This window comes from Curtobacterium sp. MCJR17_043, from assembly GCF_003224315.2.
GTDB lineage: Bacteria > Actinomycetota > Actinomycetes > Actinomycetales > Microbacteriaceae > Curtobacterium.
Map to the genome: position 1 here is coordinate 794,760 of NZ_CP126259.1, position 114,225 is coordinate 908,984.

Here is a 114,225-nt window from a genome sequence, read left to right on the forward strand (position 1 = left end):
GCTCGGGCCGGTCCGCCCGAAGGGGTACCGTCTGATCTCCGAGGCTGCCCCGGTGGTGAACCGCATCGCGAAGGCGCTGAAGATCGCCGTCACCCTCCCTGAATGACCCGCTGATCGAACGGAGGATTTACACCGTGGCCTCTCGACTCGTGCCGATCGAGCTGTTCCGTGGGCACTGGAAGGCACTCAGTGATTACCGCAGCGAAACCCCAACCCCGGACCGCGCCACCCGTGCCACTCTGATCATCGGCCCAGTCGCCGCTCTCGTGGCTATGCTGCTGATCCCTGGCGCGCAACTCGCTGCTCCTGGGGCGCTCCTGAGCGGTGTAGCGCTGCTCGCGGGCAGCTTCCTCGCCGCGTGGGGGCAGATCTCCTCGATGCGATTGAAGCTCACCGATCGAATGGACCTCTACGGACAGACTGAGCAGATCGATCGGGACGCCCTCGACGAGTCCGCCGCGCACCTTCTCGTCGCGTCTCTGTTCTCTGCGGCGGCCGCGCTGATGCTCGTCCTCGGCATGAACTTTGCCGCAGATCCAAAGTCCGGCGCGATTCACGGAATCTTCGCTGCCCTAGCAACCGGCTTCGCCTCCTATGTGTTGCTCCTCTTCCTGATCGCCGTGCCCCGGTTGTACACCGCATATGTGAATCTGCATGCGGTCCGCGCTGCGTTGAACGGCACCCACAAGAGCCATCGGTGAGAAAGTCGGCGCCGCTGACCGGCGGAACCTTCTCAACGCCTCAAGACCCACCAGTCATTTTGTAAGTCACCCAGACAAAGCGGCGCACAGCAGGACCGCAGCGATGCTCGAAATCATGACCTGAACGGTGAGGGCGACGCGCACCGTTGGCCGCCGAGCCAGCACCGGTGCGCCGAACTCAACAGTGTCCGCCGACACCACTGACTGTCCGCCTCACCATCGACTCCCAGGACGGCCAAGGACCGGAGCGACATACCGAAGCCTGAAGCTATGTAACGAAGAGGTTACGTAAGCGGTAACGGCTTTACAGGCTTGCTACAGCAGCGCTCCGGCCAGTCTTGCGTAGTGGGGGGGAGCAATCGAACTCCGAGACGGCGGGGTTAAGCATGGAGCGCAAGGCGAGTACCTCCCAGCGCTGGCAGCCACGCGCGGAACCTCAGGGTGTTCGCCAGATCGGAACCCCGGCAGCGCGCAGCGCCTCAGGTAAGCGTTCGAGTATGATGCGCATCGCGGAGACGAGCGCCTCAAAGCCCGCTGCCGTTTCATCCACAACATCCTCGAGCAAGGGCGGTAGGTAGGTAGAGAACGTCGAAGCGCTTAGGGTCAGCGCGCCGACTGTTTGGTCTGCTGCCCATGGATTCGCAGATGGCACACCCCCCCTGGACACTCTGAGGACGCAGGCGGTGGTATCCCGCGTCTCGTCGGGCCAATAGCGCAGTCCACGCCGAGTTCGACGTTAAGCCCTCCAGCGGCACAACGAGGTCTACTAATGCGGACTCGCCGGTTCGAAGTGCGGCCTGCTTAAGGTGCTTCACGGTTTCGACGTTGAGGGAAAGGTTGGCAGTGCGCCCCGCGTCGAACGGCACCGGCAGGCCCGTCCACCGGAGTTTCTTATCGAGCCCCGCAGCGCCGCTGTGGATCCGGACGACTCGAGCGACGACGTTGACTGCAGCGTGTCCCGCACTCACGGCCCATAGTCCTGACGCCTCCGCCATGGCGCGGCCAGCCATGGAACGGCGACTTTCGCTGGCGTCATCAACCCGGGCGTCTCGCCATACCTCTCCATCACGGAGTGCAGCGAAAGCAAGTCCAAGTTGCTCACCCGCGGCTGCAGCGCGTCCCAGGAGGTCCGCGAAGTAGCCGTGTGGCAAACCTCTTGTCACACCATGAATCTCTGCCCACTCGTACTGGGCGCCTAGCATCTGCCAATCATGCGACACCATCGCGCTTGCCCGACTGACGGCGGTGAAAGGCTTGCCTGTGTCACCGGGTGACAAGCTGCTGACGACGGCGGCCACCACGGGGCCTTTCGGATGCTGTTGACTCACACGTAGAGTTTGATGCCCCTGGGTCGACACCACAACGGCTGCTCGCGGAACACTAGATCAGAACCGATCACTGTTGGGCGGCAGTGGCATGCAGGCGAAAGAGCACGCTCTCACGAGCGTGACGCTATCCTCAAGGCGTGCAGTCCGCCGTAACGAACATCTACGACTTCCTTGATGTATGGCTCGACGGAGAGTTGAATCTGACTGGAGCGCTCCGTGCGGCGGAGTGGCCGGAGGAACACCTTCTCGAATTCAGCCGTCAGTGGCCGGATCCGGATGGTGACTGCCTCGAAGCTGAACTGCGCGTTCTTTCGCCGGGCGAATTTCGGCCAATCGTCCCCTTGACCGGCGGCTCGATCGGTAGCCGAGCGCAGACGGTCCTCGAGCTACTTTTGTATGCGCCTGCCGTCGTCGTTCCGTCCGGCGACCTCCATGCTTCCTGGTCGCGTGGGCGACCGATGGATGGAGCGGCTCGGAATGACTTGAGGCGACAGCTTGAATGGCTTGCCGTCCTTCGCCCCTTTATCGAGTCGGGCGCCGTTGAATTCGTTAGAGGGCACGAGGGTGACGAGCTTGCGTCGATGTTCGACGGCGTCGGTGATGAACGGACGAATCATCGACTTAGGCTTATCGACGATATGACGATGAGCGATTGGAGCGAGGCCGGCTGGAACTGGCCGCAGGAGGTATCGGCCGACGAGATGTTTGGGCTCAATCGTGCGGTATCGCTTCATCTCGGTGCCTCTCTGGTCCTTGCGGCGGAACAAAAGGGGCAGTTCACCGCACTCGATGTGGTGAGTGAGATCGCAATGAGGCGGGCAATCGGAGGTCGTCGTGTTGAGGATGGGCGGGTCAGCATCCTTCGGCGCTTGGGGGGATTTCGACCTCCCACGACTGGTTGAGCAACCAGATCTACTTCGCAACCTCCGAAGCGACGATGCATTTGAAAGCTGGCGAGCAGCGCTTCAAGCGGGCCTAGCTGTCGTCGGCGAGATACCGGACACTCCTGAGGGCCGCAAAGAAGCAGGCGGCGTGCTAGCAGATGTGCTGCAATCGAAGCTCTTTGCCGTGAAGAAGGCAACTTCCACCTCCGCCGTCATGTCCGCAGCAGTCCGTGGTTCGAAAAATTTCGCTATCGGGGGGAATCGGGGCGGCGATCGGGACCGCGATCACTCAAGACCCTTCGGGTCTTGTCGGCGCTGCCGCTTCGGGTGCCGCCGATGTTGGCTGGGAGTATGTCGACCGCCTCGCGAAGCGCCGCGCGTCTTACGCCGTACTCGACATGACAATCGCTTTCACTGACTCAGCGCGATGAGGCTGAGGTTATAGGCGCCTGGCCGTCGCGGGACTGCTGCAGGTTCGGTTGACTCCTGAGAGGTAGGGGCATGTCCTCCTGCTGGAACGATGTGCGCACGGTGAAGGCGTATCCGGAAGAGTTCCGTCGTGACGTGATCGCGGTCGCCCGCTAGGGTGAGACATCGGCGCCAAGGACAAGATTGGCCAGCGAGGGTACTCAAACCCGCGATCACGATCGTCCGATCGTCCCAAGCGCGATGGGCCGTCGGTACTCCGAGCCCCGATAGTTCCAAGGGTCTGCTGTTGGTGCTTCACCGAGCTGATGACCGACGAACGAGACTGACGGCAAAGAGCGAACCGTAGTCATGCGTGCGCCAATTGTCCCGACGAACGGGAATCATCCGCCGGTAGCCGCTGGCACTCAGCTCCTGTTCTTGGCGACGTCCCCTCGCGGATCACTCTCGGCAGCCGTGGCCACTCGCGCTGGCGCATGAGTAGCGACAAGCCGTGACCTGATGTCAAGATGCAGACTGACCAAGGGGGGAACATGACGAATCCGACACCCGCGACCAATCCTGCTACGGCATCGCCAGCCGATACAGTTGATACTGTCGCCCAGTTGACCAGCCGCACCCTGAAGTGGCTACTCGCCGGGCATCTCTCGGGGCTCGCCGCTTCCTTCACAGCCTTCGGGGTGGCTGTTCTCCTTCAGCAAAGCGCGGCATCCGTCACAAATGAAGCTATTCATGGTCAAGGTTTGACGGACGCTGAAGCCGAGGCGCTCATCGCCCGCGTCAACGATGGGTCGTCGAGAGCAGCAGACTCCTGGCTCACAGTCAGCTGGATCGCCTGGCTGTGCTTCCTCGTGTTCGCAGTCATCATTTCCGTCGTGCTCTTTCTCACAACCAAGGGCCGGATGCGCGAGCGTCTCGCGACGAACGGGTGGCTCTACACCTTCGTTTGGACAGCAGCATTGGGCGCCGCGAGCGCGCTTGCCCTCGCCGCGCTGTCTAACGCACTGATAGCGCATCTCAGTGCCTTCGCGCCATGGGTGTTTTTCGCCCCCCGCGGTTATCCTTCTCGCCGTCGCAGCGCGCTTGAGTAGCGGATTCAGAAAAGCCCTTTTCCGATTCCTCAAGGAGCGCCTCCCTTCCTCGGCTACCTCTACGTAAGCGTCCACCAACAGCCCTTCAGGAGATCAGCCGTCTCGCACGACGCTCGGCCTATGGCGCAGACAATGCCCAAGCTCCCAGCTGTTGGCTCGTGCGCCCCGCGCTGACCATCGCAGGGGGGCATGGAGACGGACGTCCCGACCGAGCACTGAGTCGCTTCCTCGCGGCGTGCTGCAAGAGACTCGTCCCACCTCCAAGCACTTCGTCACGCCCGATTTCGGCCTATCGTTGCAGGCCGCTTTGATGGTCGGATCGCCGCCTCTCGGCCTGCTCCTCGTGTTTTGCTTCCCGTTTCCGCGCCTTCTCTGCAGCAAGGTGCTGCCTGGTCTGCTGTTCTGCTTCGCGCTCCGCTTGCTCCCGCACCCATATCCGCACGAACTTGCTCGTCTTCTCACTCAACGGGTCCTTCAAGCCCCACGACGCCGCCGACAGCACGGCTTCGACGCGCTCTCCGATCAGGAGCAGAAGCCTTCGGGCAGCGACTGGGCTGAGTTCGACGACAACCGGCACGAAGGCGTCGTCCCTGAAGCCTGACGCAGGGCTGTAGTTGGAGTAACGACCGAATGCGTACGGCGCTTCTTTGAACCCGAGAGCGTGTTCCTCTGGACTGAGGTCGGCCGGTCCGAGGTGTGGGTGCAACGACGCAGCGAGCTTCTCGGCCTCTTCCTTTCGATGGGGACGTCCGTAGCCGTGAGCGTAGAGATCACGTAGCTGCGTGATCGGCGCCATCGCGCCGCCACCGATGCTCACCGGCCTGCTGAGGCAAGTCCGGTAGAAGAGGTCCGCCATTTTGCGAGACCAGGAGTGATTGCCCTTATATACCAGCGGCTCAGCATCGACGAAGAGTGCCCCCCGGAATGGAAGCGAAGACGATTTCTGATAGAGCTACGCCGCGGCTCACGAGCATCAAGCCAGTGTGGGCATGAATCTCGAGCGGATTGGCTCCGAAGGCTTTTTCGGCCTCCCAGTAGACGTCGCCCATGTCGTGGAGTTCCGGGTCCAAGCGTGTTTCGACGTTCCCGACTACCTCTTCGAAGCGTTTGTCTATCTCCGGGCCGACAACCTGCAGGTACTGATGAATCGAGGCGAAGTCTCGGCGCGCGTCGTGAGCGATAGTCCGTAGGCGCGAGGCCCATGGTCCGGCGCTCGGATCGTCCTGCTCTATCACCGCGCACCTCTTCCAACCGCTTGTCCCTCGAGTACTGGTCCGCGGGGCTTCCCAAGAACACTTCGACCGCTGGCCTTCATTTTTCGCATGAGAAGACGGTAGAACAAACCACTGACGTCACGAACCGAGCGCGTCATGGGACCCGCACCAGTAGCCGATGCGCTGACAAACCTGTTCGGCCCACCCGATGGAGACCGGAGCTGCAGGGTCTGGAGCGAGATGCGCGTCTCGGGGGGCCGATCCCCGCACGCGCAGCGACGATTGCGCCATTGACGACGGCGATGCTGTCTCTCTCACTGCGCTTCTGTCTAGGTGTCGACGGGCATTGAACGTCCGCAGCTTTGCCGACGAACGGCGAGAGGTCGTTCGCTCAGCCGATGTCAGTAGTGCTTCAGGATGTACCCCCCAGGCAGAGTCGAAGGGCTCACCGGTGAGTGGCAGCTTGTACGTCCGGAACAGTTGACGCAGCTGACGGCGGATTGCCTTTTTGGAGGCATCCTTCGTCGCCCAGTTTGGATGCACGGCCTGCTTGACGAGGGCATCAACCTCGGCGACGACCTGTGAGACGAGCACGGTCATGCCCTCGGGGCGGTGCTCTTCGAAGATGCGCGTGAGCATGCCGATGTTCGGGTCTGGGAGATCTGCCAGGACCCCGCCATCTGCCTCTACTTCTGTAATCTTGAGGTCCTGTGCGACGCCGAACAGCGTGGTGAGGAACTCGATGGAGTCCTCCGCCGTCGCAATGACCCGCTGACGCAGCTGATCCAGGCGCTCGGCAATCGACGAGTAGCGAAGCGCTCCCTCGCCGCCGCCGTCGAGCTTGCGCTGGATGCGAGCGGTGAGGGAATCGAGGATGTCCCTTGCGGACTTCCCCTCGTACTCGGTCGGGACCGGCGGCAGCTGACCGCTCTCGCTCATCTTGCGGATCGTCTCTGCGTCGGCGATCACGACAGCGATGTTCCGATCGGAGACTCGGACGTTGCGCATGTGCTGGTGGACCAGCTCGCGGGTCTTCGGCCCGAGACGCTCCCACAGCAGATCATCGTCGTCGCTCTCAGCCGGGATCGCGGCATACACCTGCGCGTACCAGCGGTAGTCGTTAGCCCAGTCATCGAGAGCCGCGTCCGGGAAGATCGTCTCCCACAGTCCCTGCGAGAGAGCGAACTCTGCACGGAACTCTGCGCGGTCCTCGGTGTCGGCCGGCACCCGCTCGAGCGCCGCCTGCAGCGAGTCCATGGATCCGTCTCGGGTTATGCCCACGAAGCGGCGGCGAATCTCCTTAAGGGCGCCCTCGAGGGTGCGCAGTAGCTCCTCGGTGTCGATCTGGCGCTGTGCGTGTTCGGGGTTGGAAGGAGCGATCGCGCGAGCGAATCCGTCGCCGAGGCCGACATAGTCGACGATCGTGCCGTAGCTCTTAACGAAGCCTGTGTCCGGGTTCCGCCACGGCCTGTTCGTTCGGGTGATTGTCTGGAAGAGCGTGTGGAGTTTCATCGGCTTGTCGAGGTACAGAACGCCCTCGATCGGGGCGTTGAACCCGGTGCCGAGCTTGGCCGTGACGATGAGGAACTTCAGCGGGTCGTGCGCGTCCCGGAACCGGTCCAGCAGCGCTTCCTCTTCGGCGTCACTGAGCTTGTACTGCTCGTAGTCGCTCTTGCCCGACGCCGAGATGACGACCGCCACCTCGTCTGCGCGTCCGGCGCCGGCCAGCGCGCCACGGAGAGCTGCGTCGTAAAGAGTGCAGAGCTCCTGATCGGCCACGACAATTTGTGCCTTCATCCCGAGCGGGTCGATCGACTTGTAGAAGTGCTCGACGATGTCGGCGCTGACCGCTGCGATCCGTTCCGGGTTGTGGAAAATCGCCCGAGCATTGGCGACTCGCCGGGCGTTGGACTCCTTTTGCGTCTCGGTGAGTTCTTCCTCGGTGGCAAGCGCATCGAATGCCGCGTCGAGCTCATCCTTGGCGATGTCGAACTTTACCGGCCGAGGAATGACCCTCATCGGCACGGTGGTGCCATCGGCGATGGAACGGTCCGAGTCGTATGTTCCGAGAGCCCATTCCGGGTCCCGCTCGTCTCCGAACAGCTGGTATGTGTTCCGGTCCAAGTCTGCGATCGGAGTGCCGGTGAAGCCGTATCGGTGAGCGCTCGGGAGCGCTGCGCGCATCGCCTCACCCAGCGAACCCTCCTGGGTGCGGTGGGCCTCGTCGACGAGCAAGACGATGTTGTCACGCTCGCTGAGCACGCCCGCGCCAGCGAACTTGTGCACGGTGGTGGCGATGATGCCGCGCTGGCCTTGCTTGAGCGCCGTCTGCAGCGAAGCGAGCGTGGCCGCCTTGACCGGCTCGGGGACACCGGCGGAGGCGAACTGCGAGAAGGTCTGGGTGACCAGCTGAGTGCGGTCCGCCACGGCGACGATCGTCGGGTTGTTCATCCGCGGATCGAAGTACAGCCGCGTGGCCACCCACGACATCGTGAGCGTCTTGCCCGAGCCCTGCGTGTGGTAAACCAGGGCGCGGGAGCCTTGCTCGCTGGTGGCTCTGGCGACGATCTTCTCCACTGCCTCGTACTGGAAGTACCGCGGTAGAAGCTTGATCGTTTGGCCGGCGCCGTCTGCGTCCTGCACGTCGAACGCCGCGTAGTGCTCAATGAGGTTGAGTATGACCGTCGGGTTGAGAAGCCCCGCCACGCTCATCTTCACCCGGTCCCACCCCTCGACGGTCGCTGGCACCTCCGACGAGCCCCAACGGTTCCAGTGGTCCAGAGGGGTGCGCACGCCGGCGTACCGAAGGTCCTTTCCGTCGGTGGCGAACGACAGCAGGTTCGGCGTGAAGAACACTGGCTGATGCACCTCGTAGGAGGAATGGATGTCCTTCGCACCGTCCTTCCACGTCACCGTCGTTGACACCGGCGTCTTCGTCTCCCCAACCACGATGGGGATGCCGTTCACGAACAGCACGATGTCGAACCGAGCCCCCTGGTAGGTGACCTCGTCAGAGACGAGGAACGTGTTCTGTTCCGGGCGGGTGAAGCTGATCGCCTCGTACGGCTCGACATGATTTGTGTCGGGCATCAATACGGTTCCGCCGCCGCGCAGCAGACGTGTAAACGTCTGGTTCGCCGCCATGAGGCCCTCGTCAGCTGCGCTGAGCGCCGCGCGACGAAGTTCTCCGAGCACCGCATCCGCGCGCCCCGCGAGCCCCGGGTTCAGCTCCTCGATCGCGGCGCGTAAGTCTGATTCGACGAACACCTGCGACGTGGTTCGCGGGAGGTCCTTGCCGGGGATATAGGTCCACCCGGCGTCCACCAGCAACTTCACGAGCGGATCCTGCACCGTGCTCTTCTCGTTGTACCCGTCGCTCACGCGGCATCCCCCCTTCAGCAGAGTGTCATACGAAGACGGAATTTCGTGCTCCCCGGACAGCAGCACTGTCAGCAGGTTGTGACGCAGCGTGCGGAGCGCCTCGCCAGCGGCACGGGCGGACAGTGCGACGTTCTCGAGTCTGTCGAAGGTTGCGACTTGGGCGGCTCGAATTTCACTATCTTCCGGCCATGGCACGTGCATATTGCGCAGCGTCCCTGCCGCTATGTTGCCGAGACCCGTGGAGCCGGACGCCGCGGCTGTCATTGCAGCCTGGAATGATGGCGCCCGCATCATCCAGTACAGGTGAGCGGAATTGGCGGACTCGACGGGCTCGACGACGAACTGGAAGGCGGATACCGTGGCGCCAATATGTCTCTCCGGTACGCGGTAGATGTTGCCGATCCGATCGTGGTTGCCGTTCGTACGGATCGCGATCAGCGAGTTTTCGGTGAGGCGCGCAACCTTGGCGCTAAGTCCTTGAATGAGCGTGGGCTCTCCGCGGATACTGCCGTCCGGCTTCGTATTCGCGATCGTGAGTACCGGCGTCACGCCCTCTCCGGCGTTGCTGCGCACATCCGCCCTACCCCAGGACGCCCCAGACACGACGGAGGCGAGCGAACCAACGTCGGCCGTCGCTTCGCCCCCCACTGGCATCGAGCATTGCACCAAGGAGCGAAGCGGCTTCAGTAGCCTCCGCCTCAACCGCTTCCTCAGCGTCGCCGAGGGCCGCCATCAGGTCCACGATGCGCCGCTGCTCGTCTAGCGACGGGAGCCTCAAGGGGATTGACTCGAAGGCGTTCTGGCTCAGCGTCTTCCGTCGCAGCACAGATCCAACGCACCTTACCGACATTGCCTCATGGAACTCCGGCGATGTAGTCAAAATCGCCATATATTCGGGAAGCAGTCGGGAGCGGTCGATCGAGTAGGTCGGGAAGGTTTGAGGAGTGACGAACGCTCCGTCAAACTCACTCGACACCACCGCACTCGGTGCCTCGAACGCTGTGATGGTTCGGTAGACCAGGTCATCGCTGTGAAGCTCGAGAAGCTTGCCGAATTTCATCGAGTCGCCGCGAACAGGGGCGCGGTCGACGAGACCCCACCCGCTGCGCTGCACACCGACGATCCGGTACAACACGTCGGCCTGGACGGCGGTGAAGTCTCTCCGCCGGGTAGTCACCTCGCCCAGCGTCACCTCACGCCACCCGTCACGCATCGAAGCCCGCTTCTCTTAGCCGCGCGTCGAGAGCAGCTCGCGCGCTGTTCATACGCTCCTGCGCTTCGCGCAGCGCTGCCAGCGCCGCGTCGACGTTCGCTTCAGCCTTGGTCTCCGTCTGGATATAGCGGCCAATATTCAGGTCATAGTCGTTCGATTGAATTTCGTCGCGCGCGACTAGGCTGACGTTGACGCCGCCTGCACCGTCGGCGTCGGTACCCGTCACGTAGCTCGTTGTGATGGAGTCGACGTCATCGTCGTCGAGGATGTTCTGGTTCCTGCCGGGCTTGAAGCGTGCCCGCGCGTCGATGAATAGAACCTGCCCTTGTCGCTCCACCGTCTTGCTTGCTCGGAAGATCAGTAGGGACACCGGGATCGATGTTGAATAGAACAGGTTGTTTGGCAGCCCAATCACGGCCTCGAGCAGGTCTTTCTCGATCACCCACCGGCGCATGTCGGATTCTCGGCCGCCACGGAAAAGCGCTCCGTGCGGCATGACAACGCCGACCCGGCCGGTGTCGTCTTTCATCGTGGCGAGCATGTGCTGGATCCATGCCCAGTCCCCGCTCTTTGCCGGCGGGACGATGCCGCCGAGAGCCCGCTTGTACTTGTCCTTCCCCCCAGGTGCTCGACGGCCAGTTGTCGAGGGAGAACGGCGGGTTGGCGATGACGATATCGAACTTGCGGAGCTCGCCGGTCTCATCGAGGAGCTTCGGTTCTCGAAAGGTGTCGCCACGCTTGATCTCGAAGTCCTCGAGCCCGTGGAGGTACAGGTTCATGCGGGCGATGCCCGCGGTGGTGAGGTTCTGTTCTTGGCCGTACAGCAGGAGTGAGTCAGGGTTGGCACCTGCGAGCTTCACGGCTTCGACCGTTTCGACAAGCATGCCGGCGGACCCGCATGCGGGGTCGCAGATCGAATCTCCTGGCTGCGGGTTGAGGATCTTCACCAGTAAATGGACGACGTGTCGAGGTGTGAAGAATTCACCAGCCTTTTTCCCGGATGCTTCCGCGAATTCTCGCAGCAGGTACTCGTACGCCGAGCCCAGCATGTCGCCGGACACGTGCGCCGGGTCGAGAGTGAGGCGAGCAAACACGCCCATGAGCGCCCTCAGCGCCGACTCGGGGATGCGCTCTGTGTTCGCCCAGTTCACGTCGCCGAACACGCCGGAGAGCTTGCCGGGATTGGCTTCCTGAGTGCTGACAAGGGCCTTGTTGAGCGCCGCGCCCGGCCTCTTCGTCACCCCATACGTGTCATCCCAGTGAGCCCCGTCAGGGACGAGGAACGTCTGATAGTCCTCTTCTTCGATTTCCTGGGTCCAGCCATCGCCGAGTTCCTCGACCGCCTGGTCGTGCCGGTAGTCGTAGACGTCGCTGATCCACTTGTAGAAGAGCACGGGGAAGACATAGGCCTTGAAGTCGCCTGGGTCGACCGGCCCGCGAAGGGCATTCGCAGCAGCCCAAAGCGCCTGCTCAAGCTCTCGTTGCGTGAGGTGGTCGGGGGTAGCGGGCACCAGCGTCATCGAGCCTCCGGTCGTGGGATTCCCCCGTTCCTGGGGCAGCATCACGCTATCGCGGGATGCGCGCGCTTGCGGCCTTCGTCATGGCCAGACCATATATACGATGCGTCTCCGGTCCGCCAATGCGCGGGTCGCTCGACGGCGACGGGACAAAGCTTTGAATCTCCGCGCCCTGCAGCCCAGCGACGCCGGCGTCGACTTCGGCAGCGGCGCGAGCTGGGTAGCTGGCGCGCTTCCGAGCGCGAAGCCCGTGCCCGAGCCGACGACCGTCAAGAACCGGGAGCACCTCGACCTGGGCGGCGAGGATGCCGCCGCCGAGATTCGCTCGTCACGCTCGGCGCTCTCCGAGTCCCCGGGATGGACGACGACGGCGGATTCCGAGCGAAACGAGGTCTGCGTGCTGCGCGAAGCTGTGTCAGGCGATGGGTCGTGCCGTCCTGCTCGGCGTCGGCAAGCTCAACCTGCTGCGCGTTTCAACGGCTGCAGTCTCAACTACTTCGAGAGAAGTCTCATCTGGGTTGAGAAACGACAAGCGACTCTGATCGAAAAACGGAGCGAGTGACGGGAATCGAACCCGCGCTACCAGCTTGGGAAGCTGGAGTTCTACCATTGAACTACACTCGCGCATCCCGCCGAACGGGACCGCACCAGCCTAGCGGATGATCCGCTGGATGCCAGCCGAGCGCTCCCGCGAGCCGCGGGGCGGACGTGTTCCGCGCCTCCCGGCCGCCCTGTCTCTCCGCTGTGAGACGCCGTCCTCCACGGACACTCCCCGGACGCCGTGTGTACCGTCCAGGGGGGACCAAGCGAGTGTCAGCACGACCGAACCGAGGAGGAACCGGATGGTCAGGCATCCCCCTCATCGACGACGTGGTCGGACCGGCCATCGTGGTGGATTCGAGCGCGCCGGTCGTCTGGCTGACCGAGTCCTTCGACTCGCTGCTGCGTCGTGCGTCCGCCTCCGGTCGCACGGTCGTCCTGCGGACCGGCCCGGAGGCTGCGCTCACCCCCGCCCTCCGGCACGCGCTCGGCACCCACGGTGCCGCATGGGCAGTCCGCGGGTCGGACGGCGAGCTGCGCGACGGTCGCACCGGCGTGCCCGCCGCCGGCATCGAGGACTTCGTCGAGCACGGACCGGAACTGCTCGGCGACCCGTCGCCGGAGCACCGGGAGGCCCGGGGCTCGGTCCGGCAGATCAGCATCGACCTCACGCTCCGCCACCACGACGAGCGGTCGGTGGACGTCGGTTCCGCGATCGAAGCGCTCTGCGCTGCCGTCGACACCTGCCCGACACGGTGGGGGACCTCCGAGCCGCTCACCTCTGCCTGGGACCGCTGGGTCGTCACGCAGTACGCGAAGCACGAGTCGCCGGGCATCAGCACCTCCTACGCCGTCGGCGACGGCATCTCCGCGACGATGACAGCGCATCTGACCGACGGGGTCGTCGTCGAGACGATGTCCGCGGTGCTCACGGTGCCCGAGGGCGGGACGGATCCCGGGCTCGCCGGTCGTCTGCTGGACGCTGTGCACCGGGTCGCGAGCGACGTCGAGCCGGTGTTCGGCGTCGTCATGCAGCGCCGCGGGGACGCCGACCACCTGGTCCGCGCGGTCTCGTACGGCGAGCCGGAGCCGCTCGCGGTGATCGTCGGCCCCGAGGCCACCCGATTCCTCGACCGCCGCGGCGAATGGCCGCCGGTCCGCACCACGACCGAGACCTTCGCCGGCGAGGTCGGCGAGGGGCTCGTCGTCCGCTTCGAGGACGGCTGGGTCGCACTCGAGTCGTTCCTCGACCGCATCGACGAGGACCGCTTCCTGCAGCTCGTCGGCGGGGCCCCGCTCGACCCGGCCCACGACGACGGCGCCCTCGGGGCGCACGCCATGCAGCACGGCGGGCAGGGGTCGCAGGGTGCCGCGTGAGGTGACCCTGCTCTGTCGTGGTCCGGTCGAGGTCCGCGACGTGGCCGAAGCCCTGCTCCTGCACGACGACTCCTGGGGCGTCCGTGCCCTCGACGACGGCCCGATGACGCAGGTCTGCCGCGACGCGACGCACCCGGTCATCACGGTGCTCGGGGTCCGTCGGGTCGACTCCCTGGACGAGGTCACCCGACTCCTGCCGGACGCCCCGGCGATGTCCGTCCCGCTGTGGTGGGTCGACACCGTCACGCCGCTGGGCGCGGACGGCGAGGCCGGGGTCACCGCGGCCCTCGAGGCATCGCTCGACCTCGATGCGGTGTGCATCGTGCACGGGGACTGACGGTCCGGCGCTCCTGGTCAGGGGCAGTCACCGCGGAGCCGCTCGACGGCGTCGCGGAGCGCGGGGACGTCGGTGCGGGCGGTGTTCAGCAGGACGGAGGCGGGGGGCGTCGGACGGTCGGCGCGTCAGCTGCTCTCCGAGTGCCGCCAGCCGCGCCCAGGGGATCGTCGGTTCGGTCGCGGTCATCGCTGGCGGCAACTCCCGGACCGAGGACGCGATGTCGACGAGGCGCATCCGGACGGCGTCCGCGACGACCGCCTCGGGCAACGTCGGGTCGTCGGCGTACTCCTGGATCCGCGCGCACGCTGTGACGACGTCCTCCAGCGACCGCTCGACCGCCCTGGTCACAGCGGGACCGTCCGGTCGAGGACGTCGGAGGGCAGGGCATCGGCGGCGAGGACCTCGACCCGCACCCCGAGCAGCTGCTCCGCTTCGTCCTGCATCCGCATGAGGGCGAAGATCCCGGCGGCAGGGGCCAGCTCCACGACGAGGACGACGTCTGCTGCCCACTCGTCCGGGTGGGCTCGCTCCGTGCCGTCGAGCAGCTGCCGCACGCCGACCGCGCCGTGCTGCTGCAGCACGCCGAACAGCTCGTCCCGGTGCCGTGCGACCAGTCGTCGGAGCGGTGCCGGTTCGGCCACGGGCTGCAGGTCGATCGCCGTCCGGAACCCGGCGGCGAGCAGGAGCCGCTGCAGGGCTGCCAGTGAGGGCTCCCGGCGGCCGTTCTCGTACGTGCTGATGACGCTCTGGGTGACACCGGCGCGGGCGGCGAGTTGGACCTGGGTCAGGTCGGCGCGCTGCCGTGCCTCGCGGATGATCGCGGCGGCGGAGAGCGTCATCGGTGACGCACGAGGATGGCGTGGCAGCATGGCGCCACGATACACAGTATTCCGTATTTCGTACGCCTACAGAGGGACTCGATCAGTTCGAGCGCGACACGTCCGCACGGTGGAAGTTCAACGCCGAACGGGACGGCGTCGGCCCGCGCTGCCCCTGGTACCTCGACTGGTACTCGGCGGACCCGTACGGCTTCTCGGCCGGGCTCGACAGCTGGAAGAAGCAGAGCTGCCCGATCTTCATCCCGGGCCACAGCTTGATGGGCAGGGTCGCGACGTTCGACAACTCCAGGGTCACGTGTCCGGAGAAGCCCGGGTCGATGAAGCCCGCCGTCGAGTGGGTCAGGAGGCCCAGTCGGCCGAGCGAGCTCTTGCCCTCGAGTCGTGCGGCGATGTCGTCCGGCAGCGAGACCACCTCGAACGTCGACCCGAGCACGAACTCACCCGGGTGCAGGACGAACGCCTCGTCCGGGTCGGTCTCGACCAGGCGGGTGAGCTCGGGCTGGTCCTCGGCGGGGTCGATGTGCGGGTACTTGTGGTTGTCGAACAGCCGGAAGTACTTGTCGAGCCGGACGTCGATGCTCGACGGCTGCACGAGCGAGGCGTCGTACGGGTCGAGGCCGATCCGGCCCTGGTCGAGCTGAGCGGCGATGTCGCGGTCGGAGAGCAGCACGCTGGAAGCCTAGTCGTCGGCCCGTGCCCCGTCAGGACTCGAAGGCGTCGAGGACCCAGTCGTCGGTGGGCAGGGTGCGGTCGTGCCAGCGCATCCGGATCGAGCCGTCGTGGACCGCGTGGAAGTCGGGGTGGCCCTCACGGAGCTGGCAGCGGTGCCCGTGCAGCGTCCGCGGGCAGCGGTCCTGGTCCGGTACGGCCCCGCTGCGGCCGACGACTGCCCCGACCAGGCGGACGGCGACGCGGCGCAGGCGAGCACGGCCGGTGCGACGGAGGCTCGCGCGCCGGAGGACGGGACGCGCGGCGGACGGGGGGACGACGTGATGTGCGCACAGGATGCTCCAGCTGTTCGCCATGGATCTGATGGATCGAGCGGCCGGGGTCTGGGGCTACCGAAACGCTAACCGCGCGCACCTCGGAGTGGGTGGAGTCCGCGCGACTAGGCTGAAGGTGTCCGCTTCAGCACCCAGCCCCCCGCGCTGCAGCCACTTCTCGCAGGAGCGCTGATACCCATGACCACCACCACCACACCCACGGGCTCCCTCGCCCGGGGCCGACGATGACTTCCTTCACCGACGCAGCCCGTCGCCTCCAGGGTGGCGACGACGACGCCCTGGCGGGTGCGTTCGTCGACGTCCTCCCGGTGGCCGGCGCCGCGCTCTCCACGCTCGGTCGGCCCTTCGGCAGCGCCGTGATCGCCGCCTCTGATCCGCGAGCCGCGGAGTCGGACGAACAGCAGGTGCTCCTCGGTGAGGGCCCGGGCTGGTCTGCGCTGCGGAGTGGGGCTCCCGTCCTCGCCTACGACCTGAGCGAGACGACCGACGACGAATGGCCGTCCACCCGTGCGGCCCTGCGGGCGACGGGATGGGCCGGGCTGCTCTCGTTCCCGCTCTCCGTCGGCACCTTCGACATCGGCGCCGTGACGCTGTACCGACTCGAGACCCAGCCGCTCGCACCCGCCGAGCTCTCCGAGGCGAAGCTGCTCGCCGGGCTGGCCGCGCTCCGTGTCCTGTACACGACGACGCGTGACCTCGAAGGCGGCATCGCCACCTCTGCCGTCTCCGTCACACATTCGTCCGGGCGTCACGTGCACCAGGCGACCGGCATGGTGGTCGCCCAGCTGGGCCTCACTCCGGAGAACGCGCTGCTGGTCCTCCGTGCACGCGCCTTCGCGGACGGGCAGCCCCTCCGCGCCATAGCCGAAGCCGTCATCGAGCGGCGCATCGACTTCCGAGACCCACGCACAAACGACCCCGCACGGAAAGAAGACCGCTGATGACGCAGAGCAGAGAGCAACGCCTCGTCGACACGTTCGTCACCCTCGCCGACACCCTCGTCGACGACTACGACGTCATCGAACTGCTCCAGATGCTGGTGGGGAAGGCAGCGGACCTGTTCGACGTCACCGCGGCCGGCATCATGCTCGCGACCCGGACCGACGAACTCGAGTTGGTCGCGTCGACCAGCGAGCGGAGCAACCTCGTCGGCGTCATGCAGCTCGACGCCGGCGAAGGTCCCTGCGTCGAGGCCTACCGCACCGGCCGGGTCGTCACCGTGGGCAGCACCGCCGAGTTGCGCCGACGGTGGCCAGCGTTCGCAGCGGCGTCGGAGCGGTTCGGGTACGCGTCGGTGCACGCCATCCCGCTCCGTCTGCGGGACGAGACGCTCGGCTCGATGAACCTCTACCGCGAGCGGCCGGGTGCGCTGGGCGACGAGGACATCGTCGCCGCCCAGGCGCTGACGGACGTCGCGACCATCAGCATCCTGCAGCAGCGCGGACTCGAGCGGGCCACCATCGCGCGCGACCAGCTCCAGCGGGCGCTCGACAGCCGGGTGGTCATCGAGCAGGCCAAGGGGTTCCTCGCGCAGACGCACGAGGTCGACATGGACCAGGCGTTCGTGATGCTCCGGTCCTACGCGCGGTCCCACCAGGTGCCGCTCGCGGAGACCGCGCGGCAGGTCGTCGAGCGGACCGTCTCGATCTGAGGATGACCGGGGCCGACCGTCAGGCGAGCTCGCGCAGGTCGGCCCCGTGCTGGATGACGTCCGCGGCGACGTCGCGCAGACCGCGGCCGGTGCGCACGGCGCCGTCCCGGAGGACCCGGAAGGCCTCGTCGATCTGGACGTCCCGCCGGTACGCCAACGCGCCCTTGGCCTGTTCGAGCAGCACCCGGGCCTCCAGGGCGTCCGCGATCTGCTCGTCGAGCGTCCGTTGCGTCCCCTGCGCGCGGTGGCGTGCCAGAGCCGCGGAGGCCGCGTCGGCGAGCAACTGGATCATCACGACGTCCTGGTCGTCGTGTCCCCGGTCGTGGTCCGCGAAGACGCACAGGCATCCGATGGTCGCGGTCCGCAGCCGGATGGGCTCGGCGAAGGTGCCGATCAGTCCGCGGTCGCTCATGGTCTGGACGAAGGTCGGCCATTCCGCGGCCTTCGTGGAGACGTCCGGGACGTCGATCGTCCCGCCGGTCCGGTAGCAGTCCAGACAGGACCCCTCGTTCGTGCCGAGCTGGGCTTCCTCGGCGTCGATGCCCCGCTCGCTCGTCGAGGCGATCACGTGCAGGACGCCGGACCGGTCGGCCAGGACGATCCCCGCCTCGGCGGACCCGGTCCACCGCACGCATGCGTCCACCGCCCGGGTCATGGCGTCGAGGACGTCGAGCGACGGGTCCAGCACGGCGGCGACCGCGCCGAGCACGTGGTCGAACCGGTCCTGGTCGTCGAACTCTGTCGTCGTCGTCACCCGCCCGAGCGTACGGGGGGTGGCCCGGGACGCCGCGCAGCATCCTGCCCTCGCGCGTCCAGACCCGCGCGCCTACGATGGAGGGTCCGCGGACCGCGGACGGAACCGACCCGAGACAGGTATGGCCGTCACGTCACCCCAGCCCCACCCCGACGCCGCAGGTCGTCCGGACACCGCCTCCCGACCGGGAGGCCCGGCACCGGAGACCGCGCCCGTCACCACCCGCACGTCCACCGTCGCGACCGTCCTCGTGATCGCCCTGCCGCTCGTCGTGGCGTGCGCGCTCCTCGGGATGACGATCACCGGGGCGTTCACCGCGAACCAGCAGCTCGTCTCCGCGGGTGACGTCGTGCAGTTCGGTCTCGTCGCCGCCCGTGGTGTGCACGACGGGGTCGCCGCGCTGACCGTCGGTCTGCTCATCGTCGCCGCGTTCGCGCTGCCCGCGCAGAAGGCCGACCACGGGGCGATGTCCTCCGTGCAGCACCGGGCCGCTCGGTGGGCGGCGGTCTCCGGGTCGGTCTGGTTCCTCGCCGCGGTCGCCGGGATCGTCCTGACCGGGGCGAACACCCTCGGCGTCCCGCTGACGAGCCCCGTCTTCGCCCGCAACTTCCTGCTCTTCGCATTCCAGGTCGAGATCGGGCAGTCGCTCGTCGTCTCCGCCGCGGCCGTGCTCATCGCCACGCTCGTCGCCGCGTTCGCCACCCGGGCCACGACCCTCGCCGTCGCCACGGTCGCCGCGCTGTTCGCCCTGCTGCCGCTCGCGCTCTCCGGCCACGCCGCCGGCTCGCTCGAGCACGCGAACGCCGTCAACTCGCTCGCCGTGCACCTGCTCGGCGTGTGCGTCTGGGCCGGTGGACTCGTCGCCGTCGTGCTCCTGCGTGTCCGGACGAAGGGCGCCACCGGACGGGTCGTCGCGCGGTACTCCACGCTCGCCGGGTGGGCCTTCGCCGCCGTGGCGTTCTCCGGCATCGTCAACGCGCAGCTCCGGCTGACCGGGCCGCTCGACCTCGTCACGACGCCCTACGGCTGGCTCATCACGACGAAGGCCGCGATCCTCGTGCTCCTCGGGATCGCCGGGGTCGTACAGCGCCGCAAGCTCGTGCCCGGGCTGCTCCGCGCCCCGACCGACCGCCGACTGTTCGTCCGCTTCGCCCTGGCCGAGATCGTGTTCATGGCCGTCGCGATCGGCGTCTCGGTCGCCGTCGCCCGCAGCCAGCCGCCGATCCCGCAGACGCCGGAGACCGGGGCCGACACCCGCTCCGGGCTCATCGGGTACCCGTACCCGCCCGAGCAGACGATGCAGACCTACCTGTCGCACTGGCACATCGACTGGATGTGGCTCGCGCTCGCCCTGGTCGGCGCCGGCTGGTACCTGTGGAGCGTCCGCAAGCTCAAGCAGCGCGGTGACTCCTGGCCGGTCGGCCGGACCATCGCCTGGCTCGTCGGCTGCGCCGTGTTCATCTGGACGACCTCCGGGGGGACCGGCCGTCTACGGCATGATCCACTTCTCGTCGCACATGGTGCAGCACATGCTGCTCATGATGTTCGTCCCGCTGCCGCTCGTGCTCGGCGGTCCGGTGCTCCTCGCGCTGCGGACCCTGCCGGTGCGCAACGACGGCTCACGCGGTGCCCGTGAATGGCTCATGCTCTTCGTGCACTCGCGGTGGATGCAGTTCCTCGCGAAGCCCGCGGTCGCCGGGGTGGTCTTCGCCGGGTCCCTCGTCGTGTTCTACTTCACGCCGGCGTTCGAGTACGCGATGCAGTCCCACGAGTGGCACATCGTGATGATCGTGCACTTCGTCCTGAGCGGGTACCTGTTCTTCTGGGTGTTCGTCGGCATCGACCCGGGCCCCCAGCGCCCGCAGTACCCGATCCTCATCATCGCCCTGCTCGCGACCCTGGCCTTCCACGCGTTCTTCGGCGTCGCGGTGATGACGTCGCAGTCGGTGTACGCGATCGACTGGTTCCACGCCCTCGGACAGACGAACGACGCGGCACTGCTCGACGACCAGCACACCGGCGGCGGCATCGCGTGGGGCGCCTCCGAGCTGCCGATGGTGTTCGTCGTGCTCATCGTCGTGCGCAACTGGGTGCGGTCGGACGAGCGCACCGCCAAGCGGAAGGACCGCCAGGCGGAGCGGGACGGCGACGCCGAGCTCGACGCGTACAACGAGCGCCTGTCGGCGATGCAGCGGCGCGACTGAGCATGTCCACCGGCTCGGGGGCCGACAGCGGCGCCGTCCGGGACGCGTACGGACGGCGCGCAGCCGAGTACACCGAGCAGCTCGGGTCCATGGTGTCGATGCACGCTGCCGACGTCCACCTCGTCACGACGTGGGCGGCGGGGCTCGGCGGCCCCGTGCTCGACGCCGGGTGCGGTCCCGGCCACTGGAGTGGCCACCTCGCCGACCGGGGGCTCGACGTCGTCGGACTGGACCAGGTGCCGGCGTTCGTCGAGCACGCGCGGCGGACCCATCCGTCCGCTCGGTTCCACCTGGGCAGCGTCGACGACGTGCCGGCCGAGGACGGGCACTTCGCCGGCGTGCTCGCCTGGTACTCGCTCATCCACCACGGCCCGGCGGGCATCGGTCGGCCGTTGGCGGAGGCGGCGCGGGTCCTCCGCCCGGGCGGCGGGCTGCTCGTCGGCTTCTTCACCGGCGATCGCGCAGCGCCGTTCGACCACGCGGTGACGACCGCGTACCGCTGCCGCCCGACGCACTGGCCGACGCGGTCCGCGCCGCCGGTTTCACGGTGCTCGAGGTCCACACCCGGACAGTGGCGACGCCGGGCCCCCGCCCGCACGGCGCGCTGCTCGCGGTGCGCTGACCGACGCGACCGGACGCCGGACCGGGCCGGTGCGGAGGGGCGCGGATCGGGCCTCCAGGCCGGTGCGGAGGACCGGCGGGCGAGCAGTCAGGGGAGGTCGTGCGGCCCGCGGAACTGTCCCCAGCCGAAGCGGCTCTCGGCGATGAACTCCTGCAGGGCACTCTGCACCAAGCGGGCCATCATCTCGGGCCCGTCGTCGAGCCAGAGCCCCCCCGGACACTCCACGCTCTCCGGCGATCCGCCACCACACGACCGCGTTGTTCGTCTCGACCAGGTCGTCCGGCTGGAGGGCGTGCCCCCCACGGGTCGTCAGCCGGGGTGAGGTGGAAGCGGGTCGAGCGCAGCTCGTCGGCGTGCAGCATCTCGCGGAACACCGGTTCGAGGAGCGCGAGGACCGCCCGCACCTCCATCACCGCACCCTCGGCCACGGGGACACGCTACCGGCGCACGGGCACACCGAGCCGGCCTGGAGGCGCGGGGCGGGCCTCCAGGCCGGCGCCCGGGAACGCCGCGGCGGGGGGCGGGAACGAGGAAGGGCCCCGGCGCTGACGCGACGGGGCCCTTCTGCTGGAGCGGGCAGGCTCAGCCCTTCTTGGCGAGCTCGGAGAGCGTCGCGTCGTTCTTGTAGGCCTCGACGGCGTTGTCCTTGGTGACGAGGACCGGGGTCAGCTCGACGGTGGGGACGATCTTCTTGCCGTTGTCGTTGTTCTTGTCCTTCACGGTCTCCGGCTTCTTGCCGTCGGCCAGGTCGGACACCAGGTCGATCGCGGCCTGGGCCTCGTCGGTGGTGTTCTTGTAGATGGTCGAGTACTGCGTGCCCTGCATGATGAGCGGGATCGACGCGGTCTCGGAGTCCTGACCGGTCACGACGGGGTTGTCCTTGCCGGCGGCCTTGGTCGCGGTGAGGATGGCGCGGGCCAGGGTGTCGTTCGGGGAGAGGACGCCGTCGAGCTCGGTGTCACCCGTGTAGTACTGGGCCAGGAGGTCCGTCATGCGCGACTGGGCCTTCTGCGCGAGCCAGCCCTGGGTGGCGACCTTCTGGAAGGTGGTCTGGCCCGAGGTGACCTTCAGCGTGCCGTCGTCGATCTTCGGCTGCAGGACGTCCATCGCACCGTTGAAGAACACGGTGGCGTTGGCGTCGTCCGGCGAACCGGCGAAGATCTCGACGTTGTACGGCTTGTCGCCCTTCTTCTCCTCGAGGCCCTTGAGGAGCGCCTGCGCCTGGAGCTGGCCGACCTTGAAGTTGTTGAACGCGACGTAGTAGTCGACGTTCTCGGTGTTCAGGATGTTGCGGTCCCAGGCGATGACGGTCGCACCGGCGGCCTTGGCGGCCTTCACCTGCGAGCCGAGCTGCGAACCGTCGGCGGCACCGATGATGACGGCCTTGGCACCCTTGGTGACCATGCCGGAGATCTGCGACTGCTGGTCCGGGACCGGGCTGCCGGCGTTGGCGTACTGGATGTCGGCCTTGAAGCCGGCTTCCTCGATCGACTTCTTGAACGCGGCGCCCGCGAGCACCCAGTTCTGCGAGGTCTTCGCCGGGAGGGCGACGCCGATGAGGTCGCCCTTCTTGATGGTCGAGCTGGAGCCGGAGCCCGAACCCGAGTCGGAGCCCTCCGTGTTGCCACGGGCCGAGCAGCCGCTGAGGGCGAGGCCCGCGATGAGCGCCAGGCTGACGCCGGCGACGATCTTCTTGCGCATGTGATTGCTTTCTCTTCGTTGAGGAGGTGGGGCCGGGGCCCCGCTGTGGTGGATGGGTCGTACCGGGTGTCCCGGCGGCCGGTCACCCGACCGCCGGGATCCCCGAGCTAGGGGAGGGTGACCTTCTCAGGCTGGTCCTCGATCGAGCGCGGCTGCTGCGCACCGATCGTGTTGTCCTCGGTGTCCTTGCGCTGGAACTGCCGCATCATGCCGCCGATCAGCGACGGGCGGCCCTGCGACTTCGAGTACACGTCGAAGGCGACGGCGACGAGCAGGACGAGACCGCGGATGATCTGGACGCGGTTCGACTCGAGACCCATGAGCTGCAGGCCGTTCGACAGCAGCGCCATGACGAGACCACCGATGATCGAGCCGGAGATCGTGCCGACACCACCGGCGACGGCGGCACCACCGACGAACACGGCGGCGATCGCGTCGAGCTCCCAGCCGGTGCCGTCCGCGGGGCCCGAGGCGCCCGAGTAGGCGACGAAGACCATGCCGGCGATCGCGGCGAGGACCGACATGTTCATCATGACGAAGAAGTTGACCTTCTTCGCGGAGACACCGGACAGGACCGCGGCGTTGGCGTTGCCACCGACGGCGTAGACCTGGCGGCCGAAGATCGTGTTCTTCGTGACGAAGCCGTAGACGATGGTCAGGACGCCGAGGATGATCGCGACGATCGGGACCGAGGTGCCGACCGGGCCGGCGGCGAACAGGTAGGTCGCGAAGAGCGTGACGGCGACGAGGATGCCCGTGCGGACGATCGAGACCCACAGCGGCGGGACGTCGGCGTGCATCTTCTTGCGGCGGGCACGGCCACGGGCCTCGATGATGATCAGCGCGGCGATCGTCGCGAGCCCGATGATGAGCGTGCCGTTGCTGAAACCGAAGTCGGGACCGAAGTCACCGAGGAAGCCGGCGCCGATCGGGGTGTACGCGTCCGGGACGGGGACCGAGGTGGACGAGCCGATGATCTGGTTCGCACCACGGAAGATGAGCTGACCGGCGAGCGTCACGATGAAGGCCGGGACCTTCACGAACGCCACCCAGAAGCCCTGCCACGCACCGATCAGCGCGCCGATGGCGAGCCCGAGGACGATCGCCGCCCAGACCGGGAAGTGCCAGACCGCCATGGACTGCGCCACGACGATGCCGACGACCGCCGCGACCGAACCGACCGACAGGTCGATGTGGCCGGCGATGATCACCATGACCATCCCCAGCGCGAGGATGAGGATGTAGGAGTACTGCAGGAACAGGTTGATCACGTTGGTGGGCTCGAGGATGAGCCCCTGGGTCGTGATCGAGAACAGGATGAGCAGCACGACGAGCGCGATGATCATGCCGTACTGGCCGATGCTGTTGCCCTTGCCGAAGAGCAGTTTCAGGTTGTTCATGAGACGGTGGCGCCCTTCCGCGCGGACGTCATGCTGCGCATGAGCGTTTCTGGATCGGCCTGGTCGGCCGGGAGGTCAGCGGTGATCTGCCCCTCGAAGATGGTGTAGATCCGGTCGGAGAGACCGAGGAGTTCGGGGAGCTCGGACGAGATGAGGATGATGCCCTTCCCCTCGGCCGCGAGCTGCTGGATGATCCCGTAGATCTCGAACTTCGCACCCACGTCGATGCCGCGGGTGGGTTCGTCGAGGATGAGGATGTCCGGGTCGGTGAACATCCACTTCGACAGGACGACCTTCTGCTGGTTGCCGCCGGAGAGCTTGCCGACGTTGTCCTCGACCGAGGGCACCTTCGTGCGGAGCATCTTCCGGTACTTCTCGGCGACCGAGTACTCCTCGAGGGAGTCGACGACCCCGCCCTTGGAGATCTTCTTCAGATCGGCGGCGACGGTCGAGCGCTTGACGGTGTCGAGCAGGTTGAGGCCGAGGGCCTTGCGGTCCTCCGACACGTAGCCGAGGCCGTTGTCGATGGCCTGCTGGACGTTCGTGACCTTGATCTCGCGGCCGTCCTTGATGATCTGCCCGTCGAGCCAGGTGCCGTACGAGCGACCGAACAGGCTCATCGCCAGCTCGGTGCGGCCGGCACCCATCAGGCCGGCGAAGCCGACGATCTCGCCCCGGCGGACGTGGAAGTTCGAGCCCTTGCAGACCAGGCGCGACGCGTCGAGCGGGTGCTGCACGGTCCAGTTCCGGACCTCGAAGAACGTCTCGCCGATCTTCGGCGTGCGGTCCGGGAAGCGCGACTCGAGCGACCGACCGACCATGCCTCGGATGATGCGGTCCTCGTTGACGCCGTCCGCCTTGACGTTGAGCGTCTCGATGGTCTTGCCGTCGCGGATGATCGTGATCTCGTCGGCGATCTGCTCGATCTCGTTGAGCTTGTGGCTGATGATGATGCTCGAGATGCCCTTGGCCTTCAACCCGACGATGAGGTCGAGGAGGTGCTGGGAGTCGTTCTCGTTCAGCGCGGCGGTCGGCTCGTCGAGGATGAGGAGCTTGACGTCCTTGTGCAGGGCCTTGGCGATCTCCACCAGCTGCTGCTTGCCGACACCGATGTTCTTGATCTGCGTGTCCGGGTCGTCGGCCAGGCCGACGCGGGCGAGCAGGTCCTGCGCGCGGAGCTGCGCGGCGGTCCAGTCGATGCGACCGAAGCGGCCCGGCTCGTTGCCGAGGAACAGGTTCTCCGTGATGGAGAGCTCCGGGATCAGCGCCAGCTCCTGGTGGATGATGACGATGCCGGCCTGCTCGGACTGCTTGATGTTCGAGAAGCGGACTTCCTCGCCCTCGTAGACGATCTCGCCCTCGTACGTGCCGTACGGGTACACGCCCGACAGCACCTTCATCAGCGTGGACTTGCCAGCGCCGTTCTCGCCGCAGATCGCGTGGATCTCGCCGGCTCGGACGCTCAGCGAGACGTCGGAGAGCGCCTTCACACCAGGGAACTCCTTGGTGATGGAACGCATCTCGAGGATCGTCTCGGGAGCGGTGATCGAACGGGTCTCGAGCCCGCTCTCGATCGGGTCGTGACCCTGTGGGGTTGACGCCACGGTGCATCTCCTTCTGCCGCTGCGATGCGGCAGTCCTTCGGTGGAACAGCTGCGGCATCCGAAGGGCACGAGGGTGCGTGCGGACTTCGTTGTCGCGTCCGGTGTCCCCCCGTGTGACGGGCCATGTGAACGGTCACATCGAGGAACGGAGGTAATCCTACGCACAGGCTCGCCCGGGCTGTCAATTCGGACGGGTCGCGATTCGGTAACGCTGCGGGCACTTCCGCGCGCAGTGGCTCGCACGCCCCTCGGGCTGGGGACAGACCGACCGGTTCAGCGGTGGCGCGGAGCCCCGGTCGATCCACGGACGACGAGTTGCGGGACGATGTCGATCGGGCGCAGCAGGTCGTCCCCGCTCGGCAGCAGGATGTCCACGCTCCGGCGCCCGAGCTCGGCGAAGTCCACCTGCACGGTGGTCAGCGGTGGCCAGAAGTGCTTCGCCTCCGGGATGTCGTCGTACCCGACCACGGACAGGTCGCCGGGGACGTCGAGCCCGTAGGAGCGGGCGGCGTGCATGACGCCGAGCGCCATCGCGTCGTTCGAGCAGAACACCGCCGTGCAGTCCCGGTAGCGGAGCAGTTCCCGCCCGGCGTGGTAGCCGAAGTCCGCCGTCCAGTCGCCGAGGACCGGGGGGCTGCACCGGCTTGTCCCGGTCGGACATCTCGCGCAGGAACCCCTGCATCCGGGCGTCCGCTTCGATCCAGTCCTGCGGGCCGGCGATGTGTCGCACGTACTCGTGACCGAGGTCGAGCAGGTGCGCGGTCGCCAGCCGGGCGCCCTCCATCTGGTCGACCCAGAGGGCTGTCGGGTCCTCGCCGACGCTCGAGCGCATCGTCACGTACGGGGTGCGCACGCCGAGCTCCTCGATGAGGTCGAACACCCGCTGTTGCGGAGCGATGACGACGATGCCCTCGACGTCCTGGTCGAGCAGGTGACCGAGCCCGTCGCGCACCGCCGCATCGGTCGGTTCCGCGATGTTGGCGGTCGTGACGGAGTACCCGCGCAGGACCGCGGCGTCCTCGATGGCCTGCAGGGTCACGGTCGGCCCGTAGTGGGCGCGCTGCGCGGTGAGGACACCGATCGTCCGCGTCCTGCTCGTCACGAGGGCGCGGGCGGCGCGGTTCGGCCGGTACTGCAGCTCCTCCATGGCGGCGCGGACCCGGTCACGGGTCTCGGCACGGATCGCGTCCGAGTTGTTCAGCACCCGCGACACGGTCTGGTGCGAGACGCCCGCGACCCGCGCGACGTCACGGATGCTGGGGGGACCGCGGCTGCTCTGCCCGCGTGGTCGCCATTGCTGCTCTCTCCCGCTCGGGCCCGCAGCACGCCCATGTGCACGTTCACATCCCGAGCCAGATCATTATGCACGGCGCGCGGATGCACACCGACTGAAGGCAGGGGAGACCCCGGACGGGAGGCGCGGCGCACCGCCGTCACGGAGCCGACGGCGCCGCCGTCGGGACCGGTGCGTCAGCTGCCGGGGAAGGGCCTCCCGGCAGCGGACCGGGCGCGTCGCGCCCGCCGACGCGCTACCGACCGGCGAGTGCGTCGAGCGGCAGCTCGGCGAGCTGCCACCCGAGCCACGGGCTGAACGCGAAGGGCGCGGCGGTGACGGCCTGGCGGAGCTTCTCCTCCGACAGCCACACCCACTCGGACACCTCGTCGTCCGCGGGCTGCGGATCGGCGTCGGCCACGGCACGGAACACCGGGCAGACCTCGTTCTCCACGATGCCGGAGGCGTCGACTGCGCGGTAGCGGAAGTCCGGCAGGACCAGCTCGACGCTGTGCACGGAGAGCCCGAGCTCGCGGTCGGCCCGCCGGGCGATCGCGTCCTCGAACGACTCGTCCGGGCCGGGGTGCCCGCAGAACGAGTTCGTCCACACGCCGGGCCACGTCTTCTTGGCGAGGGCGCGACGGGTCACGAGGACGTCCCCGGCCGCGTTCTGCACGTGGCAGCTGAACGCGAGGTGGAGGGGCGTGTGGTCTGTGTGCACCGTGAACTTGTCGGCGGTACCGATCGGGGTACGGTCTTCGTCGAGCAGGACAACGGTTTCCGGGAAAAGGCTCATCTGCCTCGATAGATTAGGCCAATGACCGAGGAAGCGGCCACCGTGGCGCACATCGACCTCGCGCTGGTGGATGCGTGCCTGGAGCACTTCTTCACGGCGTCGAGCGCCCGGGCCGCGGCCTTCGGCCGGCCGTCCGAGGAACTCTGGCGCGTCCTCCGCAAGGCGAGCATGGGCGGGAAGCGCTTCCGGCCGCGCATGGTGCTCACCTCGTACACCGCCCTCGGGGGGTGACGACGAGCACGCGGGCGCACACGTCGCCGCCGCGTACGAGCTGCTGCACACCGCGCTCGTCGTGCACGACGACGTCATCGACCGCGACTGGTCCCGCCGCGGCCGTCCGAACGTGGCCGGGTCCTTCCGCGACACCGCGACGACCGGTGGGCTGCCGCTGCCGACCGCCGAGCACCGTGGGACGAGCGCGGCCGTCATCGCGGGCGACCTCGCGCTCGCCGCCGCCCCGCGCTTCATCGAGGCCAGCGGCGTCACCGGGGAGCGCCGGTCCCGACTGCTCGACCTGTTCGACGACGCCGTCTTCGCCAGTGCCGCCGGCGAGATGGCCGATGTCGACCTCGCGCTCGGGGTCATGCCGACCGTGGCCGAGGTGCTCCAGATGGAACGCGCCAAGACGAGCGTGTACAGCTTCGAGGCGCCGCTGCAGTCCGGCGCCGTGCTCGCCGGGGCGCCCGAGGCAGTGGTGGCCTCGCTCGGCGCCTTCGGCCGCGAGATCGGCATCGCCTACCAGATCGTCGACGACCTGCTCGGGGTCTTCGGCAACGAGGGCGCGACCGGCAAGACCGCGATCGGTGACCTCCGCGAGGGCAAGCGCACCATGCTCATCGCCTACGCGGCGACGACCGACTGCTGGCCGGACCTCGCGCCCTACCTCGGCGACCCGGACCTCACCGAGGAGCGGGCCGCCGGTCTCCGCGCCCTCCTCGTCGAGTGCGGTGCGCGTGACGCGGCCCTCGACCACATCCGCGAGCACACCGCCCTGGCCCGCGCCGAGCTGGCCGCGCTGCCCGACGAACTCGGCGCCCGGCTCGAGGGACTCGTCACCGAACTCGTGGAGCGCGTCCGGTGACGTCGAGCACCACCCCCGACCGCCTGCCGCTCTACGACGCCACCGCCGAGGCCGCCTCGAGCGTGGTCATCAGCCGGTACTCGACGTCGTTCGGCCTCGCCAGCCGACTGCTGACGAAGGACACCCGCGAGCACATCCGGAACGTCTACGCGCTGGTCCGCGTCGCAGATGAGGTCGTGGACGGCCCCGCGACCGAGGCGGGACTCGACCCCGAGCTCGCCCGCACGGTCCTCGACGAGCTCGAGACCGACACCGAGCGTGCGATGGCCCTCGGCTTCTCGGTGAACCCCGTCGTGCACGCCTTCGCCCGGAGCGCCCGGACGACCGGCTTCGGCCCCGAGCTCACGCGCCCGTTCTTCGCGTCGATGCGGATGGACCTCAACCAGACCGAGCACGACCAGGCGTCCTTCGACACCTACGTCTACGGATCGGCCGAGGTCGTCGGCCTGATGTGCCTCCGCGCCTTCGTGTACCGCGCCGGACGACCGACCTTCGACGACGCCGTGCTCGTCGACGGGGCCCGGGCCCTCGGGGCCGCGTTCCAGAAGGTCAACTTCCTCCGCGACCTGCACGCGGACTTCGAGGTGCTCGGCCGCTCGTACTTCCCCGGCGTCGACGTCCGCAGCTTCGACGAGGCCACGAAGGACCGGCTCGTCGCCGACGTCCAGGCCGACCTCGACCGCGCCGCCCGCACCGTGCCGCTCCTGCCGAAGGACGCCCGCCCCGCGGTCGCCCTCGCGCACGCCCTGTTCCAGGAGCTCAACGACCGCATCGCCGCGACCCCGGCAGCGCGGCTCATCACCTCCCGCGTCCGCGTCCCGAACCCCGTCAAGGCCCGCCTCGCCGCGCGGGTCCTCGCCCGGCGGGGCACGCTGTCCGCCCGGAGCGCGCCACCCGCCACCGCACCACACGCCACGACACAGACTGGAGGCTCGTCTTGAGCCCGACCCCTGCCTCCCGTCCGACGACCGGACCGAGCACCGGACGGGCCGTGCCGGTCCGACGGGCCGTCGTCATCGGCGGCGGGATCAGCGGCCTGGCCGCCGCCGCCCTGCTCGCCCGGGACGGTTTCGCCGTGACCGTCCTCGAACAGCGCACCCAGCTCGGCGGTCGTGCCGGCTCCTGGGAGCAGGACGGCTTCCGGTTCGACACCGGCCCGAGCTGGTACCTCATGCCCGAGGTGTTCGACCACTTCTTCCGGCTGCTCGGCACGAGTGCCGACGAGCAGCTCGACCTCCAGGTGCTGGACCCCGGGTACCGCGTCTACACCGAGGGGCACGACGAGCCGATCGACCTGCGGGCCTCGCGCGAGGAGAACATCGCGCTGTTCGAGTCGATCGAGCCGGGTGCCGGCGCGAGGATGGCCAAGTACCTCGACTCCGCCGCCGACACGTACGACATGGCCGTGCGCCGGTTCCTGTACGGGACGTTCCAGGACCTCACGAAGCTCGCCGCCCCCCGACGTCCTGAAGCGGCTGGGGAAGCTCGCCCGCCTGCTCGTCCAGCCGCTGTCCTCGTTCGCGTCCACGGCCGTCAAGGACCACCGGCTGTGGCAGATCCTCGGGTACCCGGCGGTGTTCCTCGGTACGAGCCCGTACTCGGCGCCGAGCATGTACCACCTGATGAGCCACCTCGACCTCGCCGACGGGGTGCTCTACCCGAAGGGCGGCATCAGCGCGCTCATCTCCGCCGTCGAGAGGGTGGCGCGCGCCGAGGGTGCGACGATCACCACCGGCGCTGCCGTGTCCCGCATCGTCGTCGACGGTGACCAGGCCACCGGCGTCGCCTGGCGCGACCAGGACGGCACGGAGCACGTCGAGCACGCCGACCTCGTCGTCAGCGCGGCGGACCTCCGGCACACCGAGATGGAACTGCTCGAGCAGGAGCACCGCACGTACGACGCCTCGCACTGGCAGAAGCGCGACCCCGGTCCCTCGGCCGTCCTCGTCTACCTCGGCGTCGAGGGCGAGGTCCCCGGCCTGCTGCACCACACGCTCGTGTTCACCGAGGACTGGAAGGCCAACTTCGGTGCGATCTTCGGGAAGGACCGGCACGTCCCGGACCCCGCCTCGATCTACGTCTGTGCGCCCTCGCTCACCGACGACTCGGTCGCGCCGGAGGGGCAGACCAACCTGTTCGTCCTCGTGCCGCTGCCCGCCGACGTCTCCATCGGCAAGGGCGGCATCGACGGAGCCGGCGACGCCCAGGTCGAGGCCATCGCCGACCGCGCGATCGACGTCATCGCCGAGCGCTCCGGCGTCCCTGACCTGCGCGACCGGATCCTGGTGCGCCGGACGATCGGCCCGCAGGACTTCGCCGACGACCTCAACGCCTGGAACGGCTCGATGCTCGGCCCGGCCCACACCCTGACGCAGAGTGCGTTCTTCCGCGAGAAGAACGCATCCACGAAGGTCGGCGGGCTCTACTACGTCGGCGCCTCGACGATCCCGGGCATCGGCCTGCCGATGTGCCTCATCAGCGCCGAGGTCCTGCTCAAGCGGATCCACGGGGACACCTCGACCGAACCGTTGCCGACCCCGCTCCCGCGGTCGGCCGACGCACCGCCGCTCCGGACGACGGGCTGATGCCGGGGCTGTACCTGGCCGGCCTGCTCGTCTCGATCGCCGGGGTCGCGGTGCTCGACGCCCGCCACCGGCTGTTCTTCTGGCGTGCGCCGCTCCGGGCCGCCGTGGTCATGCTCATCGGGCTCGCGTTCTTCATGGTCTGGGACGTCGTCGGCGTGCACCTCGGGATCTTCTTCATCGGCACGACGCCGGTGCTGACGGGCGTGCTCCTCGCCCCGGACGTGCCGCTCGAGGAGTTCTTCTTCCTGGTCCTGCTGTGCTGGACGACGATGGACCTGTTCGGAGCCGTGCGCCCGGTCGCCGAGCGCCTCTGTCGGCGACGGGCTGCACAGGGCACCGGCACGGTCCCCGACGTCCGGGGCGGAGGCCCGGTGTGACCGGGTCGGGGACGTACGCCCTGCTCGCGGTCCCGTTCCTCGGGGTGGCGGTGCTGACCGCGATCGCCGCCGGCGTCGTGTCGGCGCGCCGGAGCCGCGGCACGGTCGGGGCCGAGCGCAGCCGGCGGTCCACCGTCCTCGGCGGCGTCGTCACCGGCGTCGTCCTGGTCGTCATGACGTGTGTGTTCAACAACGTCATCGTCGGGCTCGGCGTCGTCGCGTACGACCGGGCGCTCGTCCTCGGCGCCCGCGTCGGGCTCTTCCCCGTGGAGGACCTCGCCTACGCGATCGGGGCGGTCCTGCTGCTGCCGAGCTGCTGGGTCCTGCTCGACCGACCGGTACGGTCGGAACGCCCGTCCCAGCCGTCCCGTTCCCCCCGAGGAGGCCCCATGACCGTGCCCCGCGCCTCCAGACCGTCCACCCTCCGAGCCCTGTTCGTCTCGTCGCGACCGATCAGCTGGGTGAACACCGCCTACCCGTTCGGCGCCGCCTACCTGCTCGGCAGCGGGGTCGGCGTCGAGGGTGGCGGCGGCTTCTCGCTGCTCGCGTTCGTCGTCGGGGTCGTGTACTTCCTCGTGCCGTACAACCTGGCGATGTACGGCATCAACGACGTGTTCGACTACGAGTCCGACCTGCGAAACCCGCGCAAGGGCGGGGTCGAGGGAGCGCTGCTGGACCGGAGTGTGCACCGCGCGACCCTGTGGGCCGTCGCGGTCACGAACGTGCCGTTCCTCGTCGCGCTCGTGCTGCTCGGCGCGGCCAGCGGGAACGGGCCGTGGTCGTGGCTCGTGCTCGCGGTCAGCGTGTTCGCCGTGATCGCGTACTCCGCACCGGGACTGCGCTTCAAGGAGCGCCCGTTCCTCGACTCGATCACCTCGTCCACGCACTTCATGTCCCCGGCGGTCTACGGACTCGCGCTCGCCGGACCCGAGTGGACCGGACAGCTCGTCGCGGTGTGCATCGCGTTCTTCCTGTGGGGGGATCGCCTCGCACGCGTTCGGTGCCGTGCAGGACGTGCTCGCCGACCGCGCCGGGGGGGATCGGCTCCGTGGCGACCGTCATCGGCGCGCGCGCGACCGTCCGCCTCGCGTTCGTGATGTACCTGGTGGCCGGGGTGGCGCTGCTGTTCTCGGCGTTCCCCGGGCCGATCGCGGCGGTCGTCGTCGTGCCGTACGCGCTCAACGTGCTGCGGTGGTGGAACGTCACCGACGCCGAGGCCGAGTCGGCGAACGCGGGGTGGAAGCGGTTCCTCTGGCTCAACTACCTCGCGGGGGCCGTCGTGACCCTGGCCCTGATCGGGTACGCCTTCACGCACTGACCCCGCGGGTCAGGCCGCGCCGGCCACCCGCCGCGCCTGCTCCACAGCCGCGCGGACGCCTCGGGACCACGACGGGCCGTGGCCGGGCAGCACGTGCCGGGCCTCGGTGTCGACGAGCAGGTCGAGCGACGCCACCGCGGTGTCGACGTCCGCCGTCGCCGCCGGGGCGACGATCCGCGGACCGATGCCGCCCGTGTAGGGGTCGAGCGTGACGAGGGCGTCGCCGACGATGACGGCGTCCCGGTCGGCGAAGTGCAGCGCGACGTGTCCGTCCGTGTGACCGGGCGTCTCGATGATCCAGGGGTTCCCCGGGGTCTCGGCGCGGGACTCCATGAGCTCGACCTCGTCGATGCCGTCGACCGTCGCAGCACCCGCCAGCAGCATCCGTCCGAGGGGCCGCAGTCCGCCCGGGTGCGTCAGCACGAAGCCGAACCGGTTCACCGCCGGCCGGTACGAGTACGGGTGCGCAGCGAGGTCCCGGTCGCCCGGGTGGACGTACACGGGGGGTGCCCCAGTCGCGGTGCATCCGGGCGGCCGTGCCGACGTGGTCGAAGTGCCCGTGCGTGAGCAGCAGGGCCTCCACCTGGTCGGGGGGCGTACCCGAGGTCGTGCACGGCGAGCTGCAGGTGCGGCCAGACCGCGGGCAGCCCGGCGTCGACGACGAGCAGTCGGTCCCCGGTCTCGACCAGGTAGGTGTTGGTGTGTGCGAGCTCGAGGCGGTGGATGCCCTCTGCGACGTCCCGGAACAGCATGACGGGGACGGTAGGCCCACGCCGCTGGACGCGTTGCCGGGAGCAGCGCCGGGGATGGGCGGCAGCGCCCGGTGCGCTGCCCGGACCTCCACCGGAGCGCGTCCCGCGAGTGCGCTCGGTCCGGAGCGTGTACTCAGGATGCATGCCCAACGACTCCCTCCCCGAGCTCGAGCTCGCGAACGTGCGCACCCGGGAGCGGATCACCGAGACGGTGGACCGCATCCGGCAGAAGGCGGACGTGCCCGCGCGCACGCGCCTGGCCGTCGCGAAGACCAAGCAGCGCTGGCGCCACGACCCGACGCCCCTCGTCGCGGTCGCGATGACCGCAGCGGCCGGTGTCGCGGCGATCGTCGTGGGCGTCCGGATCGGGAACACCCCCGCCGGTCGCCTCGCCGCGCTCCGCGAGCCCGCCCCCCGTGCCGGTGTTCAAGCCGGTGAAGGTCGGCAAGGACGGCAAGTCGAAGGGCGTCCCCGTCTTCGCACGCAAGGACCCGACGGGCAACCCGGTGTACCAGGAGCGCGAAGCCGCCGAGAAGCGTCGGAAGAAGGACGCGAAGCGGGCGGGGAAGTCGATCAAGCGGATGAAGAAGGCGGCGAAGGGCTGACCATGGCGAAGGAAGCACAGAAGCCGGCGGCGAACGACCCCCCCGCAAGCCGGATTCACCCACTGACCTCAAGAAGCCGACGGTCACGTACACGCTGAAGAAGACCCTCCGCGAGTTCACCGCCGACCAGTGCACCGACCTCGCGGCGGGCCTCACGTACTACTCCGTCCTCGCGCTCTTCCCGGGTCTGCTGGCGGTCGTGTCCATCCTCGGTCTGTTCGGAGACCCGTCGAAGACCATCGACACCCTGCTGCAGATCATCGGCAACGTCGGGTCGAAGGACGTCGCTGACCTCCTCCGCGACCCGGTCGAGGGTCTCGTCCGCTCGCCCGCCGCTCCCGTCACGTTCATCGTCGGTATCCTCGGTGCGCTCTGGTCGGCCTCCGGCTACGTCGGCGCGTTCGGCCGCGCGATGAACCGCATCTACAACGTGCGTGAGGGTCGCCCGATCTGGAAGCTCCGTCCGACCATGCTCGGCGTCACCGTGACCACGGTCGTCCTGCTCGTCATCGGGCTGCTCACCCTCGTGTCCGCCCCGCTCGCCCGCAGCTTCGGGGACGTCATCGGCCTCGGCGACGTGGCGGTGACCGTACTGTCGATCGTGCAGTGGCCGATCCTGCTCGTCATCGCGATCGTCATCGTCGCGGTGCTCTACTACTGGTCGCCGAACGTCAAGCAGCCGAAGTTCACCTGGGTCGGCGGCGGGTCGATCCTCGCGCTGCTGATCTGGATCATCGCGAGCGTCGGCTTCGGGTTCTACGTCGGGAACTTCTCGAACTACAACGCCACGTACGGCTCGCTCGGTGGTGTGATCGTCTTCCTCCTCTGGATCTGGATCACGAACAACGCACTGCTCTTCGGTGCGGAGTTCGACGCCGAGATCGAGCGCGGCCGCGAGCTGCAGGCCGGCATCAAGGCGGAGGAGGACATCCAGCTCCCCGAGCGCGACACCCGCCAGACCGACAAGCAGGACGAGAAGCGCGCCGAGGACATCATGCAGGGCATCCGCATCCGGCAGAGCGCCGGCGAGACCAAGGACGAGTGAGCACGGCGCGCGAGCGCGTCCTGTCCGGGAGGCTCGGTGACGGTTCCGTAGGCTTGCCTGCGTGACCGACACCGAGCCTCCCGTCTCCGTCCCCACCGCCGCGAACGACCGTCCGGTCGCGCTCGTCACCGGAGCGACCCGCGGCATCGGCCGTGCGATCGCGGCCGACCTGGGCCGGACGCACCACGTGCTCGTCGGCGGACGCGACGCCGACGCGGTCGCCGCCGTCGTCGCGGAGCTGCCGAGCGCGGAGCCCTTCGTCGGGGACCTGGGCGCCGGGGACCTGCCGGCCGTGCCGAGCTGGATCGACGTCCTCGTGCACTCCGCCGGCGTCGAGCAGGGCACCCGCATCGCGGACACCCCGCGGGACACCTGGGAGGCCGTCTTCGCCACGAACGTCTTCGCGGTCGCGGAACTGACCCGCGTGGCGATGCCCGGCCTCCGTGCCGCCCGCGGTCTCGTCGTGACGATCAACAGCGGCGCCGGCTTCACGGCCGGTCCGGGCGGTGGGGTCTACGCGGCGTCGAAGTTCGCGCTCCGGGCCTTCACGGACGCCCTGCGCGAGGAGGAACGCGCGAACGGCGTGCGGGTGTCGAGCGTGCACCCGGGCCGCACCGACTCGGACATGCAGCGGGCCCTCACCGAGAAGCTCGGCGAGGAGTACGACACCGACTACTACCTCGCGCCGGAGGACGTCGCCGACGCGGTCCGCACCGTGGTCGACCTGCCGGAGCGTGGCACGGTCGAGATGCTGTCGATCCGGCCGTCGCGGCGACGCTGAGGGCGCTGAGCGCGCTGCCACGCCGGGCCTCGGTCACGGGCGTCCCTCGACGCCGCGTGGCCGAGGCCAGCCCGCCCGGTCCGCCGGTCGAGCCTCAGCCGAGTTCGATCCGCGACGTCAGCCCGAGTCCCCCCGAGGAACTGCTCGTCGTGACTCACCACGACGAGCGCACCGCGGAACGACCGGAGGGCCGCGACGAGCTGGTCGACGCTCGACAGGTCGAGGTCGTTCGTCGGCTCGTCGAGCACGAGCAGGTGCGGCGGCGGATCCGCGAGGACGAGACCGGCCAGTGCGACCCGGAAGCGCTCCCCGCCGGACAACGATCCCGCCGGCCGGTCGACGGTGTCCCCGCGGACGAGCAGCCGCGCGAGCCGGTTCCGCAGCTCCGGCACCGGGACGGCCGGCGCTGCGCGTCGCACGTTCTCGAGGACCGTCGCGTCGTCGTCGAGGGTGTCCTTCTGCTGCGGGAGGTACCCGACCCGGTCGGTGTGGGCGACCGCGCCGGTGTCGGGGAGCGGGTGTTCCCGTGCCGTCGGGAGCCCGACGAGCTGTTCCAACAGGGTCGTCTTGCCGACGCCGTTGTCGCCGACGAGGGCGAGGCGCTCGGGTCCCCGCACGACCGCGTCCCGACCGCGCACGGTGATCGTCGCGATCTGCCGCGACGCGGCCACGCCGGGGTCGGGCAACTCGACGTGCAGTGTCTCGTCCTGTCGGACGCGGCGGCCGGCCTCCCGTACCGTCGCGGACGCCACCGCCTCGGCCGACGCGTGTCCGGACCGGAGCCGCCCGGCGGTCGCCTCGGCCTGCTTCCGCCGCTCGTTCGCCAGGATCTTCGGCATGGACGTGGCGGAAGCAGCCCCTGCCTTCGCACGTCGCGCGATGGAGGTCTCGGCCTCGATCCGCTGCCGCTTCTCGGCACGGTACCGCTGCTCGGCGACCCGGACCTCCCGTTCGACGGCGGCCTGCTGCACGGCGAGGTGCTCCTCGTACGCCGAGAACGTGCCGCCGAACACGGTCAGAGCGCCGTCGCGGAGCTCGACGACCTCGTCGACGTGCTCCAGGAGTTCCCGGTCGTGGCTCACGACGACGAGTGTGCCGCGCCAGTCGTCGATCAGCGCGAGCAGGGCCGCCCGCGCTCGGCGGTCGAGGTTGTTCGTCGGCTCGTCGAGGAACGCGATCGGACGCGCGCGGAGACGGATCCCCGCGACCGCGACGAGCACCGCCTGACCGCCCGACAGCGTCCCGACGGGGCGGCCGAGGTCGGCAGCGCCGAGAGTTGCTCGCGGACCGAGGTCGAGGGCAGCCAAGGCCGCTCCGGCCCGGTCCTCGACGTCCCAGTCGTCGCCGACCACCTCGAAGTCGTCCGGCGTCGCGTTCCCGGCGAGGACGGCACGGAGCGCCGTGACCTGCGCACCGACCCCGAGCAGGTCCGCGACGGTCCGCGGAGGGCCGGGACGGGCCTCCAGACCGGACCGCACGGCGGTGCCTGCTCCGGACGGGAGGTGCGGTGCGGCTCCGGCGAGCCGCTGCGGCAGGTGGTCCACGGCCCCCGTCGTCTCGACGGAACCGGCGGTGGGGACGAGCTGACCGGTGACGAGGCGGACGAGGGTCGACTTGCCGGCCCCGTTCCGGCCGACCAGACCGGTGCGGCCGCGACCGAACGCGGCGGTGATGCGGTCGAGCGCGACGGTGCCGTCGGGCCACGCGAAGGAGACGTCGTGCAGGACGACGGACGGACTGATGGGCATGCGGATGCCTCCGGAGGTCGTGCGGGCGCACGACACCGTCAGCCGCTCGGGCGGCGGTCCCACCGGTGGGCGGGCGAGGTCACGGTGTCAGCGCAGGGACAGCTGCTGCTGCGGCGCAGTGCCGGTGATCTCGCGCAATGTCGCACCGTCTCCGTCGGGGATCCCCGTGGCCGTCACCCGTGCCGTCGGCCGGTCGTCCCGCACCGCGACCCCGGAGCGATGACGGGGTACGACTCACCGTACGACCGTGCAGTCGCCGCGCGCAAGATGTCCGGCATGGCTGACGACGAGAAGCAGACGCGGGACGACTTCCACGACGCGGTGAACATGACCGCGTCCCAGCTCGAGAAGTGGCTGGACACCGACGAGTCGAAGTCCGTCGGGCAGAAGAAGGACGGCGCGACCGAGTCCACCGGGCACGAGTCCGGTCGGCACATCGTGGCGATCCTGCAGAAGAAGCAGGGTGACCTCACCGACGAGGACTACGCACACATGCGCAAGGTCGTCGGGTACGTCGCCCGGCACTCGGAGCAGCGGCCCTCGGGCGACGTCACCGACACCAAGTGGCGCTACTCGCTCATGAACTGGGGCAACGACCCGCTGAAGTAGGCGACGGCTCAAGTAGCGTGGCGGTCATGCCGGACAACCTGCTCCCGACCCCCCTCGACCAACCCCGAGACCCTGCTGCCCGCCGAACCCGAGGTGGACGCGCTCCTCCGGTCGAACGCGCCCGTCTCCTCGGTCGTGGTGTCGCACCCGTCGTCGAGCCTGGCGTGGGCGCTGCTCGCCGACGAGGCGTGGGAGCGCGGCGCCACGCTCGAGTCCTACGCGTACGCCCGGGTCGGCTACCACCGCGGGCTGGACGCGCTCCGGAAGGCCGGGTGGCGCGGTGCCGGGCCAGTGCCGTGGTCGCACGAGCCGAACCGGGGCGTCCTGCGGTCCCTGTTCGCCCTGCGCCGCGCGGCCGAGGCGATCGACGAACCCGGCGAGCCCGAGCGCCTGACGCAGTTCCTCGACGGTGCGGACCCCGCGGCCGCCGAGGCCATCGCGCGCGGCTGAGCCGCGGCGCGCGCCGGCTGTGCCCAACAGGAACCCGTCCGAACCGGGGGGGATCCCCTGGTTCGGACGGGTTCCTGTTGTGCCGGTGCAGCCGCCGCCGTGCAGCTGCCGCCGCGGCCCTACGCCAGCAGCACGCTCCAGCTCCGGGCGCTCGGCCAGAGCTGGTGCTCGGGCAGGACGTCGAGGCCGCACGCCCGGCTCCCGAGGCCGTGCTGCGCGTCGTCGAGGTACAGGTACAGCGCGTCCGGCGTCGGCAACTCGTGCGGGTGCCCGGCACGCCCGACCTGCTGCGCGGTCCACGGCGTCAGGGTGAACCCGGCGCGGTGCCCCGACGCCGGGTCCGGCACGGTCGACACCGTGAACGGACCGACCGTCAGCGTCCGCAGCTCCGGACGGTGCCCGGTCTCCTGCGGCATCGAGTAGCGCGTCGTCATCGCGGACACGGGCGCCTCGAAACGTCCGACGCGCGCGGCGTGCGAGGAGTCCGCGTACGACTCGTCCGGGCCGGTACCGAACCACGAGACCGTCCCGTCCAGCAGCGCGGCGGGCAGGTCGATGCGGACCCCGACCCGCGGCCAGGTCACGTCCCACCCACCGAACGGCACCGCGTCGGTCCGCAGGAGCAGCCCGGCGTCGGTCAGCGTCCAGCGGTGCGTGACCTCGACGCCGGCCCCGCTGTTCGCCGCCGCGACGCGGACGCGCTGCACGAGGCCGTCGTCGGTCCGCTCGACCGCGACGAGCCGGTGCGTCAGGCGGTCGAGCCCACGGGCCTCCCACCGGGACGCAGAGGAGGGCGCATCCGGATCGCCGACCCCGCCGGTGAGCACCGGGTCCGCCGTCTCGTAGCCGCCCTGGGACGCGCCACGGTCGTTGTCCGTCGGCGCACGCCACAGTTCGAGGCGTGGGCCGGCGACCGCGTGCCCCTTGAGGGAGGCGAGGTCGCCACGGGCGGTGAAGGTCGCCTCCCCCGAGACGGTCGCCGTCCCAGCCCGACCTGGGTCCACGGGAGCCGGTCCCGGCGCGCTGCGGAGCGGCGTCGACCACCCGGGCGGGCGCGCTCGCCACGAGCGTCTGGGTGCGTGCCACGACGTGGCCGGTGTCCGCCCACGCCGTCGGTCCGGCGAGCTCCGCCACGACCTCGAACCACAGCTCGTCGCCGGGGGGCGAGCGCCGCCGCGGCGAGCACCTCCGCCGGGACCGGCACCGTGGCGGACCCCCCGCGCGGCGACGACACCGGGGGGCGAGTCTCCCGGACGCCTCGACGACGCCGTTCCGCGACAGCGTCCAGACGAACCGCAGGCCCGCGGTGGACGCGGAGTGGTACCGGTTCTCGATGAGCACGGTGCCGCCGCCCGCGGCCGTCCCACCGCCGAAGGGTGAGACGGAGAGGCGCACCGGCGCGACCACGGCCGCGAACTCGGCGAGGCCGGGCGTCGGGGTGTCGTCCGGCAACACGAGGCCGTCCATCACGAAGTTGCCGTCGTGCACGACCTCGTGGTGGTCGCCGCCGTAGGCGTAGTACGGGGTGCCGTCGGCGGTGTGGGCGAGGAGGCCGTGGTCACGCCACTCCCACACGAAGCCGCCGTGCAGTCGCGGGTACCGGTCGACCAGAGCCTCGTACTCGGCGATCTGGCCGGGGCCGTTGCCCATCGCGTGCACGTACTCGCAGTGCAGGAACGGCTTCGAGCGCTGCCGGGCGGCCTCGGCGGGACCGCACCCGAGCAGGGGCGTGGCCGCACCGCCGCCGATCGACTCGGTCTCCTGCAGCGTCGGGTACATCCGCGAGTAGACGTCGGTGTACTCGCCCGTGTAGTCGCCCTCGTAGTGCACGGGGCGTTCGGTGTCGCGGGCGTGCACCCACTGCGCCATCGCGGCGAGGTTGCGTCCCGTGCCGGACTCGTTGCCGAGCGACCACATCACGATCGACGCGTGGTTCTTGTCCCGCTCGACGGTCCGCGCGATGCGGTCGAGGTAGGCGTCCTCCCACGCGGGGTCGTCCGACGGGTTGCCCTGCCAGCCGAGGGCCTCGAACCCGTGCGTCTCGAGGTCGCACTCCAGGACCACCCAGAACCCGAGCTCGTCGGCGAGGTCGAGCACGCGCGGGTGCGGCGGGTAGTGCGACGTCCGGATCGCGTTGACGTTGCTGCGCTTCATGAGCGCCATGTCCGCGCGGGCGTGCGCCTCGTCGAACACCCGCCCGCGCTCGGGGTGCGTCTCGTGCCGGTTCACGCCGTGGAAGACGACCCGCTCGCCGTTGACGAGGAAGCGGTCGCCGACGATCTGCACGGTGCGGAAGCCGAGCCGGAGCGCGACCGTCTCACCCGCGGCCGACATCGTGGCGTCGTACAGGCGGGGGGACCTCGGCGCTCCACGGCTCGACGCCCTCGACGGTCACCGGTGCGACGTCCTCGGCGGAGGCCCAGGTGACGTCCACGCCGAGCTCGGGCACCCGGAAGCGCACCGGGAAGGTGGCCTCGATGCTCGGCACCGTGATCGTGCCGGTGCCCGTCGCGGGACGGCCGGACGCTGCGGTCCCGGCGCTCGCTCCGTCGCCGGGGACGGCGGACCAGGCGGCGCGCACGAACACGTCGTCGATCGGTGCGACCGGACGGGCGAGCAGGGTGACGTCCCGGAAGATGCCGGGGGAGCCACCACTGGTCCTGGTCCTCCAGGTACGAGGCCGCCGACCACTGGTGCACGCGCACCCGGAGTTCGTTGTCCCCGGGTACGAGCAGCTCGGTGACGTCGAACTCGGTCGCGAGCCGGGACCCGGTCGACCACCCGACCTCCTGCCCGTTCAGCCACACCCGGAAGTGCGACTCGACACCGTCGAAGCGGAGCAGCACCCGCGCGGCACCGTCGAAGGAGCCCGGCACGGTGAAGGTCCGGCGGTGGTCACCGGTCGGGTTCTCGTCCGGCGGGTGCGGGGCGTCGATCGGGAAGGGGTACTGGACGTTCGTGTAGCTCGGCGCCCCGTGGCCGTGCAGGACCCAGTGCGAGGGCACCGGGAGCGTGCCCCAGCCGTCCGGGTCCTCGAAGGCGGGGGGCGTCGGCGACGGGCGACCAGCGGAAGTCCCACTCCCCGGCGAGCGACAGGCACGGAGCGTCCGTGTGCAGCCAGGCGCGCGGCGCCAGTCGTGTCGCCGAGCCCGGCGTCGTCGCGTGCAGGTCGTCGAGTGCGGCGTCGGTCAACGTCGACCAGTCCTTCCGTGGTGCCCCGCGCTCGGGGCGCTCGGGACGGGTGTGGCGATCAGCGGGGCCGGGACGGCGACCGTGCCGTCGTCCCGGCGCGTCGTCGATCGGGTGCAGCGTCAAGCCAACCACAGGACCCGACGTCCACCTGGGATCGGGGTCAGGTGCCGTCGCGGAGCGTGGGACCCCCCACGAGAGGAGCAACGATGAGCGAACGCGGGAACACCACCCACAACCCGGAGCTCGACGACCAGCTGGCGCACGAGGCGCAGAGCATCGTCCAGGGACACGGCAGCAACGCCCACGTCGAGGAGTTCCGCCAGTCCGAGCCGGTACCGGACGACACCGACGACGCCGAGACCGTCCAGGCCTCGGGCTACGACGGCGACCTCGAGGGCGCACTCGTCGACGACTCGACGGACGTCGACACCGCCGACGACCCGGACGGGGTCGCCGCCGAACAGCCGGACGGCAGCGGTGACGGTGCCGACGCGACGGTCTACTCGACGTCCTCGGCGGCCGACCCGGACGCGTCGGCCGACGTCACGTCGTCGAACGCCTCGGCGGCCGACGGTGCGAGCGACACCGACGACCTGCCGACCACGGACGAGGAGGCCTGAGCATGCCCGTCACCGCGAACGAGGCCACCGACGAAGGACGCTCGCTCGGCACCCGGCTCGCCACCGGCGGCACGTGGACCTGGGCGTACGTCGACGCCTCCGGGGACCGCGAGGACCCGCAGCACCTCGCCGCCCTGCAGCGCCGGAAGGCCGAGGACGCCCTCCGCGCCGCGGGTGCCGACGCGGACGTCATCGACACCGTGATGGCCGAGCTCGAGGAGACGCCCGGGGTCCCCGCGCCGGTCAGCCGCTACGTCCTGGTGCACGACGGCAAGCTCGTGCTCAGTGACCTGCTGCCCGGGCACATGCACGGACCCGAGTCCGTCGGCCACGGCGCCGTGCCCGACCTCGTGCCGCTCCTGGCGCACCGCCCGCTCGACGTCCCGTTCCTCGTCGTCGAGGTCGGCCGTGGTGGCGGTGGCTACCGCGCCTACCGGCTCGGGCACGTCGACCACCCCGACCAGCGCGAGGAGCAGGAGGTCGAGGGCCGTACCGACACGCTCCACAAGTTCCAGGGCGGCGGCTGGTCGCACCTGCGCTGGCAGCACCACACCGAGGAACTCTGGCGACAGAACGAGTCCGAGGTGGCCGCCGCCGTGCAGGACGCCGTCGACCGGCTGGCACCACGGCTGATCGTCGTCGCCGGGGACATCCGGGCGCGGCAGCTCCTCGTCGCCGAGCTGTCGAAGACGAAGGCGACCGCACCCCTGCTCTCCGAGGTGCCGATCGACCCGCGGGCGTCCGACGCGTCGGAGGACGGTGTCCGCGAGCACGTCGACATCGCGCTCGCCCGCGTCGTCGCCCAGCGGCGGCACGACGTCGAGGATCTCCTCCGCACACACGAGGGACGCGGTGACGGCGAGGTCGCGGCGGGGCTCGGCCCGGTCGTCGAGGCGCTGCAGCAGGCGCAGCCGTCGGTCGTCGTCCTCGACCCCGTCGGGTTCGCCGACCGCACGGTCCTGGCCCTCGACGCCGCGCCCTGGATCGCGACCGCCCCGGAGCAGGCGCTCGGTGCAGCGGTGCTCGGACCCGTCCCGGCGGCGGTCGGGCTCGTCCGCGCCGCACTGCTCACCGACGCCGAGGTCGTGTACGCCAACGCCGCGGCGCTGCCCGGCGGCGGCCCGACCGCCGCGCTGCTGCGCTGGCGCACCGGACCGGAGGTCCCCGGGGCCTGACCGGCCGACGACGGACGGGAGGCTCGTGGCGGCGCCACCACGAGCCTCCCGTCCGTCCACCATCCCGACACGCGACCGGCGCGGAGGTCAGTCGTGCGAGCGGTCCGCCCGCGGGACGAGCGGCAGGGCCAGCACCGGCAGCGCCGCCACCAGCAGGAACGACCCCGCGAACCCGACCAGTCCGACCAGGGCGCCGATGCCCGGGCCGACGGCGCTCGCCGCGATGAACTGCCCGGTGTTCTGCGCGCCGAGGGCCCGGCCCGACCACCGCGGGCCGGCGGCCTCCGCGACCGACGTGTACGCGAGCCCGTTGTCGGCCACCGTGACGCTCGTCGCCACCACGAGGACGACCGCGGCGGCCGGCAGGTGCGCCACGTCGACGAGCGCGAGGACCGCCATCACCGCCGCCGCCGAGACGGCCACGACGCGCAACGGGCCGACGCGGGAGCCGACGCGGTCGCTCCACACCCCGACCAGGATCCGACCGACCGCCCCGACGAACTGGGACGCGCCGACCAGGAGGCCCGCGGCAGCCGTCGACCACCCGAGCGTCACGAGCCACACCAGGCCGTACGTGGACAGCGTGAACTGCGGCACGACGAGCAGGACCGACACCGCGTGGATGCGCCAGAGGAACCCCGTCGACCGGTAGGGGTTCTCGGCGGCAGGGCCGGCGGCTGCCGCAGGCGGGCGAGGCGGATCGACGATCCCGAGCGCGCCGGCCACCGCGAGGACCGCGCACAGCACCACCGGCAGGACGAGGGCCGCCCGGATGCCGGACGTCTCGGCGAGCGTCGGCACCGTGACGGCCGCCAGCGTCACACCGAGCGGCTGCGACATCTGCCGGATCCCCATCGCGAGACCGCGCCGTTCCTTCGGGAACCAGCCGACGACCACCCGCCCGCTCGCCGCGTTCGTCGACGCGCTCGTCATGCCGGCCAGGAGGAACGCCACCCCGAGCAGCACCGCGTCGTGGTCGGCGATCCACGCCCCGGCGACCGCGAGGGTGGTGAGGACGAGGCCGCCCGCGATGACGATGCGCTCGCCGATGCGGTCGGTGACCGCGCCCCAGGCGATGAGCGTGAGGACCATGCCCGCGGTGGGGGCGGCGGCCAGCAGACCGGCCTGCGTGAGGGACAGCCCCTGGGCGTGCAGGTGCGGGATGAGGAGTGCTGGCGCGGTCACGACGAGCGTGCCGGCGGCCTGCGCGGCGACCCCGAGCCCGAGCATCGTCCACGCTCGGGCGGGGGTGCGGGTCACGTGGCCTCCGTCTCGGCTGGTGTACCGGAACGGTATACCAACGGGGACGACGCCACTACGCTGGGTGCCCGTGACCGAACCGACCGACGCCGCACCCGTGTCGCAGACGGCCCAGCTCTACGACAACCTCCGCGCCGCGATCCTGACGCTCGACATCGCACCGGGGGGAGCGGATCTCGGAGCGCGGCCTCGAAGCGCGCTTCCACGCCTCGCGCACCCCGGTCCGGGCGGCGCTGTCGCGGCTCGAGCGTGAGGGGCTCATCCTGCACGAGGGCCGCTCGTGGACGGTCACGCCGATCGACCTCGGCGAGATCGCCTCGCTCGCCGAACTCCGCGGGGTGCTCGAGCCCGCCGCGGCCCGGCTCGCCGTCGCCCGCGCCCAGCCGGACGCCCTCGACGCCGTCCGAGCGCACCTCGACGCCCTCCGCCCGACGCCGGACCAGCAGGCCGGCATCCGGATGGGCTCGACGTTCCACCTCGACCTCGCGGCCCTCGGCGGCAACCGGTTCATCACCGACGCCGTCGCGGACGCCCTGACCCGGCTCGAGCGAACCCGGTGGATCGAGGTCCGGACGCCGGAGACGCGCGACGCCGCGTGGCAGGAGCACAGCGACATCCTCGACGCGGTGCAGAGCGGCGACGCGGACCGTGCGGCGGAGCTCGTGGCGGCGCACGTGGCCGGCACGAACGACCGCCTGCTCGGGTTCATCGCCCAGGAGGGACGACGCCTCCGTGGTGCCGGCATGGCGATCGTCGGTGCGCCGGAGCGGGCGGGCGTCGACGCGGGAGCCGGCCGGGCCTGACGCGGCCCGCACCGGCGGCCGCGGTCACTCGACGAGCGGGTGCTCCTCCGTCCCGTCGAGCTGCGCGGTCACCCACGTCAGGTGCGGATCGGCGTCGTGGTCGAGGAGGGCCTCCCGCACCTCGGCCTCGTCGCTGGAGAGCCGGTGCGCGTCCCTGCGCCCGGACGGTGTCGACTGTGACATCTGCTCGTCCCTTCTCCGGATGGTCGGGCCAGTGTCGTCCTGCCCGCGTCCGTCCGCAAGACCCTCCGGGCGCGTCCGGAGGAACACGGGCTGCCTAGGATGGTCGGCGTCGTCGGGCGGCTCGCCCACGGCTCCGATCGCGAGGGAGGACCGGCGTGGGCCCGCAGCGCAGCGCACCTCCCACGGTCTACGACGTCGCCTCCGCGGCCGGGGTGTCGATCGCGACGGTCTCCCGGGTCCTCCGCACCCCCCGACGCGGTCCGCGAGGGCACGCGCGACCGGGTGCAGGCGGCGATCCGGACGCTCGGGTACGTGCCGTCGGGGAACGCCCGCGCGCTGGCCGGTCGCCGGACCGGGGTGGTGGGCCTCCTGCTGCCCGGGTTCGACGTCGTCCCGGACGAGCGGCCGGACGTGGTCACCGACGGCGGCGTGCGCGTGGTCGACGACCGGCGGCACGTGATCCAGCCGACGCCGTCGAACCTGTACTTCGACGAGGTGCTCCGCGGCGCCGAGACCGAGGCCTGGCAGCGCGGTCTGGCACTCATGGTCGCGGCCGGTCGAGGGCCGTCCCGCGACGTCGTCGTGAACGACGTCGCCGGCCGGGTGGACGGACTGGCGGTCCTCGCGCAGACGGTCCCGGACGAGTTGCTCGAGCACGTGGCGCGCCGGATCCCGGTCGTCGTGTTGGCGGACGACCGGCGCTCGCGGGGCTTCGACTCGATCAGCGTCGACAACGCGGCCGGCATGCGGACCCTCGGCGCCCACGTCATCGGGCGTCTCGGCATCCGGTCGATCGCGTACGTGGCCGGGCCGGTCGACTCGCCGGACGACCAGGAGCGGACGGCCGGGTTCCGCCGCGCGCTCGAGGACCACGGACTCGACCAGCACGCGGTGCGCACCGTGCACGGGGACTTCGGACGCGCCCGGGCCCGCGAACTCGCCCGGGCCCTGCTCGACGAGCAGGTGCCGCGGGCGATCGTGTGCTCGAACGACCAGTCGGCGCTCGGGGTGCTCGACGCCGTGCTCGCACGCGGTCTCCGGGTGCCTGACGACGTGGTCGTGACGGGCTTCGACGGGATCGACGCCGGACGCTTCTCGTCCCCACGCCTGACGACCGTGCACCAGCCGATGGGTGAACTCGGCCGGGCCGCGGTCCGGGCGATCGTCGACCGGCTGGACTCCCGTGAGGGTCCGCCACGGTCCGTCCGGCTGCCGGTCGAGGTGCTCCTGCGCGAGAGCTGCCCGCCGTCGCTCTGACCGTCGGCCCCGGTCCGGAGCGTGACACCCTGCGCAACAACGTCCACACTTGCACCGCGAGATGTAAGCGCATACATTGGGTGGGTACCCACTCGACACGGAGGTCGACCGAGCAATGACGCTTCCCCCCGCAGCGCACGCGCAGGCCCGCCGCCCAGGGCCCTCGGCCCCGGCTGGGCGGCATCCCGGGCGCATCGCACCGGTCCGGCCAGTCCCGTGCCGGCCGGACCCGTGCCGGCCGCCTCGCCGCAGCCATCGCCGGACTCGCGGTCGTGGCCCTCGTGGCCACCGGCTGCAGCATCCAGGTCCGTTCCCAGCCGGACCCGAGCATCGGCAAGGACACGATGCTCATCAACGCGGACCGCGGCAACCCGCTGTTCGACCGCAACTTCAACCCCTACATCCCGAACGCCCGCACCGCGAGCAAGTGGATGTACGAGCCGCTCATCGAGATCAACCCCCCTCGACGGCACGGGCACCCCGTGGCTCGCGAGCTCCTGGGAGCTGCCCGACGCGCGGACGATCGACATGACGATCCGGAAGGGCGTCGAGTGGTCCGACGGCACGGAGTTCACGCCAGAGGACGTCGTCTTCACGTTCGACCTCCTCAAGGAGTTCCCCGCGATGGACGTGAAGGGCGCGTGGCAGCACATCGACCGCATCGAGCGGGACGGCGACCACCTGGTCTTCCACCTCAAGGGCGAGGACGTCCCGAGCCTCAACATCATCGGCGCGACGTACATCCTGCCCGAGCACCACTACGGCACGGTGAAGGACCCCGTCACCTGGCGTGACCCAGACCCCGTCGGCACCGGCCCGTTCGTGCTCGGCAACTACTCCGACCAGCAGTACTCGATGGACAAGAACCCGACGTACTGGCAGGCCGACGAGATCGCGATCGAGCACCTCGTGCTCCCCGCGACGAACACGCAGCTCGACACCGTCACACGCGGCTACGACTGGGCGTACTCGTTCATCTCGGACGTCGAGGGCACGTGGGGCGCTGCATCGCCGGACAACAAGTGGTGGTTCCCTGCCGGCGGCGTGATCGGCCTCATCCCGAACCTGACGAAGGCGCCGTACAACGACGTCAACGTGCGCAAGGGCATCTCGTACGCGCTCGACCGCGACGGCATCGCCGAGACCGCCTCCGAGGGCAACCTCAGCGCAGCGGGTCAGACCGGCTTGATCCTGCCGAACCAGGAGCAGTACCTCGACCCGTCGATCCCCGACGAGGGGATGATCACGCAGGACACCGACCGCGCCCTGGCCGAGTTCGCGAAGTCCGGCTACGAGCAGCAGGGCGGCAAGCTCGTCAAGGACGGCAAGCAGCTCGAGATCACCCTGATGACCGCGAACGGCTACTCGGACTGGCTCCGTGCCGCACAGCAGGTGCAGCGTGACCTCGGGAAGATCGGCGTGGAGGTGCAGATCCAGGCTCCGCAACCCGCCGGCTACCAGCAGAACATCAACAACGGCACGTTCGACATGGCGATGGGCGGCATGGGGAACGGTGACGTCTTCCAGGCCTACAACTCACTGCTGTCGAGCGACTTCTACCAGCCGGTCGGCAAGTCGACGGTGAACAACTTCGAGCGGTACAAGAACGCGGACACCCAGAAGCTCCTCGACGAGTACCGCGGCACGACCGACCGGGGCGAGCAGCAGCAGATCCTCAACAAGCTGCAGGCCATCGTGTACGACGACCTGCCCGTGATCGGCATGTACTACGGCGGACTCTGGGGCCTGTTCAACACCGGCAAGTTCGTCGGCTGGCCGAGTGCCGAGGACCCGTACATGGCACCGCAGAACTACGACTCCGCACCGCTGTTGATCTTCACGAAGCTCCGGCTCCGTGACAGTGCGGCGGGCAAGAAGATCCTGGAGGAGCAGGCCAAGTGAAGTACGTCCTCCAGAAACTCGTCCTCTTCGTCCTGACCCTCTGGGCTGCGGTCACGCTGAACTTCGTGCTCCCGCGTCTCATGCCGGGCAGCCCGTCCGATGCGGCGCTCGCGAAGCTCAGCCAGAACGGTCCGGTCACCGACGCCACGAAGAAGGCCATCGAGGCCCAGCTCGGCGTCCCCAGCGGCAACCTCTGGGACCAGTACGTCAGCTACCTGCACCAGGTCGTCACGCTCGACTTCGGCACGAGCTACACGTTCTACCCGCAGCCCGTCGGCGACCTGGTCGGCCGTGCCCTGCCGTACACGCTCGTGCTCGTCGGAACGGTGACGATCCTGGCGTTCGTCATCGGCACGCTGATCGGCGTCGCGGCGGCGTGGAAGCGCGGCACCTGGCTCGACTCGCTCCCGACCCTGTCGGGCTCCTTCATGTCGACGTTCCCGTACTTCTGGACGGCGCTCCTGCTGCTGTTCTTCCTCGGCTACGTCCTGCACTGGTTCCCGACCACCGGTGCCTCGTCCGCGACGAGCGTCCCGGGCTGGAACGGCACCTACATCGGCGACGTCCTGCGGCACGCGATCCTGCCGGCGGTGACGATCCTCGTGACGAGCCTGGGCGGCTGGATCATCGGCATGCGCAACGCGATGATCAACACGCTCGGCGACGACTACGTCACCTTCGCCGAGGCGAACGGCCTCCGCGGTCGCACGGTCGCCGTCCGCTACGCCGCCCGGAACGCGATCCTGCCGAACCTGACCGGCTTCGGCCTGGCACTCGGCGGTGTCGTCGGCGGCTCGGTGCTGGTCGAGCAGGTGTTCGGCTACCCGGGCATCGGCTACCTGCTGTTCAACGCCGTGATCGGGCAGGACTACCCGCTGATGCAGGCCCTCTTCCTGATGATCACCGTGTCGGTGCTCATCGCCAACTTCATCGTGGACGTCCTGTACGGCGTCCTGGACCCGAGGACGCGCCGATGACCACCACGAAAGCACCGGACACAACGGTGGCAGTACGGACCCGAGGAGAACAGGAAACCGCCCCCCTCCAAGCTCAGGGCAGCCGCTCGCCAGCTCGGCGTCGTCTGGAGCAACACCAAGGCCCGCGTCGGCATCTGCATCCTCGGCGCCTTCGTCCTCATCGCCCTGTCCGCCCCGCTCCTCGCCCCCCTACGGCGCCAGCCAGAACGGCTTCGAGCGCAACGCCGACGCCACGTGGGCGCACTGGATGGGCACCACCGCCGCCGGCGAGGACGTCCTCTCCCAGTTGATCTACGGCGCCCGGGTCTCCGTGCTCGTCGGCGCGGTCGCGGGCTTCCTCTCCACGCTCGTCGCCGTCGCGATCGGTCTGAGCTGGGGCTACATCCGCGGCTGGGTCGCCGAGGTCATCGGGTTCATCGTGAACCTCTTCCTCGTCATCCCGGGTCTTCCCCTGATGATCGTCATCGCGGCGTACCTGCAGAACGGCGGCATCGCGGTGATCATCGCCGTGATCGTCGTCACCGGCTGGGCGTGGGGCGCGCGCGTCCTCCGCAGCCAGACGCAGTCCCTGCGCAGCCGCGACTTCGTCACGGCCGCGCAGTTCTCCGGCGACGGTGCGACGCGCATCGTCTTCCGCGAGATCCTGCCGAACATGACGTCCCTGATCGTCGGCAGCTTCTTCGGCGCGGCGACGAGCGCGATCCTCGCTGAGGCGGGCCTCGAGTTCCTCGGACTCGGTGACTCGTCGATCGTCAGCTGGGGCACGATCCTCTACTGGGCGCAGAACTCGAACGCGCTGCTCACCGGTCAGTGGATCCTGCTGTTCGCCCCGGGTCTCTGCATCGCCCTCCTGGCGATGAGCCTCACCCTGATCAACTTCGGCGTCGACGCCGTGTCCAACCCGCGGCTGCGCGAGGGCGCGCGCCGCAAGCGCAAGGAGGTCACCGCATGAGCGGCGCAACCAGCGACGGCCTGGAGGCGCGTGGCGGCGCCGCCACGCGCCTCCCGTCCGGAACTCCGCAGGACCAGGGCCGGACCGACGTCCTGCTCGACGTCCGCGACCTGTCCGTCGTCTACGAGTCGGCCGGCCAGACGGCCGTCCAGGCCGTCGACCACGTCTCCTTCTCCCTGCGCAAGGGCGAGTTCGTCGGCCTGGTCGGCGAGTCCGGCTCCGGCAAGTCGACGCTCGGCTACGCGCTCACCCGGCTGCAGAAGCCGCCGGCGCGCACCAACGGCGGCAACATCGTCTTCGGCGGGAGCGACATCCGCGACCTCGGCGACGAGGAGCTCCGGCGCCAGCGCCAGGGCGGTTTCGCCATGGTGCTGCAGTCCGGCATGAACGCGCTCAACCCGGTACGGACGATCCGCAACCACTTCATCGACGTCTTCAGGGCCCACGGTCATGTGCCCCGCGAGCGGTGGGACGCCCGGATGCGCGAGCTCATCGGCAAGGTGAAGCTGCCCGAGACCATGCTCGCGCGGTACCCGGGGGGAGCTCTCCGGCGGCATGCGGCAGCGCGTGTCGATCGCCCTCGCCCTGTCGCTCGAGCCGCAGCTCATGGTGTTCGACGAGCCGACCACGGCCCTCGACGTGCTCGTGCAGCACGCCGTGATGGACACGATCATCGAGCTGCAGCGTTCCGAGGGGTTCACCGCGATCCTCATCAGCCACGACCTCGGCATCGTGCTCGAGGCGACCGAGCGCGTGCTCGTCATGCACGAGGGGCGGATCGTCGAGGACGGCCGCTCGCTCGAGGTCCTCCGTGACCCGCAGGACGACTACACGACGATGCTGCTGTCGCACTACGCGGACCCGCGGGCTGAGGTCGTGTCGTTGCCGGGGTTCCCGGACCGGTCGCAGCGCTCGGCGTCCCGTCAGGAGACCACCTCGTCCTTCGCCACCGTCGGCTCCCGGGAGCGCTCGGCCGCGAAGAACCCGATCGTCGTCGACCACCTGGTCAAGACGTACCCGGCGCCCCGTCGTGGCGAGCAGCCCGTGCAGGCCGTCCGCGACGTGTCGTTCACCCTCGAGCCCGGGCAGTCGCTCGCCCTGGTCGGCCAGTCCGGCTCGGGCAAGTCGACCATCGCGAAGATGCTCACCGGCGTCGAGCAGCCGACCTCGGGCACGGTGCGCTTCGGCGACACGGACGTGGCGAAGCTCGGGAGGCGCGGTCTGAAGGACCTGCGCTCCGAGGTGCAGATGGTGTTCCAGGACCCGTACGCGGCGCTCAACCCGCTGCACACGGTGGAGTACATCCTGTCCCGACCGATCGCGAACTACACCGGACTCCGCGGGCGCGATGCCCGGCGTCGGATGCTCGAGATCCTCGAGACCGTGGGCCTGACGCCCGTCGAGCAGTTCGCGCAGAAGCTCCCGCACCAGCTCTCCGGCGGGCAGCGGCAGCGTGTGGTCATCGCCCGGGCGCTGGCCAGCGACCCGCAGGTGATCATCGCCGACGAGCCCGTCTCGATGCTCGACGTGACGCTGCGGGCCGGCGTCCTCGCGCTGCTCGAGGACCTGCGGGAGCAGTGGGGCGTCTCGCTCCTCTACATCACGCACGACCTGCTGAGCGCCCGCCTCATCACCGACGACATCATGGTGCTGCACGACGGCGCCGTGGTCGAGCGCGGCAGGACGGCCGAGGTACTGCAGCACCCGCAGGACGACTACACGGTCGCGCTGCTGGACGCGGTCCCGAACCCGCGGCGGACACTGCTCGGATGACGACCTTGCTCGACTTCCCGCCCGTTCCGCCCTTCGGGCACCTCCCGACTCCGGAGGGTGTCGACGCCGTCGGCATCGACCTGCCCGTCGGTCGGCTCACCGCCTACCGCGTCGTCCCTGCGGGGGGAGTCGAAGGGCACGGTCCTGATCGTCCCCGGGTACACCGGGTCGAAGGAGGACTGGCGCACCTTCATGCCCCTGCTGCGCGAGGCCGGCTGGACCGCGGTCGCGATCAGCCGCCGCGGCCAGGCCGACTCGGCAGCACCGACCTCGCCGTCCGACTACTCGCTCGACGAGGAAGCGGCCGACGTCGTCCGGGTCGCGGCGCTGCTCGACGACGGCGCCCCGGTGCACCTGATCGGTCACTCGCTCGGCGGCGTGATCGCCCGCGCGGCCGCCATCGCCTCGCCGGGGTCGTTCCGCAGCGTCGTGCAGTTCTGCTCCGGCCCGTACGGCTGGCCCTACCGCAAGGTCACCGAGCTCACGATCCTGCACGACACCGGCGGGAACAACCGCACGCTGTTCGACGCCACGAACCCGCTCTGGGCGTACCGACCCGACGAGGACCTCCCCGACGACGTCCGCATGGTGCGCGACCGCTTCGACGCCACGAGCCCCCCTGAGCGTCGTCGCTGGCGGACACATCCTCGAGGACCACACCGATTCGTCCGCCGAACTCCGCGCGACCGGGCTCCCGGTCCTCGTGGCGCACGGCGAGTGGGACGGCGCCTGGCCGATCCCGTGGCAGCGGCAGATGGCCGAGGACACCGGCGCCAGCTACGAGGTCGTCCCCACGAGCTACCACGGCCCCCCACGTCGAGAACCCGGCCGCGACCATCGCGCTGTTCGACGACTTCCTCGGCCGGCACGCACCGGCTCGCACCGGCTCGCACCTGAAAGGCACCATCATCACCACGCTGCAGTTCCCCGACGGCTTCCTCTGGGGTGCCGCCACCGCCGCCCACCAGATCGAGGGCAACAACGTAGGCTCCAACTGGTGGGTGCACGAGCACGAGCCCGACACCACCATCGTCGAGCCCTCCGGCGACGCCGCGGACAGCTACCACCGCTACCGCGAGGACATCCGCATCGCCGCCGACCTCGGCCTGAACTCCTACCGGTTCAGCATCGAGTGGGCCCGCATCGAGCCCGAGCGCGGGTTCGTCTCCCGCGCCGAGGTCGACCACTACCGCCGCATGGTCGAGGCTTGCCACGAGGCCGGCATCGAACCGATCGTCACCCTCATGCACTTCACCGTGCCCCGGTGGTTCGAACGCGACGGCTTCTGGCGTGCACCCGACGCCGCCGACTTGTTCGCCCGCTACACCGAGGCCGCGCTCCCGGTCGTGCAGGACGGCGTCCGCTACGTCTGCACGATCAACGAGCCGAACATCGCGGCGATGCTCGCGGGTGGTGAGGACGCCGCGAACCTCGTCGCCTACGGCCTGCCGAACCCGGACCTGGGCGTCGCCGACGCCCTGCTGGCCAGCCACCGGCGGTCGCGAGACGTGCTGTCACAGGTGTCGGGCCTCAAGTCCGGGTGGACCGTCGCGACCCAGGCGTTCCGGGCGAACGGTGAGCCCGGCTCCGAGGAGATGCTCCGCGAGTACGGGTACCCGCGTGACGACTGGTACCTCGAGGCCGCTGCGGGCGACGACTTCCTCGGCGTGCAGGCCTACACCCGCACGTTCATCGGCCCCTCCGGTCCGTTGCCCGTCGCCGACGATGTCGAGACGACGCTGACCGGGTGGGAGTTCTACCCCGAGGCCTCGGCGGACGGCCTGCGGTCGGCGTGGGCGCTCTCCGGCGGTGTCCCGCTGATGATCACCGAGAACGGCATCGCCACCGCCGACGACACCCGCCGGATCGCCTACACGCAGGGCGCCCTCGAGGGGATCCACCGCTGCATCGAGGACGGCATCGAGGTCCTCGGCTACCAGCACTGGTCGCTGCTCGACAACTACGAGTGGGCCTCCGGGTTCCGGCCGACGTTCGGGCTCGTCGCATGGGACCGGGAGACGTTCGAGCGGACGCCGAAGGACTCGGCGCGGTGGTACGGGGGGAGTCGCACGGGCGAACGCGCTCGAGACGCGTCGCGACTGACGTCCTGTCCTGACGGACGGGAGGCGCGGGGCCGGCTTGCACCACGTCACCCGGTCACTCCGTGGCCGGGTGACCGACGCCCCCCGTGACTCCGTACACCGGTGGAGATCCTTGAGGGAGGGACGGCTCGTCGAGCGGACGAGCCGTCGTCGGAGTCGGTCCGCCGGCATCTCGACCAGCACGCCGCCCAGCACACATCCGTCGTGCAGTTCTGCTCCGGCCAGTACGGCTGGCCCTACCGCAGGGTGACCGAGCTGACGATAGTGCACGGCACCGGCCGGAACCTCCGTCGGCTGGCGGATTCGACCAATCCGCTCTGGCGTACCGACCCGACCAGGAACGCCCGTGACGGCGTTCGCATGGCCCGAAACCGGTTCGACGCGACGAGTCCGCTGAGCGTCATTGCCGGCGGGCACATCCTCGAGGGCTACACGCGGCTCGTCCGCCGGGTTACGGGCGGTTGGATCGGCGTGCCCGCGAGATGCTCCCGCGGGTGTCCGATGACCATGCCGGGCGAGGTGACCGGGACGAACCCCTTTCGTTGTGCATGTTCTCCACGTGAATACCAGTGTGCTGATACTTGAGTTACACATCGGCCATCATGTCCTCGTGTTCCTGCATCTGACAGCCGATCCGCTTCGACGCCGACGCAGCACTCGTCCCGAGCTCCAGGGCGTCCGAGCCGTCGCCGCTGCCCTCGTGCTCGCCTTCCACGCGGACGTGCCAGGACTGGACGGCGGCTTCCTCGGCGTGGACGTGTTCCTCGTGCTCTCCGGGTACGTGGTCACGACCATGTTGCTCGCCGAGCATCGCCGTTCCGGTGCGATCGATCTGGTGGCGTTCACCCGGGCACGCTTCTCACGCCTCGCTCCGACGGCCGTCGTGGTCGCCCTGTCGACCTTCGTCGTCGCGCTCCTGGCGGCTTCGCCGCTGGCGCGTCCGCAGTTGGTCCCTGAAGCGACCGCGGCCGTGTTCGGCTACGAGAACCTCCTCCTCGCGGTCCGCGGTGTCGACTACCTGCAAGACGACACGGTGAGCGCATTCCGGCAGTTCTGGTCACTCGGGCTCGAGGTGCAGTTCTACGCCGTTTGGCCAGTGGTGCTGGTTCTGGCACTGCGGTTCGCGGAGCGGCGCGGTGCGATCTGGGTCACAGGGTTCGGACTCGTCGTCTCACTCGCGAGCGTTCCGATGGCCCGAGCAGTGGCGGAACCGTTCGCCTTCTTCATGCTGCCCAGCCGTGCTTGGGAGTTTTTGGCGGGTGCGCTGCTCGCTGTGGGCCCCGCGTTCGCGTTCGCCCCCCGCCGTCACCGCGGTGGTGCGTGTCGCCGGTCTGCTCCTCGTCGCCGCCGGTGTGGCCCTCGCCGGGCCGGAGACCGTGCAACCCGGCCTGCTGACGCTCCTCCCGGTGCTGGGGACCATGACCCTCCTGCTCCCGGGCACCTCGGCTCGGTTCGACGTGGTGCGGCGTCTGCTCAGTACACGGCCGATGGTGGTGCTCGGTGATGCTTCGTACTCGATCTACCTGTGGCACTGGCCGCTCCTCGCCCTTCCGGTCCTCGTCCGCGGAGCACCCACACCCTGGCCGTTCCGCCTCGTGCTCCTGGTCGCGACGGTCTCCGTCGGTCTGGGGAGTGCTGCAGTCCTGGAGCGGCGCGCTCGTCGATTCCTCGAGCGCTGCCGTCCTCGGACGACGAGCCTGCTCGCCGTGGCGGCGGTCGCCACGCTCGTCGTACCGAGTGCGGTCGCCGTGTCGGCTCGCACCTCGTCGGACGTGCGGGTGGCCGGCCCTGACGCTGCGCGCATCGCTCCGAGACCGAGCGCCCCCCGACGTCGTCCCGGCGAACGTCACCCCGGCGCTCACCGATGCGCTTCGCGACCTGCCCTTCCCGTACTCGGCCCACTGCGTGGCGAACCTGCTCGACCCACCCGCCGAGCCGTGTGTGATCGAGCCGAGACGAACCCGTCGTGTCGCGCTCGTCGGGGACAGCCACGCGATGCAGTGGGCAGATGTCGTACGACGTGCTGCGAGGGACGCACGGGTGGGTCTGACCGTCCATGGTCGGGCTGCCTGCCCGTTCGCGGACATCCGTGTGGTCAACCCGCAACTCGGTCGGGAGTACCGGGAGTGCGATGCGTGGCGGCGCGAAACGCTCGCGAGCATCCGCGCAGAACATCCGGAGGTCGTCGTGGTCGGAGAGGCGACGGCGCTCTACCGGGGGGCGACAGGTGGGCGACGGCCCCTTCGAGCGCGTTTGGCGAGACGGAGTCCGGCGATCCCTGGCCGCCCTGCGGCCCGGCACGCGGGTCGTCTTCGTACAGGACACCCCGTCGTGGCCGTCCGATCCGAACGAGTGTCTCGCGAGCCACCTCGAGGCGGTGGATCGATGTGCGCATCCCAGCGGGGTGCTGCTCGACGCCGACGTCCGTCGGTGGGTCAGCGGCCTCGCGCCATCGGTGACGGTCATCGATCCCGTGCCGGCGCTGTGCTCCCACTCTTGCTCCCCGGTGCTCTGGAACGTGCTCGTGTACCGCGACCGGTCCCACCTCACCGCTGTTGCTGCGCGAACTCGGCGGGCCCGTTCGAGAGCAACTCGCAGCCATATTTCGGCTGTGATATTTTGAACATCATGTTTTCACCACGTCATCCTGCGGTGCTGGTCACGGGCGGTGCGGGCTACATCGGGTCCCATGTGGTCCGGCTCCTCGTGGACGCCGGTCGCGAGGTCGTCGTGGTCGACGACCTCTCCACCGGAGAACTGGAACGTGTCGACGACGTCCCCTTCGTTCATCTCGACCTCGCTTCCGTCCACGCACGAGCTCGCCTCGACGCGACCATCCGAACTCATGGTGTCGGAAGTGTCGTGCACCTCGCGGCCATGAAGCAGGTCGGAGAATCCGTTGACCGCCCCACCTGGTACTTCGATCGCAACATCGGTGGCTTGACCAACCTCTTGGCAGCGATGGAGGACCGCGGCGTCCGCGCGATGGTCTTCTCCTCGTCGGCTGCGGTGTACGGCGAGGTGTCCGGTGGACAGGTGCGTGAAGACCATCCCTGCGCGCCGGTCAACCCCTACGGGCAGTCGAAGCTCGTCGGGGGAGTGGATGCTCGCCAACGCGGCCCATGCGTGGGGACTGCGGGGGGATCAGCTTGCGCTACTTCAACGTCGCGGGGACGGGATGGCCGCAACTGCGCGACCGAACGGAAGCGAATCTCGTCCCGATCGTCATGCGCGCGGTGCGGGAGGGGTGCCCGGTGCCGGTCTTCGGGGTCGACCACCCGACGCAGGACGGTTCCTGCGTCCGCGACTACATCCACGTCGTCGATCTCGCGGATGCACACGTCGCCGCGCTCGAACACCTCTGCGGAGCGGACGCCGGGCACACCGCGCTCAACCTCGGAACGGGCCGTGGGACCTCGGTGCTGGAGATCGTGCAGGCGGTGTCGGCTTGCGCCGCACGTCCGGCGGCCATCGAGGCCTTCCCGCCGCGCGCTGGTGACCCCGTGACCGTCGTGGCTGATCCTTCACGCGCTCGTCAACTCCTCGGTTGGCGGGCCCGCCACGACGTCGTCGACGCGGTCACGAGTGCGTGGTCCGCTTCCCTGACCGCCACCTCGGCTCGATCGGCCGGTTGACCGAGCCCGCGCCGTACTCGCTGTTCATCCCGGAAGGAATCCGATGCTCCCGAACCATCCGTACGACCGAACCAAGCGTGTCCTCGATGTCATCGCGGCACTGGTCCTGCTCGTCCTCTCAGCGCCCGTGTGGGCGATCGTGACCGTTGCGCTGCTCATCGTGCAGGGTCGACCGGTGTTCTTCCGGCAGCGACGGACCGGGCTCCATGGGTCGACCTTCTCGATGCTCAAGTTCCGGACCATGCTGCCGGACACCGACGGCAGTGGCACCGCGAGTGACCACCTCCGTGTCACTCCGCTCGGTGCGTTCCTGCGCGCGACGAGCCTGGATGAACTCCCGAACCTGCTCAACGTGCTTTGCGGCGAGATGAGCATCGTCGGCCCGCGCCCGATGCTCGCGATGTTCATCGAGCACCACGCACAGGACGGCCACGGACTTCGGCACGCTGTCCGGCCGGGGATCACCGGGCTCGCGCAGGTCAACGGACGGAACGACCTCGAGTACGTCCGACGCTTCGAGTACGACCTCGAGTACGTCCGACGTCGCTCACTCGGTCTCGACTTCGTCGTCCTGCTCCGCACCGTGCCGGAAGTCCTCGCTCGACGTGGTGCCTCCGGTGCTGAGCCCTGCGCACTCGCCGCGACGGACGACGTGGTCGCGAAGCGAGCAGCAGTGCTCGAGGCAACCGCAGATGCGAACGACATCCCGTCCGACCGGGACCACGATCGGCTCGATGGCACCGATCGACACCTCGTCGGAGTCTGAGCCGGCAGCACGGTCTGCGTCGCTCAGGCCATCCTCGTCCCGGTGGAACGGAAGGGGCGGTTCGACCGAACTCGAACCGCCCCTTCCGTCGTGCGTCACGGGCGGCGACGGCGCCCCCCGACGGGACTCGCGACGCTCCGATCGAGCCCTCTCGACGTACCGGGTGAACGCGTCCCAGACCACGGACCGGTCGAAGTCCTCGACGGCACGACGATGTCCGCCGTCCGCGATCGCACGTCGGAGCGATCGGTCGGTTGCCACCGCTCTGAGCGCCTCTCCCGTCGCTCGTCGGTCGCCGACCGGAACGACGAGTCCCGTCTGGCCGTGCGCCACCAGATCGGCCAGGCCGGTGCAGTCGCTCGCCACCACGGGGGAGGCGTGTCGCCCACGCTTCCAGGACGACGGTCGGCAGGCCCTCGCGATGTGACGGGAGGCAGAAGACATCGAATCCGCTGTACTGCTCTGCGGGGTCGTCCACGTTGCCGGTCATGGTCACCCAGTCACTGCGCAGCAGCGTGCGGACGTCGTCGTCGAGGAGGTCGACGCCCTCATCCAGTCCGATCAGCACCAGATGGGCCGGGATCCCGCTGTCGCGGACGTCCGCGACGGCGCGGACGAGGGTCTCGATGCCCTTGTCCCGGGTGACGCGCCCCACGAAGCCGATCACGAACTCGTCACCACGCAGCCCCCCAGCGACCACGAACGGACGCTCGGAGTGCGGCATCGTCGGCGATCGCGGTCGCACGGGCGACGTCGGTCCCGACCACCGAACCCGCACCGACGACGTCGATGCGGGTGGTGGGCAGTCCGAGTTCCCCCGCACCGTCGACGAAGGCCGTGACCGACCGCAAGGGTGTGCGTCGACATGGTCATGGACAGACGCTCCGCCGCGACGAGGAGCCGCCGCCAGATGCCGTGTGCAGTTTCGAGTCGGAGGCCGTGGAGGACCTGTACGCGAGTCGGCACTCCCGTGAGCCGAGCGGCGACACCTGCGAGCAGGGTGGCCTTCGGCGTGCCGTACACGACCGTCTCAGGACGCAGCTGTCGCATGAGCCGGACGAGCTCGAGCAGTGCGCGGAGGTCACGTGTAGGGGACGGATCCCGGGCGAGCGCGAGGGCGTGGGCTGGCACGCCCTCCCGCGCAGCGACGCGATCGAGGCGCCCGGTGTCGCCGGCAGCCATGGTGACGGGTGCCAACGAGGTCGTGGTGAGGTGGCGTAGCTGATCTCGCATCACGACGTCGAGGGTCGCGTCGACCGTCTTGACGACGAGGGTGCCGGAGCGGGGGGGTGGGCATGAGGGGCCTCCGAAGGGGTGGTGGGAATCGGTCACGTGGTGACGAGGTAGCGCGGTCTGCGGAGACCCGCATTCCGCAACACCTGACCGGCGGTCCAGCCGGTATCGTGCGCGAACTGGAGGACGAGCGGCTTCCCCAGGCTGCGTGCGAGTCGACGACGCGAGGCGATCACCTTCCGCGCCGACGCCGAGAAGGCAGGGGTCCTCCGGCTGTGCATGCCGTCGTGCACCCGGTACTGCACCAATCGCTCCGGGACGTTCCCGAGGGTGCATGTCGCACTGAGGCGCAGCCAGAGGTCGTAGTCCTGCATCCGCACGCAGTCCGGGTCGTAGCCGCCTACACGCTCCAGAGGCGATCGCCGGAGCACCATCGCCGAGTGGACGAAGACGTTCCGCCGAAGGAGTTGCCGAGCGGTGTCCTCCGTCGGGACGTCGATGTGTCCCAGCGGTCGTCCGCTCTCGTCGATCACCGTGGCGGCCGATCCGACGCCGGACCACTCGGGATGCTCGTCGAGCGCTGCGATCTGTCGCTCGAGACGATGTGGTTCAGCGATGTCGTCTGCGTCCAACCGCGCGAAGAACGGCGTGTTCGTCGCGCCGAGGACGGCGTTCAGCGTCGCAGCCGTACCCCGTCGGGAGGGCCTGGTGCGGATCCGGACGCGAGGGTCGGCCATCCAGGATCGTCGGTCGTCCTCGATCGGCTCGCCGTCCAACGCCACGACCACTTCGAGGTCGTCGATGGTCTGCGTGAGGGCGGAGGTCACCGCCGCGTCCAGATGGGCGTCCAGGCGCACGGTCGGGATGGCGACGGTAACGCGGGGCGGAGCGCACCGTGAATAGAAGTTCGACATACACATACAGTATATTATGGGAATGGAGTCGTTCAGGAGGCCGTCGTACGGCCCGAGCACACGAGGGAAGGGCGGTCAGGTGTTCGTGCTGCTTGCTTCGGCGGCCCCGGGCATCGCTGGCCGGGGCGTGCAGTTCCTGGCGCTCGCGTGGTTCGCCACGCTCGTCAGGCCCGAGCAGTACGGTGAGTTCGCCGTGTTGCAGACGCTCGTAGTCGGAGCAGCGAGCGTTGTCGGCAGCACCGTCGGCATCACCGCCAACACGGCCGCGGCTGCCCACGGTGTCGACGGTCCGGGGTTGTGCGCTGCCGTCGGCGCGATGGTCCGCCTCCGGGCCGGCGTGCTCGTCGCCAACGCGTGCGCGTCCTTCCTCGTCGTGCTCGTCGGCTTCATCGCCCTCACCCACCCCTCGACGCCCGACGGGCTCGTACCGGCACTCGTCGCCGGAGCGCTCGGCGGTGCGGTCCCGGTGGCGGAGGTGCTCGTCGGTGTCCTCGCGGGCTCCGGTCGTCCCGGTGCCGCCGCCGCGGTCGATGCGCTCCGTGGTGTCGGTGGCGCTGCAGCCGCCGTCCTCATCGGTTCACTGGTCGACGGCGGCGCTGCAGCCGCAGGACTGGTCATCCCTGACCTCGTGATCGCCATCGTGGTCCTGGTCTGCGGCATCGGCCGACCTCAGGCGCCCGTCCGTCTGGATCCGAGCGCACGCGAGGGCGCTGTGTCCGGGATCGCGGCGAATCTGCTCGGGCAGGTCGCGGTCTGGATGGTCATCGCCGCGGTCGGTGCGGTCGGAGGAGCGGTGGCGATGGGGGTGTACGGCGTCGCGATGCGTTTCGCGTCCGTCATCACGGTCGCGCCGGTGTACCTCGGGAAGGTCGTTGTCCGCCACTTCGTCGAGGGGACCGACGCCCCGGGGAGGTGGACCCCCTCGGTCGTTCGTCATGGTCGTGGGAGTGCTCTGCGCCATCGGCTCGGTGGTGTCGCTCCTGTTCCTCACCCTCGGCTTCCCCGAGCTGATCGACCGGTACCCGGGGGGTCGTACCGGTGACGGTCGCGGTCCTGGTGGTGACATCGGTGCGGGCGGTCCTGATCTGTGTCGGACAGGTCTGCGTCGCGCGCCGAGCCTGGCGGACCTGGGTGCTCGCGGACCTCGTCGCGTGCGGTGCGACCGCTGCGTCGTTGGCGGTGACCGTCGCCCTCGGAGGGGCGTTGAGCACGGTCGTCCTCGCGTCCGGCATCGGGCACGTCGCAGGCATCGCCGTCCGGCTCGCAGGACTCCGCGGCCGCAGTGCTCGGCGGGCGTCCGCATCGGTGGCTGCGAGATGACGACGGCGAGCGCGGTCGTCCGAGCGATCGACGACAGTCGCGCGGCGGTCCACCACCTCGTGCGCGCAGCAGCCGTCGTGCCCGTCTTGCTCAGCCTCGGCTTCCTGGTGTTCGGGCACGGTGACGAGCGTGCCTTCACGGTCCCCGTCGTCGTGCACGCGGTCCTCGTCGTCCTCTCGCTCGAGGTCTCCAGGCTGCTCACGCTCCCGGTCCGCTTCGACGGCTTGACGCTCTTCACCGCCTGGGAAGCCGCCCGCGGCTGTGTCGCGCCGGTGATCATCCAGTACGTGGGCAACGGTTCGGCGTTCCACTACCGGCTGGGGAACGTGGAGGACTCGCGGACGGTGCTGTTCCTCGGATCGACGTTCTTCGCCACCGCGATCGTCGTGAGGCTCGTCGTCGGACTGGTCCGCGTCCGGACGAGCAGCGGTACCGGACGTCAGGTCGCTCGACTCCGACCGTCGCGCATCCCGACGTGGGTCCTGATCGTCGTCGGCTGCGTCGGTATGGTCATCCGCTTCCCGACCCCTGCCGCCGTCGTCGGCTTCCTCTCCGGAGCGATCGAGCAGCTCCAGGGCAACGACCAGATTGGGAGCAGCGGGGTCGTGCTCCTCGGCATGGTGCTCCGGCCGCTGCTGTTCGTCGGCCTCGTCCTCGAACTCCGTCGACGTCGCTCGGAAGGCCGACGCTGGCTGTGGCTGCTCCTGCCGCTCGGGCTCGTCCTCGTCTTCGGACTCGCGTCCTACGGGTTGAACCGGGCGACGGTGGCGTACGCGGTCTTCGCGGTGGTGTTCGTGTTCCTCGACCGGTCGGGACGCCGTCTGGAGACCGTGCCGATGATCACCGCAGTGGCCGCGCTCGGGACGTTCTTCGTCGGCATCGGGACGCTCCGGGCCACACTCTGGGTCAGTCGGACGGCGTTGGACGCGCCCTCCATCGGGATCGTCCCGGCGCTCCAGTCCGTGATCCCCTACTTCGGGACGCCGATGCAACTCGCGGCGGCGCTGCCCTGGATAGAGGCATCGAACCCCTTCGGCATCCGCACCTTCGGCTTGTCCTTGCTGTCGCCGATCCCAGGAGCGCCCGACGTGGCGAGGACCGCGTCGAGCACCGCCGTCTACAACCACGTCGTTTACCACAGCTTCCTCGGGAAGGACCAGCTCCTGCCGACCTGGTTCGAGGGGTACCTCTGCTTCGGACTCATCGGGGTGGTGCTCGCCGGCGCGTTCGCAGCCCTCCTGCTGAGCCTGAGCGACACCCTCCGCCTCGGGACGAGCACGGTGCTCTCCGCCTACGGGAGTGCGCTGCTGGTGCTCTGGAGCGCTCAGGCCGGCGTCACCTCGTTCGGAGTCATCGAGCAGAACATCATCTACTTCGTCCTCGTGCCGATGGTCCTCGGGTTCGTCAGCACCCCACCTGAGGCACGTGCCTCGACCAAGAACGAAAGGTCACATCGTGAAGATCCTCATGCTCTCGGGCATCTTCGGCCAGACCGCGGAGTACCGCGCCACCCACATGGCCGAGACCCCCGACAGCCTGCTGGCCGACGGCTTGTCGGCGATCGGTGTCGACGTGACGACCGCGCCGCCGAACTTCCGCGGTGACTGGCGCCCGTACGACATCGTCCACCTGAACCACCTCACGAACGCATGTCTCCGAGCGCTGGCCCCCCCTCGCGGCAGCGGATCGTATTCACGCACCACACGAGCGGGTGGAAGCCGTGGCACCACCGTCTCGTCCGCAACGCTGTCGAGCGGCGCGCCGACCGTGTCGTCGTCTTCACCGAGGACGAACGTCGTCGGCTGGGGGAGGCACGTGCAAGGGGACAAGGTCGCCGTCATCCGCAGCGCGCTGGCCGTCGAACGTTTCGGACCGGAGCCGCATCGGGCTCCGGCTCCAGGGGAGCCCTGGGAGCTGCTGTACGTGGGCCAGCTCGTGGCGTTCAAGCGGGTGCACCTGGCACTCGAGCTCGTCCGGCGGATGCGCGCAGCGGGCCACCCGACTCGGCTCCGGATCATCTCCCACCGCGACACCCTGCGCCCCGATCTCGAGGCCGAAGCACGTCGTCTCGGAGTCGCCGACGCCGTCGAGTACCTCGGCACGCGCACTCGGGACGAGATCGGCCCTGAGATGGCGAAGTCACACTTCCTGGTCCTGCCGTCGCACCGCGAGGCACTCTCGACCGTGACGAGTGAGGCCGCGCTGACGGCGCTGCCCGTCCTGCTCTTCGACGTCAGCGGAGCCGACGAGCAAGTCCCAGGCGGTTGGGAGCGGCCGCACCCGGACGACGCCGAACGCTGGTTCGACCTGGCGCTTCGCCGTGTGGACCACTACGCCGAGGCCGCGGCCGCCTTCGAGCAGAACGCGACGACCGTTCGCGACCGCCTGGGGATCGATCGTGCAGTCCAAGAACACGTGGAGCTGTACCGATCCCTCCTCTGACCATCCACCACCGCAACCCGAACCAGAACGGAACGTCATGTACCTCTCAACCGTGCTCCACACCATCCGCAAGGGGTGGCTCCTCATCCTCGGCGGCGCCGTGCTCGGCCTGCTCGGAGCCGCAGCCGTCAACGTCACTGCCGTGCCGGAGTACAAGGCGACCACGAGCCTGTACGTTTCCGTCGGCGGTTCCACCAACTCGAGTGAGCTCGCTCAAGGAGGCACAGCCGCGGAGCAGAAGGTGCAGTCCTTCGCGGCGGTGGCCACCGGAGCCCGCGTCCTCCAACCGGTGATCGACGAACTCGGGCTCCGCATGACGTCGAACGAACTCGCGGAGAAGGTGGCGACGCAGACCCCGATCGACAGCGTCATCATCGACATCACGGTGACCGACGGTTCGCCGACCAATGCGAGCGCGATCGCGAATGCCGTCGGAGCAAGTCTCGCTGACGTCGTCACGGGCACGCTCGAGACGCCGAGTGCGGACGGGACGAGCCCGTTCCGCATCGAGACCGTGCAGCCTGCGCTCGTTCCGGAGGCGCCGGCGACGCCACGCGTCGTGTCGAACCTCGTTGGTGGACTCGCGCTGGGCCTCCTGGCAGGCCTCGCTGCTGCTGCGGTCCGCATCGCACTCGACACCCGGCTTGAGGGGCGGGTGGACATCGAGGAAACCGGCGGCGCGCCCGTGCTGGGCGAGGTTCCGTACCACCGGGACTTCCGGGACCGGCCGCTCGCCGTCCACAGCGACCCGCTCGCTCCGCGTTCCGAAGCGTTCCGGCGACTCCGTACGAACCTGCGCTTCCTCGAACTCGGGCGCGATTCGAAGAGCTTCGTCGTCACGTCCTCGTTGCCCGGCGAGGGGAAGAGCACCGTTGCGGTCAACATGGCACTCGCTCTCGCCGAGGACGACCAGCGTGTCGTGCTCGTCGACGGCGATCTCCGTCGCCCCAGGGTCGCGGAGATGATGGGCGTCGAGGGTGCGGTCGGATTGACTGACGTCCTCATCGGCCGGGCCGAGCTCCAGGATGCGCTGCAGCCGTGGGGCCGGGGCAATCTGGTGGTGCTGCCCTCCGGACAGGTACCCCCCGAACCCGGCGGAGATGCTCAGCAGCACTGGGATGACCGCGATCCTCGCCGACCTCGAAGCGCGGTTCGACGTCATCGTAATCGACGCGCCGCCGCTCCTGCCCGTGGCGGATGCGGCGATCCTCGGTCGGATCGCGGGGGGGAGCGCTCCTGGTCGCAGCCACACGCAGGACGAGTCGTAAGCACTTCGCGCAAGCCGCCGCTGCATTGCGGGACGCCGGGTCAGAGCCGCTCGGAGCGGTCATCACGATGGCTCGTCCGTCGTCACGAGACCCGTACGCCTTGAACTACTCCTACCAGTCGCCGAGCTGAGGTCGTCCTGCGCGGACTCCCGAGGGCGGGGAACCACAGGTTCCCCGCCCTCTTCGTGTCAGCAGCTCTGAGGGTGGCTCGTCGTTGCTCGGGACATCGAGCGGTTCAGTCGATGAGCGCCCTTCCGCGGACGGTCCGCGTAGGAGGCACGGGTGACGATCATGCCGCTGCCTGCGACTTGAACGCGGCCGGGTCTGGCCGTGGACGCCGCCCGACCGGCACCCGCGAGGAGCATGACCCCGGCAGTGGGTCGTTGAACGCGGACCTCACCAGCCGAGTGCACCGTCGAATACCTACGGAGCGCGCGCCGGCCGTTCTCCGGCACCATGACCTCGGCAGGCTCCGCCGTCTGCCTCTGCTCGGTCGATTGCGTGGTGCGGGCCACATCCACTGGCTCCGGTCCGTCGCATACGCTGCAACACGACAAGGGCGCCCGCGACTCGCGGGCGCCCTTGTCGTGTGATCGGTGACGACTGGCGCGGGATCAGTGGGCCGAGGTGGGGAGAACCTTCGTGCCCGAGCCGAGTTCGTTGAACGCTGGTTCTTCACCGTCGTAGTAGACGGTGTTGTCGGTGCCGCTGCTGGTGACGGTTTCCGCAGCGTGGACCGTGATCGTGTTGTGGTCACCCTCGACGGTGAGCTGCTTGACAGCGCCGATGGTCAGCGTGTTGCCGTGCCCCAGGACGTCGAACACGTCGCAGCCGTCGTGGTTGCTCTTCTGGTCGTCGGCACGGAGCGCGGCGACGCCGTCGGTGCACTTCGCTTCCGCGACGGGATGGGAGGTGGACGAGGGAGACGGGGACGGGCCGGGGGGTGTGCGCCGTGCAGGCGCTGAGCGAGACGATGGTCGCGGCGGCGAGGACGCCGGCGATGATCCGGGTGCGCATGGAGGTCCTTTTGATTCAGGTCGGTCGGTGGACCGGCCACGCGGGAGCGAGGCAGGGGCGGGCTGAGTGCTCGCGCATTCGGCCCGCCCCTGGTCAGTACTCGCTGCGTGCCGGTGGGTGTGTCACTCGGCGGGCGTGATGGTGAACGGAGCGAGGGTGGTGGTCACTCCGTCCTTCGTCGTCTGGCTGACGGTGAAGGTGTAGGGACCGTGGCCGAGCCACTTCGCCACCGCCCATTCCCCGGTGTTGCTGACCTGCGTCGTGACCTTCGCCAGACCGTGACCGGGGTCGAGCGTGACCGTTGCGCCGGCAGCTCCGGTACCGCGGAACGTCTCCGCGCGATCGGGGGGTGAAGGTGTCACCGTCGGCGTGGCTCGTGATCGCGAACGGCTGATCGATCGGCGTGGCTGTCTTGTTCAGGTGCAGTGTCGTGGAGCCGTTGGCTGCACCGTTGGTGGTCTGCGTGACGTCTAGGACGTACGTCCCGCCGCCCAACCACTTCGAGACCGACCAATGTCCGTTACTGGCGACCTGCGCTGTCGCGTCGACGGAGGTGAAGTTGCTGACGTGGACGCGGACCTCGGACCCGGGGGTGCCGGTGCCGGTGAAGGTGACCAGTTCGTTCTTGTGGTCTGAACCTTCTACGGGCGACGTCACGACGAAGGGTCGCGTGACGGACGCCGGCTGGTTGATCTGGATGCTCGTGCGGCCGGTCTCCTCGCCCTCGGGAGTGGTCTGGTAGACGTCGAAGTCGTACGCGCCGGAACCCAGGTACCTGTTCACCGACCACTTCCCGTTCAACGTGACCTGGGTGGTCACCTTCGCCAGACCGTCGACCTTGGGGTCGATGGTGATGGTGCTGCCGGGCGTGCCGGTGCCGGTGAAGGCGACCAACTCTTCCTTGTGCGTGGAACCGGAGGTGGGGGGCGCTGACTCCGAACTTCCGGTCGACGGGTGTGCCCTCCTCGACCAGTTCGATGCCGTCGACACGGCTCTCCTGGCCCTTCGCAGTCTGAACGACATCGAACCGGTAGGTACCGATGTTCATCGGTCGGTCGATGTGCCACGAGCCATCCCACGCAACCGTGGTGGTGTAGTCAGCGAGCCCGCCGAAGGCGTCGAGCAGGACTGTGGCACCGGGCGTGCCGGTGCCGGCGAACCGCACGGTGGACTTCGCCGGGTAGGTGTCACCGGACGTGGGCGAGGTCAGCGAAACGGGGACCACGGCGGCGTCGCGGTCGAGCGTCACCTCCGCGGTGGTGACCGTGTTGCCCCGGGCAGTCTGGGTGACGGTGTAGGTGTGCTCGCCGTCCTGGATCCGCTCGACCGGGATCGAGAAGGAGCCGTCCTCGACTGTGCCGGACGCGACCTCCTTGCCGTTCTCGGTGATCGCGATACGGGCTCCGTCGGTGCCGGTACCGGTGACCGTCGCAGTCGAGTCCTCGAACGCATCGTCCGGGCCCGACGCGGTGACCGCCGCGCCGAAGTCCGCCTCGGTGGTGGCGGTCTGCGTGCCGTCGATGCCGGTCTGCTCGATGGTGAGGGTGTGCTTACCCGCCCCCCAGCGAGTCGATCTCGAGCGACCAGGCGCCGTTCTGCACCTCAGTGGAGCCGAGTCGCTTGCCGTCCTCGTCCTTCACGGTGATCGTGCCGCCGTCGACGCCAGTGCCCTTGACGATCGCCTTCTTCGTGACGTCGTCCGGGAACTCGACCGACGCCGTCGGCTTCGCGACTGAGTTCTTGCCGGGGTTGATCTTCAGGTCGGAGTGCGTGCGGTTGTTGCCCTTCGTGATGCCCGCGGCGACGAGGGTGTACTCGCGGTCCTCGAGCCCGTCGATCGAGGCGAACCAGGTGTTGTTCTTCGCGGCCCTGGTCGAGGCGAGGACGTCATTCGAGTCCTTGTCGTACACGTTGACCTCGGTGCCTGCCGGCGCGGTGCCCTCGATCTCGAGTGGCTCGCCCGGCTCGAGGACGAAGTCGTCGTCGGGTGAGGTGACCACGACGCCCGCGCCGTAGTCGATGTCGACGCTGACGCGGCCGTTGTCCTGGCCGCGGATCTCCTGCCCCACCGTGAGCTCGTAGTTGCCCGGCATGTTCGGTGCGTTGATCGGCGTGGACCACTTGCCCTCGGCGTCCGCCTTCACGGTGACGACGTCGTCCTCGCCGTGCCGGACCGTGACCTTCGTGTTCGGCTGTGCCGTGCCGGAGACCTGCACGACGGTGTGGACGTCGTCGGCGAACGTCGCCGTCGCGGTGACCGGTGCGACCTCGAGCTTCACTTCGACCGTCGTCGTCGCGACGGGCACACTGCCCTGCAACGCCTCCAACTCAACCGACGTGGTTCCGAGCTTCAAACCCGTGAGGTATGCCGAGAACTTTCCGTCATTGACGGACACGGTTTTCCGCTGTGCCTCACCCGCCTCGTCCGTCCACTTCGCCCGCACACCCGTCGCATCGATCGATGCCAGCCCTGATACCGTCGCTGTTCCGGAATCCAGATTGATGTTCGAGACCCCCCGCTACGAATCCCTTGAAGCGGTAGTGTTTCGAACCCTGGCCAAAGTGTGCTTGGTAACCGCTGCCGTAAAAAGAGAATTCATCTATGTACGAGTCCGGCGCTACTTTGAACTGCAGGTCACCACTCGGGAGTAGACGCATCAGCGAATTGTCGGACTCGCAGCTGATGTCGGACCGCATCCGATTGTCCGAGTCCAGACCGAAGCACTGGTTGCCCGCGACTGGGTTGATCATGTGACCGTACTCAGCGAACGGAAAAACGAGGCTCCGGGCAGCTGCTACTGCACTCTCATATGAGTTGTACTTGTTGAAGTGGGTCTGACTCAGAGTTTTCGTCATTCCCCAAACCTCACCATCGGAGCCGACGAGTACGGCGGGGGGCCGCGGTCGATTCGGCCGCTTCCGCTGCGGGCCCGAAACTCAACCCGGTGACGATCGTGGCAGCAGCGAGCCCAGCGGCCCCGACTGCTCGAAGTGTCTTCTTCATATAAGGAGATGTCTTTCGATGCGCGCCGTGCTACTACACGGCTCCAACATGGACATGTGAAATGTCGCATGGACTCGCCGAAAACCTTCTGGGTGCAATGCGTACCTCCCGACCTGCGCCCACCCGACGCAACTTCCGCGCTCAGGACTTGACGCGCCTCCCGTCCTGAGTAAACTTGAGTCCGTCGGACGCAAGTCCAACCCCTTACCCCAACACGAGGAGTCAACACATGGGACGTGCAGTAGGCATCGACCTCGGAACCACCAACTCCGTCGTCTCCGTTCTCGAGGGCGGCGAGCCCACCGTCATCGCCAACGCCGAGGGGCTCCGCACGACGCCCTCGATCGTGGCGTTCACGAAGGACGGCGAGGTGCTCGTCGGCGAGACCGCGAAGCGCCAGGCCGTCACCAACGTCGACCGCACCATCGCGAGCGTGAAGCGCCACATCGGTACCGACTGGAAGGTCGACATCGACGGCAAGAGCTACACGCCGCAGGAGATCTCGGCCCGTACCCTCGGCAAGCTCAAGCGCGACGCCGAGCAGTACCTCGGTGAGGACGTCACGGACGCGGTCATCACCGTCCCGGCGTACTTCAACGACGCCGAGCGCCAGGCCACCAAGGACGCCGGTGAGATCGCCGGCCTCAACGTCCTGCGCATCATCAACGAGCCGACCGCTGCGGCGCTCGCGTACGGCCTCGACAAGGGCAAGGAAGACGAGCTCATCCTGGTCTTCGACCTCGGTGGCGGCACGTTCGACGTCTCCCTGCTCGAGGTGGGCAAGGACGAGGACTTCTCCACGATCCAGGTCCGCGCGACCTCCGGCGACAACCGCCTCGGTGGCGACGACTGGGACCAGCGGATCGTCGACCACCTCGTCAAGAAGTTCAAGGACGAGCACGGCGTCGACCTGTCGACCGACAAGATCGCGAAGCAGCGCCTCAAGGAGGCCGCCGAGCAGGCGAAGAAGGAGCTGTCGAGCCAGCTCAGCGCGAGCATCCAGCTCCCGTACCTGACGCTCACCGCCGACGGCCCGCTCAACCTCGACGAGACCATCTCGCGCGCGCAGTTCGAGCAGATGACCTCCGACCTGCTCGACCGCACGAAGAAGCCCTTCAACGACGTCATCAAGGAAGCGGGCGTGTCGGTCAACGACATCGCGCACGTCGTCCTCGTCGGTGGTTCGACCCGCATGCCCGCCGTGGCCGAGGTCGTCAAGTCGCTGACCGGTGGCAAGTCGCCGAACCAGGGCGTCAACCCGGACGAGGTCGTCGCCGTCGGTGCCGCGCTCCAGGCCGGTGTCCTGAAGGGTGAGCGCAAGGACGTCCTGCTCATCGACGTCACCCCGCTCTCGCTCGGCATCGAGACCAAGGGCGGCCTGATGACGAAGCTCATCGACCGCAACACCGCGATCCCGACCAAGCGCAGCGAGACCTTCACGACCGCCGACTCGAACCAGCCGTCGGTCGCGATCCAGGTCTTCCAGGGTGAGCGCGAGTTCACCCGCGACAACAAGCCGCTCGGCACCTTCGAGCTGACCGGCATCGCGCCGGCCCCGGCGGGCATCCCGCAGATCGAGGTCACGTTCGACATCGACGCCAACGGCATCGTGCACGTGTCCGCGAAGGACAAGGGCACCGGCAAGGAGCAGTCGATGGTCATCTCCGGCGGCTCGTCGCTGCCGAAGGAGGACATCGAGCGCATGGTCCGCGAGGCCGAGGAGCACGCGGCCGAGGACAAGGCCCGCCGTGAGGCGAGCGAGCGTCGCAACCAGGCCGAGCAGCTCGTCTACTCGATCGAGAAGCTCATCAAGGAGAACGACGACAAGCTCCCCGCGGACGTCAAGTCCGAGGTCCAGGGCGACGTCGACGGCCTCAAGTCCGCGCTCGCGGGTGACGACGACGAGGCCGTGAAGACCGCGTTCGACAAGCTCAACGAGTCGCAGGGCAAGCTCGGACAGGCGATCTACGCGCAGAGCCAGGCAGCCGACGCCGCCGGTGATGCGGGTGCGGGCGCCGGTGCCGAGGGCCAGACCACCGCTGACGACGAGGACATCGTCGACGCCGAGGTCGTGGACGACGACGACAACGACAAGAAGTAGGACACATGACCACCAGCAACGAGAACCCGCAGGACCCGCAGCACGACGGCGCCGACCTGCCTGGAGGCTCGGCTGACGGTGGGCAGACCGGGTCCGGCCCGGCGGATGGTTCCGCCGGGCCCGCCGGGTCCGCCCCCCCAGGGTGGGCAGGCACAGGGCGGCCGGGCACAGGGCGGACGGGCGCAGGGCAACCCGGCCGAGGGCTCCGAGGACGGCGCGACGGCTGACGTCGACGGCACCGAGGACCTCATCGAGGCCGAGGGTCCGGACGTCGAGGTGTCGACGGACGCCCCGCCGGCGAACGACCTGAGCCCCGAGGACGAGGCGCTCCTGGCCGACGCAGCGACCGGCATCGCCGAGGACCGGCTCTCGCCGTCCGACCGCGACCTCGTCGGCGAGATGCGGACGGACATGCTCCGCGCCCAGGCCGAGCTCGTGAACTTCCGGAAGCGCGTCGAGCGTGACCGGGACGCCAACCGCGAAGCCGTCATCGCCGAGGTCGTTCGTGCACTGCTCCCGGCCCTCGACGACCTGAACCGCGCCGAGTCCCACGGCGACCTCGCCGAGGGACCGATGCAGGTCATCGCCCAGAAGCTCCGCAGCGGGTTCGACAAGTTCAAGCTCGTGCAGATCGGCGAGAAGGGCGAGACCTTCGACCCCAACGTGCACGAGGCGATCGTCCAGCTGCCCACGCCGGGAGCGACCGGCCAGACCGTGGCGGACGTCGTGGAGCCGGGCTACAAGCTCGGTGACCGCGTGCTCCGTGCGGCCAAGGTCGCCGTGGCGGTGCCGGCCTGAGGGTCGGCGACGGTGGAAGGGAGGTGAGCCGTGGCCAGTCAGGACTGGTTCGACAAGGACTTCTACGCAGTGCTCGGGGTGTCGAAGGACGCCTCCGAGGCTGACCTGAAGAAGACGTACCGGAAGCTCGCGCGGCAGTACCACCCGGACTCCAACCCGGGTGACGCTGCTGCCGAGTCGAAGTTCAAGGAGATCAGCGAGGCGTACTCGGTGCTCTCCGACAAGGAGCAGCGCAAGGAGTACGACCAGGTCCGCGCGATGGGCTCCGGCGCTCGCTTCACCTCGGGTGGTGCGGGCGGCCAGGGCGGCTTCGAGGACGTGTTCGGCGGCATGTTCGGCGGAGGCGGCGGCGGACAGCGCGTCCGGTTCGGCCAGGGCGGTGCCGGCGGTGCGGGCGGGTTCGAAGACATCCTCGGCGGCATGTTCGGCGGGGGGCGGTTTCGGCCAGAACTCCGGCGGCTTCCGCGGCTTCGGCGGACCGACGAAGGGGCGTGACGTCACCGCGACGACCACGCTCGACTTCGCCACCGCGATCGCCGGCGACACCGTCAAGCTCGCGCAGGGCAACGGCCGACCGGTCAACGTCCGCATCCCCGCGGGCGTCGCCGACGGCCAGAAGATCCGGCTGCGTGGTCGAGGCGAACAGAGCCCCGACGGCGGCGAGGCCGGCGACCTGGTGGTCACCGTCTCCGTCCGCAAGCACCCGGTGTTCGAGCGCGACGGGCAGAACCTCCGCGTGGACGTCCCCGTGACGTTCGTCGAGGCGGCGCTCGGCGCCACGATCCAGGTGCCCACACTCGGCGGCGAACCTGTCAAGCTGCGGGTCGCCCCGGGGACGCCCTCGGGCCGGGTCCTCCGGGTCAAGGGCCGGGGCGTCCCGGGCAAGAACGGCACCGGTGACCTGCTCGCCACCGTCCAGGTCGCCGTCCCGTCCCACCTCTCCGACAAGGCCCGCGCAGCGCTCGACGCCCTCGCGGACGCCCTGCCGGACGAGGACCCCCCGCGAGGACCTCCTCGCGAAGGCGCGCGGCTAGCCGCGCACCGAACCGCACTGCACGACCGGCCAGGAGGCTCGGCGCGGCTCCGTCAGGGACCCGAGCCGAGCCTCCAGGCCGGCAGGGTGGGCGCGCCGCCGGCGCGTCCCGTCACAACCGGTGGTGCGGGCACAGACTGGTCCCGCACCACGCGCACGACGGAAGGAGCGCTCGATGACCGAGATGGACGAGAACTCGCCCGTCTTCGCGATCGCGGTCGCGGCGGAACTCGCCGAGATGCACCCGCAGACCCTGCGGCAGTACGACCGGCTCGGCCTCGTCGTGCCCGGGCGCACCCGTGGCGGGTCGCGGCGGTACTCGATGCGCGACATCACCCAGCTCCGCGAGATCGCGCGGCTCGGGTCCGAGGGTGTGTCCCTCGAGGGCATCCGGCGGGTGCTCGACCTCGAGAACGAGAACGCACAGCTGCGCACCCGTGTCCGGGAGCTCGAACGGGCACTCGCCGACCAGCTCATCAGCCGTCCGGGTGCTCGGGTGTTCGCCGCGACGACGACCGGCGCCGCGGTGCCCCTGCGTGCCGGCATGCGGCCGCAGCGCAACACCGCCGTCGTGCTCTACCGGCCGCAGCGCTGACGAACCGTTCGCCCTGACGGTGCCCGTCAGCAGTCGAGCGGCGGATCGGCGAGCGAGCGGGCCGCACTGCCCGCGGCACTGCACGGCCCGGAGCCGTCGGGCCGCTCGTCCGCCGGGACGCACCGATCGACCATCCGGCGACGTGCTCGGACGGAGCGGATGACCTGGCGGATGCACTCCTGGCACACGGTCAGCGCTCCGCATGTCCTCGGAGCGGGTCGTCGTCCCCGTCACCGGCGTCAGCGCGATCCGGGTCCGGCAGCAGGTGCACCGCCCAGGTCGCTCGCTCCGCCAGCCGTCCGTCACGTCCGTCCACGGCGATCCGCAGCGCGACGACACCGTTGCGGATGTGCTCCCACGGCAGTGCCTCGTGCAGCCGGTCGTTCCGCAACCGGAAGGTCAGGCCGTCGAGTGAACTGAGCAACGCCGCCGACAGCATCGGGTTGTGGCACTCGTTGATGAAGGTCCGGTAGACCGGCGTCGCCGCGTCAGCCGTCGGCATCCATCCCGGCTCCTGCATGCAGTCGAGCAGGACGCCGAGACGACGGAACAGCGAGGACCGTGACCGGTCGCTCAGCGACGCGACGGCGAGCCGCACCACACCGCCGAACAGGAGCCCCAGGGCCTGCAGCGCAGGGAGGACGTCCTCGTCCCGCGGCACCGCCACGCGTGTGTACCGGTTCGCCCGCAGTTCGACCAGACCGAGGCGACCCAGGTCCGCGAGGGCCTCCCGCACCGGCGTCCGTGAACACCCGAGCTGCAGCGCGAGTTCGTCGTCGTCGAGTCGTTGGCCGGGACGGAGCCGTCCGCTGATGATCTCCGCACGCAGACGCTCACGAGCGACGTCACGGAGCAGGGTCTTCGTCCCGGGGGTGGGTCGCGCTACGAACATCGGCCCCTCTCGCGGTGCTGCGGAGCCCGGGCGGTCCGGGCGTGTTCCGACCGTACGACTCCTGCTGCACGATGTCGCGTGTGGTATATCGGTGTTCTCCAGCGCCGGGTTGCAGACCGGGGAACGGGACTGCCAGTGCGCCGCGGCTACTCTCGGTCCGTGCCGTCCTTCGACTTCGCCGACCACTTCCGGCGCCACGCCCGCGAGCAGGGCCCGGACCTCATCGCGATCGACGGGACCGACCGGTTCCTCCTCGACGAGGCTCCGCACGTGCACGGCGACGCCCTGCGGCACCCGGGCGCCGTCACGGTGGTGGACGACCGGTACGGGGTGCTCACCCTCGGAGTGCTCGCCCTGCACGGAGCGTCGGATGTCCGTGTGGTCCAGGACTCGCTCGTCGGTGAGCGAGCACTGGAGGCCAGCGCCGGCACGTTCGGCCGTCGCGGGTTCCACCACCCGGAGGGCTTCGAGGAGGCGTTCCGTGACGCCCGACTCGTCATCCTCCGGCTCAGCAAGTCGCACGACCGCCTGGACGAGGTCGCACGCGCGGTCGCCCGCTTCGCCGCGCCGGACGTCGTGCTGCTCTGCGGTGGACGCACGAAGTACATGACCCTGACCCAGAACGACGTGCTCCGGCGGTCGTTCGGCGAGGTCGTCGCGAGCCGTGGGCGCGGCAAGTCCCGCCTGCTCATCGCGTCGGACCCGCTCCGCGCCGCCGCCGAACGCGCCGCGGTGACCGATCCGTGGCCGCGTCAGGTACGTCAGGACGAGCTCGACATCACCATCGCCGCCCACGGCGGCGTGTTCGCGGGCACGTCGCTCGACATCGGGACGCGGGTCCTGCTCGAGGCCGCCGAGGCGGCCATGCCGGAGGCCCGGGTCGTCGTCGACCTCGGGTGCGGCAACGGGGTGGTCGCGACCGTCGTCGCGCGCTCCCGCCCACGCGTGCGCGTGGTGGCGACGGACGTCTCCGCGGCGGCGATCGCCTCGACGCGTCTCACCGCCGACGTCAACGGCGTCGGCGACCGCGTCCGTACCGTGCGGAGCGACGCCGGCGACGAACTCGACGAGGACAGCGCCGACCTGGTGCTGTGCAACCCGCCCTTCCACGCGGACACGACCGTCTCGACGGACGCCGCCGAGGCGATGTTCCGCAACGCGGCCTCGGTGTTGCGTCCGGGTGGGGAACTCTGGACGGTGTGGAACTCGCACCTCCGGTACCGCCCGGTGCTCGAGCGCATGGTCGGACCCACGCGGCAGGTGACGCGGACGGCGAAGTTCACCGTCACGGCGTCGGTCGCCCCGCGCTGAGCTCCGGTCAGACGAGCCGCCGACGTCTGCGGGCCCGGGGGGAGTGGCCGGCCGCGACGGGGACGACCCCGCACCACGGGCGTGGAGCGGGGCCGTCCGCATCAGACCCTCGTGACGGGCCGTCGTGCCGTGCGGGTCAGATCGTGACCGTGACCTGCGTGGAGCGGTCACCCGAGACGACGGTGATGACGTGCTCGCCCGCCGTCAGCCCGGTCACGGTGAGGTGTCCGGTGCCGTCCTCGTGGATGGCGCTGTAGGCGAGGACCGTGCCGTCCGCGTCCTTCGCCTGCAGGCCGCCGATGCCCGAGGGGGAGGCCCCAGACGTCGATCTCGGCGCTGCCGGTGAGTGCCGACGCGTTCACGACCGTGGCCGCGAGCTGGTCGGACGGGTGGTCGCCGTTGCCGACGACCACGTCCTGTTCGGCGGTGCGGTCGCCGTTCGTCGAGGTGACGTGCACCGTCGTCGTCAGCGCTTCCGGTGCAGGCAGGACGACACTCGCGACGCCGCCGTCGCCGATCGTCGCCTGCTTCGTGACGCCGTTCGCGGTGGCCGTCACCTCGGTGCCCTCCGCGCCCGAGAAGTGCGCGACGACCTCGGAGGCGGTGAGGCGGCTGGTGGTCACGGCGACCTCGGCCGGAGCGGGGGTCTCCTCACCGTCACCCTCGCCCGGGTCCGTGGTTCCGCTGCCGTCGCCCTGGCCGGGGTCCGTGGTGCCGCTGCCGTCGCCCTGGCCGGGGTCCGTGGTGCCGCTGCCGTCGCCCTCGCCGGGGTCCGTGGTGCCGCTGCCGTCGCCGTCGCCCTCGCCGGGGTTCGGGGTCCCACCGTCGGCGTCGTAGCGGAGGGAGTACGGCTCCGACTTCCAGCGTCCGTGCTCGTCCTGGTACTGCACGGTGAGCTCGTTCAGGCCCTCCTCGAGGTCCTCCGAGAACGCGATCCGGAAGTCGCCGTCGGCGTCGGTCGTGCCGTGCGCGGCCATGGACCCGGTGTGGTCCGTGACCAGGACCTGTCGGTACGAGCCGACGGTCGACCCCTCGATGGTCGGACGGGCCTCCGTCACGGTGGAGCCGTCGGCGGGCGTCGCGATGGTGAAGCCGGTGGTCTTCGGGGCCCAGGTGACGCTCTGGGAGACCCGCTTCTGCCAGCTGCCGTCCGGCTGCTCGAATGCGACGACGATGCCGTTGTCGCCGAGGTGCAGCGCGCCCTCGATCGTGACCGACCAGTTGCCGTCGGCGTCGGCGGTCGTGCTCCCGAGGGGGGTCGACGCCCATCGCGAGGATGCTGACGCGGCCGTTCGGGCGACCGTGCCCGGTGAAGGTCGGCTGTGCGGTGTCGACCGTGGCGCCGTCAGAGGGGCTCGTCACGTCGTAGACCGGTTCGGTCGCCTCGCCGGGGCCCAGGTTCTCGGAGCCGGAGCCGGAGCCTTCGCCGGTGCCGGAGTCCTCCCCACCCGAGCCGGAGCCCGAGCCGTCCCCGGCGTCCGCGCCGACCTCCGCCACCACCCAGCCGCTCGCCGCGAACCGGTCGTGGTCGGGCGTGCTCGCCGGGACGGCGTCGTTCACGGTCCGGACGAAGGCGTGCTCGGCGTCGGCACCGCCCGGGATCCGGACGCTGAAGTCGCCGTTCGACCCGGTCTCGGCGGTGGCCAGGACGGTCTCGCGGTCGGTCGACGTCTGGACCTCGGCGCGGAGGTTCGTGTGACCCGTGACCACGAGGTCGTCACCGTCGCGGGTGACGGAGTCGATCGTCGGGGTCGCCGCGTAGGCGTCGAGCTCGGCCTGACCCGGCATGCTGTACGTGCCGTTCTTCTTGACGACCGACGCCGTGATGGTCTGCGGACCGGACACGAGCGACTCGAGCGTGCAGGAGTACAGGTTCGGACGCGCCTGGGTCGCGGTGCCGGTGCACAGGACGTGCCCGTCCGCGTCGACGATCTTCAGCGTGCCGCCGGTGACGGAGCTCGTGACCTGGGCCTCCGGGGTGGCCTGCCCGGTGACGAACAGGCGGTTGCCGTCCCGCTCGCCCTGGGCGGTGGCGCCCTGCACCGTGTACACGTTCGTGGTGCTGCCGACGATCGGCCGTGAAGCCGTCGCCCCCCGGGATCGACGGGGTGTCCGCAGTGCTCGTCGCGGCGGAGGCGGCCGACGGGACGAGGGTTGCGGCGAGGACGAGGCCGAAGGCGGCCCCGGCTGTTGCTCGGTGGATCGTGCGCATGGTTCCCTTCCTGTCCGCGCGGAGCACGCGGACCTGGGAATACTGCATGTGGCATACGGAGAAGATCCCGAGTGTGATGGTGAGGTTCCTCCACCAGAACGAGGAAAGCCCCGACCAGATGGCCGGGGCTTTCCTCGTGGGAGCGTTGACTACGCGGGGACGTAGTCGAACGTGTCCGGGTCGGGGCCGGTGCGGTGGCCCTTGTCGAGCGTCGTGATGTCCGTCATGTCCTCGTCCGAGAGCTCGAAGTCGAAGATCTGGAAGTTCTCCTCGACGCGCGAGCGGGTCACCGACTTCGGGAAGACGATGTCGCCGCGCTGGATGTGCCAGCGGAGGACGACCTGGGCCGGGGTCTTGCCCGTGCTGCGGGCGATGCGGGTGATCGTCTCGTCGTCGAGCACGAGACCCTGGGCGATCGGGGACCAGGCCTCGGTCGCGATGCCGTGCTCCGAGCCGTACGCGCGGAGCTCGTCCTGCACGAGGTACGGGTGCACCTCGATCTGGTTCACGGCCGGCGTGATCGTGGTCTCGGCAGCGAGACGGTTCAGGTGGTGCGCCTGGAAGTTGCTGACGCCGATCGAGCGCGCGGTGCCGGCGTGGTAGAGCTCCTCGAGCGCCTTCCAGGTCGGGACGAAGTCGCTCACGGTCGGGAGCGGCCAGTGGATGAGGAAGAGGTCCGTGTAGCCACCGAGCAGGTCGGCCGACTTCTTGCCGTTCTCGGCTGCTGCGTCCGGGGCGTGGAAGCCGTTGTTGAGCTTCGAGGTGACGAAGACCTCCTCGCGGGGGGATGCCCGACTCGGCGATCGCCTCACCGACCTCCTTCTCGTTGCCGTACATCTCGGCGGTGTCGATGTGGCGGTAGCCGACCTCGAGCGCAGTGAGGGTTGCGGCCTTCGTCTCGGCGGGGTCGATCTGGAAGACGCCGAAGCCGAGCTGCGGGATCGTGCGTCCGTCGTTGAGCGTGATGTTCGGAACGGTGGTCATGCGTCGATCCAACTCCCGACGTCGCGCACGGCTTCCCGGGGACGGTCAGGCGGGCGTGTCCCCCCTCCCGCCGGTCCGGGTGGGTCAGGCGAGTGCGGCCGCGATGTACGCGGCGAGCGCCTCGCCGTAGGCCACCGCCGGGTCGGCCGAGGCGAAGGTCCGGTCGGTGCCGGCGATGCGGGCGGTGACCGTCCACAGCACCTGGTCGTCTTGGCCGACCAGCCGCGTCAGTCCGACGAACGCCGGCCCGAGCAGGTCCCGCAGTTGGTCCTCGCGCGGCAGCCACAGGGAGTCGGCCGCGGCGACCGAGTCGAGCGCCCACTCGGTCGTGCCGTTGAAGCCGAGTTCGACGCCCGTGGGGTGGTCGTGCCGCTCGACCGTCATCTCGGAGACGGTGTACACGTCCTCGTCGACCCCCCGGCTTGTCGATGACGAACCGGTCGCCGGTGTCCGGGTGCCAGCGGAGCCCCGCGGTGCGGAGGGCACGGGCGAGTTCCACGGTGATCATGCGCCCACACTGGCACGCACCGGACCGGCCGGCACCGAGCGCACGACCAGGTTGCGGACCGGACCCGCGAGGCCGCGCTCCCGGGACGGCAGGACGGCCCTCCGGAGAACTCGTCGGGCGGTCGTACTACCATCGCGACGCACCCGCGCGTCACGCCCGTCGTGACGCGCGCGCGACGCGACGACGCCCGGCCACCGGTGCCGCGCCTCCCGGTCGGACCACCGACCACGGGGCGGGCCGAGGGCCGGCGTCCCGAACCGCAGGGCCGACCGGCCCGCTCAGCAAAGGACCCGTATGACCCTCGACCGTGAGGAACTCCGCGACGGTTGGACCGTGTCGCTCGTCGAGGACGGCGCCTCCGGCGTCGCTGCCGACCTGCCGACCGGCGTCCGCGGTGTCACGTTGCCGGCGACCGTGCCCGGACAGGTGCACACCGACCTGGAGCGTGCCGGGCTGCTGCCCGATCCCACCTTCGACCGCAACGAGACCCGGACGCAGTGGGTCGGGCAGTCGGACTGGGCGTACCGACGGCAGCTCGACGTCGACCCCCCGCGGCCACGAACGGGTCGACCTCGTCTGCGACGGCCTGGACACCGTGGCCGAGCTGTCCCTCGACGGAGTCCCGATCGCGACCACGCGGAACATGCACCGGCGCTACCGGTTCGACCTCCGGCAGGTCGAGACGTCGGGTCCGGTCGACGGCAAGGAACTCGAGATCGCGTTCGAGTCGCCCTACCGCGAGGCCGAGCGCGTCGCCGCGCGCGCGGGCAGCATGCCCGGCCCGTACGACGAGCCGTTCCCGTACGTGCGGAAGATGGCGTCGAACTTCGGGTGGGACTGGGGGGCTGACCGCGGTCACGAGCGGACCGTGGCGACCGGTCGCGATCGAGCGGTGGTCGACCGCCCGTCTCGCCGACATCCGGCCCCTCGTCGACGTCGAGGCCGGTGAGGGCGTGCTCGACACCCACATCGCCCTCGAGCGCTCCGGCCCGACGCTCCACGGCACGAGCACCGGCGACCTCGACCTGGACGGCGAGGACGACGACCTCGTGCTCGTCGTGACCGTCTCGGGTCCCACGGTCGACGGGCGGACGACCAAGCAGCGGTCCCGCGCCCAGGTCACCCCGAAGGAGGACGGTGCGGTCGTCACGGTCCGTGTCCCGGACGCGGCGCTGTGGTGGCCGCGCGGGTACGGCGAGCAGGCCCTCCACGACGTGGTCGTGGAGCTGCAGACCGTCGACGGCGCGGTGCTCGACCGGCGATCGTTCCGCACCGGGTTCCGGTCCGCCGGGGTGCGGACGGCGCTCGACTCCGCCGGTCGCCCGTTCGAGGTCGTCGTCAACGGCACCGTCATCGACGTCCGCGGCGTGAACTGGATCCCCGACGACGTCATCGTGTCGCGGGTCGACCGTGCGCGGTACGCCGCCCGGCTCGACGCGGCGGTCGACCTGCGCGCGAACCTCGTCCGCGTCTGGGGTGGCGGGGTCTACGAGTCGCACGACTTCTACGAGCTGTGCGACGAGCGCGGTCTGCTCGTCTGGCAGGACTTCCCCTTCGCGTGCGCCGCGTACCCGGAGGACGAACCGCTCCGCGGCGAGGTCATCGCCGAGGCGCAGGACAACGTCGCCCGGCTGTCGCGGCACCCGTCCCTCGTGGTGTGGAACGGCAACAACGAGAACATCTGGCTGCACGACGTCGACGGCTGGGGGGGACGAGCTCGGCGACCGCCCGTGGGGCCTCGGTTACTACCTCGACCTGCTGCCGACGATCGTCGACGCGGTCGACCCGTCCCGCTTCTACACGGTGGCGTCGCCGTGGTCGGGGTCCGAGTCGATCGAGCCGAACCACGTCGACCACGAGACGCACCACTCGTGGGACGTCTGGAACCGGGTGTCCGACGACCACTACCGCGACTCGGTGCCCCGGTTCGTCTCCGAGTTCGGGTGGCAGGCGCCGCCGGCCTGGCGCACGCTCCGCGACGCGGTGACCGACGAGCCGATGACGCCGACGTCCCCCCGGGGTGGTGCACCACCAGAAGGCCGCCGACGGGATGGCGAAGCTCGCGCGGGGGGATCGAACCGCGGTTCGGCAGCGCCGGGGACGACCTCGACCGCTGGCACTACCTGACCCAGCTCCAGCAGGCCCGCGCGATCGCGACCGGCGTCGAGCACTGGCGGACGCACTGGCCCCGCAACACGGGCGTCGTGGTCTGGCAGCTCAACGACCTGTGGCCGGTCTCGTCGTGGTCCGCGATCGACTCAGCCGGTCGCCGCAAACCGCTCGCGCACGAGCTCCGCCGGCTCTACGACGACGTCCTCGTCGCGATCCGCCCGGTGTCGACCGTCGACACCGCCGTCCGCGCGGTGCCCACCGAGGTCGACGACCGGACGGGAGGCCCGGCTCCGCGCACCGCGTCCCTGCCGGTCACCGACGTGGCCGGGTCCGGCACCGTCCCCGGCGACGACGGGCGTGACGACCCGTCGCGGGCCTCCGACGCCTCGCCGGTCGAGGTCGCGGTCCGCTCCGCCCGCACCGGGCTCGACACCGTCGTCCGGGTGCGCCGGATCGACCTGTCCGGGCGGATCCTGGCGGAGGAGACCCTGCCCGTCGTGCTCGACCGTCCGGGGGGTCGCCGTCGTTCGGCTGCCCGCGAGCGTCGGTGTCGTGGACGACGCCCGGGGCGAGGTCGTCGTCGCGGACATGGACTGGCGCCGGGCCGTGTGGACGCCGGCGCCGGACCGGGAGATGCGCTGGCAGCCCGCGCGGTACCGGGCGACGTTCTCGGCGACGCCGGAGGGCGACGGGCTCGACCTCGTCGTCGAGGCCGACTCCCTCGTCCGCGACCTGCTCGTGCAGCCGGACCGGGTGGCCGCGACGGGCACGGTCGACCGCGGGTTCATGACGCTGCTGCCGGGGGGAGCGCGTGCGGTACCGCCTGACCGGCGTCGGGGAGGCGGACATCGCGGCCCTGACGAGCGAGCCGGCGCTGCTGACGCTCGACCGGGTCCTCGCGGAGCGGAGGAGCGAGGCGGAAGCCTGAGCCCGACCGGCGCCGGGGCACCGCCCGCTCGGCCGTCCCTGGACGAACGGTGACCATCGGGCTCCTCGCCTGGGCTTCTCACGCGGTGCGAGTTACGATGGTGGGACAGCGGGACACCGCCGGACCGGTCGACGGTGACCGGACGGGACGACCAGGGACACTGGTCGGACGGCGGCCAGTTCCAGTACCGAAGGAGTCGACATGTTGCAAGGCCTCACCGGAATCCACCTGGTGATCATCCTCGGCATCGTGCTGCTGTTGTTCGGTGCGACGAAGCTCCCGGCGCTCGCGAAGGGCCTCGGCCAGTCGATCAACGTCTTCAAGAAGGAGATGGGGACCGACGACGGCAAGAAGACCGGCGCCGCCTCGACCGATGCGACCGCGAACGCCGCACCCGTCCAGCAGCCGACGGCGCAGTACCCGAGCAGCAACGGCGTCCAGGAGCCGGTCGTGAACCCCGGCCCGTCCACGCAGCCGAACAGCGACTCCCGCTCCCTCTAGACCGCCGACCCATCGGCATCCCGGCCCCGGGACCGACGACAGCCCTCGTGCACCAGCACGGGGGGCTGTCGCCGTTGCACGGCGCGACCGGGCGCATGATGGCCTCATGACGACCAGCGCCCCAGCCGCAGCCGCCGACCGGTCGGGAGGCACGGCCCCCCCTCCACGACGACCGACGCCTGGTGCTCGTGGTCGCGGTCCTCGCGTCCTTCGTCGTGGGGCTCGACTCCAGCGTCGTGAACGTCGCACTCCCCGCGATCCGGACCGAGCTCGGCGGTGGCCTCGTCGTCCAGCAGTGGACGGTGGACGCCTACCTGGTCACGCTGGGGTCGCTGGTCCTGGTCGCCGGGTCGCTCTCCGACCTCTTCGGCCGGGTCCGCATCATCACGTGGGGTCTCGTCGTGTTCGGCGTCGCCTCGGTCCTGTGCGCCGCTGCACCGAGCGGCGAGGTGCTCGTCGTCGCGCGCGCGGTGCAGGGGGGTCGGTGGAGCGCTGGTCACCCCGAGTGCGCTCGCGCTGATCGTCGCCGCCTACCGCGGGGCAGCCCAGACGAAGGCGATCGGGACGTGGACGGCCTGGTCGAGCGCAGCGATGATCCTCGGCCCCGTCGTCGGCGGGCTCGTCGTGGACGGCATCGGGTGGCGCTGGATCTTCGTGCTGACCGCGGTGCCGATCGTGGTGACGATCCCGCTCGTCCGCCGCATCGGGTCCGAGGTGCGCGGCGGCCCGCACGCGCGGGTGGACGTCGTCGGCGCGGTGCTGGCGGTCGTCGGGGTCGGTGGCGTCGTGCTCGGGCTCATCGAGCAGGAGCGGCTCGGGTGGGGCTCGCCCGTGGTCGTCGGCGCGCTGGTCATCGGCGGGGTCGCGCTCGGGGCGTTCGTGCCGTGGGAGCTCCGGGTGACCCGGACGTCCGGGGCGCCGCTCGTCCCGCTCGGGCTCTTCCGGGCGCGGAACTTCACCGTCGGGAACCTCGCGACGCTCTCGATCTACGGCGCACTCGGGATGGTCTTCTTCGTCGTCACGCTGTTCCTCCAGGAGGTCTGGGGTTTCCCGGCATGGGTGGCGGGCCTCGCGACGCTGCCGCCGACGCTGATGCTCCTCGCGCTGTCCACCACGGTCGGTGCGCTGGCCGGTCGGTTCGGACCGCGGTGGTTCATGACGGCCGGGCCGGCGATCGCCGCGGTCGGTGCGCTGCTCATGCTCCTCGCCGGGGACGACCCGGCCGGGTACTGGTGGTCGGTCCTGCCGGGACTGGTCCTCGTCGGTGCCGGCATCGCGACGATGGTGACCCCGCTGACGAGCGCCGTCCTCGGCTCCGTCCCGCAGACCCAGGCAGGTGCGGGGTCGGCGGTGAACAACGCCGTGGCGCGCATCGCGGGCCTCGTGACGGTGGCGCTCGCCGGGGTCGTCCTGGGCGGCGAGATCGGCGTCGCCGGCCTGCACCGGGCGATGGTCGTGATGGCGGTGCTGCTGCTGGCCGGAGCCGTCGTCAGTGCGGTCGGGATCGTGGACCCGGACCGTCGAGACTCCGACTCGTCCGCCTGACCAGCCGTTCGAGCGGCCCGGTGCCGATCCACCGCCGCCACGGGGTCGCCACCAGACCGGCGCCGACGACCACCAGGAGGGTCGCCGTCCACCCGGAGTGCCAGCGTCCGTCACCGGTTGCGTCGAGTGCGGCGTACACGACGATGTGGGCGGCGTAGACGCTCAGGGCGAGTGCCCCGACGGCACGCACCGGGGCGAGGAGGACGCCGGCGCGACGTGCGGTGAGGAGGCCGAGCGCGAGGACCGCGAGCGCGACGCCGAGTGCGCCGACCACCTCCGGCGTCGACCCGGCGTGCGGCTGCACCGAGGTCAACCCTGCCCAGTCGACACCGGGGTGCGCGACCGTGCCGCCACCCTGTGGGACGAGGTGTGGTCCGGCGCCGGCCGGGCTGGTCCCCGCCGACCCGGCCCCGGCGGAACCCGCGCCGGCCGTACCGGAGCCGGTGGACGCCGACCCGCTCACGCTCGTGTCGCCGGGTGGGAGTCCCAGGGCCGCCCGGACGAGGACACCGCCGCCGTAGCCGACCACCCCGGCGGCGATGCCGGTGGCGAGCAGGAGCAGGTGCACCCGGGTCCGCCGGAGCGGGAGCCGTCCGACCACGAGCCCGACGAGGACGACGCCCCACCAGGTGATGCCCGGGTAGGCACCGAGCAGGACGCCGTGCACGAGTGGGTCGCTGGCGTCGTGCAGCACCGACCGGCCGACCGCGGTGCAGACCGGTCCCGTCACGAGCGCTGCGGCCGCGACCCCCCGCGACCGTGCGGGTGCGGGCACCCAGGAGCGGGATCGTCGCCACGAAGCACACCGCGTACGTGGGCAGGATGACCTGGACCGGGGTGTCGAGGACGGTCAGGAGGGAGCCGAGGACGAACAGGGCGACCGCGCGGACGAGCACCCACCGTCGGTGCGCCACGAGGTCCTCCGGTGCCGACGGGTCCGACGGGTCCGACGCCGGCCGAGGTCGGGTCATCAGCGTGAGCGAGACGCCGGCGCAGAGGGCGAAGAGGACCGCCGAGCGCCCGTCGACCACCGCCGCCCAGGTGTCCGGCCGCGCCCAGTCGAAGTCGGGGTGCGGTGGACCGAGGTGCGCCACGACCATGCCGAGCACGGCCAGACCGCGGGCGAGGTCGAGGCCGTCCAGCCGGGACGGTCGCACAATCGACGCCGGGGCTGGCCCGGCGGACAGCCCGTCGGCGGACGGCCCGTCGGCGGATCGACCTGCGGCCGGGCCCGGGGACCGGCCGGGGGGATCGGCGGGTGGAGCGGCGGAGGGACGGGAGCGGACCCGGGGTCCGGCGAGCTGTCGAGGCGGTCATGTCCCCAGCACAGCGCGCGGGGTGTTTCGTCGGAGTTGCCCGCAGGTGGCGGGAATGCCGTCACCCGCCGTAAACTTGAGTCAAGTGGACTCAGGAAGGCGCTGACGGGATGGGCCCCGCGCCGGACGGTCCGAGGACTCCGGTCCGGCTGGCGGTCGCCGGCCGACCACACGGCAACGCAACGGAAGGACGGAACGCATGGCGAACCTCCAGGGCGCTCCTGACTCGCAGGAGAAGCAGAAGACCGCCCTCCAGCAGTACGGCGTCGACCTCACGGCGATCGCGCGGAGCGGCAAGCTCGACCCGGTGATCGGGCGGGACGCCGAGATCCGGCGGGTGTCGCAGGTGCTCACCCGCCGCACGAAGAACAACCCGGTGCTCATCGGCGAGCCCGGCGTCGGCAAGACCGCCGTCGTCGAGGGGCTCGCGCAGCGCATCGTCGCCGGTGACGTCGCCGACTCGCTCAAGGACAAGCGGCTCGTCTCGCTCGACATGTCCGCCCTCATCGCCGGTGCGAAGTACCGCGGCGAGTTCGAGGAGCGACTCAAGGCCGTGCTCAAGGAGATCGACGACTCCGACGGGCAGGTCATCACGTTCATCGACGAGCTGCACACGCTCATGGGCGCAGGCGGCGGCGAGGGGTCCGTCGCCGCGTCGAACATGCTCAAGCCGATGCTGGCGCGCGGCGAGCTCCGGCTCATCGGGGCGACGACGCTCGACGAGTACCGCGAGTACATCGAGAAGGACGCCGCCCTCGAGCGACGCTTCCAGCAGGTGTACGTCGGGGAGCCGAGCGTCGAGGACACCGTCGCGATCCTCCGCGGCCTCAAGGAACGCTACGAGGCGCACCACAAGGTGACGATCAACGACTCCGCCCTCGTGGCCGCGTCGGCGCTGTCCGACCGGTACATCTCCGGCCGTCAGCTGCCGGACAAGGCGATCGACCTCATCGACGAGGCGGCGAGCCGACTGCGGATGGAGATCGACTCCAGCCCCGTCGAGATCGACGAGCTCAAGCGCACCGTCGACCGGCTGCGCGTCGAGGAGTTCGCGCTCAAGCAGGAGAAGGACGACGCCTCGAAGGCCCGGCTCGAGACCCTGCGGGACGAACTCCGCACCCGCGGCGAGCTGCTCGCCGGACTGGAGGCGCGGTGGCAGGCCGAGCGCGCCACCCTGAACCGGATCGGTGAGCTGAAGCAGCAGCTCGACGACCTCAACATGCGGTCGCAGCGTGCCCAGCGGGAAGCCGACTACGAGACCGTGTCCCGCCTGGAGTACGGCGAGAAGCCCCGCATCGAGGCCGAACTCGCCGCAGCCGAGCAGGCCGGGTCCACCGACCGCATGGTGAACGACAGCGTCACCGACGAGGACATCGCCGCCGTCATCGCGCAGTGGACCGGCATCCCCGTCGGGCGCCTGCTGCAGGGCGAGACCGAGAAGCTCCTGCACCTGGAGAGCGAACTCGGCCGTCGGATCATCGGGCAGCGGACCGCCGTGTCGGCCGTGTCGGAAGCGGTCCGTCGGACCCGCGCCGGCATCTCCGACCCGGACCGTCCGACCGGCTCGTTCCTGTTCCTCGGCCCCACCGGCGTCGGCAAGACCGAGCTCGCGAAGGCGCTCGCCGAGTTCCTGTTCGACGACGAGAAGGCCCTCGTCCGCATCGACATGAGCGAGTACGGCGAGAAGCACTCGGTCGCGCGGCTCATCGGCGCCCCGCCCGGGTACGTCGGCTACGAGGCCGGCGGGCAGCTCACCGAGGCCGTCCGCCGTCGGCCATACTCGGTGATCCTGCTCGACGAGATCGAGAAGGCGCACCCCGAGGTGTTCGACGTCCTGCTCCAGGTCCTCGACGACGGCCGGCTCACCGACGGGCAGGGCCGCACGGTCGACTTCCGGAACACGATCCTCGTGCTGACGTCGAACCTCGGGTCGCAGTTCCTCACCGACCCGGCGCTCTCCGCCGAGCAGCGTGAGGCGGCGGTCCGCGAACTGGTGCAGCAGGCGTTCCGTCCGGAGTTCCTCAACCGGCTCGACGACATGGTCGTCTTCCAGGCGCTCACCCCGGACGACCTCAGCCAGATCGTCTCGCTCTACGTCGACCGACTCGCGCGTCGACTGTCCGGTCGCCGCCTCGAGCTCGCCGTGACGCCGGACGCCCGCACCTGGCTCGCCGAGGGCGGGTACGACCCGGCCTACGGCGCTCGGCCCCTCCGCCGGCTCATGCAGCGGCAGATCGACGACCAGCTCGCTCGCGCCATCCTCGCCGGCGACGTCCGGGACGGCGACACCGTCCGCGTCGACGTCGCGCCGGGTGGGGAGCAGCTCACCGTCGAACCGTTCGAGGTCGGCGAGCTGGTCGAGGAGTGACCGGCCCGGCCCGCACCACGGCACCACGGCGGGCGCGGGCGTGACGGCCGCGCGGTGACGGACGGGAGGCCCGGTGCCGGTCGCAGGGACCGGTGCCGGGCCTCCCGTCCTGCGGTGCCGGCCGTCGTCGGTGTCGCCTGGCGGACAGTGGCGGCGTGCTGTGAACCCGATCCCCGGCGGCGGTCTACCGTCGGCGGCATGCCGGAGATTGCAGCACTGCGACGCGTGACCGATTCCATCGAGCAGGCGAGTGTGCTCGACAAGGCCGTCGACCTGGACCGCAAGGTCGTCAACGCCCTCATCCGACCGCGGGCGCTCCGGCAGATCCTGCACGGGGTGCCGTTCGGGCACCCGATCCACCCGCTCATGGTGCAGGTGCCGCTCGGTGCCTGGATCTCCGCGGCCGTCCTCGACCTCGTCGGCGGGAAGGGCAACGAGAAAGCCGCGAAGACCCTCGTCGGGCTCGGCGTCGCCTCCGCCGGGAGCGCGAGCGTCGCCGGCTACACCGATTGGTCGGAGATGAACCGCGAGCAGCTGCGCACGGGTTGGGTGCACCAGGCGGTGAACTGGGTCGGCATCACGTTCTACGGCCTCTCGTGGCTGCAGCGGAAGCGCGGCAACCACGCAGCCGGGCGGACGCTGGGGTTCATCGGACTCGCGACCGTCTCGGTCGGCGGGTACCTCGGTGGGCACCTGTCCTACCGGCAGCGTGGCGGCGTCAGCACCTCGGGCGAGGTCCCCTTCGACGCGTAGGACTCTCAGCCACCGCATACCGTACTGGTACATCATGTTCCGGTGCGTGTGTTGGTGGTGGACGACGAAACGGCGCTGGCCGACCTCGTCGCGAGGGGGGTTGCAGCGGCAGGACATGGCCGTCGACGTCGCGTACCGCGGCGACACCGCCGACGAGCTCCTCGGCGTCAACGACTACGACGTCGTCGTGCTCGACCGGGACGTCCCGGGCCTGCACGGCGATGCGGTCGCGCGTCGGTTGGCAGCGCGGGGCTCGCTCACCAGGATCCTCATGCTCACGGCGGCGACGTCGCTGGCCGACCGGGTCCAGGGCCTGGAGATCGGCGCCGACGACTACCTGACGAAGCCGTTCGAGTACCCGGAACTCGTCGCCCGGGTCCGTGCCCTCGGTCGGCGCTGCCTCGCGCCCGTCGCGCCCGTGCTCGAACGCGGCGGGATCGTGGTCGACACGAACCGGCGGATGGCCACCCGGGACGGCCGACCGCTCGACCTGACGAGCAAGGAGCTCGGCGTCCTCGAGGAACTGCTGCGCGCGGACGGTCGGGTCGTCCCCGCAGAGGAGTTGCTCGAGAAGGTCTGGGACATGAACGTCGACCCGTTCACCACGGCGGTGCGGGTGACGATGTCGAAGCTCCGGCGGAAGCTCGGCGACCCCGATCCGATCACGACCGTCCCCGGGCGGGGCTACGCGCTGTGACGCGGACGTGGAGCATCCGGGCGCGGACGGCCCTCGCGTTCGCGCTGACGGCGATGGCGCTCGCGGCCGGCACCGTCGCCGTCGTCAACCTCGGGTCCCAGGCCTCGCTGCAGCGTGCGGTGCTCGATCGGCAGCCCGGCGCCGGGCATGTCGACGGTGTCCCCGGGGTCCGCCCGGACAGCGGTCCTGCGACAGCGGTCACCCTGGACGGCAGCGGTGGCGTGCAGGTGGTGGCGGTCGTCGCCGGGCTGCAGTGGCAGTGGTCCGTGCTCGGGGTGACCGGCGCGGGCGTCCTCGCCGGTGGGATCGGGTGGGCGGTGAGCCGGCGGATGCTCGCGCCCGTGGACCGCATCACCGCGACCGCCCGCCGGATCTCGGCGTCGACCCTGCACGAGCGGATCGCGCTCGACGGCCCGGACGACGAACTCCGGCGGCTCGCGCACACGATCGACGACCTGCTCGACCGGCTCGAGGACGCCTTCGCGAGCCAGCGGCGGTTCGTCGCGCAGGCGTCGCACGAGCTCCGGACGCCGCTCGCCGTGCAGCGCGCGGCCCTCCAGATCGGGTTGCCGGACGACGCCGGACCGGCCGACGTGGCCCGCACGCGGGAGGAGCTGCTCGAGCAGAACCGGCGGACCGAGCACCTCGTCGAGTCGTTGCTCGTCCTCGCCGAGGCGGACCGGGGACTGGACGGGCGGACCGTGGCGGTCGACCTGGTGGCGCTCGTGGACGATGTGGCCGCGGAACACCGCGCCCGGGCGGAGACCGCCGGCCTGACGCTGACCTGCCGGACGGAGGGCGGGCCTCCAGGGCGGGTGCCCCCCGGTGCAGGGTGAGCCGGTGCTCCTGCGGCAGGCGCTGCGGAACCTCGTCGACAACGCGATCGAGTACAACGTGCCGGGCGGGAGCGTCCGGGTGACGGTCGACGCTGCCGGGGTGCTCGTCGAGAACGACGGGCCGGAGGTCCGTGCAACGGAGGTCGCCCGGTTGACGGAGCCGTTCCGGCGGGGCGGGACGACCGCCGAGCCGCCGAGCACGACCACCGGTCGGCGGCACAGCGGGCTCGGGTTGTCCATCGTGGCGGCCGTGGTGCGCGCGCACGGGTGGGTCCTCGGCGTTCACCCGCGTGACCGCGGTGGACTCGTGGTGCGCATCGGTGTTTCGTCGGTGTGACCTCGGCGGTACCGCTGCCGCAACGTGCCGACCGCTCTGCTCGGAGCATGACGACGACACCGAGATCATCCTCCCGACCGCTCTTCGCCGGCCTGCTCGCCCTCGGGTTGGTCACCGGCTTGTCCGCCTGTACCGGGGCGCCGAGTTCCGCTGCCGGGACCGCGGACGCCGACGCCGGCCTCGGGTCCCGGTGGGGCGCGTGCATGCGCTCCGCGGGGTTCTCCGTCGAGGACCCGAGCGACGACCAGATCCGCTCCGGGACCATCACGTCGCCGTCCGGCGTCGACCAGGACCGCTTCCGGTCCGCGGCCGACCAGTGTGCGGAGGACCTCGGCGTGCACGGGGCCGACTCCGCCTCGAAGGAGAAGTGGATCCGCGAGTACGACCAGGTCGCGTCCTGCATCCGTGACGCCTACCCGGACTTCCCGGAGCAGCGGCCCGGCGTGATCGAGTGGGACCGCGAGGAGTACCCGCCCGCCGGTGACCCGGCGTTCCAGCAGCGGGCCGACGAGTGCACGAGGAAGTACTCGCCCGACACGAAGACGCAGAGCGTCGGATGAGGCGCGTCGACGACGCCCTCCGGCGGGCTGTCGGCGCGGAACGGTGTTGCGTCGATGTGACCTCGGCGGTACCGCTGCGGCAACACCTGGGCCGCTGTGCTGGAGGCATGACGACGACCACGAGACCACGGACACGACTCTTCCTCGCCGGTCTGCTCGCCCTCGGGCTGACGACCGGCGTCACGGCATGCTCGGGCGCGACGGACCCCACCGCCGGACCGACTCACGCAAGCACGGGCATCGGAGCCCAGTGGGGTGACTGCATGCGCTCCGCCGGGTTCGACATCGAGGACCCGAGCGACGACCAGGTCAGCTCCGGGACGATCCTCTCGCCCGCGGGTGTCGACCAGGAACGCTTCCACAGCGCGGCCGACGAGTGTGCGGAGGACCTGGGTGTGCACCGCGCCGACTCGGCAGAGCAGGACAAGTGGGTGCGCCAGTACCAGCAGGTCGCCTCGTGCGTCCGCGAGGAGTACCCGGACTTCCCGGAGGACGGGTCGGACGGTGGCATCTCCTTCGACCCGGACGGGTACCCGCCCGCCCGCGAGCCGGCGTTCCAGGAACTGGCGCAGAAGTGCATGCAGCAGTACGCACCGGACACGCAGACGCAGGAGGTCGGCTGATGCGGATCGACGCGCGAGCCGTGCTCGCCTCCTTGCTCGTGCCGGCGCTGCTCACCGGGTGCTCGTCGGCGCCCGACGACGAGTCCCGTCCTCCGGCCACCGGCACGCCCTCGGCATCCACTGCGTCAGCCGCAGAGGTCGGCGCATGCATGCGGGACCGCGGCCACGACGTGGACGACTCGCAGTTCGCCGAGAGCGGGGGCTCCCGTGCCCGCGTGAGCGTCCCACCGGGGGGTCGACGCGGACCGCTGGGTCGCCGATCTGAACGCCTGCTCCGGCGGTGCCGCCGACGCGCCCGCTGCCCAGCCGGTACCCGGCTGGGACGCGCTGAGGAGGAAGGCGGCGGCCTGCATCCGGGACGGCGGGTTCCCCGACTACCCGGACGGGACGGAGGACCAGCGCCGGTGGAAGCCGTCGGACACCGACGCGTTCGACCGCGTCGCGGAGGACTGCGACGCGGAGGTGTACGGCGCCGTGGGGACGGAGGCCGGGCGATGAGCATGACTCGCAGGGCCAGGACCGTGACCACGGCCGTCTGCCTGGTGGCCGCCCTCGGAGCAGGGACCGCCACGTGGGCACTCGTCGCCGCACCCTCGACCGAGGCCGCCGAGCACGTCGCCGAGCACCACGGGCCGACAGCGGAGGTGACGCGCGGTGACCTCGTCGAGACCCGGACGGCCGCCGGCACCCTCGGGTACGGTGCACCGACCCCGGTGGAGGGTGCCGGCGGTGGGACGCTCACGTGGCTGCCACGGCCCGGACAGGTCGTGCACCGTGACGAACCGCTGTACGCCGTCGACGAGCGGCCGGTCCGGGCGTTCACCGGCACCACCCCGCTCTGGCGGCCCCTCTCCCGAGGGCTGCACGGCGCCGACGTCCAGCAGCTCAACGAGAACCTCGCGGCGCTCGGCTACGACGTCGCCGAGGACGACGTGTTCGGTCCGCGGACCGCCGCTGCCGTCCGGGCGTGGCAACGGGACCGCGGGCTCGAGGTCACCGGCACGATCGACGCGGCACAGATCGCGTTCGTCGACGGGACGGTCCGTGTGGCGTCCGTGCCCGGACGACTCGGACAACCGGCCGGTGGCGACGTCCTGCAGGTGACGAGCACGAAGCGGGTGGTCACGGCGACGGTCGCACAGCGTGACGCCGAGCCCTTCGCGGTCGGCACCGCGGTCCGGGTGCTCGTCAACGGCGGCGGGGATGCGATGGCCGGCGAGGTCGTCGACACCGTCCCGGCCGAGTCGGACGACGGCAAGGAGACCGTGACCGTCACGGTGTCGTTCGACGCCGGCGACCGGGAGTTGCCCGACGCAGCCTCCGCACAGGTCGTGGCCGACGGACACACCGAGCGAGACGTCCTGTCGGTCCCGGTGTCGGCGCTGGTCGCACACGGCTCGTCCGGGTACGCCGTCGACGTCGTGGGGAAGGGCGGTCACACCCGGCGCGTCCCCGTCCAGGTCGGGTTCGTGGCCGACGGCCGTGCCGCGGTGACGGGCGACGTCGCCGAGGGCGCCCGCGTGGTGGTGCCCTCGTGACCGCCGGCACCCCCCGGGACCGTGGGCACCGCCGGGACCGCCACGACCGCCGCGACCGCCGCGACCGGCACGACCACGGGAGCAGGGCGGTCCGCGGGGGGAGGACACCGTCCTCGTCCTCACCGACGTCACCCGGTCGTACGGCGAGGTGCAGGCCCTGCGCGGGGTCTCGCTCGAGGTCCGGCGCGGGGAGCTCGTCGCCGTCGTCGGCCCCCTCCGGGTCGGGCAAGTCGACCATGCTCAACACCATCGGCACGCTCGACCGGCCCACGACCGGGACGGTGACGATCGCGGGCGCGGACGTCGGGTCGCTGTCCGACGACGCGCTCTCCGCCCTCCGCGCCGAGCACATCGGGTTCGTGTTCCAGCACTTCCACCTGCAGGCGGGGGCCACGGCGACCGAGAACGTCGCGGACGGACTGCTCTACACGGGGACGCCGCGGCACGAGCGCCTCGAACGGGCAGTGGCAGCACTCGAGCGCGTCGGACTCGGGCACCGGGTCGACCACCGGCCGCACCAGCTCTCCGGCGGCGAGAAGCAACGCGTCGCCATCGCCCGCGCGATCGTCGGCGAGCCCACCGTGCTGCTCGCCGACGAACCCACCGGCGCGCTCGACACCGTGGCGGGGGGCGGCGATCCTCGGTGTGCTCCGCGAACTGCACGCGGCCGGCACCACGGTGCTCGTCATCACCCACGACCTGGAACTCGCCGCGTCGCTGCCCCGACAGGTGCGCATGCGGGACGGCCGGATCGAGGACGACAGCAGGAGCGACGCAGCGCGCCTCGCAGCGGGGATCGGCGCGGTCCCGGCCGTCTCCACCGAGGCCGCGCGGTGAGCGCCCGACGCACGCTCGGCACGGGGGGACCTGCTCCGGCTCGGGGTGTTCGGCCTGCGGACCCGACCGACCCGCGTCGTGCTCTCCGCCCTCGGCATCGCGATCGGGATCGCCGCCATGATCGCGGTCGTGGGCATCTCGTCCTCGAGCAAGGCCGCGCTCGACCGGGTCCTCGACGCCCTCGGGACGAACGTCCTGACGGTCACGCAGGCGGAGTCGTTCGCGGAGCAGGTGCCGCTGCCCGCCACCGCCGTCGAGTCCGTCCAGCGGCAGGACGACGTGCTCGAGGCCGCCGGGGTGGGCAAGGTCGAGGACGCGCGGGTCTACCGGACCCCGTACGTGCCGACGGCGGAGACGAAGGGCATCGGCGTCCTCGGGGCCGAGGGGGGACGTCCCCGAGGTCCTCGGCGGCTCGGTCGCGGCCGGCCGGTGGCTCGACCCGGGATCGGCAGCGCCGGCACAGGTCGTGCTCGGGGCGACGGCGGCACGGGCCCTCGGCATCGACCGCGTGACGGCGGACACCCGCGTGTGGCTCGGCGGTCGCTGGGTGCAGGTCGTCGGCGTCCTCGGGCCGCTGCAGCTCGCCGAGGACCTCGACAACCAGGTCTTCGTGCCCCGTGGCCTCGCCGCAGACCTCGGCTGGGACGGGCATCCGTCCGCGGTCTACACCAGGGCCGACCCCGACCGGGTCGCCGCCGTCCGCGACCAGCTCCCGCGGACGGTCAGCCCGGCGTCCCCGGCGGACGTCGCGGTGACCCGACCGTCCGATGCACTCGCGGCGAAGAACGCGACCGACGACTCGTTCACCGGGCTGCTCGTCGGCATCGGCGGCGTGGCGCTCCTGGTCGGCGGGATCGGCGTCGCGAACACGATGGTGATCACGGTGCTCGAGCGACGGGCGGAGGTCGGTGTCCGCCGAGCGCTGGGAGCGCGGCGTCGGGACGTCCGGGACCAGTTCCTCGTCGAGTCCCTGCTGCTGTCGTTCCTGGGTGGTGTCGCGGGGGGTGGTGATCGGCGTGGTCGTCACGCTCGTGTTCGCGATCGGACAGGGGTGGCCTGTCGCGGTCCCGCTCTGGGCCGTCGCCGGGGGGGCTCGGGGCGACCGTGCTCATCGGTGGGCTGTCGGGGCTGTCGCCGGCTGCGAAGGCGGCGCGGATCCCGCCGACGTCGGCGCTCGCCGCGGCCTGAGGCGGGCGGGCAGGACCGAGCCGGGAGGCACGGGGCCGGTCGGACGGACCGGTCCCGTGCCTCTCTCCGCGTCGGTGATGTTGGTTCTCCTGTGGAACGGTTGCGTTCGTGTTGGTTCAGCACGTACAGTGCTCAGAACCAACGGGAACGAAGGAGTCCGGGCATGTACGCAACGGAGCGGCACGAGGCCATCGCCGCGGCCCTGCAGTCCGCGGGCCGGGTGTCCGTCGCCGGGCTCGCCGAGCACTTCGACGTCACCACGGAGACCGTCCGCCGCGACCTGGACGCCCTCGAGACCGCCGGGGTGCTGCGCCGTGTGCACGGCGGAGCGGTCCCGGTCGAGCGGTCGAGCCTCGTCGAGCTCAGCGTCGCCGAGCGCGAAGGGCAGCACGGCCCGGAGAAGACCGCGATCGCCCGGGCCGCCATGCGCCTGGTGCCACCGACCTTCAGCGGGTCGATCGCGCTCGACGCCGGCACGACGAGCGGTGCGGTCGCCGCCGAGCTCGCCCGCTGGGAGCCTGCCACCCCCCGGCGCGACGATCACGGTCATCACGAACTCCGTGCCGATCGCGGGCGTCCTCCAGCACAGCGCACACGTCGAGCTCCACCTGCTCGGCGGCCGGGTGCGCGGGGTGACGAGCGCCGCCGTCGGCACCGCGACCGTCGAGCAGATCGGCGCGCTCCGCCCCGACGTCGCCTTCGTCGGGACGAACGGCCTGTCCGCCGGCTTCGGCCTGAGCACCCCCGACGAGCACGAGGCCGCGGTGAAGGCCGCCTACGTCCTCGCCGCCCGACGGAGCGTGGTCCTCGCGGACGCGGCGAAGCACGGCGTCGAGGCCCTCATGCGCTTCGCCCGACTCGACGAGATCGACACGCTCGTCACCGACCAGGAGCCGCCGGCCGACCTCGCCGGGGCCCTCGCCGACGCCGACGTCGAGGTGGTCGTCGCATGAGCGCCCGCATCGTCACCGTGACGCCGAACCCCTCGCTCGACCGCACGATCGAACTGTCCGGGGAACTCCAGCGCGGCGCCGTCCAACGAGCCGTGCGGTCCACGGCCGAGCCCGGCGGCAAGGGCGTCAACGTCTCGCGGGTCGTCGTCGCGAGCGGCGGGGACACCGTCGCGGTCCTGCCCGGCGACGAGACCGACCCCGTGCTGCTCGGCCTCGCCACCCGCGGGATCCCCACCGCAGCCCTGCCGATCGGCGCCGCGCTCCGCTCGAACGTCACGGTCACGGAGCCGACCGGCACGACGACGAAGCTCAACGAGCCGGGCCCGTCGCTCGCCGGCCGGCTCGACGACCTCGCGGAGCTCGTCGCCACCACCGCCGGGCCCACCGCGACCGGACCGGCCGCACGCTGGGTCGTGCTCGCCGGGTCCCTCCCGCCGGGACTGCCGGACGACGCACTCGCCGTGCTCGTCCGCGCGGTCCGGCAGCGACACGGCGACGACGTCAAGGTCGCGGTCGACTCGTCCGGCGTCCCGTTCACCGCGCTGCTGCAGTCGGGGGGAGCGGATCGACCTGGTGAAGCCCAACGCCGAGGAACTCGCCGAGGTCGTCGGCGGCGACCCGGAGGCGTACGAGCAGGAGCCGGGACTCGCCGCCGCCGCAGCCGCACGGCTCCGGGAGCGCGGCGTCGGCACCGTCCTGCTCACCCTCGGCAGCGCCGGCGCCGTCCTCGTCGACGGCACCGGCTCGTGGTCGGCAGCGGCACCACGGATCACGGCACGCTCGACCGTCGGAGCGGGTGACTCCGCGCTCGCCGGGTACCTGCTCGCGGAGGTCGCCGGAGCTCCGCAGGAGCGTCGACTCGCCCAGGCCGTCGCCACCGGGGCAGCCGCCGCGGGCCTCCCGGGCAGTGACGTCCCCGCGCTCGACGCCACCGACCCCGACGCCGTCGTCGTCCGTCGCCTCGACCCGTCGGCGGACAGCTCCCCAGCGGAGCACGCCACCGACCACCCCGTCCCGCACGTCGTCTGACCTCTCCGGTCCGTCGTCCGCCTCCCGGCCCGCCCCGCCGCCGGAGCACCACCAGCACACCCGTCCCACCAGCACAGCCCCCCGGCGCACCGCGCCACTGCGAAGGAGCAACCCATGTCCGCTGCGCACAGCACCGGCGCCGGCGACGGTGCCGGCCTGATCGGCGTCGACCTCGTCGGCCTCGACGAGGACCTCGGCGCCACCTCGTCCGACGTCATCCGCGTCCTGGCCGACCGCATCGCCGCGACCGGCCGCGCCGCCTCCGGCGAGACCCTCGCCACGGACGCGATCGCCCGCGAGGCGAGCGTCGGCACCGGCGTCCCCGGCGGCATCGCCATCCCGCACGCCCGGTCGACCTCGGTCACGGCCCCGACGCTCGCCTTCACCCGCCTCGCGCGGACGGTGCCGTTCGGTGCGCCCGACGGTGACGCCGACGTCGTGTTCATGATCGCGGTGCCCGACGGCGCCGACAAGGACCACCTCACCGTCCTGTCGACCCTCGCACGTGCGCTCATTCGCGAGGACTTCACCGCAGCCCTCCGCGCCGCGACCACCCCGCAGGAGATCGTCGACCTGGTCGACCGCGAGGTGGGCGGCGAGGTCGCCGCAGCCGGTGTCGGTGCCGCTGGTGTCGGTGCCGCTGGTCGGGCCTCCACCGCGACCGGCCAGGAGGCCCGTCCCACCCCGGCAGCGGACACGCACGTCGTCGACAGCGACACGACCGGCACCGCCGGTCGCCGGAAGGTCATCGTCGGCGTCACCGCCTGCCCGACCGGCATCGCGCACACCTACATGGCCGCCGACGCCCTCGTCGCGGCCGCCCAGCGGGCCGGTGCCGAGATGCACGTCGAGACGCAGGGGTCCTCGCAGGTCGAGCCGCTCGACCCCGCCCTCATCGCCCGAGCCGACGCCGTCGTCTTCGCGGTCGACGTCGACGTCCGGGACCGCTCGCGGTTCGCCGGCAAGCCGCTCGTCTCCGGACCGGTCAAGCGCGGCGTCGACGAGCCGGACGCGATGATCGCCGAGGCGCTCCGTGCGGCCGACGACCCCGCGGCCACCCGGGTCTCCGGCTCCGCGGCCGAGGCGGGCACGAGCACCGCGAAGGACGAGCACTTCGGGCAGGCGCTCAAGCGCTGGTTGCTCACGGGTGTGTCGTACATGATCCCGTTCGTCGCGGGCGGCGGGCTCCTCATCGCCCTCGGCTTCCTGCTGTCCGGGTACGGCATCGCGCTGGCGCACGGTGACGACGGCGTCAACAACGCGGTCTGGACGCTGCAGCACTCCACCCTCCTCGACCTGCCGTCGCAGGGGCTCGGGTACTACCTCGGTGCCGCGGCCTTCCAGATCGGCTCCGTGTCCCTCGGGTTCCTGGTGGCAGCCCTCGCCGGGTACATCGCCTACGCGATCGCCGACCGGCCGGGCATCGCGCCGGGCTTCGTCGCGGGGTCCATCGCCGTGTTCATGAACGCCGGGTTCCTCGGCGGGCTCGTCGGCGGCCTCATCGCCGGTGCCGCCGCGTACTGGATCGGCCGCATCCCGACCTGGCGCTGGCTGCGCGGGCTCATGCCGGTCGTGATCATCCCGCTGTTCGCGTCGATCATCGCCTCGGGCCTCATGCTCCTCGTGCTCGGCGGCCCGATCGCCTGGCTGATGACGCAGCTCACCGGCTTCCTCAACTCGCTCTCCGGTGCCTCGGCGGTCCTGCTCGGCATCATCCTCGGCCTGATGATGGCGTTCGACCTCGGCGGTCCGGTGAACAAGGTGGCGTACGCGTTCGCCGTCGCCGGGCTCGGTGCCGGCAGCGCGTCCAACGTCGTGCCGTTCGAGATCATGGCCGCGGTGATGGCCGCCGGCATGGTGCCGCCGCTGGCCCTCGCGCTCGCGTCGACCGTCCTGTACCGCAAGGGGTTCACGAAGCCCGAGCGCGAGAACGGCAAGGCCGCGTGGCTGCTCGGCGCGTCGTTCATCTCCGAGGGCGCGATCCCGTTCGCCGCCGCCGACCCGCTGCGGGTGATCCCGGCGTCGATGGTCGGTGCGGCCGTCACGGGTGCGATCTCGATGGCGGCGGACGTCACCTCGCGGGCACCGCACGGCGGGTTCTTCGTGTTCTTCGCGATCGGGAACCTGCTCATGTTCACCGTCGCGATCGTGGCCGGCACCGTCGTGTCCGCGCTCGTGCTCGTCGCGCTGAAGAAGTGGGTGCGCCGGGCGCCGGCCGCGACCGACGCGGCTGCCGGCGAGGCAGCGTCCGCCGGCGAGACGGTGGGGCAGCGCGCGCCGGTCGCCGCGTAGCGCGTCCGAGCCCTGCGACACGCCGCCGGGCTGCCGAGACGCCGCCGAGCACACGAGACGCCGCCGGATCCGGCGGCGTCTCGTGCCTTCAGCGGCGTCTCGCGCCGACGCCCCCGCTCCGCGGGCGGGAGCCGGGGCGGGGCCGCACCCCGGAGTCTGTCAGGCCACTCAGGCAAGGTGGCGGGATGACGACCGCCGTACCCTCGACCGTCGCCCACGTCGGCGCCACCACCGCGTCCTCCGGATCGGGAGGTGGCCCGGACCCCGACATCGGCGGGCTGACCGGCCTCGTCCTGCAGGTGATCGACACGATGGGGGGAGTGGGGCGTCGCCCTCATGCTCTTCATCGAGACGGTGTTCCCGCCGATCCCGTCCGAGGTGATCCTGCCGCTCGCGGGCTTCCTCGGCGGTGCCGGGCGCATGGACCTGACGCTCGTGCTCGTCCTCGCGACCGTCGGCTCGTACGTCGGGGCGCTCGTGCTCTACTGGCTCGGAGCGGTGATCGGCTTCGAGCGGACCGTCCGGTGGTTCGGCAAGCTCCCGCTCGTCGACGAGGACGACTTCCGCAAGGCGGCGTCGTGGTTCCACCGGCACGGGAAGAGCGCGGTGTTCTTCGGGCGTCTCGTCCCCGTCGTCCGCAGCCTCATCTCACTGCCGGCGGGTGCGGACAGGATGCACCTCGCGACGTTCTCGGTCTTCACGATCCTCGGCAGTGGGCTGTGGAACTCGGTGCTCGTGCTCGGTGGCGCGGCGCTCGGCACGCAGTACGAGCGCATCGAGGGGTACACCGAGTGGATCGACCGCGCGGTGTACCTCGCCGTCGTGGTGGTCGTCGTCGCGTTCGTCGTCCGGCGCATCCGCCGGGGCCGTGCGGCTGCCCGGAACTGACCTCGGCTGCCCGGAACTGACCCCGACGGTCCCGCAACCCCGGCAACCACGCCGAGCGCTCGTCACTTCGCGGTGAGCGCCGACTCCTTGTGCGCGGCCTGCTTGCCCGACTTCTCCGACTCGATGATCCAGTACGGGTCGTCGTCCGTCGGCTTGAAGTTCTGCCCGTCGAACTCGAAGTCCTCCGTCTTCTTCTCGACGAGCTTGCCCGTCGTCTTCCCCTGCGACGTGTTCCACTGGACTTCGTCACCCTTGCGCATGTCGGCCTCCCGCCGTCCTCCGGAGGACACTCCGTCCGGGACGTGGACGGTACGCGCGGCCGCTGGATCATCCCTGGTGCGCAGTTCCGGCCCTTGCGCCGGTCACATTCGGGTAACCGCGGCTCGGATCGGCGGTGCCGCGGGTACCGTGGCCGAGGAGTCACACCGCGAACACCCGACGCGGATCCGGACTCCCGAGGGATCGACGTGCACCATGAGCCTGGCCACCGACAGCGCGCGGGCGGAGACCGTCCTGGCAGGACGGTACCGTCTCGTGAAACTGATCGGCACCGGCGGCATGGGTTCGGTGTACGAGGCCCGCGACGAACACACGTACCGCGCCGTCGCCGTGAAGATGTTCGCCACGCCGGAGCGCATGACCACCGCGGACCGGGTGCGCCAGGAGCGTGAGATCCGCCTGCTCAGCATGCTCTCGCATCCCGGGCTCATCCCGCTCTACGACGCCGGCACGCACGACTTCGAGGACGGCCCGCACCGCTACATCGTGATGGAGCTCATCGCCGACGCGACGCTGCTCCGCCGCCTGGCCGAGGGGCCGCTGCACAACTACGAGGTCGCGGACCTCGGCGCCCAGCTCGCCGACGCCCTGGCGTACGTGCACTCCCGCGGGATCGTGCACCGCGACGTGAAGCCGGCGAACATCCTGCTGAGCGACGAGGGCGCCTCCGGGTTCGTCCGCACGGTCAAGCTCACCGACTTCGGCGTCGCGCACTTCGTCGACGGTTCCCGCCTGACGAACGACGGCACGATCATCGGCACCGCCGCCTACCTGTCGCCGGAGCAGGTCGCCGGGGAGCCGATCAGCTACGCCACCGACGTCTACTCGCTCGGACTCGTGCTGCTCGAGGCGCTGACCGGCGTGCAGGAGTACTCCGGCACCGTCATCGAGGCCGCGCTCGCCCGGCTCCGCCGCAACCCGTCGGTGCCCGACTCGGTCGCCTCGGAGTGGCGTGACCTGCTCACCAAGATGACCGCCCGCGACCCCGCGAAGCGCCCGACCGCGGTCGCGGTCGCGCGCGCTCTCCGCGGCGGGTCGACCCAGGTGACCGGACCGGTTCCGCTCGGCCCCGGTCGCGAAGTCCACCGACGCGAACACCGGATGCACCGTGCCGCCCACCGTCACGCACGACGTGGCACCTTCGACGCCGCCCGCCGCTGGCGCCGACGGAACGTCATCGCGGCGTCGGTCACCGCGCTCGCGGTCGCCGCCGCCTGCGTCGGGTCGTACGTCGTGGGCGCGCTGCACTGACCTGCACCGCATCGCCCGGCACCGCACCCACCGGCACTGCACCGCACCGCACCGCACCGCCAAGCCCGGCCGGCAGCGTTCGCTGAGCGCGCCGCTCCCGACCCGTCCGCGCGCGGAGCGATCGGGCAGGATGGGTGCATGAGCGACCAGCGCTGGATCAAGATCTGTGGCCTCTCGACGCCGGAGACCCTGGACGCCGCCGTCGACGCCGGTGCGGACGCGGTCGGCTTCGTCTTCGCCGCGGGCAGCCCCCCGCACGGTGACCGCCGACGCCGCGAAGGCACTCGTGGAGCGGCTGCCGGACGGCATCGACGCCGTCGGGGTCTTCCGCGACCAGGCGATCGACGAGGTCGTCGGCATCGCCTCCGAGGTCGGCCTCACCACCCTGCAGCTGCACGGCCGGGAGTCCGCGTCGGACTTCGCCCGCGCCCGCGACGCCGGGTTCTTCACCATCCGGGCCGTCGCCGCCGCCGACTACCTGCGCGAGACGCCCGAGCAGCGCGCCTCCTTCGACCACGACCTCCTGCTGCTCGACGCGGCCGAGCCCGGGAGCGGACACCTCGTCGACCCCGCCACGCTCACGGGGTCGGTGGACGAAGCCTGGATCCTGGCCGGCGGACTCACCCCCCGCGAACGTCGCCGACCTCGTGCAGCGGCTCGACCCGGACGGCGTGGACGTCTCAAGCGGCGTCGAGTCGTCACGCGGCGTCAAGGACGTGGCACGGATCCGCGCCTTCGTCGAGGCGGTCCGCAGCATCCCCCTGAGCCGCACGCGCGCGGACGACGGACGGGAGGCTCCCCCACCCGCCGGTGGGGAGCCTCCCGTCCGTCCCGTGGTCCGCCGTCAGGCGGTGCGGAGCGTGGGCACCAACTCGCGGAGGAACGCGTCGGTGTCCTCCCAGCCCTCGACCGCGTGGCAGGGGACGCCGAGCGCCTTGACCGGGTAGTCGTTGCCCTCCGGGTCGAGCCGGTCCCCGACGAAGAGCATGTCGTCGAGCGCGATGCCGGTCAGCTCCGCGAGGCGCTGCATGCCGTACGCCTTGTCGATGCCCTTACGGGTGATGTCGATGCTCGTGGAGCCGCCGGAGCGGACCTCGAGGTCGGGGAGCTCGGCCTGCACGCGGCGACGGAGGTCGTCCTTCTTCGCACCGGTCGGGTCCCACAGCTTCTTGACGTCCACCGGAGCCGTCTGGCCCAGCGCGGAGAACGTGATCTGCGAACCGCGGTCCTCGAGGATGGCGCCCCACGTCTCGGACTCCCAGTACCCGGCGGCCTTGGCCTGGGCCTCGACCGCGGCGAGGGCACGCGTCTTCTCGTCGTCGGTCAGGTCTTCGGCGTACTGGAGTGCCCAGTCCCCGGCGTCCCACCGGTAGTACCGCGTCCCACAGGTCGGCATGAGGTGCAGCGCGTCGAGTGCCAGGCCGTCCCGGTCGCGGAGCGGGGACACGAGCTGCTGTTCGAACTGCTGGAAGTTGCCGCCGCTGATCACGGCGACGGGGACGACCTCGAGCAGGGACGCGAAGGTGTCGAGCATGCGGGGGGTCGAGCGGCGACTTCGACGGGGCGAGCGTGTCGTCGAGGTCGAACGCGACGAGGCGGGGTGTGGACATGCCCTCGATCATGCCAGGACCCGGTGTCCGGACCGAGTGGGGCGGGCCCGGAGGCGTGCCGGGCCCGCCCGTCGGGTCACTCCTTGACGAGCACGACCTCGTCGAGCGGGAGGCGTGTGCGCTCCGCGGTCTCCCGGGCGGCGGCCTTCTCGTCGAGCTGCGACGGGTCGGCGACGTGCCCGATCGCGGTGACCGTCACGGGCACGAGGTGCTCCGGCAGGGCGAACGCCGAGCGGATGGCGTCGACCTCGAAGCCGCCCATCTGGTGCAGGTGCAGGCCCTCGGCGTGCGCCTGGACGGCGAGCGCGGCGACCGACTGGCCGAGGTCGTACTCCGCCCAGCGACGCGGCTCGCCGTCCGCGGTCACCGGCTCGGCGATCGCGACGAGCAACGCACCGGCGCGGTGCGCCCAGGCACCGTTGAAGCCCATGAGCGACGCGTGGATCGCGTCGAAGGTCGGGGTGCCACGGCGACCGACGACGAAGCGGCGGGGCTGCGTGTTCGCGGCGGACGGCGCCCAGCGAGCGGCCTCGAGGAGCGCGTCGAGCTGGTCGTCCGAGATGGTGGCGGACTCGTCGAACGAGCGGGGGCTCCAGCGCTCCTCGAGGAGCGGCACGAGGGGCTGGCTGGAGTCGGTGGTGCGGGAGAGCGTCGTCGTCATGCTCGCTGGAACAACTCTCCGGGCGCACACGATTCCCGATCCGCCTGCGAGGATGGGCACGATGAGTGGTGTCCTGGTCGGCTTCGCGATCATCGGCGTCGTCATCGCGACCGGCTACGGCGTCGGGAGGGCGGCGTTGCTCGGGCCGCACGCGCAGTTCGTGATGAGTCGGCTGGCCTTCTTCGTGCTCATGCCGTGCCTGCTGTTCCACACGATCGCCACGGCCGACGCCGCGACGCTGTTCTCCCCGATGCTCGCCGTGTCGGCGCTCTCCGCGCTGTCGGTGGCCGTCGTCACCGCGACCGTGTTCGCGCTCGTGCTGCGGCGCCCGCTCACCACGACCACGGTCGGTGCGTTGGCGGCGTCGTACTCGAACGCGAACAACATCGGCCTGCCGGTCGCGGTCTACGTCCTCGGGCAGGCGACCGCGGTCGTGCCGGTCATCATGCTGCAGCTCGTCGTGATGGCGCCGATCGCGCTGACCGTCCTCGACGCGGCCACGGCCTCCGGGGGGCGGCTGGCGACGCCGGGTGCTCGGCCCGGTGTCGAACCCGCTCATCATCGCGTCGCTGCTCGGGCTCGTCTGCTCGGTCACCGGGCTGACGCTGCCGGACCCGGTCCTCGAACCGTTCGTGCTCGTCGGCGGTGCCGCGGTGCCGGTCGTGCTGCTCTCGTTCGGCATGAGCCTGCACGGCTCGGCTCCGCTGCGGGACCCCGCGATCCGGCTCGACGTGCTGCTCGCGACCGGCGGGAAGCTCCTGGTGATGCCGGTGGTGGCGTTCCTGCTGGCCCGGTACGCGTTCGGCCTGGACCCCGCGCACGTGTTCGTCCTGACGGTCCTCGCCGGGTTGCCGTCGGCGCAGAACGTGTTCAACTACGCCCAGCGGTACGACGCCGCGGTCCCGGTCGCGCGGGACGTGGTGCTCCTGTCGACGGTCGGCTCGGTGCCGGTCCTGGTCGCGATCGCGGCGCTGCTGCACCCGTAGGCGGGCGCTCGGAGCGTCAGAAGATCATCGGGCGGTCGTCGTCCAGGACCGTGTCGAGGTCCAGGTCGACCGACACGGGCACGTGGTCGCTCGGGGCGTCGCCCTTCCGCTCGTCCCGGTGGATCGTCGCGCCGACGGTGACGTCCGCGAACGCCTGCGACCCCATGACGAAGTCGATGCGCATGCCCTCGTTGCGGGGGGAAGCGGAGCTGCTTGTAGTCCCAGTACGTGTACCCGGTGGGGACGAGCGGCCGGACGACGTCCTGCAGCCCGCGCTCCTCGAACGTGCGGAACGCGGCGCGCTCCGGCTCGCTGACGTGCGTCGACCCCTCGAAGACGCGCATGTCCCACACGTCCTCGTCCAGCGGGGCCACGTTCCAGTCGCCCATCAGCGCGAGCGGCAGGTCGGGCTCGGCCGCCAGCCACTCGGATGTCCGGTCGGCGAGCTGGGCGAGCCAGTCGAGCTTGTACGTGTAGTGCGGGTCACCGAGCTCGCGGCCGTTCGGGACGTACAGGCTCCAGAGGCGGACACCCTCGACGGTGACCCCGATCGCGCGGGCCTCGACGGGCAGGCCCGGTCCCTCCTGGCCCTTGAGGAAGCCGGGCTGGCCGGGGAAGTCGCGGGTGACGTCCTCCATCGGCAGGCGGCTGGCGAAGGCGACGCCGTTCCACTGGTTCAGGCCGTGCGCCTCGACCGTGTAGCCGGCGGCCTCGAACGCCTCGACCGGGAACTGCTCGGGCTTGCACTTGATCTCCTGCATGCCGAGGACGTCCACGTCCTCCCGCACGAGCCAGTCGACGACCCGACCGACTCGGGTCCGGACGGAGTTGACGTTCCAGGTCGCGACACGCATGCACCGAACCTACCGGGATCGACCGACCGGGCGGACGTGCACCGGGGACAGGGTGTTCCCTGGACGGACACATCACGACCAGGACCGCTGGAGGCACTCATGGCGACGACGACGAACTCCGACCGGGTGGACGGCACGACCACCGGCAGCACCACCACCCAGGTCACCTCGGCCGGGCGCACGATCATCGACGACGCCGTGGTCGCGAAGGTCGCCGGCATCGCGGCCCGCGACGTCCCCGGCGTCCACGCACTCGGCGGGAACACCGCGCGGGCGTTCGGTGCCATCCGGGACGCCATCGGGTCGAGCGACCTCGGGCAGGGCGTCCGGGTCGAGGTCGGTGAGACCCAGGCGGCCGTCGACCTGACGATCGTGGTCGAGTACCCGACGCCGATGCAGCAGGTGGCGGCCGGCGTCCGGCAGGCCGTCACCGACGCGATCACCGACCTCGTCGGCCTGCAGGTCACCGAGGTGAACATCGCGATCGTCGACGTGGACATCCCCGCACTCGACGCTCCCGTCGTCCCCGAGACGCGCGTCCGGTGAACGCCACCGTCGTCGGCATGGCCGTCGGAGCGGTCCTGGCGGTCGTCGCCCTGACGCTCGGGTTCTGGGCGTTCGTCGTGGTGGCCGTCGCGATCGCGGTCGGCGGACTGGTCGGCCGCATCGTCAGCGGCGACGTCGACGTGCGTCGGCTGCTCGACGTGCTCCGCGGACGACGGAGCTCCTCGTGAGCCACGTGCCGGTGCCCGGCACCGACCGGATCGCGTCCCCGGCCCTGGTGCACACCGCGCAGGCGGTCGCCGCCGAGGTGCTCCGGGCACCGTTCCGGGAGGTCCGTGCCCGGGTCGTCGACGACGGTCGCGGCGCCCTGGCGGTCGAGGTGACGAGCCCGCTGGCCCTGCCGGTCCTCGGGACGCACGCCGTCCCGCACGAGCCCGTCCTCGCGTCCGCGCACCGCGCGCGCACCTCGATCGCGGAACGGCTCCGGACGATCACCGGGCGGAAGGTCGCGCGCGTCTCGCTGACGTTCTCGTCCGCCGTCCTCGCCCGGCCGCGGAGGGTCCGGTGAGCACGAGTCCCGCGAAGGGGACCCCGTCCGCGGACGACGACCGCTCCGTGCGCCGCCTCGTCCGTCGGGAGACGTCCGCGTCCCGGTCGGTGTCCGTCGTCGTCGCGATGACGTTCCTCGTCCTCGTCGCGGTCACGGTGGCCGTCGCCGCCGTGGTCGTCCTGCTCGGGCAGCGCATCGCCGGGGTCGACCCCCCGGGACGTGGTGGACGCCGCCGTCCGTGCGCCCACCGGGCTGGTCGACGCGGTGGTCGTCGCCGTCGGTGCCGTCCTCGCGCTGCTCGGTCTCTGGTCCCTGCTGCACGGCCTCCTGCCGGCGCGACGTCCCCGACACGTCGTCCGCTCCGACCGGCTCGGCGTGGTCGTCGACGACGAGGTGCTCGCGTCCGCCGCCGCGCGCGCCGCCCGGTCCGCGACTCGGCTGGGACCGGACGCCGCCGTCGGGTCCGTCGGTCGCCGCGCCCTGGACGTCGTACTCCTGCCCGCCTCCGGTGTGGACGTCGACGAGGCGTCCGCCGCAGCGGCCGTGGACCGTGAGCTCGCCGCCGTGGACGTCGTGCCGCCCCTCACCGCCCGCGTCCGGGTGCGCACCACCGGCAGGATCGACGGATGAACGGCACGAACCGCACGGTCGGTCGGATCGTCCTCGTGGTGGTCGGGCTCGTGCTGCTCACCCTCGGGGTCGCCGTCGTCCTCGTGCAGACACTGCCCGCCGCGGCCGACCGCTGGCACGTCGTCGCCGACACCGCACTCGGCGGCCTCGGCTCGGGAGCGGCACGGGACGTCGCCGTACGCGCGTGGTCGGAGGTGCTCGCGGGCGCGGTCGTCCTCGGTGTCCTGGCGCTGCTCGTCCTCACCTCGATCCGGAGTGGCCGGACCGGCACGGTCGTGGACGACGACGGGCCCGCGGACGGTCTGCCTGGACGGGTCCGCATCGAGGCCGCGGCGATCGAGCACGCGCTCTCGTCCGCGATCGCCCCGCTGCCGCAGGTCGCGTCCCTCGCCGTCGACGTCCGCCGGGTCCGTCGTCGCACCGCGGTCCGGATCCTGGTCCGCACGCGCCGCGGAGCGCCCCCCGCGTGAACTCGTCGAGCGGGTCGAGGCCGTCGTGCACGACCTCGACGCACTGCTGGGGGGAGCGCCTGCCGGTGCTGCTGCGCATCGCCCGCGGCGGGTCGTCCCGGCCGGACCGGGTGCGCTGACCGATGCCCGGCGTCGGTGACGACGGCGAGCCGACGGACGACCTCGTCGGCCGCGGCGGACTGCCGGACGGTCCGGTCGAGGTCCCGGCCGCGGTCGTCGGGGTCGCCCGCGGGCGGCCGCTCGAGCCGGTGTGGGTGAACTCCGCCGGCGGACGGACCTTCCGTCTCGGCCCGACACCGGACCGTGCCGAGGGCTACGTGAAGTGGGTCCCTCCGCGCTACGCGCCGTGGATCGACGCCGAGGTCGCACGGCTGCGCTGGGCGGCCCGCTGGCTGACCGTGCCGGAGGTGCTCGAGCACGGGGCCGACGGTTCCGGTGCGTGGATGGCGACCCGACCGGTGCCGGGCTGGAGTGCCGTGGACCCGCGGTGGCGGGATGACCCGCGCGCGGCGGTGATCGGTGTGGGGGGAGGGGCTCCGTGCGCTGCACGACAGCCTGCCGGTGCCGTCGTGTCCGTTCACGTGGCCGACGGACGAGCGCCTCGACCGGGCACGAGCGGCCGGTCGGAACGTCGACGCGATCGGTCCGCAGCCCGCGACGGACCAGCTCGTGGTGTGCCACGGGGACGCCTGCGCCCCGAACACGCTCCTCGGGGCCGACGGCCGCTGGGTCGGGCACGTGGACCTCGGCGCGCTCGGCGTCGCAGACCGGTGGGCCGACCTCGCGGTGGCGTCGATGAGCCTGGGGTGGAACCACGGCCCGGGCTGGGACGACCTGTTCCACGAGGCGTACGGGCTGCCGCAGGACCCGGAGCGGACGGCCTGGTACCGGGCGTTGTGGGAACTCGACGTGGATGACGTCGTCGACCCACGGCGTGCGGCCTGACCAGCCGAGTGGCCTGACCCGCCGAGTGGCCTGACCAGCCGGGTGGCCTGGCCAGCCGGGCAGTCCGGTCGCGCGGGCGCTGCTGCTGGGCGCGGGTGCCGCTGCCGGGCCGCTGCTGCCGGGCTAGAAGCCGACGCCGCGTGCGCCCATGAACGACACCGGGTCGACCGTGCCGCCGCCGACGTGGGTCTCGAAGTGCAGGTGGCACCCGGTCGAGTTGCCGGTGGAGCCGACGAGGGCAACGAGGGTCCCGGCGCCGACCTGCTGGCCGGGGCTGACACGGAAGCCGCCGGCGACGATGTGCCCGTACGCGGTCTTCACGCCGCCGCCGTGGTCGATGCGGACGTAGTTGCCGTACCCGCCGTAGGGGCCGACGTACTCCACGGTGCCCGCGGACGCCGCGACGATCGCGGTCGAGCAGCCGCTGCCCAGGTCGATGCCGTCGTGCATGGCCGTCGCGCCGGTGTACGGGTTGACGCGGACCCCGTAGCCGCTGGTGATCCAGCCGCCCGCCGGTCGGACCCAGCCGGACCCGGACGGCGCCGTGGCACCGCCGCCGCTCGGTGCGGCCGGCGCGGCCGGTGCACTGCCGCCCTGGTTCGCCGCCGCGGCCGCGGCCTGCTGGTCCCGCAACTGCTGCGCCTGACGTGCCAGCTCGGCCTCGAGGGCCTTCCGGCGACGCTCCTCCGCGGCCTTGCGGATCCGCTCGCCCTTCTCGTACTGGGCCTCGGTCGTGGCGCGACCCGACGTCAGGGAGGCGAGCTGGGCCTCCAGTCGGGACTTGTTCGCCTCCTGCTCGTCGTACGCAGCCTGCGCACGGTCGGACGCCGCCTGTGCTTCGCCCATCCGGTCCTGTGCGGCCTGTGCGAGCTCCTCGAGCGCGAGCGCGGCGCGGTCGGCCTGGTCGGTGAGCGACCGGGCGACGGACGCGTCGTTGGTGGCCGCGGTCTCGACCCGTTCGGCCTGCTCGGACAGCTTGCTCAGCGCGCCGAGGTCGTAGAGGAGGTCCCGCGCGTCCTCGCCGCCGGTGAGCACGCTCGTCGTGACGTCGGCACCGCCGGACCGGGCCATCTGCGCGGCGAAGCGGCCGGCCTGGGCGGCACTCGCCTCGGCGACCTCGGCGTGCTCCTCCGCGTCGTCCCGCAGCGCCTGTTCCCGCTCGGCGGCGCGCAGGGCCTTGCGCTGGGCGGCCTCGAACGCGGCACCGAGCCGTTCGGCCTCGGCGCGGGCGGCGTCGACCTCGTCCGACAGGCCGGAGATGATCCCGCGGATCTCGACGATCTGCGACTGCTTGGCGGACTCCTTGCCGCGGGCCGCGACCACGTCGTCCCACGAGGGGTACGTGGCGGCCTGGGCGGCGGGTGCGTCGAGGACGAGCGTGCCGATGAGACCGGCGATCGCCAGCCCGGTGGCGAGCAGACGCCGCCGAGCCGTCGGCGCGGAGCGGGGACGGGGGGGGCGGTGACCACGGAGCGAGACATCGCAACGGAGCCTATACATCTCCACAGGCGGTTCGCTGCGGCGACGCTCCGCTGTGGACGGATCCGTGGCGTGATCGAGCCTGTGGACGACCCTGTCGCCGGCTCGGAGCCGGACGACGGCCGGTCGGAGGTCAGAACCCGCGCTCGTGCAGGATCCGCTCGGCCGACCCCACCACCGTCCTCTGCAGCACCTCGGCGCCGCGGGTCCCCGCGTAGTCGTGGACGTCGTAGCCGTCGCAGTGCGTGATCGTCGCCGGGGGTCCGAGCGAGTCCTCCACGGGCGTCGTCCAGACGTCCCCGGACCCGACGACCACGTAGTCCGGTCGGGCGTCCCGGTAGGAGCCGAGGTCGACGAGCCAGGGGTAGGTGTCGAAGGTGTCCCGGACCTGGAGCAGCCGGACGTCCTGGTCCGCGTAGGCGGCGAGGGGACGGATCGTCCAGAACTGACCGACGCCGACGGGGTCGCGGTCAGCGGTGCGGTGCGCGTCCACCCACCGGTCGAGGCAGGCGACCGGTCCGTACCGGGCGTCGACGACCGAACGGACCGTGCCCGGCGTGACCGCGACGCCCGCGACCAGGACCAGGGCGGCACCCACCGCCGACAGCGTCCGGAGGGTCCGCGTGGGTCGGTACAGCCGGGTCTGCCGGACCGCGGTCCGGGCGAGTTCGCACACCGCGACGAGCGCCAGGAGCGGCATCGTCACGACCGGCTCCAGGTAGCGGGGTGTCTCCGAGCCGGCGACGACGACCCCGACGGACACCGCCACGATCGTCACGAGTGGCAGCGCGGTCGCGAGCAGCACCGCTCGGGAGGACCGCGTCCGCCAGGCCCAGACCGTGCCGCCCGCACTGAGCAGCACACCGAGCAGCATGAGCAGCAGCCCTGCGTCCCCGGAGGCCGAGGCGGCACGGTCGTCGGTGAGCGCCGCGAAGAACGCGGCCGTCGTGCCGGCCCGGTCGGGGTGCACGTACGTCGACGGGTCCAGGGAGACGAAGGGGCGGAGTGGGATCCGGACGAGGTACCCGACCACGGCGCCGACGGTGAGGGCTCCAGCGTCCAGGGCCGCCGGTCGCCACGGCACCCGGCGCGCGACGACGAGCAGGGCGAGCGTGACGACGACGGGTCCGGCGGACCACGGGACGTACAGCGGGTTCGACCCCGTGCTGAGTGCCGCGACGACGCCGAGCGTCCCGAGCACCGGCAGCGACGCCCGGCCGGTCCGGACGGTGCGCAGCACGAGCACCGCGGTGGCGAGCATCGCGAGC

101 protein-coding genes, 1 tRNA gene and 28 pseudogenes (2 of these 130 running past the window's edge) are annotated in these 114,225 nt (G+C 70.7%); 82 read left to right on the forward strand and 48 right to left on the reverse strand.

Annotated elements, in window-relative coordinates; translation table 11 throughout:
- The 4 genes from DEJ15_RS04210 to DEJ15_RS04225 all read left to right on the forward strand — a co-directional run.
- Positions 1-106 carry the end of a hypothetical protein gene (locus DEJ15_RS04210; RefSeq protein WP_284175669.1) on the forward strand. 701 nt of this gene lie to the left of the window's left edge, so 106 of the gene's 807 nt are visible here — the last part of the coding sequence; the start codon falls outside the window, past its left edge; its stop codon occupies positions 104-106.
- A gap of 28 nt (positions 107-134) precedes the next feature.
- Complete coding sequence (locus DEJ15_RS04215) at positions 135-701, forward strand: hypothetical protein (protein ID WP_146232807.1); 567 nt, start codon at positions 135-137, stop codon at positions 699-701.
- A 1,465-nt stretch (positions 702-2,166) separates the two neighbouring features.
- Positions 2,167-2,931: a hypothetical protein gene (locus DEJ15_RS04220; protein ID WP_284175670.1), complete on the forward strand. Its 765-nt coding sequence runs from the start codon at positions 2,167-2,169 to the stop codon at positions 2,929-2,931.
- A 941-nt stretch (positions 2,932-3,872) separates the two neighbouring features.
- Positions 3,873-4,430 carry a hypothetical protein gene (locus tag DEJ15_RS04225; protein ID WP_284175671.1) on the forward strand — a complete coding sequence of 186 codons (558 nt, stop codon included), beginning with the start codon at positions 3,873-3,875 and terminating at the stop codon, positions 4,428-4,430.
- Between the two features lie 289 nt (positions 4,431-4,719).
- Here DEJ15_RS04225 and DEJ15_RS04230 read toward each other — a convergent pair whose 3' ends face one another.
- The 6 genes and pseudogenes from DEJ15_RS04230 to DEJ15_RS04255 all read right to left on the reverse strand — a co-directional run.
- Complete coding sequence (locus DEJ15_RS04230) at positions 4,720-5,286, reverse strand: hypothetical protein (RefSeq protein ID WP_284175672.1); 567 nt, start codon at positions 5,284-5,286, stop codon at positions 4,720-4,722.
- Between the two features lie 40 nt (positions 5,287-5,326).
- Positions 5,327-5,665, reverse strand: coding sequence for a hypothetical protein (locus DEJ15_RS04235; protein ID WP_284175673.1), 339 nt, complete (start codon positions 5,663-5,665; stop codon positions 5,327-5,329).
- Between the two features lie 117 nt (positions 5,666-5,782).
- Positions 5,783-9,598: an HsdR family type I site-specific deoxyribonuclease gene (locus DEJ15_RS04240; RefSeq protein WP_284175674.1), complete on the reverse strand. Its 3,816-nt coding sequence runs from the start codon at positions 9,596-9,598 to the stop codon at positions 5,783-5,785.
- Positions 9,599-9,605: 7 nt separating this feature from the next.
- Positions 9,606-10,238, reverse strand: coding sequence for a restriction endonuclease subunit S domain-containing protein (locus tag DEJ15_RS04245; protein ID WP_284175675.1), 633 nt, complete (start codon positions 10,236-10,238; stop codon positions 9,606-9,608).
- On the reverse strand, positions 10,231-10,941 hold the full coding sequence (locus DEJ15_RS04250) for an N-6 DNA methylase (RefSeq protein ID WP_284176290.1): 711 nt from the start codon (positions 10,939-10,941) through the stop codon (positions 10,231-10,233). Before DEJ15_RS04250 ends, DEJ15_RS04245 begins: the two co-directional genes overlap by 8 nt.
- Positions 10,922-11,800, reverse strand: a pseudogene (locus DEJ15_RS04255) (class I SAM-dependent DNA methyltransferase); the annotation flags it as partial. The pseudogene DEJ15_RS04255 and the gene DEJ15_RS04250, both read right to left, overlap by 20 nt.
- 112 nt (positions 11,801-11,912) lie before the next feature.
- Between DEJ15_RS04255 and DEJ15_RS04260 the strand changes: the two are divergent.
- Positions 11,913-12,317 carry a VOC family protein gene (locus DEJ15_RS04260; RefSeq protein ID WP_284175676.1) on the forward strand — a complete coding sequence of 135 codons (405 nt, stop codon included), beginning with the start codon at positions 11,913-11,915 and terminating at the stop codon, positions 12,315-12,317.
- Here DEJ15_RS04260 and DEJ15_RS04265 read toward each other — a convergent pair.
- Positions 12,309-12,379: transfer RNA gene (locus tag DEJ15_RS04265), tRNA-Gly, on the reverse strand. The genes DEJ15_RS04260 and DEJ15_RS04265 overlap by 9 nt on opposite strands.
- A gap of 186 nt (positions 12,380-12,565) precedes the next feature.
- Between DEJ15_RS04265 and DEJ15_RS04270 the strand changes: the two genes are divergently transcribed.
- A complete protein-coding gene (locus DEJ15_RS04270) occupies positions 12,566-13,672 on the forward strand; it encodes a DUF6177 family protein (protein ID WP_284175677.1) in 1,107 nt (368 codons plus the stop codon).
- On the forward strand, positions 13,662-14,009 hold the full coding sequence (locus DEJ15_RS04275; RefSeq protein WP_110823252.1) for a hypothetical protein: 348 nt from the start codon (positions 13,662-13,664) through the stop codon (positions 14,007-14,009). Before DEJ15_RS04270 ends, DEJ15_RS04275 begins: the two co-directional genes overlap by 11 nt.
- A gap of 27 nt (positions 14,010-14,036) precedes the next feature.
- Here DEJ15_RS04275 and DEJ15_RS04280 read toward each other — a convergent pair whose 3' ends face one another.
- From DEJ15_RS04280 to DEJ15_RS04295, 4 genes are read right to left on the reverse strand one after another with little or no spacing between them, the layout of a single operon-like run.
- Positions 14,037-14,357, reverse strand: a complete 321-nt coding sequence (locus tag DEJ15_RS04280) for a ribonuclease HepT family protein (protein ID WP_284175678.1) — start codon at positions 14,355-14,357, stop codon at positions 14,037-14,039.
- Entirely contained in the window at positions 14,354-14,878 is a 525-nt protein-coding gene (locus DEJ15_RS04285) for a helix-turn-helix domain-containing protein (protein WP_110823256.1), read from the reverse strand. The genes DEJ15_RS04280 and DEJ15_RS04285 overlap by 4 nt, the downstream gene beginning before the upstream one ends.
- A 52-nt stretch (positions 14,879-14,930) precedes the next feature.
- The gene (gene dcd / locus DEJ15_RS04290) at positions 14,931-15,518 is read right to left on the reverse strand and encodes a dCTP deaminase (RefSeq protein ID WP_110823258.1); all 588 of its coding nucleotides are present in this window, start codon (positions 15,516-15,518) and stop codon (positions 14,931-14,933) included.
- Between the two features lie 31 nt (positions 15,519-15,549).
- Positions 15,550-15,873, reverse strand: a complete 324-nt coding sequence (locus DEJ15_RS04295; protein ID WP_284175679.1) for a hypothetical protein — start codon at positions 15,871-15,873, stop codon at positions 15,550-15,552.
- A gap of 203 nt (positions 15,874-16,076) precedes the next feature.
- Between DEJ15_RS04295 and DEJ15_RS04300 the strand changes: the two genes are divergently transcribed.
- Positions 16,077-16,793 (forward strand): GAF and ANTAR domain-containing protein, encoded by a 717-nt coding sequence (locus tag DEJ15_RS04300; RefSeq protein WP_181419440.1) that lies wholly within the window; start codon positions 16,077-16,079, stop codon positions 16,791-16,793.
- Positions 16,793-17,503: a GAF and ANTAR domain-containing protein gene (locus DEJ15_RS04305; protein WP_110823264.1), complete on the forward strand. Its 711-nt coding sequence runs from the start codon at positions 16,793-16,795 to the stop codon at positions 17,501-17,503. Before DEJ15_RS04300 ends, DEJ15_RS04305 begins: the two co-directional genes overlap by 1 nt.
- Before the next feature lie 19 nt (positions 17,504-17,522).
- Here DEJ15_RS04305 and DEJ15_RS04310 read toward each other — a convergent pair whose 3' ends face one another.
- A complete protein-coding gene (locus DEJ15_RS04310; protein ID WP_181419439.1) occupies positions 17,523-18,257 on the reverse strand; it encodes a GAF and ANTAR domain-containing protein in 735 nt (244 codons plus the stop codon).
- Between the two features lie 292 nt (positions 18,258-18,549).
- Here DEJ15_RS04310 and DEJ15_RS04315 point away from each other — a divergent pair.
- A pseudogene (locus DEJ15_RS04315) lies at positions 18,550-20,461 on the forward strand (bifunctional copper resistance protein CopD/cytochrome c oxidase assembly protein).
- Positions 20,462-20,463: 2 nt separating this feature from the next.
- Positions 20,464-21,405, forward strand: a complete 942-nt coding sequence (locus DEJ15_RS04320; RefSeq protein ID WP_349814805.1) for a class I SAM-dependent methyltransferase — start codon at positions 20,464-20,466, stop codon at positions 21,403-21,405.
- 260 nt (positions 21,406-21,665) lie between these two features.
- On the opposite strand, the gene DEJ15_RS04330 is transcribed toward DEJ15_RS04320, so the two are convergent.
- The 5 genes from DEJ15_RS04330 to idi form a co-directional block, all read right to left on the reverse strand.
- Positions 21,666-22,784: a substrate-binding domain-containing protein gene (locus DEJ15_RS04330; protein WP_110823273.1), complete on the reverse strand. Its 1,119-nt coding sequence runs from the start codon at positions 22,782-22,784 to the stop codon at positions 21,666-21,668.
- A 107-nt stretch (positions 22,785-22,891) separates the two neighbouring features.
- Positions 22,892-24,184, reverse strand: coding sequence for a multiple monosaccharide ABC transporter permease (mmsB, locus tag DEJ15_RS04335; RefSeq protein WP_110823275.1), 1,293 nt, complete (start codon positions 24,182-24,184; stop codon positions 22,892-22,894).
- Positions 24,181-25,704 (reverse strand): multiple monosaccharide ABC transporter ATP-binding protein, encoded by a 1,524-nt coding sequence (mmsA, locus tag DEJ15_RS04340; protein ID WP_181419447.1) that lies wholly within the window; start codon positions 25,702-25,704, stop codon positions 24,181-24,183. Before mmsA ends, mmsB begins: the two co-directional genes overlap by 4 nt.
- 357 nt (positions 25,705-26,061) lie before the next feature.
- Entirely contained in the window at positions 26,062-26,340 is a 279-nt protein-coding gene (locus DEJ15_RS04345) for a substrate-binding domain-containing protein (RefSeq protein ID WP_284176291.1), read from the reverse strand.
- A gap of 977 nt (positions 26,341-27,317) precedes the next feature.
- Positions 27,318-27,857, reverse strand: a complete 540-nt coding sequence (gene idi / locus DEJ15_RS04350) for an isopentenyl-diphosphate Delta-isomerase (protein ID WP_110823279.1) — start codon at positions 27,855-27,857, stop codon at positions 27,318-27,320.
- A gap of 42 nt (positions 27,858-27,899) precedes the next feature.
- Here idi and DEJ15_RS04355 point away from each other — a divergent pair, with 42 nt between their 5' ends.
- From DEJ15_RS04355 to DEJ15_RS04380, 7 genes and pseudogenes are all read left to right on the forward strand, one after another.
- A complete protein-coding gene (locus DEJ15_RS04355; protein WP_284175681.1) occupies positions 27,900-28,088 on the forward strand; it encodes a hypothetical protein in 189 nt (62 codons plus the stop codon).
- A 61-nt stretch (positions 28,089-28,149) separates the two neighbouring features.
- Positions 28,150-28,938: a polyprenyl synthetase family protein gene (locus DEJ15_RS04360; protein ID WP_284175682.1), complete on the forward strand. Its 789-nt coding sequence runs from the start codon at positions 28,150-28,152 to the stop codon at positions 28,936-28,938.
- Positions 28,935-29,879 (forward strand): phytoene/squalene synthase family protein, encoded by a 945-nt coding sequence (locus tag DEJ15_RS04365; RefSeq protein WP_110823284.1) that lies wholly within the window; start codon positions 28,935-28,937, stop codon positions 29,877-29,879. Before DEJ15_RS04360 ends, DEJ15_RS04365 begins: the two co-directional genes overlap by 4 nt.
- A gap of 50 nt (positions 29,880-29,929) precedes the next feature.
- Positions 29,930-30,157, forward strand: a pseudogene (locus DEJ15_RS17695) (FAD-dependent oxidoreductase); the annotation flags it as partial.
- A 127-nt stretch (positions 30,158-30,284) separates the two neighbouring features.
- Positions 30,285-31,523 carry a phytoene desaturase family protein gene (crtI, locus tag DEJ15_RS04370; RefSeq protein ID WP_349814806.1) on the forward strand — a complete coding sequence of 413 codons (1,239 nt, stop codon included), beginning with the start codon at positions 30,285-30,287 and terminating at the stop codon, positions 31,521-31,523.
- A complete protein-coding gene (locus DEJ15_RS04375; protein WP_110823288.1) occupies positions 31,523-31,900 on the forward strand; it encodes a lycopene cyclase domain-containing protein in 378 nt (125 codons plus the stop codon). Before crtI ends, DEJ15_RS04375 begins: the two co-directional genes overlap by 1 nt.
- A gap of 389 nt (positions 31,901-32,289) precedes the next feature.
- A pseudogene (locus tag DEJ15_RS04380) lies at positions 32,290-33,218 on the forward strand (prenyltransferase).
- A 9-nt stretch (positions 33,219-33,227) separates the two neighbouring features.
- On the opposite strand, the gene DEJ15_RS04385 reads toward DEJ15_RS04380, so the two are convergent.
- Both DEJ15_RS04385 and DEJ15_RS04390 read right to left on the reverse strand, forming a co-directional pair.
- Positions 33,228-33,659, reverse strand: a complete 432-nt coding sequence (locus tag DEJ15_RS04385; RefSeq protein WP_284175683.1) for an MBL fold metallo-hydrolase — start codon at positions 33,657-33,659, stop codon at positions 33,228-33,230.
- A 97-nt stretch (positions 33,660-33,756) separates the two neighbouring features.
- Positions 33,757-34,062 (reverse strand): annotated as a pseudogene (locus tag DEJ15_RS04390) (MBL fold metallo-hydrolase); the annotation flags it as partial.
- 324 nt (positions 34,063-34,386) lie between these two features.
- Between DEJ15_RS04390 and DEJ15_RS04395 the strand changes: the two are divergent.
- The 3 genes from DEJ15_RS04395 (at position 34,387) to DEJ15_RS04405 (ending at position 36,401) form a co-directional block, all read left to right on the forward strand.
- The gene (locus DEJ15_RS04395; RefSeq protein ID WP_284175685.1) at positions 34,387-34,575 is read left to right on the forward strand and encodes a hypothetical protein; all 189 of its coding nucleotides are present in this window, start codon (positions 34,387-34,389) and stop codon (positions 34,573-34,575) included.
- 94 nt (positions 34,576-34,669) lie between these two features.
- Complete coding sequence (locus tag DEJ15_RS04400; protein WP_284176292.1) at positions 34,670-35,620, forward strand: YihY/virulence factor BrkB family protein; 951 nt, start codon at positions 34,670-34,672, stop codon at positions 35,618-35,620.
- A gap of 61 nt (positions 35,621-35,681) precedes the next feature.
- Positions 35,682-36,401, forward strand: a complete 720-nt coding sequence (locus tag DEJ15_RS04405) for an SDR family oxidoreductase (RefSeq protein WP_110823297.1) — start codon at positions 35,682-35,684, stop codon at positions 36,399-36,401.
- On the opposite strand, the gene DEJ15_RS04410 is transcribed toward DEJ15_RS04405, so the two are convergent.
- Entirely contained in the window at positions 36,296-38,149 is a 1,854-nt protein-coding gene (locus tag DEJ15_RS04410; protein WP_284175686.1) for an ABC-F family ATP-binding cassette domain-containing protein, read from the reverse strand. The two genes, DEJ15_RS04405 and DEJ15_RS04410, sit on opposite strands and share 106 nt — an antisense overlap.
- Positions 38,150-38,425: 276 nt before the next feature.
- Between DEJ15_RS04410 and DEJ15_RS04415 the strand changes: the two genes are divergently transcribed.
- Entirely contained in the window at positions 38,426-38,758 is a 333-nt protein-coding gene (locus DEJ15_RS04415; RefSeq protein WP_110823940.1) for a DUF3140 domain-containing protein, read from the forward strand.
- 93 nt (positions 38,759-38,851) lie between these two features.
- The gene (locus tag DEJ15_RS04420; RefSeq protein WP_284175687.1) at positions 38,852-39,208 is read left to right on the forward strand and encodes a DUF3151 domain-containing protein; all 357 of its coding nucleotides are present in this window, start codon (positions 38,852-38,854) and stop codon (positions 39,206-39,208) included.
- A 119-nt stretch (positions 39,209-39,327) separates the two neighbouring features.
- Here DEJ15_RS04420 and DEJ15_RS04425 read toward each other — a convergent pair whose 3' ends face one another.
- The 5 genes and pseudogenes from DEJ15_RS04425 to DEJ15_RS04445 form a co-directional block, all read right to left on the reverse strand.
- Positions 39,328-40,212: a beta-galactosidase small subunit gene (locus tag DEJ15_RS04425; protein ID WP_284175688.1), complete on the reverse strand. Its 885-nt coding sequence runs from the start codon at positions 40,210-40,212 to the stop codon at positions 39,328-39,330.
- Between the two features lie 121 nt (positions 40,213-40,333).
- Positions 40,334-41,542: pseudogene (locus DEJ15_RS04430) on the reverse strand (glycoside hydrolase family 2 TIM barrel-domain containing protein); the annotation flags it as partial.
- Positions 41,526-41,789 (reverse strand): hypothetical protein, encoded by a 264-nt coding sequence (locus tag DEJ15_RS04435; protein WP_284176334.1) that lies wholly within the window; start codon positions 41,787-41,789, stop codon positions 41,526-41,528. The pseudogene DEJ15_RS04430 and the gene DEJ15_RS04435, both read right to left, overlap by 17 nt.
- A 124-nt stretch (positions 41,790-41,913) precedes the next feature.
- Positions 41,914-42,213, reverse strand: a pseudogene (locus DEJ15_RS04440) (sugar-binding domain-containing protein); the annotation flags it as partial.
- The gene (locus DEJ15_RS04445; RefSeq protein WP_284175689.1) at positions 42,104-42,523 is read right to left on the reverse strand and encodes a hypothetical protein; all 420 of its coding nucleotides are present in this window, start codon (positions 42,521-42,523) and stop codon (positions 42,104-42,106) included. The pseudogene DEJ15_RS04440 and the gene DEJ15_RS04445, both read right to left, overlap by 110 nt.
- 83 nt (positions 42,524-42,606) lie before the next feature.
- Here DEJ15_RS04445 and DEJ15_RS04450 point away from each other — a divergent pair, with 83 nt between their 5' ends.
- The gene (locus tag DEJ15_RS04450) at positions 42,607-43,020 is read left to right on the forward strand and encodes a hypothetical protein (RefSeq protein WP_110823303.1); all 414 of its coding nucleotides are present in this window, start codon (positions 42,607-42,609) and stop codon (positions 43,018-43,020) included.
- 2 nt (positions 43,021-43,022) lie between these two features.
- Positions 43,023-44,195, forward strand: coding sequence for a baeRF2 domain-containing protein (locus DEJ15_RS04455; protein ID WP_110823305.1), 1,173 nt, complete (start codon positions 43,023-43,025; stop codon positions 44,193-44,195).
- Positions 44,196-44,282: 87 nt separating this feature from the next.
- Here the strand turns inward: DEJ15_RS04455 and DEJ15_RS04460 are convergent, their stop codons facing one another.
- A complete protein-coding gene (locus DEJ15_RS04460) occupies positions 44,283-45,425 on the reverse strand; it encodes an MFS transporter (RefSeq protein WP_110823942.1) in 1,143 nt (380 codons plus the stop codon).
- A 100-nt stretch (positions 45,426-45,525) separates the two neighbouring features.
- Between DEJ15_RS04460 and DEJ15_RS04465 the strand changes: the two genes are divergently transcribed.
- The gene (locus DEJ15_RS04465; RefSeq protein ID WP_284175690.1) at positions 45,526-45,708 is read left to right on the forward strand and encodes a hypothetical protein; all 183 of its coding nucleotides are present in this window, start codon (positions 45,526-45,528) and stop codon (positions 45,706-45,708) included.
- Positions 45,629-46,258: a GntR family transcriptional regulator gene (locus DEJ15_RS04470; RefSeq protein WP_284176293.1), complete on the forward strand. Its 630-nt coding sequence runs from the start codon at positions 45,629-45,631 to the stop codon at positions 46,256-46,258. The genes DEJ15_RS04465 and DEJ15_RS04470 overlap by 80 nt, the downstream gene beginning before the upstream one ends.
- A 24-nt stretch (positions 46,259-46,282) precedes the next feature.
- Here DEJ15_RS04470 and DEJ15_RS04475 read toward each other — a convergent pair whose 3' ends face one another.
- Positions 46,283-46,441: a hypothetical protein gene (locus DEJ15_RS04475; protein WP_181419437.1), complete on the reverse strand. Its 159-nt coding sequence runs from the start codon at positions 46,439-46,441 to the stop codon at positions 46,283-46,285.
- A gap of 282 nt (positions 46,442-46,723) precedes the next feature.
- Here DEJ15_RS04475 and DEJ15_RS04480 point away from each other — a divergent pair, with 282 nt between their 5' ends.
- From DEJ15_RS04480 to DEJ15_RS04525, 12 genes and pseudogenes are all read left to right on the forward strand, one after another.
- Positions 46,724-47,698 (forward strand): LacI family DNA-binding transcriptional regulator, encoded by a 975-nt coding sequence (locus DEJ15_RS04480; protein ID WP_284175691.1) that lies wholly within the window; start codon positions 46,724-46,726, stop codon positions 47,696-47,698.
- A gap of 528 nt (positions 47,699-48,226) precedes the next feature.
- Positions 48,227-49,600, forward strand: coding sequence for an ABC transporter substrate-binding protein (locus tag DEJ15_RS04485; protein WP_284175692.1), 1,374 nt, complete (start codon positions 48,227-48,229; stop codon positions 49,598-49,600).
- Complete coding sequence (locus DEJ15_RS04490) at positions 49,597-50,577, forward strand: ABC transporter permease (protein WP_110823313.1); 981 nt, start codon at positions 49,597-49,599, stop codon at positions 50,575-50,577. The genes DEJ15_RS04485 and DEJ15_RS04490 overlap by 4 nt, the downstream gene beginning before the upstream one ends.
- 247 nt (positions 50,578-50,824) lie before the next feature.
- Positions 50,825-51,529 (forward strand): ABC transporter permease, encoded by a 705-nt coding sequence (locus DEJ15_RS04495; protein WP_284175693.1) that lies wholly within the window; start codon positions 50,825-50,827, stop codon positions 51,527-51,529.
- Positions 51,526-53,302: pseudogene (locus DEJ15_RS04500) on the forward strand (ABC transporter ATP-binding protein). Before DEJ15_RS04495 ends, DEJ15_RS04500 begins: the two are co-directional and overlap by 4 nt.
- 57 nt (positions 53,303-53,359) lie before the next feature.
- On the forward strand, positions 53,360-54,199 hold the full coding sequence (locus DEJ15_RS04505) for an alpha/beta hydrolase (protein WP_284175694.1): 840 nt from the start codon (positions 53,360-53,362) through the stop codon (positions 54,197-54,199).
- A gap of 71 nt (positions 54,200-54,270) precedes the next feature.
- A complete protein-coding gene (locus DEJ15_RS04510) occupies positions 54,271-55,494 on the forward strand; it encodes a glycoside hydrolase family 1 protein (protein WP_502866186.1) in 1,224 nt (407 codons plus the stop codon).
- A 520-nt stretch (positions 55,495-56,014) separates the two neighbouring features.
- Positions 56,015-56,908 (forward strand): acyltransferase family protein, encoded by an 894-nt coding sequence (locus DEJ15_RS04515; RefSeq protein ID WP_284175695.1) that lies wholly within the window; start codon positions 56,015-56,017, stop codon positions 56,906-56,908.
- A pseudogene (locus tag DEJ15_RS17705) lies at positions 56,908-58,027 on the forward strand (SGNH hydrolase domain-containing protein). The gene DEJ15_RS04515 and the pseudogene DEJ15_RS17705 overlap by 1 nt, the downstream one beginning before the upstream one ends.
- Positions 58,028-58,032: 5 nt before the next feature.
- Positions 58,033-58,443, forward strand: a pseudogene (locus DEJ15_RS17710) (NAD-dependent epimerase/dehydratase family protein); the annotation flags it as partial.
- 83 nt (positions 58,444-58,526) lie between these two features.
- Positions 58,527-59,039: an NAD-dependent epimerase/dehydratase family protein gene (locus DEJ15_RS17715; protein ID WP_349814807.1), complete on the forward strand. Its 513-nt coding sequence runs from the start codon at positions 58,527-58,529 to the stop codon at positions 59,037-59,039.
- Positions 59,040-59,082: 43 nt separating this feature from the next.
- Positions 59,083-59,805: a sugar transferase gene (locus DEJ15_RS04525; RefSeq protein WP_110823323.1), complete on the forward strand. Its 723-nt coding sequence runs from the start codon at positions 59,083-59,085 to the stop codon at positions 59,803-59,805.
- Between the two features lie 382 nt (positions 59,806-60,187).
- Here DEJ15_RS04525 and DEJ15_RS17720 read toward each other — a convergent pair.
- From DEJ15_RS17720 to DEJ15_RS04535, 4 genes and pseudogenes are all read right to left on the reverse strand, one after another.
- Positions 60,188-60,529 (reverse strand): annotated as a pseudogene (locus DEJ15_RS17720) (glycosyltransferase); the annotation flags it as partial.
- Entirely contained in the window at positions 60,480-60,656 is a 177-nt protein-coding gene (locus DEJ15_RS04530) for a hypothetical protein (RefSeq protein WP_284175696.1), read from the reverse strand. The gene DEJ15_RS04530 and the pseudogene DEJ15_RS17720, both read right to left, overlap by 50 nt.
- Before the next feature lie 28 nt (positions 60,657-60,684).
- A pseudogene (locus DEJ15_RS17725) lies at positions 60,685-61,038 on the reverse strand (glycosyltransferase); the annotation flags it as partial.
- Positions 61,039-61,133: 95 nt separating this feature from the next.
- Positions 61,134-61,958, reverse strand: coding sequence for a glycosyltransferase (locus tag DEJ15_RS04535; protein WP_146232800.1), 825 nt, complete (start codon positions 61,956-61,958; stop codon positions 61,134-61,136).
- Positions 61,959-62,031: 73 nt separating this feature from the next.
- Here DEJ15_RS04535 and DEJ15_RS04540 point away from each other — a divergent pair, with 73 nt between their 5' ends.
- The 5 genes from DEJ15_RS04540 to DEJ15_RS04560 all read left to right on the forward strand — a co-directional run bounded on the left by DEJ15_RS04540 (position 62,032) and on the right by DEJ15_RS04560 (position 67,086).
- Entirely contained in the window at positions 62,032-62,994 is a 963-nt protein-coding gene (locus DEJ15_RS04540) for a hypothetical protein (protein ID WP_284175697.1), read from the forward strand.
- A complete protein-coding gene (locus DEJ15_RS04545; RefSeq protein ID WP_284175698.1) occupies positions 62,991-63,272 on the forward strand; it encodes a hypothetical protein in 282 nt (93 codons plus the stop codon). The genes DEJ15_RS04540 and DEJ15_RS04545 overlap by 4 nt, the downstream gene beginning before the upstream one ends.
- Positions 63,269-64,876: a hypothetical protein gene (locus DEJ15_RS04550; protein WP_258365785.1), complete on the forward strand. Its 1,608-nt coding sequence runs from the start codon at positions 63,269-63,271 to the stop codon at positions 64,874-64,876. The genes DEJ15_RS04545 and DEJ15_RS04550 overlap by 4 nt, the downstream gene beginning before the upstream one ends.
- Positions 64,877-65,087: 211 nt before the next feature.
- Complete coding sequence (locus tag DEJ15_RS04555) at positions 65,088-65,714, forward strand: glycosyltransferase family 4 protein (protein WP_284175699.1); 627 nt, start codon at positions 65,088-65,090, stop codon at positions 65,712-65,714.
- Positions 65,715-65,766: 52 nt separating this feature from the next.
- Positions 65,767-67,086 (forward strand): YveK family protein, encoded by a 1,320-nt coding sequence (locus DEJ15_RS04560; protein ID WP_284175700.1) that lies wholly within the window; start codon positions 65,767-65,769, stop codon positions 67,084-67,086.
- A 510-nt stretch (positions 67,087-67,596) separates the two neighbouring features.
- Here DEJ15_RS04560 and DEJ15_RS04565 read toward each other — a convergent pair.
- The 4 genes and pseudogenes from DEJ15_RS04565 to DEJ15_RS04575 all read right to left on the reverse strand — a co-directional run bounded on the left by DEJ15_RS04565 (position 67,597) and on the right by DEJ15_RS04575 (position 70,278).
- Positions 67,597-67,806: a DUF3060 domain-containing protein gene (locus DEJ15_RS04565; protein WP_110823335.1), complete on the reverse strand. Its 210-nt coding sequence runs from the start codon at positions 67,804-67,806 to the stop codon at positions 67,597-67,599.
- Positions 67,807-68,092: 286 nt separating this feature from the next.
- On the reverse strand, positions 68,093-68,893 hold the full coding sequence (locus tag DEJ15_RS04570; RefSeq protein WP_284175701.1) for a hypothetical protein: 801 nt from the start codon (positions 68,891-68,893) through the stop codon (positions 68,093-68,095).
- A gap of 361 nt (positions 68,894-69,254) precedes the next feature.
- Positions 69,255-69,605, reverse strand: a pseudogene (locus DEJ15_RS17730) (Ig-like domain-containing protein); the annotation flags it as partial.
- On the reverse strand, positions 69,550-70,278 hold the full coding sequence (locus DEJ15_RS04575; RefSeq protein ID WP_284175702.1) for an Ig-like domain-containing protein: 729 nt from the start codon (positions 70,276-70,278) through the stop codon (positions 69,550-69,552). The gene DEJ15_RS04575 and the pseudogene DEJ15_RS17730, both read right to left, overlap by 56 nt.
- On the opposite strand from DEJ15_RS04575, the gene DEJ15_RS04580 reads away from it, so the two are divergent.
- The 5 genes and pseudogenes from DEJ15_RS04580 to DEJ15_RS04600 all read left to right on the forward strand — a co-directional run bounded on the left by DEJ15_RS04580 (position 70,253) and on the right by DEJ15_RS04600 (position 75,530).
- The gene (locus DEJ15_RS04580) at positions 70,253-70,651 is read left to right on the forward strand and encodes a hypothetical protein (RefSeq protein ID WP_284175703.1); all 399 of its coding nucleotides are present in this window, start codon (positions 70,253-70,255) and stop codon (positions 70,649-70,651) included. The genes DEJ15_RS04575 and DEJ15_RS04580 overlap by 26 nt on opposite strands.
- A gap of 581 nt (positions 70,652-71,232) precedes the next feature.
- Positions 71,233-73,104, forward strand: a complete 1,872-nt coding sequence (gene dnaK / locus DEJ15_RS04585) for a molecular chaperone DnaK (RefSeq protein ID WP_110823339.1) — start codon at positions 71,233-71,235, stop codon at positions 73,102-73,104.
- A 105-nt stretch (positions 73,105-73,209) separates the two neighbouring features.
- Positions 73,210-73,902, forward strand: a complete 693-nt coding sequence (locus DEJ15_RS04590; RefSeq protein WP_284175704.1) for a nucleotide exchange factor GrpE — start codon at positions 73,210-73,212, stop codon at positions 73,900-73,902.
- Between the two features lie 30 nt (positions 73,903-73,932).
- A pseudogene (locus DEJ15_RS04595) lies at positions 73,933-74,936 on the forward strand (DnaJ C-terminal domain-containing protein).
- 183 nt (positions 74,937-75,119) lie between these two features.
- Positions 75,120-75,530 carry a heat shock protein transcriptional repressor HspR gene (locus DEJ15_RS04600; protein WP_110823945.1) on the forward strand — a complete coding sequence of 137 codons (411 nt, stop codon included), beginning with the start codon at positions 75,120-75,122 and terminating at the stop codon, positions 75,528-75,530.
- Between the two features lie 190 nt (positions 75,531-75,720).
- Here the strand turns inward: DEJ15_RS04600 and DEJ15_RS04605 are convergent, their stop codons facing one another.
- Positions 75,721-76,422 carry a GntR family transcriptional regulator gene (locus DEJ15_RS04605; RefSeq protein ID WP_110823345.1) on the reverse strand — a complete coding sequence of 234 codons (702 nt, stop codon included), beginning with the start codon at positions 76,420-76,422 and terminating at the stop codon, positions 75,721-75,723.
- A gap of 159 nt (positions 76,423-76,581) precedes the next feature.
- Between DEJ15_RS04605 and DEJ15_RS04610 the strand changes: the two genes are divergently transcribed.
- The gene (locus DEJ15_RS04610) at positions 76,582-77,733 is read left to right on the forward strand and encodes a class I SAM-dependent methyltransferase (RefSeq protein WP_110823946.1); all 1,152 of its coding nucleotides are present in this window, start codon (positions 76,582-76,584) and stop codon (positions 77,731-77,733) included.
- A gap of 167 nt (positions 77,734-77,900) precedes the next feature.
- Here DEJ15_RS04610 and DEJ15_RS04615 read toward each other — a convergent pair whose 3' ends face one another.
- The 4 genes and pseudogenes from DEJ15_RS04615 to DEJ15_RS04630 all read right to left on the reverse strand — a co-directional run bounded on the left by DEJ15_RS04615 (position 77,901) and on the right by DEJ15_RS04630 (position 81,331).
- Positions 77,901-78,356 carry a hypothetical protein gene (locus DEJ15_RS04615; protein WP_284175705.1) on the reverse strand — a complete coding sequence of 152 codons (456 nt, stop codon included), beginning with the start codon at positions 78,354-78,356 and terminating at the stop codon, positions 77,901-77,903.
- 34 nt (positions 78,357-78,390) lie between these two features.
- Positions 78,391-79,776: a hypothetical protein gene (locus DEJ15_RS04620; protein WP_284175706.1), complete on the reverse strand. Its 1,386-nt coding sequence runs from the start codon at positions 79,774-79,776 to the stop codon at positions 78,391-78,393.
- 318 nt (positions 79,777-80,094) lie between these two features.
- Positions 80,095-80,929: pseudogene (locus DEJ15_RS04625) on the reverse strand (aldo/keto reductase).
- An 84-nt stretch (positions 80,930-81,013) separates the two neighbouring features.
- Positions 81,014-81,331 (reverse strand): pilus assembly protein CpaE, encoded by a 318-nt coding sequence (locus DEJ15_RS04630; protein ID WP_502866149.1) that lies wholly within the window; start codon positions 81,329-81,331, stop codon positions 81,014-81,016.
- Positions 81,332-81,731: 400 nt separating this feature from the next.
- On the opposite strand from DEJ15_RS04630, the pseudogene DEJ15_RS19355 reads away from it, so the two are divergent.
- The 5 genes and pseudogenes from DEJ15_RS19355 to DEJ15_RS04650 all read left to right on the forward strand — a co-directional run bounded on the left by DEJ15_RS19355 (position 81,732) and on the right by DEJ15_RS04650 (position 86,523).
- Positions 81,732-82,386 (forward strand): annotated as a pseudogene (locus tag DEJ15_RS19355) (glycosyl hydrolase 2 galactose-binding domain-containing protein).
- Between the two features lie 4 nt (positions 82,387-82,390).
- Entirely contained in the window at positions 82,391-84,376 is a 1,986-nt protein-coding gene (locus tag DEJ15_RS04640) for a glycoside hydrolase family 2 protein (protein WP_284175708.1), read from the forward strand.
- Positions 84,377-84,678: 302 nt separating this feature from the next.
- The gene (gene tatA / locus DEJ15_RS04645; RefSeq protein ID WP_110823355.1) at positions 84,679-84,978 is read left to right on the forward strand and encodes a twin-arginine translocase TatA/TatE family subunit; all 300 of its coding nucleotides are present in this window, start codon (positions 84,679-84,681) and stop codon (positions 84,976-84,978) included.
- A gap of 236 nt (positions 84,979-85,214) precedes the next feature.
- Positions 85,215-85,394: pseudogene (locus DEJ15_RS17735) on the forward strand (MFS transporter); the annotation flags it as partial.
- Positions 85,395-85,497: 103 nt separating this feature from the next.
- Positions 85,498-86,523, forward strand: coding sequence for an MFS transporter (locus DEJ15_RS04650; RefSeq protein WP_349814939.1), 1,026 nt, complete (start codon positions 85,498-85,500; stop codon positions 86,521-86,523).
- On the opposite strand, the gene DEJ15_RS04655 is transcribed toward DEJ15_RS04650, so the two are convergent.
- Positions 86,468-87,298 (reverse strand): DUF418 domain-containing protein, encoded by an 831-nt coding sequence (locus DEJ15_RS04655; protein WP_284175709.1) that lies wholly within the window; start codon positions 87,296-87,298, stop codon positions 86,468-86,470. The two genes, DEJ15_RS04650 and DEJ15_RS04655, sit on opposite strands and share 56 nt — an antisense overlap.
- A gap of 34 nt (positions 87,299-87,332) precedes the next feature.
- Positions 87,333-87,680, reverse strand: a pseudogene (locus DEJ15_RS17740) (heparan-alpha-glucosaminide N-acetyltransferase domain-containing protein); the annotation flags it as partial.
- Positions 87,681-88,038: 358 nt separating this feature from the next.
- Here DEJ15_RS17740 and DEJ15_RS04660 point away from each other — a divergent pair.
- From DEJ15_RS04660 to DEJ15_RS04730, 16 genes and pseudogenes are all read left to right on the forward strand, one after another.
- The gene (locus tag DEJ15_RS04660; RefSeq protein WP_110823361.1) at positions 88,039-90,207 is read left to right on the forward strand and encodes an ATP-dependent Clp protease ATP-binding subunit; all 2,169 of its coding nucleotides are present in this window, start codon (positions 88,039-88,041) and stop codon (positions 90,205-90,207) included.
- 225 nt (positions 90,208-90,432) lie between these two features.
- Positions 90,433-90,960 carry a DUF2231 domain-containing protein gene (locus DEJ15_RS04665; protein ID WP_181420212.1) on the forward strand — a complete coding sequence of 176 codons (528 nt, stop codon included), beginning with the start codon at positions 90,433-90,435 and terminating at the stop codon, positions 90,958-90,960.
- 42 nt (positions 90,961-91,002) lie between these two features.
- A pseudogene (locus DEJ15_RS04670) lies at positions 91,003-91,657 on the forward strand (response regulator transcription factor).
- Positions 91,654-92,493, forward strand: coding sequence for a histidine kinase dimerization/phospho-acceptor domain-containing protein (locus DEJ15_RS04675; RefSeq protein WP_284175710.1), 840 nt, complete (start codon positions 91,654-91,656; stop codon positions 92,491-92,493). The pseudogene DEJ15_RS04670 and the gene DEJ15_RS04675 overlap by 4 nt, the downstream one beginning before the upstream one ends.
- A 4-nt stretch (positions 92,494-92,497) precedes the next feature.
- Positions 92,498-92,830 (forward strand): sensor histidine kinase, encoded by a 333-nt coding sequence (locus tag DEJ15_RS04680; RefSeq protein ID WP_284175711.1) that lies wholly within the window; start codon positions 92,498-92,500, stop codon positions 92,828-92,830.
- 47 nt (positions 92,831-92,877) lie between these two features.
- The gene (locus tag DEJ15_RS04685) at positions 92,878-93,390 is read left to right on the forward strand and encodes a hypothetical protein (protein WP_110823370.1); all 513 of its coding nucleotides are present in this window, start codon (positions 92,878-92,880) and stop codon (positions 93,388-93,390) included.
- A gap of 107 nt (positions 93,391-93,497) precedes the next feature.
- Positions 93,498-94,013, forward strand: a complete 516-nt coding sequence (locus DEJ15_RS04690; protein ID WP_110823373.1) for a hypothetical protein — start codon at positions 93,498-93,500, stop codon at positions 94,011-94,013.
- A 521-nt stretch (positions 94,014-94,534) separates the two neighbouring features.
- A complete protein-coding gene (locus tag DEJ15_RS04695; RefSeq protein ID WP_181419430.1) occupies positions 94,535-95,551 on the forward strand; it encodes an efflux RND transporter periplasmic adaptor subunit in 1,017 nt (338 codons plus the stop codon).
- A 236-nt stretch (positions 95,552-95,787) separates the two neighbouring features.
- Positions 95,788-96,096 (forward strand): annotated as a pseudogene (locus DEJ15_RS17745) (ATP-binding cassette domain-containing protein); the annotation flags it as partial.
- Positions 96,097-96,196: 100 nt separating this feature from the next.
- On the forward strand, positions 96,197-96,388 hold the full coding sequence (locus DEJ15_RS17750) for a hypothetical protein (protein WP_349814952.1): 192 nt from the start codon (positions 96,197-96,199) through the stop codon (positions 96,386-96,388).
- A 78-nt stretch (positions 96,389-96,466) separates the two neighbouring features.
- Positions 96,467-96,694 (forward strand): annotated as a pseudogene (locus DEJ15_RS04705) (ABC transporter permease); the annotation flags it as partial.
- Positions 96,695-97,259: 565 nt separating this feature from the next.
- Positions 97,260-97,331: pseudogene (locus DEJ15_RS17755) on the forward strand (hypothetical protein); the annotation flags it as partial.
- 408 nt (positions 97,332-97,739) lie between these two features.
- A pseudogene (locus tag DEJ15_RS04715) lies at positions 97,740-98,529 on the forward strand (DeoR/GlpR family DNA-binding transcription regulator).
- Positions 98,526-99,558, forward strand: a pseudogene (locus tag DEJ15_RS19360) (1-phosphofructokinase family hexose kinase). The pseudogenes DEJ15_RS04715 and DEJ15_RS19360 overlap by 4 nt, the downstream one beginning before the upstream one ends.
- A 114-nt stretch (positions 99,559-99,672) precedes the next feature.
- The gene (locus DEJ15_RS04725; RefSeq protein WP_110823385.1) at positions 99,673-101,850 is read left to right on the forward strand and encodes a PTS fructose transporter subunit IIABC; all 2,178 of its coding nucleotides are present in this window, start codon (positions 99,673-99,675) and stop codon (positions 101,848-101,850) included.
- Between the two features lie 336 nt (positions 101,851-102,186).
- On the forward strand, positions 102,187-102,738 hold the full coding sequence (locus DEJ15_RS04730) for a DedA family protein (protein WP_349814809.1): 552 nt from the start codon (positions 102,187-102,189) through the stop codon (positions 102,736-102,738).
- A gap of 62 nt (positions 102,739-102,800) precedes the next feature.
- On the opposite strand, the gene DEJ15_RS04735 is transcribed toward DEJ15_RS04730, so the two are convergent.
- Positions 102,801-102,998: a hypervirulence associated TUDOR domain-containing protein gene (locus tag DEJ15_RS04735; RefSeq protein ID WP_110823389.1), complete on the reverse strand. Its 198-nt coding sequence runs from the start codon at positions 102,996-102,998 to the stop codon at positions 102,801-102,803.
- A 214-nt stretch (positions 102,999-103,212) separates the two neighbouring features.
- Here DEJ15_RS04735 and DEJ15_RS04740 point away from each other — a divergent pair, with 214 nt between their 5' ends.
- The 3 genes and pseudogenes from DEJ15_RS04740 to trpF (DEJ15_RS17770) all read left to right on the forward strand — a co-directional run bounded on the left by DEJ15_RS04740 (position 103,213) and on the right by trpF (DEJ15_RS17770) (position 105,215).
- Positions 103,213-104,268, forward strand: a complete 1,056-nt coding sequence (locus DEJ15_RS04740) for a serine/threonine-protein kinase (protein WP_181419429.1) — start codon at positions 103,213-103,215, stop codon at positions 104,266-104,268.
- A gap of 286 nt (positions 104,269-104,554) precedes the next feature.
- Positions 104,555-104,833: pseudogene (gene trpF / locus DEJ15_RS17765) on the forward strand (phosphoribosylanthranilate isomerase); the annotation flags it as partial.
- A gap of 106 nt (positions 104,834-104,939) precedes the next feature.
- On the forward strand, positions 104,940-105,215 hold the full coding sequence (gene trpF, locus DEJ15_RS17770; protein ID WP_349814940.1) for a phosphoribosylanthranilate isomerase: 276 nt from the start codon (positions 104,940-104,942) through the stop codon (positions 105,213-105,215).
- On the opposite strand, the pseudogene DEJ15_RS04750 reads toward trpF (DEJ15_RS17770), so the two are convergent.
- Together DEJ15_RS04750 and DEJ15_RS04755 are read right to left on the reverse strand one after the other, a co-directional pair.
- Positions 105,113-105,878, reverse strand: a pseudogene (locus DEJ15_RS04750) (HAD-IIB family hydrolase). The gene trpF (DEJ15_RS17770) and the pseudogene DEJ15_RS04750 overlap by 103 nt on opposite strands.
- Positions 105,879-105,954: 76 nt before the next feature.
- A complete protein-coding gene (locus DEJ15_RS04755; protein WP_110823404.1) occupies positions 105,955-106,539 on the reverse strand; it encodes a nitroreductase family protein in 585 nt (194 codons plus the stop codon).
- Between the two features lie 61 nt (positions 106,540-106,600).
- On the opposite strand from DEJ15_RS04755, the pseudogene DEJ15_RS17775 reads away from it, so the two are divergent.
- Positions 106,601-106,948: pseudogene (locus DEJ15_RS17775) on the forward strand (AEC family transporter); the annotation flags it as partial.
- Positions 106,949-107,081: 133 nt separating this feature from the next.
- On the forward strand, positions 107,082-107,525 hold the full coding sequence (locus DEJ15_RS17780; protein ID WP_349814810.1) for an AEC family transporter: 444 nt from the start codon (positions 107,082-107,084) through the stop codon (positions 107,523-107,525).
- A 16-nt stretch (positions 107,526-107,541) separates the two neighbouring features.
- Here the strand turns inward: DEJ15_RS17780 and DEJ15_RS04765 are convergent.
- A pseudogene (locus tag DEJ15_RS04765) lies at positions 107,542-108,379 on the reverse strand (exodeoxyribonuclease III).
- Between the two features lie 99 nt (positions 108,380-108,478).
- Between DEJ15_RS04765 and DEJ15_RS04770 the strand changes: the two are divergent.
- The 6 genes from DEJ15_RS04770 (at position 108,479) to DEJ15_RS17785 (ending at position 111,478) form a co-directional block, all read left to right on the forward strand.
- Positions 108,479-108,925: an Asp23/Gls24 family envelope stress response protein gene (locus DEJ15_RS04770; RefSeq protein WP_110823407.1), complete on the forward strand. Its 447-nt coding sequence runs from the start codon at positions 108,479-108,481 to the stop codon at positions 108,923-108,925.
- Entirely contained in the window at positions 108,922-109,113 is a 192-nt protein-coding gene (locus tag DEJ15_RS04775; RefSeq protein ID WP_110823409.1) for a DUF2273 domain-containing protein, read from the forward strand. Before DEJ15_RS04770 ends, DEJ15_RS04775 begins: the two co-directional genes overlap by 4 nt.
- Positions 109,110-109,451, forward strand: a complete 342-nt coding sequence (locus DEJ15_RS04780) for a hypothetical protein (protein WP_110823411.1) — start codon at positions 109,110-109,112, stop codon at positions 109,449-109,451. The genes DEJ15_RS04775 and DEJ15_RS04780 overlap by 4 nt, the downstream gene beginning before the upstream one ends.
- A 204-nt stretch (positions 109,452-109,655) precedes the next feature.
- Positions 109,656-110,063 carry a hypothetical protein gene (locus tag DEJ15_RS04785; protein ID WP_284175712.1) on the forward strand — a complete coding sequence of 136 codons (408 nt, stop codon included), beginning with the start codon at positions 109,656-109,658 and terminating at the stop codon, positions 110,061-110,063.
- Positions 110,060-110,533: a hypothetical protein gene (locus DEJ15_RS04790; protein ID WP_284175713.1), complete on the forward strand. Its 474-nt coding sequence runs from the start codon at positions 110,060-110,062 to the stop codon at positions 110,531-110,533. The genes DEJ15_RS04785 and DEJ15_RS04790 overlap by 4 nt, the downstream gene beginning before the upstream one ends.
- A 561-nt stretch (positions 110,534-111,094) precedes the next feature.
- Positions 111,095-111,478 carry a phosphotransferase gene (locus tag DEJ15_RS17785; protein ID WP_349814811.1) on the forward strand — a complete coding sequence of 128 codons (384 nt, stop codon included), beginning with the start codon at positions 111,095-111,097 and terminating at the stop codon, positions 111,476-111,478.
- Positions 111,479-111,601: 123 nt separating this feature from the next.
- Here the strand turns inward: DEJ15_RS17785 and DEJ15_RS04800 are convergent, their stop codons facing one another.
- Together DEJ15_RS04800 and DEJ15_RS04805 are read right to left on the reverse strand one after the other, a co-directional pair.
- Complete coding sequence (locus tag DEJ15_RS04800) at positions 111,602-112,978, reverse strand: peptidoglycan DD-metalloendopeptidase family protein (protein ID WP_284175714.1); 1,377 nt, start codon at positions 112,976-112,978, stop codon at positions 111,602-111,604.
- 112 nt (positions 112,979-113,090) lie between these two features.
- Positions 113,091-114,225 carry the 3' portion of a hypothetical protein gene (locus tag DEJ15_RS04805; RefSeq protein ID WP_284175715.1) on the reverse strand. Its footprint extends 527 nt past the window's final position, so 1,135 of the gene's 1,662 nt are visible here — the last part of the coding sequence; its start codon lies off the right edge, out of view; its stop codon occupies positions 113,091-113,093.

Excerpts from the sequence above, each read along its gene's own strand:
- DEJ15_RS04225 (WP_284175671.1), top strand. The coding sequence starts at position 3,873 with ATGACGAATCCGACACCCGCGACCAATCCTGCTACGGCATCGCCAGCC.
- DEJ15_RS04230 (WP_284175672.1), bottom strand. The coding sequence starts at position 5,286 with ATGGCGGACCTCTTCTACCGGACTTGCCTCAGCAGGCCGGTGAGCATC.
- DEJ15_RS04245 (WP_284175675.1), bottom strand. The coding sequence starts at position 10,238 with ATGCGTGACGGGTGGCGTGAGGTGACGCTGGGCGAGGTGACTACCCGG.
- DEJ15_RS04250 (WP_284176290.1), bottom strand. The coding sequence starts at position 10,941 with ATGAGACCGGCGAGCTCCGCAAGTTCGATATCGTCATCGCCAACCCGC.
- DEJ15_RS04285 (WP_110823256.1), bottom strand. The coding sequence starts at position 14,878 with ATGCTGCCACGCCATCCTCGTGCGTCACCGATGACGCTCTCCGCCGCC.
- DEJ15_RS04295 (WP_284175679.1), bottom strand. The coding sequence starts at position 15,873 with ATGGCGAACAGCTGGAGCATCCTGTGCGCACATCACGTCGTCCCCCCG.
- DEJ15_RS04300 (WP_181419440.1), top strand. The coding sequence starts at position 16,077 with ATGACTTCCTTCACCGACGCAGCCCGTCGCCTCCAGGGTGGCGACGAC.
- DEJ15_RS04305 (WP_110823264.1), top strand. The coding sequence starts at position 16,793 with ATGACGCAGAGCAGAGAGCAACGCCTCGTCGACACGTTCGTCACCCTC.
- DEJ15_RS04320 (WP_349814805.1), top strand. The coding sequence starts at position 20,464 with ATGTCCACCGGCTCGGGGGCCGACAGCGGCGCCGTCCGGGACGCGTAC.
- DEJ15_RS04330 (WP_110823273.1), bottom strand. The coding sequence starts at position 22,784 with ATGCGCAAGAAGATCGTCGCCGGCGTCAGCCTGGCGCTCATCGCGGGC.
- mmsB (WP_110823275.1), bottom strand. The coding sequence starts at position 24,184 with ATGAACAACCTGAAACTGCTCTTCGGCAAGGGCAACAGCATCGGCCAG.
- mmsA (WP_181419447.1), bottom strand. The coding sequence starts at position 25,704 with ATGCGTTCCATCACCAAGGAGTTCCCTGGTGTGAAGGCGCTCTCCGAC.
- idi (WP_110823279.1), bottom strand. The coding sequence starts at position 27,857 with ATGAGCCTTTTCCCGGAAACCGTTGTCCTGCTCGACGAAGACCGTACC.
- DEJ15_RS04375 (WP_110823288.1), top strand. The coding sequence starts at position 31,523 with ATGCCGGGGCTGTACCTGGCCGGCCTGCTCGTCTCGATCGCCGGGGTC.
- DEJ15_RS04410 (WP_284175686.1), bottom strand. The coding sequence starts at position 38,149 with ATGCCCATCAGTCCGTCCGTCGTCCTGCACGACGTCTCCTTCGCGTGG.
- DEJ15_RS04415 (WP_110823940.1), top strand. The coding sequence starts at position 38,426 with ATGGCTGACGACGAGAAGCAGACGCGGGACGACTTCCACGACGCGGTG.
- DEJ15_RS04450 (WP_110823303.1), top strand. The coding sequence starts at position 42,607 with ATGAGCGAACGCGGGAACACCACCCACAACCCGGAGCTCGACGACCAG.
- DEJ15_RS04455 (WP_110823305.1), top strand. The coding sequence starts at position 43,023 with ATGCCCGTCACCGCGAACGAGGCCACCGACGAAGGACGCTCGCTCGGC.
- DEJ15_RS04460 (WP_110823942.1), bottom strand. The coding sequence starts at position 45,425 with ATGCTCGGGCTCGGGGTCGCCGCGCAGGCCGCCGGCACGCTCGTCGTG.
- DEJ15_RS04475 (WP_181419437.1), bottom strand. The coding sequence starts at position 46,441 with ATGTCACAGTCGACACCGTCCGGGCGCAGGGACGCGCACCGGCTCTCC.
- DEJ15_RS04485 (WP_284175692.1), top strand. The coding sequence starts at position 48,227 with ATGACGATCCGGAAGGGCGTCGAGTGGTCCGACGGCACGGAGTTCACG.
- DEJ15_RS04495 (WP_284175693.1), top strand. The coding sequence starts at position 50,825 with ATGGGCACCACCGCCGCCGGCGAGGACGTCCTCTCCCAGTTGATCTAC.
- DEJ15_RS17715 (WP_349814807.1), top strand. The coding sequence starts at position 58,527 with ATGCGTGGGGACTGCGGGGGGATCAGCTTGCGCTACTTCAACGTCGCG.
- DEJ15_RS04525 (WP_110823323.1), top strand. The coding sequence starts at position 59,083 with ATGCTCCCGAACCATCCGTACGACCGAACCAAGCGTGTCCTCGATGTC.
- DEJ15_RS04535 (WP_146232800.1), bottom strand. The coding sequence starts at position 61,958 with ATGTGTATGTCGAACTTCTATTCACGGTGCGCTCCGCCCCGCGTTACC.
- DEJ15_RS04550 (WP_258365785.1), top strand. The coding sequence starts at position 63,269 with ATGACGACGGCGAGCGCGGTCGTCCGAGCGATCGACGACAGTCGCGCG.
- dnaK (WP_110823339.1), top strand. The coding sequence starts at position 71,233 with ATGGGACGTGCAGTAGGCATCGACCTCGGAACCACCAACTCCGTCGTC.
- DEJ15_RS04590 (WP_284175704.1), top strand. The coding sequence starts at position 73,210 with ATGGTTCCGCCGGGCCCGCCGGGTCCGCCCCCCCAGGGTGGGCAGGCA.
- DEJ15_RS04600 (WP_110823945.1), top strand. The coding sequence starts at position 75,120 with ATGGACGAGAACTCGCCCGTCTTCGCGATCGCGGTCGCGGCGGAACTC.
- DEJ15_RS04605 (WP_110823345.1), bottom strand. The coding sequence starts at position 76,422 with ATGTTCGTAGCGCGACCCACCCCCGGGACGAAGACCCTGCTCCGTGAC.
- tatA (WP_110823355.1), top strand. The coding sequence starts at position 84,679 with ATGTTGCAAGGCCTCACCGGAATCCACCTGGTGATCATCCTCGGCATC.
- DEJ15_RS04660 (WP_110823361.1), top strand. The coding sequence starts at position 88,039 with ATGGCGAACCTCCAGGGCGCTCCTGACTCGCAGGAGAAGCAGAAGACC.
- DEJ15_RS04685 (WP_110823370.1), top strand. The coding sequence starts at position 92,878 with ATGACGACGACACCGAGATCATCCTCCCGACCGCTCTTCGCCGGCCTG.
- DEJ15_RS04690 (WP_110823373.1), top strand. The coding sequence starts at position 93,498 with ATGACGACGACCACGAGACCACGGACACGACTCTTCCTCGCCGGTCTG.
- DEJ15_RS04725 (WP_110823385.1), top strand. The coding sequence starts at position 99,673 with ATGTCCGCTGCGCACAGCACCGGCGCCGGCGACGGTGCCGGCCTGATC.
- DEJ15_RS04730 (WP_349814809.1), top strand. The coding sequence starts at position 102,187 with ATGCTCTTCATCGAGACGGTGTTCCCGCCGATCCCGTCCGAGGTGATC.
- DEJ15_RS04735 (WP_110823389.1), bottom strand. The coding sequence starts at position 102,998 with ATGCGCAAGGGTGACGAAGTCCAGTGGAACACGTCGCAGGGGAAGACG.
- DEJ15_RS04740 (WP_181419429.1), top strand. The coding sequence starts at position 103,213 with ATGAGCCTGGCCACCGACAGCGCGCGGGCGGAGACCGTCCTGGCAGGA.
- DEJ15_RS04755 (WP_110823404.1), bottom strand. The coding sequence starts at position 106,539 with ATGACGACGACGCTCTCCCGCACCACCGACTCCAGCCAGCCCCTCGTG.
- DEJ15_RS04770 (WP_110823407.1), top strand. The coding sequence starts at position 108,479 with ATGGCGACGACGACGAACTCCGACCGGGTGGACGGCACGACCACCGGC.
- DEJ15_RS04790 (WP_284175713.1), top strand. The coding sequence starts at position 110,060 with ATGAACGGCACGAACCGCACGGTCGGTCGGATCGTCCTCGTGGTGGTC.
- DEJ15_RS04800 (WP_284175714.1), bottom strand. The coding sequence starts at position 112,978 with ATGTATAGGCTCCGTTGCGATGTCTCGCTCCGTGGTCACCGCCCCCCC.